The following is a 115,343-nucleotide window of genomic DNA, read 5'->3' as shown; positions in this document are numbered from 1 at the left end:
GTGCGAGCAGTTTCACTACAGCTACGATTATATGGCACGACTGTTTAAACGCCATACCGGCCTATCGCTAGGACAATATTTGCTGCAGGAGAGGCTTCGACGTGCAGAGGAGCTGCTTACGCAGACGGATGATTCCGTGAAGAACATTGCTCGTTCCGTTGGCTTCTGCGATGAGCGGTATTTCATGCGGCAGTTCAAGCAAGCGCACAAGCTGACTCCGACCGTTTATCGAAGAGTAGCAGGGATTCCCAGCGATCAGATCATCAAAGAATCACAGTGTTAATTGTAGTATGCTTCTCCCAACCGTCCTCACTCCTACTCGATGCCCCTGACGCAACTCATAAGCTTTTCATAAAAAACCCCCACACTGTACAAACGGACTCATTGGAAGATCAGTTGATCCCTTGTATATAGCGGGAGAACCAAATCATTCCGGACCAGCGGTAGCGGTCGCCTCTTCGTACGCGGAGCATCTCACAACCACACAAACGAGGCCATCCCACAAGATCCTAGATCTTTGGGGACAGCCTCTTTTGTCAAACGATTAACGAAAAAAAAGATGGTCGGAAGCGATCAGGCTGTGATCCCGGCGAAATTGACCAGGGGATACTCCAACCCAGCTTCGAAACACTTTAGAGAAGTAGTTTCCATTCGCAAATCCTACAGCTCTGGAAATATCTTTAAGGCTGATCTCAGTTGTACGAATGAGATGGGCCGCTTTCTCGATACGCAGTTTGATTAAATATTCAATCGGAGTAATTCCCTTGCATCGTCGGAACTCCCGTAGAAAATGATATTTAGACATTTCAGCAATGTTTGCGAACTCCTCTAAACTAACTGCTGACTCGTAATGAAGCTCCATATAGTCCAATACTTTTTGAATCCCACGGGGGAAATGCTGCAGTGCCTGTGGGTAGATGGAAATCCTGGATAACTCCGTCAAGAACTGATAGGCGAGGGAAGAGGAAACATACCCGTCCATAATTTGTTTTCGATGGGCCATCTCAAATATGTTGCGGAGTAATTGAACCGTACTGCTCTCGGCAGATAAAGAGAATATGGGATCTAAATTAGAGGTTATTTCTTCATAAATCGGCAGTATATTCCCAGTAAGAGTAATGTAAAGGAATTCCCAATGACTGCTGCCTTGAGGGAAATAATAGTGATGGTCGCTGGGTACAGAAACCAGGAATCCATTGCCTGCATTCAATGAATATAACTGATCACCGATCCGTATCTGGCCAGAACCTGAAACGGTGTACTGGAACAACACCATGGATGTATCTTCTCTTGTAAGTCCGTTCCAATTGTAATCAGTGGACATGATATTCTCCCAGCCAACTCCGCGGATCATAGAGACTGAATAGGATGGGATATCACGGAAACGAAATCCATAAGAGTGGCGAAAAGGTTTAGATGTGGTTGTCACAAATATGATCCCCCTCCTTTTGATATCCTGAAAAGTACATATATTGAGATCGTGCACTTAAAGATTTGGCAACTTTTAAACATGATATCAGAGAATTCAGTTGTTCACAATATGAATTACGATCAGCGGGTTCCGGGATCCAAGAGATCCGTTTTTGGTTGCCAGATTCATTGAATTAAATAGCAATATATGACCACTATATCGCATTTAATTACCATTGTAGATACGTATTCATTGTAATAAACTAAAAATTGAAAAGAGATGATGTAGCAATATTATATAACATGGGAGGCAATGATATTGTTAAAGATTGCAATGATCGGTGCAGGTAGTGTTGGATTCACCCGTAGGCTGATGATGGATTTATTAGCGGTAGAGGAATTTCAGGACACGGAGTTCCGTATGATGGACATCAATGAAGAGAACCTGACGATGGTTGTAAACTTGTGCCGTAAAATGATTGAAGATAACGGGTTGGCGGCAACTATTCAAGCTACCACAGACCAACGTGAAGCGATTACTGATGCAAATTATATCATTTGTACGGCGCGTGTAGGCGGATTAGAGGCCTTCAAACATGATGTTGAAATCCCACTAAAATACGGGGTGGACCAATGTGTGGGTGATACGCTCGGGCCCGGCGGTGTGTTTTTCGCGATGCGAACGATTCCTGTGCTTCTGGATCTTGCGAAAGACATTCGTGAAGTCGCAGCTCCGAATGCATTGTTATTAAACTATTCGAATCCCATGGCCATGAATACCTGGGCTTTACGTCGCGCAGGAGGAGTCAATGTCCTTGGTCTTTGCCACGGTGTTCAAGGTGGTCACAAGCAAATAGCTAGAGCACTCGGTCTGCCGGAAGAGGAAGTCGATTTTATCTGTGCTGGTATAAATCATCAAACCTGGTACATTCAAGTGACACATAAAGGAATGGATATGACGCCTTATTTATTGGAAGCGTTTGAAAAGCACCCCGAGTTGTCTCAGCGTGAAAAATGCCGTATCGACGTTTTAAGACGATTTGGTTACTATTCCACAGAGTCTAACGGACATCTGAGCGAATATTTGCCTTGGTATCGGAAGCGTAAAGACGAATTAGATAAGTGGATATTCAAGGAAGAGTGGATTGGAGGACAGACGGCTGGATACTTGAATCACTGCATTAAGAAGACAAATGAATACCGTGATTTGTATCCAAAATGGATGAGCGGCGAAGCAGAATATATCAAACTTGGTGAGCGTTCGCATGAGCATGGCTCCTACATCATTGAAGCTTTAGAGACGGGCAGAGCATATCGTGGACATTTCAACATTGAGAACAAAGGTCTTATTACGAATCTTCCAAACGGATCCACGATTGAAATACCTTGTTATGTAGATAAAAATGGTGTTCAAGCAAGCTTCGTTGGCGATTTGCCTATGCCATTGGCAGCAACTTGCCGAGCGAGTATTAGCGTTCAGGAAATGGCGGTGGAGGCTGCATTAACGGGGAACAAGGATCTGTTAAAATTGGCTGTGCTGCATGATCCGTTAACGGCCGCTGTATGCAACACGGAAGAAGTATGGGCGATGTGCGATGAGATGCTGGAAGCCTTAGCTCCATGGATGCCGCAATTCAATGGAGAAGGACGTACCTGGAAGGATATTCCGGCGCCGCTTCAAGGGGAGTACTTGAAGGTTAATGCAGCGCCTGCTGATTATCTGCCGCCTTCATTGAGTGGAGAAGTCGTTCAGAACCATCAAGAACGATTGTCTGTCGGACATAGCGATAACTAATTGAGGCGAGGAGTAATGGCTATGAAACAACCGAATGTCATCGTTTTCTTTACGGATCAACAGCGCTTTGATACGACCGGCGTACATGGTAACCCCTTAGGGTTAACACCGAATTTTGACCGTATAGCCAGAGCAGGGACGCATTTATACAACATGTTTACTAGCCAGCCGGTGTGCGGACCTGCCAGGTCCTGTCTGCAAAGTGGTAAATACGCTACCACGACAGGCTGCTATCGGAATGGCATTCCGTTACCGCAAGAGACTAAAACAATGGCTCATTACTTCAAGGAAGCGGGATACAGCACGAGCTATATCGGCAAATGGCATCTGGCAAGCGAAGACCCGGTGCCTGCGCATGAACGTGGGGGGTACGAAGAGTGGTTAGGTGCCAATTTGCTGGAGTTCGTATCCGATGCTTACGATGCCGTGTTATTTGATAACGATAATAATCGCGTTAAGCTTCCTGGATACCGCGTAGATGCGCAAACAGATGCCGCTATCAGGTATATTCATAGACAGCAGGATACGGATAATCCTTTCTTTCTGTTCCTCTCTTATCTGGAGCCGCATCATCAAAATCATACCGACAATTATCCGGCTCCGGATGGGATGGAAGAAACGTATACGGGGCGCTGGACGCCGCCAGATCTTGCTGCGCTTGGCGGAACGGCACACCAACATTTAGGTGGGTATTACGGAATGGTAAAGCGGCTGGACGAGGCACTTGGCCGATTGCTGGATACGCTGAAGAGCATGGATATGCTTGATCATACCGTAATATTGTTCACTTCCGATCACGGATGTCATTTCAAAACTCGAAATGCGGAGTACAAAAGATCCTGTCATGAGAGCTCCATTCGAGTCCCTACCGCTATATACGGTCCTGGATTTATGGGAGGCGGACAGATTCGTGATCTCGTCAGCCTCGTTGATTTGCCTCCGACTTTACTGGATGCCGCCGGAATCCAAGTGCCATCGGATATGCAGGGAAGATCGGTGGTTCCGTTAGTGAATCGAAACGCTGCTGACTGGCCCCAAGAAGTGCTTGTACAAATTAGTGAGAGTGTCGTTGGAAGGGCCATACGGACAGAGCGCTGGAAATATTGCGTCGAAGATTCCAGCAAACATGGAGGTGAACACTCCGGTTCAGACCGCTATGAAGAAGCATTCCTCTATGACTTACAAGCAGATCCATATGAAACGAATAATTTGATCGGCATGGAAACTTTCGCTGGGATAACTGCTGATCTGAGAGCACGGCTGCGGCGCCGAATGGTGGAGATCGGTGAAATGGAGCCTGAAATTGTACCTGCTCAATCCAGAGTTTCAGGTCAGCGTAGCGTAATCGTTTCCGAAATGAAACATCATAACTGGCCAAAGCACGGCGACGGTGCAACCAACTAATGAGATGATCATGTCTTGCTTTTTCAGCAAGGCATGATCATTTGCACATTGGTCCAATATGAAGGCTGACAGCTCGATGCTATTCCTTAAAATAGAAAGGTAGGTTTAAATATGAATCAAAGACCCAACATCTTGTTTGCGATCGCTGACGATGCCTCGCATATGGGGGCGTACGGACACAAGTTTGTAAATACACCTAACTTCGACCGTATTGCTGAAGAAGGCATTCTATTTCAGAATGCATTTACGACGAATCCGAAATGTGCGCCTTCAAGAGCAAGTATCCTATCCGGAATGCACACATGGCAGATGGAAGAGGCCTGCAATCATTATGGAATATTCCCTTCAAAGTTCAAGGTTTATCCGGATTTGCTTGAGGACGCTGGCTATCATATAGGCTATACAGGAAAGGGCTGGGCACCTGGAGATTGGGAGGCTGGTGGTTTCGCCCGTAATCCTGCGGGTCCGGTCTATAACCAGCATAAGCTGGTTCCTCCGACAGAAGGAATTAGTGACATTGATTATGCTTCCAACTTCAATGCATTTTTGGAGGAGCGTCAGCAGAACCAACCATTCTGTTTTTGGTTTGGGTGTCTTGAGCCTCATCGAAAATACGAGGAGGGAAGCGGTGTAAGAGCTGGGAAAAACCTCGATGAAATCAAGCTCCCTTCCTATTATCCAGATGATGAAATCATTAAAAGTGATTGGCTGGATTATGCACTTGAAATTGACTGGTTCGATTTACAGCTTGGAAAAATACTGAATACGCTTGAGGAACTCGGTGAATTGGAACATACTTTGATTGTAGTCACTTCTGATAATGGCATGCCATTTCCGCGAATCAAAGGTCAAATGTATGAGCATGATCTGCGCCTTCCAATGGCGTTGTACTGGAAGAATCAAGTCCCTGGCGGGAGAAAGATAGAGGATTTGATCAGTTTTATTGATTTAGCACCAACGTTTGTAGAAGCGGCAGGACTGCCTCCACACGCTCAATTTGCTGGTCGAAGCTTGATGAACATGATTAGATCGGACCAACAAGGACGGGTAGAGGCGGATAGAAACAAGGTCTACATGGGGAAAGAACGTCACGATGTAGGAACAGAAAATGATGTGGCGTATCCTGTTCGATGCATACGTACTGAAAAATATCTATACGTGAGAAATTTCAAACCAGATCTATGGCCTGCAGGGAATCCGGAAACGGGATATACCAATGTAGACAGTTCACCGACTAAGACGTTGCTGCTCAAGCAGCATGCTGAGGGACAAGATGATTATTACCATTTATCTTTTGGCAAACGGGCAGAAGAAGAGCTGTTTGAAATCCGGACTGATCCTGAATGTATAACTAATTTGGCAGAAGATCCTCACTTTGATCCAGTGAAAAAGGAGCTATGGCTGGAATTAAAAAAGGTACTCGTTCAGACGGGGGATCCAAGAACACAAGGCAGGGGTGACGTGTTCGATCACTATGAATATGTTGGAGATCAGTCACATTCCTGGAAGGCCTACAAGGAAGGCTGGTTTTGCAAGCAGAAGTTCTAGGAGCTTGATACAATCTGTTCTGCAAAGACCAAGCCAACTCAATAATAAAATTCCAGGGGTGGTCTTGCCAGACATCTGAGGGAGGCAGCGGCATGTATTCGGTTATGGTAGTCGAGGACGAACCCTGGATTCGCAGCGCGATTGTGAAAATGGTTGAACAAGCGGGGCATGAATTTCAAGTGGTTGGCGAAGCGGAGACAGGTGAAAAAGCCTGGAATATGATACAAGAGCATTGGCCAATTCTGCTGATAACGGATATTCAGATGCCAGATATGGACGGCTTGTCTTTAATTCAAAAAATTCATGAGCATCATATTCCAATGGCAATCGTTATTATTAGTGGATTCGATAATTTTCAGTATGCTCAGCAAGCAATCCGATACGGTGTGGCTGAGTATTTATTAAAACCAGTGGAATCTGAGAAGTTAATCGATGTTATACAACGTTGTACGGAGCAGCTTTCCTCGCATAAAGAGATGAATCAATATTTCGTAAAAATTCAGCAGTTTATAGAAATGATGTATGTTTGGGATCCGCGTTTACACTTTAATAAGCTGCATGATTTAGTGAACTCAATACTGCGTTTGAAATTTATTAATGCTGGAATTAGAAAAAATCTTTTGACAATATTGGACGGAAAAATAAAAGAAGCATGCATGGATATGCAAATTAACACTTCCCATTTGCAGTTGCCCGACCTATCAAAGGATCATGGAATCTTGGACTATTTTCAAACATTGCTCGTTGTGTGGGCCACCGAGTTTCCCAACAAAAAATCTCAAAACTCTAAACTCATCATCAACGATATTTGTGATCGACTGAAAACTAGTTACCATTATGATTGGACGCTTCATGAAATGGCAGAGCATTCTCATTTAAGCCCCTCACACTTTGGTGTATTATTCAAAAGACAAACAGGAATGTCTCCTGTTAATTATGTGAATCATATACGGATTGAGCAGGCGAAAAAGCTGCTAAAGGATACGGATAAAAAGATATACGAGATTGCCGAAGCGGTCGGATTTGCGAACCTCCCGTATTTTACTCGATTATTTAAACAGACTGTAGGTTATTCCCCTAAAGAGTTTAGAAAGAGGCTTGGAATATGAGGATGCTCCGATGGTTGTCAAAGCTGTCCATTAGAATGAAGATGGTCATTGGTTTTATGAGTATAAGTTTAATTGCTGTTACGTTAATGGCTGTGTTTGCTCATAATAACTACAGCAGCGCGACGAAGCAGGACTTCTATTCCATTGCTGAACAGGCTGTCACCCGAACAAACTATCAGATGGATCTATATTTCTCCCAGCTGGAGCAATCGACCTATACGACCATAGCAGGCCCCATTACGAGTGGGGTCTCTTTAAATAGCCATGAAAGTGGCCTCATCCAAAAATGGCTGAGCAAGAACAATTCGCTCACCAAGGCTGATACAAGAACCATTGAAAATATTTTGAATAAATACATCGCATTAAACTACTCAGAGATTGCCGGGATGTTCTTGGTTTCCAACGAAGGCGATTTAATCTCATCCACAGGCACGACCATATCCATTGAACATGTCATTAATGAGCCGTGGTTTTCTTCAAGTGATAGCAAAGAATCAAAAATCATTCCCACGTATTATACAAACTATAATTCTTCACGGAAAGATACAGCTATGATCTCACTAATCATTCCGATTTACAGTGTCGATACGGTTAAACAATCAGGTAAATTGATCATAAGCTTAAAATTAAGTGAAATCATTAATATTCTTGGACAGACGCAGCTGGGTGAAACAGGATATGTCTTTGTTGTTGCAGAAGATGGCACTATCGTTTTTCATCCGAACGCAAGCTGGATCGGTCAAAACATTAAGGATACCTCATTGCATCAACTTGATTTTACTGCGACTCGATCCATTCAATGGTTAAATGAAGAAGAACACTTGATTTCCTATCATGAATCGGAACAAACAGGGTGGAAGGTAATTGCCTTTGTGCCCTTTCATGAAATGGCAAGTGGTTTAATGATTGCAAGGAATTCTACCTTATTAGTAGCAATCATACTCTTCGTTTTAATAATGGTTCTCGTGCCGGTATTATCAAACGGATTGCTTCAGCCCATTATTCAACTGAAAAATTTAATGCTTAGAGTGCAAAATGGAGATCTGAAAGCACGTGCCGAATATATTCAAGGTGCAGACGAAATGCAGGTGCTGAATCTTACATTTAACAAGATGGCGGGCAATTTAGATGAATTAATTAATACTGTTACTGATTTAAGAATCAGAGAGGTTCAATTGCAGCTCAAACAGAAAGAAGCGCTTGTTCAAGTGCTTCAAAATCAAATTAACCCTCATTTGCTGTACAATACTCTGGATATTATCAAAAGTATCGCTTATCTAGAGGATGTCCCCATGATCGAAAAAATGTGTGCTAATTTGGCAAGTATTTACCGTTATACGGCACAATTATCAAAGCTCGAGGTGGAGTTAAACGAAGAGCTTGATCATGTAAGAAAATATTTAGAAATTATTCATGTGCGATTTACATTGCACTTTCAAAGTGAAATATACGTCAATGAGAAATTTCTGGGTGCCCGTATTGTCAACTTTACGATTCAGCCCATAGTAGAAAATGCTATTAAGTATGCGGTCGAGCCATTAAAAGGGAAGGCTGCTGTGATTATAAGCGCATATATAGAGCAGGATGATTTAATTATCGAGATTGCGGATAATGGACCGGGGATGACAGCTTGCATGCTTGAAGATTTGAATCAGAAGCTGCAGGACATTACACATTCGGGATTAGACAAACTTACTGCAGCCGACACAGTCGGATTAATCAACGTCCATACCCGGATTGTTTTGCAATATGGCAGAGAATATGGACTGAGTCTTACCTCGTTTCCGGAGCGAGGTACAATTGTTTCGATGAGGATACCATTCGTGGATCAAGGAGACGAAAGAAATATCAGTCAATAAATCGTGTGAATGTATAAAAAACAGTCGTTTTTTCTGATCTATAATGGTTCTATCACGTGAAATGACCATATAGATCGGAGGCTGAATGAGGGTGAGCTATCTAAAAAGAGCCCTGCCCGTGTACATCATGATTTTGCCGGGAATGCTGTTTTTTTTAATATTTAAGTACATTCCCATGTTTGGAATTGTAATTGCGTTCAAGGACTATAACCCCTTCAGAGGATTTTTAGGAAGTGACTGGGTAGGGCTGGATCAGTTTGTACGATTATTTACGGAAAGAGACTTTATGCCCCTATTGTATAACACACTAATGTTAAGCCTTATGGACATTATTTTCTTTTTCCCAGCACCAATTATTATGGCGTTATTACTAAACGAAGTCCGATTGCGATTCTTCAAGAGATCGGTTCAAACCATTCTATATGCCCCTCATTTCTTGTCGTGGGTTGTTATAGTTGGGATCACAGTCGTTTTGTTCTCCACGGAATTCGGCGGAATCAATCAGCTGTTGAAATCAATGGGTCTACCTGTCATTAACATTTTAACAAACGCAGATGCTTTCCGCTGGACATGGCTAATCCAAAATATTTGGCAGGGTGTGGGTTGGGGAACCATCATCTTTTTGGCAGCGCTTTCTTCAGTGGATCCCAGCTTGTACGAAGCGGCCTCCATAGATGGAGCCAGCAGGCTAAAACAAATTTGGCACGTAACTCTTCCTGCTCTAAGCGGTGTCATCATCATTCTCTTTATTCTTCGATTGGGTAATTTCATGGATATTGGTTTCGAGCATATTTATTTGCTGCAAAATCCTCTAAATCAAGGGGTTTCCGATGTGTTTGATACTTATGTATATCGTCAAGGCATCGTGCAGGGTGACTTCAGCTACTCCACTGCGGTTGGTATTTTCAAATCCATTGTTGGGCTTGTATTGATTATTGGAGCGAACACCATTGTAAAGCGTGCTGGACAAGAGGGGGTATACTAGGTTGTCAACATTAAGAGTGAAAAAAAGTGAGAGCTGGATTGACGTTCTGGTGTATACGATCTTAACAATTTCTTCATTGCTAGTACTGCTTCCATTGTTCTATATTATTACAACTTCATTTGCACCGGAGTCTGAATACTTGACAAGAGGTTTTTTTATACTTCCAAATGAATGGACGCTAGACGGATATTTATATTTGTTAACAAACCCTGGATTTATAACTGCCGTTAAGAATGCCGTCATTATTAGTGTTGTGGGAACGCTTATCAACATATCATTAACCTCACTATTAGCCTACGGGTTATCAAAATCCTGGATAAAAGGCAGAGGCATCATGAATTTCTTGATTTTATTTACCATGTTATTTGGCGGCGGGATGATCCCTACGTATTTGATTGTGAAATCTTTAGGGTTAATCGATACTTATTGGGCACTGTGGCTGGTTATGGCGGTTGCGCCTTTTTACTTCATAGTCATGCGTAGTTTCTTTAGAACTATTCCGATTGAGCTGGAGGAAGCTGGTCGAATTGACGGATGTAGTGAATGGAGAATATTTTGGAACATTTATCTTCCTCTTTCAAAGGCAGCGATCGCTACATTCACTTTGTTTTACTTTGTACAAAACTGGAATCTATATTTTCCAGCAATCCTATATTTAGATGACAGTAATAAATGGCCTTTGCAGGTATTCCTGAGACAAATGCTCATTGATGACGATTCCAGTGCAGGTGCTGGTCTCGTGCAGGCTATTGAATATACACCGGCTGCGAAAATGGCTGCAATTCTTTTGACAGCTCTGCCTCTTCTCGTAGTGTATCCGTTTCTTCAAAAGTATTTTAATAAAGGAATGCTGCTAGGTTCCGTAAAGGGGTAAGGCAGTCCATTTAATAGTAAAAGGGAGACGAGATCTAACATGAAAAAAATATATGTAATGATTTCATGGATAGCCTTGATTGTGCTGGCTATCGGTTGCAGCGGAGAAAAAAGTGATTCTGCAAATCCGAATGATGCGAACCAGCAAGCAGGCGCTAAAAACACAGAAAAAATAAAGATAAGTCTTCTTGCACCTTCCTACTCAGGAGGGGGCTGGCCAGATAATAATCATCCGATCATTAAATTTATCAATGACAAATTTAATATTGACTTAGATGTTCAATGGATTCCGGGTCCCAATTACGACGAAAAGTTAAACGTGCTTGCTGCTTCAGGGAATTTGCCTGATATTTACACAATCCTCCCTTCCAGTGATTTGTACGAGAAGTGGCAAGGTGAAGGAGCGTTTGCAGAACTGCAAGATCGCTTGGACAGCTATCCAAATTTAAAGCAAGCCTTTCCAGATCCAATGTGGCAAATGAAAAACCCCAATGGGATCATCTATGGCCTCCCTAAAGGAGGACCTGTCAATCCGTATGCATATATTGTCAGGAAGGATTGGATGGAAAATTTAGGTTTAAGTATTCCTGATCCGGAAAATTTCACGGTCGAACAATTTTATGAAATTGCTAAAGCATTTGCACTGAATGATCCTGATCAAAATGGCAAAAAAGATACAATCGGCATATCATTCAACAGTGGATTTGGGGGAGAGGCCCCGCTTAGGTATGCATTTGGATTATCGCCGGGATGGCAGGAAATTGACGGTCAACTTGTGCCGTGGCAGGTTCAGTCCTCAGAGCTTAAAAATTATTTAACATTTTTGAATAATGCTTATGAAGAAGGGGTCCTGGATAAGGATTTCCCGCTGAACACAGGCAAAGACATTCAAGACAAGCTTTCATCCGGTAAGCTCGGATTATTTGATCATATTCCAATTAACATGATTGATAATGAGATGAAGCTTAAACAATCGACACCAGAGGCAGAATTTATCCAGATTCCTCCACCCAAAGGAGCTTCAGGAACTCAGTACAATCAGTCGCAAACACTTGCCCATAAAATTGTCTTAAACGGCAAGTTGAATGATGCCAAGCTTCAACGCATACTGGAGTTATTTGATTGGTGGGTTACCGAAGAAGGAACAGACATTATAAGAAATGGACCTCCAGGTGTTTATTACACTGAAAAAGAAGACGGGACGTATGAACCCACGGAGGCAGCTATTAATGAGGGAAACCGAATTTCGATTTTAAACAATTGGTTTTTTAGGACGATTGCCAATGATCATGATGTGTATAAATGGGACTCTAAAGAAAAGAGAGATCGCGTGACTACCTTTATGGAACAGGCGGCAGTGTATGCTTCACCTATAGACCCAGTGCCGGGTATTGCCAATCAGTCTCCTGCATATGCGAAGCAATTCAGTGCAATTAATAATGAATTTCTTCAAAGTGTGTATAAAATTATCATTGGAGAACAATCTTTAGACAGCATTGATGCTGCTATTGCGAAATGGAGAGCGAATGGCGGAGATCAAATCATTAAAGAAATTAACGAAGCCTATCAATCGGTAAAATAGTTTTAACTTGGAGGCGTCCCTTAAAAGGGCGTCTCTTTTACTTGTGTTGGAACATATATCATCAGAATGAGAATGTATAAGATATCTTGCGATAGTGTAAAAAACAGGTGATGTATTTGATATAAGATAAAAATGTAAAGAAGATATTTCAGATTTATGAAAACGCATTCTTTACAGGGAGTGTATGAAGAACAAATTAAAGGGAGAGGGTTGTATGAAAAAGTTTCTTTGTCTGATGATGATCGTAACGATTGTGACGTCAGCAGGCTGTAGCGGGCAAAACAATGGCAGTAATAATTCCCCTGCAGATGTTAAAACAACACAAACAGACTCGGTTAAAGGGAAACAAGCTGATTCAGAGGAAAAGCTGAGTATTAGCATGCTAGCTCCATCCTATGCAGGAGGAGGATGGCCTGACAGTAACCATCCTACTATCCAATATTTGAACGAGAAATTCAATATTGAACTGGATGTACAGTGGATTCCGGGAGCAAATTATGACGAGAAAATTAACGTGTTAGCAGCATCAGGTAACTTGCCAGATGTTTACACCATACTTCCTGCCAGTGATCTGTATGTGAAATGGCAGGGAGAAGGAGCATTTGCAGAGCTTCAAGATTATGTGGATGACTATCCTAATCTGAAAAATGCTTTTTCAGAAGAAGTATGGCAAATGAAAAATCCTAAAGGTATTACTTACGGCATTCCTAAAGGAGGGCCCACGAATCCAGTAGCCTACGTAGTTAGAAAAGATTGGCTAGACAATTTAGGTTTAACGATACCGGATGCAGATCGCTTTACAGTTGATGAGTTTTATAAAATCGCAAAGGCGTTTGCATTGGAAGATCCTGATCAAGACGGTAAACAAAATACAGTAGGATTTACGTTTAATCAGGAATTCGGCCAGGAGGCTTCATTGAGATATGCGTTTGGATTGTCGCCTGGATGGCAGGAGATGGATGGGGAATTGGTTCCATGGCAAGCGCAGACCAAGGAATTGAAAAGCTATTTAGCTTTTTTGCAAAAGGCTTATGCAGAGGGAGTGCTGGATAAGGACTTTCCTTTAAATGAAGGCAATGATATTCAAGAAAAAGCGAGCTCCGGAAAGTTAGGTCTGGATTACGCGATTCCGGTGGCGATGCTAAGACATGAAGCAAAGCTCAAAGAGACCACACCTGAGGCAGAATTTGTACAGATCCCCCCACCAAAAGGTCAAACAGGGATTCAATTCAATGACACAATGGAGCTCGAACACAAGATTGTTCTGAACAGCAAAATGAATGAAGATAAGATTCGTCGTATCCTTGCTATGTTTGATTGGTGGGTCACCGAAGAAGGCGTCGATGTCATTAAGAATGGACCACCTGAAGTATATTACACGGCAAAAGGCGATGGTACGTTTGAAGCTAATGAAGCTGCGAAGAGTGAAGGTAATCGTATTGCCATCCTCAACAACTGGTTTTTCAGAGGCGTCGCTAATGATTTTGATGTGTATAAATGGGATTCTAAAGAATACCGTGAACGAATGGTAGGGCATATGGAGCAAGCAGAGGCATTTGCTGCACCGATGGACCCCGCGGAAGGAATTACTCATTTATCACCAACCTATGCCAAAAAGTATGACGAGATTAACAAGAAGTTTCTATCGAGTGTCTATAACATCATTTTAGGTAATGCTCCAGTTGATCATATTGATGATGCTGTCGCAACCTGGAACAAGGAAGGCGGTGAACAGATTATCAAGGAAATCAATGAAGCATATCAAAGCATAAAGTAACAAATTGACATCAGGGTTAGAAGTCAGAATCAAGACTTCTAACCCTTATTTTTAACCCAGGTGTCCAGAATTTAGGAAGTGCTAACAGTAATAAATTTAATATGCAAAAGGGAGCTGAAGTATGGCTGACACACCAAATATAATCTATATTTACGCAGATGATCTTGGCATGGGGATGCTGTCTTGTTACGGGCAACAAGTGATCGAGACGCCGAATATTGACCGCATCGCGAATCAAGGCATGCGCTTCACAAGAGCGTATGGGACCTCTTTTTGCGCTCCTGCGCGGGCCAGTCTGCTGTGCGGCATTCACGACGTGCATGCGGGAAGGTGGACATATACTCCAGGCAATGTCTATAAGAAGTTATCGACAGGCGAAATCGTCAATGAGGATCTCCAAGAGCTGTTATACAACACAGGTATTGAAGCGCAGGCGGGGGATGAATTTTTGGCTTCCGTAGCGCGCAAGGGCGGATACGCTACCGGACAAATCGGAAAGCTGGAATGGGGATTTTCCACGACGGCCCGGAGCATCGGGGAACATGGTTGGGATTATCACTACGGTTATTACGATCATATTCAATGCCACGGCTTTTACCCTCCGTTTCTTTATGAGAATGGGATGAAGATAGAAATTGATGGGAATACGGACGTTCACTGCGGAAATCCGGCCTTGACGGATCCTCAAGATATGAGCTGCAGAAAGGTGTATTCTCAGGATCTGTTCGATGAGAAAATTTCACAGTTCATTCGCGCGAACCAACATTGTCCGTTTCTGTTGTATCATCCGAGTCAGCTTCCTCACGGTCCAATTTATTATCCGGAGGTATACCCACAGCTTCGAGATGACGAGAGATTGACGGAACAGGAGAAGCAATATGCGTCCATGGTTCTTCGTCTGGATGAGACGGTGGGTAAGATTTGGGAGCTGCTAGATGAGCTTGACTTAAGTGATCGTACGATCGTTATGTTTGCTTCGGATAACGGGCATGAAACCTATTATTTGCAAGAGGGGCGCACGGTGAAGGATCGGACGCTGGAAGGCAAACCTATGAATGACATTGATGCTCCATTCCGCACGCGTACCAATGGGGATGTCTTTAACGGTAATGCTGGTATGGCTGGCCTAAAGTTCTCAAACTGGGACGGGGGATGCCGGATTCCGTTTCTGGTTTCCTGGCCGGGCGTTATTCCCAAAGAGAGCGTTTGCAACCAGTTGATTGCGAACTATGATACGATGGCGACGGTAGCCGAGATCGCAGGCGTTCCGGTACCGGAGAGAAGCGACGGCCTTTCATTTCTGCCTGTACTTCGGGGAGATTCGAACCCGCCAAAGCACGAATATATCGTGTTTGGGGGCCCCTACGGCCCGGCACTCGTGACAGAGGAAGGCTGGAAACTTCGTGTAGTCATTCCGGAAGCGCTGCGGAAGAAGCCATCCCTGAATTATGAGGAAGGCGTGGCGATCGGTTTGTATCACGTTATAGATGATCCGGCGGAGGAACGAGAGATGTCGGCGGAATATCCGGAGCTTGTAAAACAGCTCAGAGGCTGTTTATTGAAAGCTTGCGACGGAAATTTGTTGAACGGGACTTCCGGAAGACATCAGGTATTTCCAGATATTTATATTCCAACCTTTCAAGAGGTGTTGAAAGGAATCATCTAATCAGAAAAGGTGGCCTAGCATAACAGTGGAACACTATATGAATCCGATTATTGCCGGCGATTATCCTGATCCCTCGATTGTGCGGGTGGATCAGGACTATTATATGACGCATTCGTCCTTTCAATATGCTCCTGGATTATTAATCTGGCATTCAAGAAATTTAGTTCATTGGGAGCCTGTAGGGTATGCTCTGCAGGAATATCTTGGGGATGTGTGGGCCCCCGACTTTATTGAGCATCACGGAATGTTCTATATTTACTTCCCTGCGAACGGAACAAACTGGGTCGTAACGGCCCCTTCCCCAATAGGGCCATGGAGTCGACCGATCGATCTGTCGGTAGGGCATATCGATCCGGGCCATATTGCTGCCCCAGACGGCAAACGGTATTTACACCTATCCGGCGGACACTTCGTGGAATTAGAGGCAGATGGCTGCTCTGTGATTGGCACACCTCGAAAAGTATATGACGGTTGGCCCTATCCCCTGGAATGGCGAGTCGAGGGTTTTTGTCTCGAGTCCCCGAAACTGATGTATAAGGACGACTATTACTATTTGACCTCAGCCCAAGGCGGAACGGCTGGTCCTGCTACAAGCCATATGGTCATTTCCGCTCGTTCGCGGACTCCATGGGGTCCTTGGGAAAACTCACCGTATAATCCGATTGTTCGGACTTCAAGCCGATCCGAGCGATGGTGCTCGCGAGGACATGGCACGCTGCTCGACGCATCAGATGGTACCTGGTGGATGTTGTACCACGGATACGAAAAAGAATTCTATACATTGGGAAGGCAAACCCTGATGGAGCCTATTGAATGGACGTCGGACGGGTGGTTCCGGGTCCCAGGTGGCATACAACCTGACCAGCCCCTGCCCCTGCCTTCAAGCGCCTCAGTGGATCCATCGGATCATGGCATGATGCTCTCCGACTCGTTTGCTGAAAGCAGATTAGGCTTGCAGTGGCAGCGTTTCGGGGCATCCATTGACGATCATCGTTACGAACTCAAGGATCGGAGTCTGACGATTCACGCCGATGAAGTCGAGCTATCCCCGCTTCTCTGCATCGTACCGGATCATGCCTATTCGATCGAGACGGAAATTAGCCTGCTGGATGAAGGAGCAGAGGGACTGCTTCTCCTGTTTTACGATCGAGCTTGTTATACGGGAATCGGGCTCAGCAAGCATGGTGTATTCGGCATCCGACGCTCGCGGAAACTTAAACCTAGAATCTGCAGTGCAAACCGCGTGAGACTCAAGCTCATTAATGACAAGCATGAGGTTGAGCTTTATTACAAGCTGGAGGAAGAGGATTGGGTAAAGCTCCCGGAGACGATGGATACGTCAGGATATCATCACAATGCACTGGGCGGGTTCCTGAGTCTTCGGGCGGGTATTGAGGCAACAGGAAAGGGCCGCGTGCAATTCCATGATTTTACTTATCGCAAGCTTTGAAAGGAGAAGATGAAATGAAGAAAAGGATGTACTTAACATTGGCTTTTGTCATGATGATCGTTATGGTATTGGGCTGCAGTGATCAGAGCAATGGAACGGCTGGAAGTAAAGGGAATGCGCCAACAACAGCTGATCAGTCGAGCGGTAACGAAGCCGATCAACCGAAGGAAGAGGAGCGTGAGAAGCTGTCCATCAGTATGCTGGCCCCGTCTTATGCCGGCGGGGGGTGGCCGGACAATAATCATCCGACTATTCAATATTTAAATGAAAAATTTAATGTTGAACTGAATATTCAGTGGATCCCCGGTCCGAATTATGATGAGAAATTAAATGTCATGGCAGCATCAGGGAATTTGCCGGATCTTTATAAGGTATTGCCCGCAAGTGATTTATTTATTAAATGGCAGGGCGAAGGGGCTTTTGTTGATCTTCAACCTTATTTGAAGGATTATCCAAACTTGCAGAAGGCATTTCCACAGGAGATCTGGGGTATGCGCAATCCCAAGGATAAAATCTATGGCGTGCCTCAGGGATCTCCAAACAATCCGTTCTCTTACGTCGTAAGAAAAGACTGGCTGGATAACCTAGGAATTGAAGTGCCGGAGCCAGGGGGATTTACGGTAGATGAGTTTTACAGAATTGCCAAAGCATTTGCACTAGAAGACCCCAATCAGTCCGGTAAACAGGATACGTTGGGCTTCTCCTTCGGCGAATTTGCCGGGGAAGCTCCTCTAAGGTATGCATTCGGTCTATCTCCGGGCTGGCAGGAAATCGACGGACAATTGGTGCCTTTTCAGGTGCAGGCTGAAGAAATGAAGAACTATCTGACCTTCCTGAACAGAGCTTATCGCGAAGGTGTCCTTGACAAGGATTTCCCACTAAACAAAGGCAGCGACATTCAGGATAAAGCCAGCTCCGGAAAACTCGGCATCGATCATGCGATTCCAGTCGCCATGATTCGTCATGAGAGCAAGCTCAAAGAGGCAAACCCTGAGGCTGAGTTCATCCAGTTGCCTCCTCCTATAGGCCCTACGGGGATACAACTGAACGATTCAAAGGAAATGCTGGATAAAATCGTACTGAATACTAAAATGGATGAACAAAAAATCAATAGAATTTTGGAAATTCTGGATTGGTGGGTTACCGAGGAAGGGACCGACATCATTAAGAATGGTCCTCCAGGCGTGTATTACACAGAAAACGGAGATGGCACATTCACTCCTGCCGAATCCGTTAAAAGTGAAGGGAACCGAATTGCGATTCTGAACAATTGGTTTTTCAGAAGCATTGCGAATGATCATGATGTGTATAAATGGGATCCTGAAGCATATAAAGACCGAATTATCGGATTTATGGAAGAGGCATCCACTTACGCAGCTCCTTTAGATCCGGTTGCAGGCATCACACATCTATCACCAACGTATGCCAAGAAGGCAAAGGAAATTGAGAAGGACTATTTGCAAGATGTATACAGTATCATCATTGGAACTAAGCCTATTGATCACCTTGACTCAGCCATTGCGAAGTATAAAAAGAACGGTGGAGACCAGATCATTAAAGAGCTGAACGAAGCCTATCAAAGCTTGAAATAAAGCTCGAGATTGCCTACCGCCAGGTGACGGCAAATGGCCGCCAGGCAGGAGAGCGGTAGCATTTCACATCAAACAACGGAACCAATACGGTACCCCGCTCGACGGCCGCTGTACATATACTAAATTCATCGCTCGGTCGTCGGCGGTACTCTCATCAAAAATACTTGCCGAATGAGTCATCCATGCCGGTTACTATATCATTCATAAAAAGGAGTGGTGTAAATGGGGCATACCCAGCTTGAAATTCGAGGCGAGAACTTCTACATCAACGGCATCAAGGTGTACGCCGACATCCCGGGGAGCAGGCAAGAGGCTCACGGGCTGCTAATGAACGCCAGATTTATTCAGGGAATCTTTGACGACAAAGCTGATCCAGGCCGCTTCAATCGGTTTGGCCGCCAATGGGATCCGGATCGTAATACGGACGGGTTGATCGAAGCTTTGCCTGCGTGGTATCAGTATGGTTTACGCGCGTTCACAGTAGGCTTTCAGGGCGGAGGCCCGTGCTTTACCGTTGCCAATCATACGATCGAGAACAATCCGTTTGGTCCGGACGGCTCTCAGCTGGATCTGGAATATGCGGCAAGAATGGACCGCTTGATCAGGGCGGCGGATCAGATCGGCATGGCCGTTATCGTAAGTTATTTCTATCCGGGCCAAACCGCGCGGCTTGCGGACGGTAAGGCCGTGCTGAATGCGGTCCGCACGGCATCCCGCTTTTTGAGGGAAGGGGAATATACCAATGTGATCATTGAGGTCTGTAATGAGCACAATCTTAGCAAGCATCCGCTGCTCCAGCAGCCAGAGGGGATGGTTGCCCTGATGGAAATCGCTCGCCAGGAATCGGGTGGATTACCGGTAGGCTGCAGTGGGGCCGGCGGTTACATCCATGAGGAGGTTTGCAGGGAAAGCGATGTCATTCTAATTCATGGCAACGGACAGACCCGGCAAATATATCACAATATGATCCGTAAAGTGAGGGAGTGGGCGCCGGGCAAGCCGGTTGTCTGCAACGAGGATTCCCCGGCCATCGGTCAGCTGGAGGTTGCTTACCGCACGCGCTCGTCATGGGGATACTACAACAATATGACCAAACAGGAGCCGCCGGTAGATTGGGGCATTACGGAGGGCGAGGACCGATTTTTTGCTCTCCGAATGGCAGAAGGAATTGGCATTGTTACGGAAAAGCTGCCAGAGGATGAGCGATACTATTTGCAAGGATTCGAGACCGGCATGGAGTTTGAAGGCAAACGTTGGATTCGGCTCGCAAGCTTGTATCCCGAAACGATCGATTATGTTGATTTCATGGTAAACGGCGAATGTGTGTACACCTGTTATGTGGAACCGTTCATGGTGAACTACGAAAGCAATTGGTACCAGCGGGCTTGGCAGGGAGAGATGCGTAAGGAAGCCTGGACAGCGATTGTCCGTTTGAAGGACGGACGGACGATTCAAGTTAATGCCGTATAACTCGTCATTGCAGCCCAGCAGCCATGGATGTGCGCATTGCATGGCTGCTGGGTCGAAGGCGAACGCGAACACATATTGGTTTGATGATGGCAAACTAATGAATCCCTCGGAAAACGGCCCTTTTATGACCGTTTCATCCGGGTATCTTCGGCTATTTCTGGCCTCGGTTTCATCGGAGGCAATCGGATTTGTAGTTTGTTAAGGGGGTGAGGGAAATGTGAATATAATGCTGGGATTAAGATTTGCAAGCGATAACTGAATGGAAAGGAAGTAGAGAGAGCAACTAACCGTGTAAAGACGATAATCCCATTGAAGGAGGTATTGATATCAATATGCGGAGGAAATGGTTCGCACTGCTACTAGCTGTATTCACGGTCACAGGGGTGCTGAGCTCCCAAGGCACTGCATCTATGAAGGGCTATGATAAAGGATTGCAGCTGCAACGTTTCAAAACTGTACAGCCGACCTTACACTATCCTCGGGGCATCGAAGTATCTCCGCGATACAGGGTCATGGTCAAGCCGGCAGGGGATAAAACTCCTTGGAACAAGGCAGCGAACGGGACGGCAGCCTACAAGGCCTGGCCCGATTACGTCGACCCGGAAACCATTCCTGCTGCTTATAAAGACAACAGTGTCCACTTGTCTCAGATCGATACGAAAACCAGGGTCAGCATCAGGGTGGAATTGATCGACGGCGGTACGATCGAGACGCTGAAGGTCAATCCAAGCCGGTACAGCGAGGTGCAAGCCACACTGACAAGCGGCAAGGACTGGCTGGAATTTGAAGTTAACCCCTCCGATTTGACAAAGCACATACTGGTGGAGATCAATGCCCCGGAGACAGGGCCATACAGTGAAGGGCTTATGTTGTTCGTCAACCCGCTGTCCCAAATCCCCAGCGGAAATGTGCTGATACTGCCGCCAGGTGTGATCGGGAGTAGGCACCCCGCGATGAATGAGCTTAACGCAATTGTCATTGATGAGAACAGCCCGTATGACGCATTGTACATTCCGCACAACACCATCGTGGATGGCAGGATCGAGGTAAGGAAAGAAGGCTTTACGATTGCCGGTCGCGGGATGGTGGTCGGCTCCAGATGGGCATGGCCCAAGTCGAAGCCGGATTGGGCGCAAAACTATCCTAGTGATATTTCTCCCGACGGCAGTGTGATTAAAGGCATTATTGACATGAACGGCGGACAAGCGGAAGGAATTACAACGATCCATCCGTATCACTTTAATTATGAAGGTGCAGATAGCTACTCCAATCTTAAAGCGTTCGGATGGAGATTTTCTAGCGATGGCTTCCATGGCGATATTGTTCGTGGCAGCTTCGCGCGCGTCAATGATGACGCCAATTATTTTAACCATGGCTTAATTGAGCGCAATTCCTATTGGGGGATGCAGAACGGCGCTTTGTTCCAGCTTGGCTGGGGGCAGGCTGCTGCAGACGGAGGCGGAGGAACTCGGATTTCAGAGATTAACGTTCTCCGAGGAGAATGGATGAGCGATGGCGGGGATCGTCAGAACAATGGACTGTTCTCGGGTGTACTCCGGAATACAACAGGGGATCTCGAAGATATCGTGTTTGACGATATCCGGGTTGACGGAAGTCTCTTTCGTCTGATCGCATTTGATATGGATACACACAGCGGGACGCTAAGAAACTTTACTTTCCGTAATATCTGGATCGAGAAGCCATTTACCTATCCCTCTGGCGTCATCAATATGATCAAAGTAGGAGGAGGCATTGAAGACTTCGTGTTCGAAAACCTGACGGTAGGAGGCCAGCATCTGACAAGTCTAGAGCAGCTCAACCCGATGGACACCCCGTTTGGTGACGAAATCGAGTTTAGATAAGGCAGGCAAGCCCACTTCAGTCCAGTAAATAATTACGAATGAGAGGTGTCAAAGTTGAAAATAAGATTCGGGAAAAAGCTTGTTTCAGGGATAATGGTCCTATCGCTGTTCTTCTCTCTGCCCTTCGTATCTGCAGGTGCCAGCCCTCAGGTTCCGGACAAGGCGGAACAGCATGCGGACGAGCACAGCAAACGGAATGAAGAGAGATTCGTAGTTTATCCAAAGCCCGGCGACGCTACCAAGGAGTCAGATACCTTTGCTATTACGGTTGAACAGAACGGGGTAAAGGCAGCCTCTTTCGTTAATCTGTCTGAACCCCCGTTATTTGACAAGAATGATCCGAAGAGCGGCAATGGGAAGGACGGTGCCGAAATCTACCGTGAGTCAGGAACGACACAGCATTGGACAACGTTCTCGCTCAGCGGGACGGCTCAGGTGGAGGTGCGCAGATTGGATTGCGTACCGTTCGAGTCGGTAAGGGTGCTTCCGTCCCGATACGGGATCGAGGCACAGATTGGGGATGACGGCTCTACGGTTACATTTCCCATCAAACCGAAGCAAAAGGTGTTCCTAGAAATCAATGGCCAGTTGATCGACCGTATGTTTGTATTTGCTGATCCGCTGGAGGATCCCAAGCTTGTGCCCAACAGCAAGAGAGGCAATGTGTTCGTGGCGAAAGCCGGTGATCGCCCACTTGATGGACTCAAGAAAAATGACAAAGTGCTGTATTTCGGTCCGGGCGAGTATAACATTGAAGAGTATGGACCCGTCAATACGGGAACGACACAAACCGATAGAACAGGATCGAACAAGGCATGGGTGGTCCCTTCTCATATCGAGCAGATCTATATTGCCGGTGGTGCAATCGTCTATGGCGGATTCTTCATCCAGCATGATGGTGTGACAGTGAATGGCCGAGGAATTCTATCCGGTGAGCCGCTGCTGTATCATCAATTAAATCTTCTGGAATTCCAAGCCGGCAGTAAGGGTGGATATGTTGAAGGCATCACACTTGCCGACGCCGTGCATTATGCCCTGCGGTCATGGGATGCACACTACGACGGCGCCAATTTTAAGGTTCTCGCGAACTGGAGATATAATAACGACGGTATCAATCTTACCGAAGATTCGACAGTCGAAGATGTCTACCTGAGCGGGAACGACGATACCGTAAAGCTGTATTTCGGCGGGGCTACTCTAAAGAATGCGGTGATCGGACAGATGGTCAATGGGGGTGTGTTCCAGTTCGGTTGGGGCTTCCGCGATGTGGCGGACATTCATGTTTCGAATATCGACATCGTATTTGTGGATGGAAGAAACAGTCAGAGTAATCTAGGTATTATTAATTATCGCCCCCGGGCGAGCAATCAAGAAAATCGGGAGTACGTCATTGAAAATATCACCTTCGACAGTATACGTGCTGACGGACCAGCCATCAAGCTGATTGCGCTCGGACTACCCGAGAACCAAGTGTTCCGCAATATTACAATCCGCAACTCGTACATTCACAGCTGGCCGTTTGAACAGTTTAAAAACTTCATCAAAGGATCCACAGATTCTTCAACAAGCGGTCTTGGACGGGTCGAAAATATCGTCCTCGATCATGTTCAAGTAGGTGATACGTATCTAACTAAAGACAACTATTTAAACGTCGGAAATTTTGAGACTCTGCCGCCGTCTTTCGTGCCTGAAGTGAAGTTTATTGCAGAATAAACACAATAGACCAAAATAAAGACATGGCGGTGCTGGGATCACCTCCCTGACTCCACCATGTCTTTGTTTTTTGCTTCAGATCTCACTCAAGTGAGCTGCCTCGTTAACAAGGATCTACTTTTGGGACAGCCTCTGGCTTTAATCCTGTTGCCATGCTGAAAGAAGCCAAGTTAAATATACACTGTTGGATGAATTATTCTAATTTTTATACTCTTGTAGAGGAGGATTGGGGAGAACAAACCAAAATCTTACCCAGCCTTCTTCGCTGTGAACGCCGTACGGTAGTTCTAGTAAGAGAAAAAGAGATTTGCAAATCGCAAGACCTAGGCCGCTTCCCGATCCGGTGCTTTCACTTTTATAAAACCGTTCAAAAACGAACGGGAGATCTGTAGTGGGAATGGAGCCTTGATTGGAAACCTCGACGGTAATACCGGCAGCTGTGTCCCTTACTTTGACCCAAACGTCGCTTCCATGACGACCGTGCTTTATTGCATTAACAATCAAATTGGACATGATAGTGTGAAGCTTTTCGTCGTCACTGTAAACAATTTCGTTATGATTGTATTCCGAGATGATACGAATTCCTCTTTGTTCCGCCAACGAACGGTTGGCATCCACGACATCATTGAACAGCGTGGGTATATGTATCGCACGAAATCTGACTTTATCCAATCTGCTATTGTATTTAGAGAATTTGAGCATATCATCGACCATATGCTGGAGTCTATGCGTATTCTTGCTAATCTGACGACAATACCCGGTTAGTTCTTCATGTCCGCGCAAATCTTCCTCCATTAATTGGTTAAAAGCAGATATTGCGCTGATGGGCGTATTCAATTCATGAGATACGGCTGCATAAAAATCCTTCTCTGCCCGTTCCCGCTTCTGAAGTTCTTCGGCCATCGCTTCTACCGAGCGTCCCAAATCGCCTAATTCATCATTTCTCTTCCATGTTAATCGAATGCCGAATTGACCCGCGGCAATGCGACTTGCAGAGATCTGGAGCTCTTTAATCGGTTTGACAAGTGTCTTGGAAAGTACAAAAGCGATTAATGTTGCTAGCAACAAAGCTGTTACCCCAATTCCGATTAATTGTCCTGAAAGCATGTCATGAATTTGCTGGGAAAAGGACAACGGCAAAATTCCGATTACATATCCGTCATTGTTAAGGGGTTGTCCTGCAATGACCGCTTTAACCGAACTTGGATTATCCGCTTTGGGAACGGTAACGATGAAAGCTTCACGTTGGGCGATCTCACTTGCTCCCTTCGACAAGGCCGTCTCTAACATGATTTTCACCCTAAAGTTTCTCATAGCGGTCGAGCGCTCTAATATCATGTTCGGTCCGTAAACAGCAAGAATGCCATTCTGTTCGCTTTCAAAGGCAAGGATGTCCGAAGATACATCGGATTTCCGGTCAATCCGTTCTGACAGCCGATTGATTTCCTTATATAAATATTTCTCTGTACTAACACGATAATTATAATCCAGTTGAAGCACTTGAACGACAAAGAATAGAAGCATAATACTTGCTATAAGCAAAGCCATCGTTCCCCATAGCTTCAAAAACAGCCGATTGTGCGTTCCTTTATTTGGCGTACTCAAAAGCGTAGCCAACCCCCCATACTGTCCGAATCATCATGCTTTCCTCGCCAAGTGATTTTCTTATATTCTTGATATGTGAATCGACGGTTCGATCCGTAATTGTCAGATCATCTTTCCAGACTCGATCGAGTAAAGACGTTCGATTGAATACAATATTGGGATGGCTGGCAAGTAAAAATAACAAATCAAACTCCTTACGCGTCAAGTTAATCAGTGTACCACGTACTAGAACTTGCCGCGTCAACACGTTAATGGTGAGCTCTCCATAAGATAGAATAGGTTGTTCGGTTGTCGTGCCCGCATTCATATGGGATCGTCTCAGCAAAGCTTCGATCCGGAAGTGTAGTTCCTTGAGAGAAAACGGTTTGGTTACATAATCGTCCGTACCCGAAAGATAGCCTTGCTCCTTATCCCATTCCTGCCCTCTGGCAGATAAAATGATGATTGGAAGATTGGAGTGATCACGTATCTTCTTAAGCACCTCGAAGCCGCTCATACCGGGTAACATGATATCTACAATAGCGAGAGAAATGGAACTGTGTTTATGGAGCAGCAGTAAGGCCTCTTCTCCTTTAGTAGCACCGTAAACTGAATATTTATTTCTTTGCAGAAAAATGGTTAGCGCTTCAAGAATTGAGGAATCGTCTTCAACGAGGAGAATTTCTAGATTATCAGTCATCTTAACAGCTCCTGCAATAAATTCTATAGTTATTATTTCATTGTAGTCATCAATTGTCCAACAGAGAGAAATCATTAAATTCTCCATTATTTCATCACATTTTGGAGATATACTTACGATCGAATTCAATGTATGTCTCCGTATAGGTATTTGAGAAAGGAATGAAGAAAAATGATATCAATCAAACAAAAAAGAACGAAAAGAATCCTGATCGGATTCATGTCGGCAGTTATGATGGCGAGTTCTGTTGCATGCAGTGATGAAGTCAGCCAAGCCCCATTAACATCTATCCTGAACAAAGATATGGAAAAAGCACCGACGATGCTGCACAACGAAACCTTCTTCGTTGGAGGTGCTTACAATGGCACGCAGTACACGGGGCAATCCATGATTCACCGACTTTCATTAGGAGAGCCAACAACGCCTATTGTGATGCTTCCCGGATTGGGATTATCGGCGTATATCTACACTTCGACACCGGATGGAAGAGCGGGGTGGACCAGCGATTTCGCTGCTGGAGGATATGATACCTATGCCGTAGATACGCATAATCTTGCGGTATCCGGGTTGGATGCTGCCGCTTTCGGTACCGAAAATCAGCCAGCACTTTCAGTTTGGGGCGAGTCAAAAATATGGAAAACATGGGGATTTGGCAGTAAACCGAATGAGCCGTATGCAGATACACAATATCCAGTTGAGTATATTGAACAGTTGTACGCTTCGTTCTCGCCGCAAATCTCGGAGGGCAAAAGCTCAGGTGTTGAAGGAACGGGGACGCAAAGCTCTGTAAAAGGCGGAGGTGCCAGCGAGCAGCAGCCGGCAAATGGAAAGAAAGAGGCAGTTACTGGCGGACAGGCAGCGGAAGGACCAGCTAAGGGAGGCCAACGACCGGTCGGAACGGCTCAAGGAGAAACGACGGAACAAGGAGGACAAAGCTCCAGAAATGCTGACCCTGTCGAGGTTCAGAATATGATTGCTCTGCTCGAACGTACAGGACCGGCCGTGCTCATGGTGCATTCCATGGGTGGTGTTACAGGCTTCGAAGTGGTAAGGCAGCGTCCAGAGCTAGTAAAGGCTCTAATCGTCATCGAGCCGGTGGGATCACCGACCGATCAGGCGGATCTGAAGCAGCACTTTGTGGACGTTCCTTATCTAGCCGTATACGGCGATTATATTGAAAGCAGGGGACAGACCGGTCGATATGAGTCTTGCATGGAGACCGCAAAAGTGTTAAATGAGCTTGGCGGATATGGGGAAGTGATGACTTTGACTGAACTCGGATACAAAGGGAATACGCATCTTATGATGCAAGATATGAACAAGTCGGACATTGCAAAGCTTATAATGGAATGGATTCAGTCACATGTGAAAGTATAGAACAACTGGGCCGCCCTGATGTCGTTTATCGACAACAGGACGGCCTTCTTAATTAGTACATATATCGTTTACAGGAAGAGAAAATCCCCACCCCACCCCATCCCACAAAGTAAGAATATCCATAAAACTAGATGTTTATCTCCATGTTGTGATCTCTCCAAGAGGCGTAAACTTTACATTGTGATGAAGAAGGGGAGGGATCATGAGTGAAGTCAAACACATTATTTAAGGAGCACATGCTGCAGTATAAGTTCAGCTATATGATAGGGACAGCGTTATTGTCCATATCCTGCCTTCTTCAATTGTATATTCCTCAGGTGCTTGAGACATTTACAGACCAATTGCAGGGAATGTCCATCACTGCAGAGGAAATCATCTCATTAGCTTGGTTGATCGCAGGGATCGGCATTCTATTGGCTGTATTTCGAGCTACAGCCCGGATTGCTCTGCTGCGGCTAGCCCGATTAATCGAAAAGAATGTGAGACAGAGGCTGTTTGTGAAATGGGAAGGCTTGTCCAACGAATACTTTTCCAGGCAGCGTATCGGGGACTTGATGTCCCATGCCGTGAATGACATTAACATTTTGCGGGAAGTAGGCATGATGGGCGTATTCGCATTGGTTGAGGCGGCTGTATTGATCGTTATAGCTATTGCGGCCATGGCGAGCACGGTTCATGCCGGACTTACCGCCCTGGTTATGCTGCCATTGCCGGTACTGGCGTATATGGCTTATCGTTTCCGTACACAAATTGAGGTGAGAACGACCCGTGTGCAGGAGGCTATTGGCCAGCTTACCAGCCGGGTACAGGAGTTCTGTGCAGGCATTCGAGTCGTCAAGGCTTATGTGCAGGAAGAGCAGGAGCTTGACAAGTTTAAACAGGACAATGAACTCAATGTTGCAACCAATCAGAAGCTTATAGAGTCGAACTCCTTCTTTACCGCTTTAAGCCAAGCCATTGTGGGTTTTAGCTATTTACTGTCTGTTGTATTCGGAGGGCTGCTGGTCATGCGGTCCAGTATCACCCTGGGTGAGTTTGTTGCCTTTAACACCTATCTAACGATGCTGATTCCTCCGGTGGAGAATTTGGGGCGCGTGATCAATGTGTTTCAGAGAGGAAGAGCAGCAGATATCCGGCTGCGCAGCATATTGAATACCCCGGCGGCGGTTGTTGATGCTGAGGAGGTGCAGCGAGTCCCTGATCTTAAGGGGCACATTGAGTTTAAGGGACTGAGCTTTCGTTATCCTGACCAGTCCAGAGAGGTGCTGGAGGATATTCAGCTCACGGTGCCGGCGGGCAGCAGCCTGGCGATTGTCGGGAAGGTAGGCAGCGGAAAAACGACGCTCGTCCACTTGCTGCTGCGGCTCTACAATCCGCCAGAAGGAACGCTTTTTATGGATGGTATAGATATAAGGAGCATTCCTTTGAAGCAGCTGCGGCAGTCGATCGGATTCGTGCCTCAGGAGCATATGCTGTTCTCCACAACGATCGGTGAGAATATTGCCTTTGACCCCAAGGAGTATACCTTCAAACAGATTACGGAAGCGGCCAAAATAGCTCAGGTGCATGATAACATCATTGAATTTCCCAGACAATTTGATACCTCGCTCGGTGAAAGAGGCGTGTCTTTATCAGGAGGACAGCGTCAGAGAGTGAGCATAGCCCGAGCACTCATCAAAGAGCCGTCCATCCTTATATTTGATGATAGCTTATCCGCGGTCGATGCAGAAACAGAAGAGAGAATTTTAGCAGAGCTCAAGAGAATGATGAAGAACAGGACGACCATCATTACAAGTCATCGGCTGTCTGCCATTCGACATGCAGATCAGATTGTTGTCATGGATCAGGGACGGATTGTTGAAAAAGGGACGCATCGTGAGCTGATGAAACAAGGCGGCATGTATGCTTCGATTTATCATATGCAGACTATGAACCGCGTAATGGAGGGATAGCATGGACATTCATGAGGAAGCTCAGCTGAAGAAAGTGAAGGATTCATTGTTATGGAGAAAAATGATGCGGTTTGCTATCCCCTATCGGAAGCGGATTGCGGGTTCTTTTGTGCTTGCCATGCTGATTGCTGCATTGACCGTAGCCCAGCCGCTGCTTGTAAAAAATGCAATTGATGAGCGCATCCACGGTATTTTCAAACCGATGATTGCTACAGATTCCTCCATTGCGCCAGCAGACCTTGCCCCTGTTGTAACCGGAGATGCAATACCTTATGAAGATCGTATGTATTATCGGGTTGATGCAAAGGACCTGACTGAATCGGTAGGGGGAGAGAGCGTTCAGCGCGCTCAAATTGTTGCCTATCAAGATCAATATTATGTATTAAACGGTTGGGTGGAGAGAACAGACGAGCTCACGTTTATTCCCGCCGCAAGCGGGATGGAAATCACGGCACCCGAAGGGCGTACTCAGCTTGTGGAGCCTATGACGGACAGCCAGGTTCGCGCGTTCCGGGTTCAGGACGTTAGCGGTTTTATTACGATCGGTGTGCTCTTTCTGATCAGTGTCGTATTGGCAGGGGTGTTTACATACTGGCAATCCATATTGCTTCAAACGACGGGGCAACACATCATTCGTGATCTGCGTGTTGTCATGTTTGAGCATTTGGCGAAGCTGCAGACCTCGTTCTATGATCGAAATCCTGTAGGCCGGCTCGTAACCCGGGTAGCTTATGACGTCGAAGCCGTGAATCAATTGTTCTCACAGGTTATTGTCAATCTGGCCAAGGAGCTGCTGTTGTTGATCGGGATCGCTGCGATTATGCTTCATCTCGACGTTTCACTGGCACTCGTTTCGTTTGCGATGATTCCACTGCTGATTGTTATTACGATTTATTTCAAAAAGGTGATTCGGGAATCGCAGCGGCTCTCCCGCATCATGCTCTCCAAACTGAACTCGTTCCTGGCTGAAAGCTTGAGCGGCATGAGTATCGTCCAAATATTTACTCGGGAGAAGAAGCAGCTGGAGCAGTTTGTTGGTCTCAACGATGCGCATTACCAAGCAGGCATGAAAGCAACGGTAAATAACTCTCTTTTTAATCCGCTGATTGGACTCTTCGGCAATCTGGCCCTGGCTCTCATCGTATGGTACGGGGGTGGCTCTGTGTTGGCGGCTACCGTTACGTTTGGGGTCGTGTACGCTTTTACAACATATGTTCGCCAATTCTTCCAGCCGTTAATGGCGCTCTCAGACCGCTACACCCAAATCCAGATGGCATTGACATCAGCAGAGCGTATCTTTGAGCTTCTGGAAGAACAGCCGGCTATCATGAATTCGCCGCACGCAAAGGAGGTTACCAAGCCGCTTCAGGGCAGCATAGCCTTCGACAAGGTGTGGTTCACCTATGAGGCTGACGATTGGGTGCTAAAGAATATCAGCTTTGAGGTCAAGCCGGGAGAAACGGTGGCCTTTGTAGGCTCAACCGGGGCAGGGAAGAGCTCGATCATTCAGCTGATTAATCGTTTCTATGATATACAGAAGGGAAGCATTTGCTTGGACGGGAAGCCTTTAGACAGCTATGCATTAACGGGGCTCAGACAATCGGTGGGAGTTATTCAGCAGGATCCGTTCGTGTTTACAGGCAACGTATATGAGAATATACGGCTCAACCGCACGGATATTTCCGATGAAGAAATTACATTGGCCGCGAAGGCGCTGCACATGGATAGCTTCATTCAGCAGCTGCCGCAGCAATACGAAACCATGCTGGGGGAGCGGGGGATCAAGCTTTCGTCTGGACAACAGCAGCTATTGTCCTTTCTCCGGGTGTACGTAAACAATCCGGACATCCTGATTCTCGATGAAGCTACGGCTCACGTGGATACAGAAACCGAGCAAACGCTGCAGGCCGGGCTGCTTGAAATGTCCAAAGGCAAAACGACATTGATTGTAGCGCATCGTCTATCCACGATCCGTCATGCGGATAAGATTATTGTGCTTCATAAGGGTGAAATTAAAGAGGTGGGTACGCATCATGCTTTACTCCAGCAAAAGGGAGTGTATCGTAAATTATATGATCTGCAGAACAAAGAACACAGCTTGGATGCCATGCCCCATGTACAGTAGCAGAGTTAGTGCTTGGGCGTTGTCTCATAGTTTTTGGCGTAGGTGGAAGGAGAGAGGCCTTCGGTCTTCTTGAACAGGCGGCTGAAATATAGCTCGTCCTCGTACCCTACGCTGCGCGCAATGGCCTTCAGTCTGTAATCCGATAAAATCAACAGCTCCTTCGCGCGGTCCATACGCAGATGCGTTAAATAGTGAATCGGGCTGTAATTCGTATATTTTTTGAATAAACGAGAGTAGTGGCTAATGCTCAGACTAGCCATCGTAGACAGCTGATCTAAGGTAATGTTTTCGTTGTAGTGATTGACCATATAATTGATCGTTTTTTCTATAGCCATCGTGGTATCCCCGGTGACCAGTTGAGTTCTTAAATCCGTCAGTATTTGCATAAGCAGCTCAAGGAACAGAATGCGCCGATGCATCAGGGTAAACTCACCTCGACGCTTCATATTTTGCACTAATTGTTCCATCGTGTTCACCAAGGAAAGAGGCGTCAGGATCGTATACGCCCCGCTCAGCGGAAAGGGCGAGGGTGTACTGTGATCTGAATTGCCGGGGTCATTCGAGGCACAAGCTAGGGCATACTCAAATCGGACGAAATAAAACTCAATGGCTGGCTCAGACATGCGCTCAACGACCATGCCGGGCGACACGACGAACAGCCTGCCAGGCTCCGCCGTATATGAGTTTCCGTCCAGCATGAAGGTTCCGCTGCCTCTGGTGACCATCCATATGCTATGAAAGCGATGTTTGTACGCTTTGCTGTGCCAGCATGGTCCGTGCTTGGCTAAGCCGGCAATGAGAACGTTAAAGTTCATTTGATTCAGCTGCTTCATGATTTCCCATGGTTTACTCAAGCTGGTTTCCCCCCTAGTCTCCATACGATTTATACAAGACCCACGCTACAGTTATTCATTATAATAGCTTCGGCTTGGTATTTTAACCTATTTATCTCAGCATGCAGCAATGTCATAAACCTTACATGCATACAGGAGGCCGTATGAGTCAATATATTTTGAAGCTGAATGAGAACCGAGTGCGAAGAAATTACCGCGGAGGCTATGGGCTTGACGTATTCAAGGGAAAAGAGGCTTGTGCCGACGGGGAGACTCCGGAGGATTGGATCTGCTCTACGGTGACAGCCAAGAATCCGGGTCTTGCGCCACGGGAAAACGAGGGCTTATCCCAGGTGCTTGTGGATGGGGAGCTCATCACGGTAAAAGAGCTGTTTGAACGAGAGAAGGAGTTTTATTTAGGATCGGCGGCGGAAATGCCGTTTCTGTGCAAGCTGCTTGATTCCCAGATGAGACTGCATACACAGGCTCATCCTACGAAGGAGTTCTCGCGTGCCTTCCTGAATTCAAATCACGGCAAGCTGGAATGCTATTATATTCTGGATGTCCGGGATGATGTCGAGCCCTATATCCGGCTGGGGTTTCAGCATTCGCCTGCGCGGATGGAGTGGAAGCGGATCATCGAGACGCAGGATTTAAAAGCGATGGATGACTGCTTTGAGCGGATACCGGTTCAGCCCGGACAAATCTGGTACATTCCGGGCGGCGTTCCGCACGCGATAGGCGAGGGAATTACGATGATTGAAATTATGGAGCCTTCGGATTGGGTCGTGCGGTGTGAATTTGAGCGCGAAGGGCTGGTTGTACCGCCGGAAGCCCGGTTTATGGGAAGGGATCTGGAGTTTTGCCTGGATGTGTTTGATTATACAGAATATACTCCGCAGGAGGTGCAGGACAAGTTCAAGCTAACCCCGAAGCCGCGCGGTCAGGTGGAGAACCTGGTCGATACAGATATAACCCGGGATTTCAGAGTGGATCGGCTGAAGGTACAGGGTGAAACCACATTGGCCACGGAGAACAGGCTGATGGTGGGAATTGTTGTGACCTCTGAAGCCGAGATTTGTGCGGGGGGAAGCTGGTTCAAGGTGAGCAAAGGGGAGAGCTTTGTTGTGGCCGCCAAGGCTACCGAGATTCATTTCCGGGGAGATCACGCGGAGATCATCTTGATCAGCTAGGAAATCACGGAGAATGAGCCGAGTGAATTCAGGAGGGGGTGCCTGAGTTTGCTCGGCTTTTTTATCATGAATCCCCTTCTGTATTCTGCCTTACGGTCTGGAGTCCGTCCATTGTGGTAAGATAGGTGAAAAAAACAAGGCTGCAGGCCCGGCATGATTCCGGCGGCGGTCATTGTGACAAAGCCGCGGAGGATGAGCGATGAACAAAATACCCCCTTGGATATGGAAGGCGCTTGGAGCAGCAGCCATTGTTGGCGGCTTGCTATGGTTTCATCAGAATGTGCTGGATCTCAGCCCGAGTACGATTCAGGCCTGGATGCTCTCGCTCGGCTGGGCGGCGCCGGTCATTTATATCGCGCTATACACACTGCGGCCGCTGATTCTGTTCCCGGCCTCCCTATTGTCTGTGGCTGGCGGATTGGCCTTCGGGCCGCTGTGGGGAACGGTGTATACGATCGCAGGTGCTGTCATGGGAGCGGCGGTCGCTTTTATGGCTGCACGAATGCTGGGAAAACGACTTGTGAAGAAGGAATGGAAGGGCCAATGGAGCAAGGTGCAGCAGCAGCTGGAGGAGCGCGGATTTGTCTACGTTGTGGTGCTGCGGCTCATTCCGTTATTTCCCTTTGACCTGATCAGCTATGCGGCGGGAGCCTCGAAGGTCAGGCTGCTGCCGTTTGTGCTCGGCACGCTGGTCGGGATAATACCGGGAACCTTTGCCTACAATTTTCTCGGCGCGAGCCTGGCAGAGGGCAGGACCGGGCTCATTCTGGCCGCTGCGGCCGTGCTTCTGATTGCAATTGCGTTACCGCTGCTCATTAAACGAAAGATGAATACGGCAAAGGACAAGAGAGAAAATCCCAAGGAAGCATAAGTGCTGAGTGCGGACCACTCCAGGCTTGACCTGATCCTGATCTGCGGGTCTTGCCGTTTCATCCATGCCGCAAACCCGCTATAATGGGAGAGGATGCATGACATCACATGATATTGGGAAACTGCGGGATTCACGTTGTCCTGGTATAAATAGAGAGGTTTTGAAGATGAAGAATCATTTCTGGCTGGAATTGCCGCGGCCATTCTTCGTGCTGGCACCGATGGAGGATGTAACGGATGTCGTGTTCCGGCACGTTGTAAGTGCTGCGGCAAGACCGGATGTGTTTTTTACGGAGTTTGCGAATACAGAGAGCTACTGTCATCCGGAAGGGAACCAAAGCGTGCGCGGCCGCTTGACGTTTACAGAGGATGAGCAGCCTATGGTCGCTCATATTTGGGGAGACAAGCCGGAGTATTTTCGCCGGATGAGCATGGGGATGGCGGAGGAAGGCTTCCGAGGCGTTGACATTAATATGGGCTGCCCCGTACCGAATGTGGCGGAGCACGGCAAGGGCAGCGGCCTCATCTGCCGGCCGGATCTGGCCGGAGACATCGTCCAGGCTGCCAAGGCAGGGGGCTTGCCCGTTAGCGTGAAGACTAGACTTGGCTTTCATGCTGTAGAGGAATGGCGGAGCTGGCTGACTCATATTTTGAAGCAGGATATTGCCAACCTCTCCATCCATTTGCGGACCAGAGACGAGATGAGCAAGGTGCCGGCACACTGGGAGCTGATTCCGGAGATCAAGCAGCTTCGGGATGAGATCGCGCCGGATACGCTGCTTACGATCAATGGAGATATTGCGGATCGTAAGGCCGGATTGAAGCTGGCCGAGCAGTATGGTGTGGATGGCATTATGATCGGGCGGGGGATTTTTCACAATCCGTTTGCCTTCGAGAAGGAGCCTAGAGAGCACAGCAGTGAGGAGCTATTGAATTTGCTGCGGCTGCACCTCGATCTTCACGACCAGTACTCCGCGCTGGAGCATCGCTCGTTCCGGCCGCTGGCCCGCTTCTTCAAGATCTATGTCCGCGGCTTCCGCGGCGCAGGCGATCTACGGAATCAATTAATGAACGCCAAATCCACAAGTGAGGTCCGTTCCCTACTGGAGACTTTCGGGGATGTGGAGCACAGCAGAACGGAATAGACATAAGAAATGGCAGCATGAATTAAGCACAGAGCCGGATAAGACAGGAGGCTGCTCCTGTTATTGTCCGGCTTTTTGCGTATGCCATGGATTTACGGCGCTGCAAATGTATTGGAGCAAAAAGGAGTATAAAAACAAAAATCGGGGCATTTCTTTGGCAACGGGAATCAGGAATACTAAAAGAGCTAGAGGGTGGAAGAAATTATCATCGATCAGGAGGGATATTTCAAAATGACAGCGCTATCAAAAAAGAGCGGCTCCAGTAAACCGGGGACCCGGCTCCGGAAGCGAACGGCTCTGGTGCTCAGCTTGCTGCTTGCAGCCACTCATGTCCCGGTGACGGGTGGAGCTTGGACAACACAGGTGTCCGCTCAATCGACACTCGTCAACCAGCTGGAAGAAAAGAGCCACTGGGCAGCCCCGGTGCTGCAGAAGTGGCATAACGAAGGACTGCTTACAGGCTATCCGGATGGCAGTCTGCGGCCGGATCAAGTGATTACACGGGCGGAGCTGGTCAAGCTGCTTCACACGATGTTTGGTTTTCGTGAGCAAGGCAGTGCAAGCTTCCATGATGTCAAAGCTGAGCAGTGGTTTGCGGCCGCAGTCTCTTCGGTGGAAGCGGCGGGATATGTACGAGGCTATCCGGACGGCAGCTTCCGTCCAAGCCAGGCAGTTACACGAGAGCAGGCTGCTCATGTGCTGGCAGGACTGTTTTCTCTTAACGCACCGGCAGACACATCTTTAACCGGCTACAAGGATGCCGGCGATGTGAGCAAGTATGCGCAGGAAAGCATGGCAAAGCTTGCAGCCAGCGGGATCCTGCAGGGCTATCCGGACAGCACCCTTCGGCCACGCACTCCGCTTACACGAGCAGAGCTGGTCAGTCTTCTGGAGCGGTTAGCGCCGAGGATGATGAAGCAGGGAGAAACACTCACAGGTGAAACCGTCAAGGGCAATCTGCTGGTTCGAGCAGCAGGTGCGGTGATCCGCAATACTATAGTGAATGGAAACGTATTTCTCGCAGCTGGTATTGGTGAGGGAGATGCGTCTTTAGAGCAAACGACGGTCAAAGGCACTCTGTTTGTCCATGGCGGCGGCAGCAATAGCATCTATCTGGCTGACTCTTCTGTAGAAGAGCTGCAGTTGAATAAACAAGAGGGTCCGGTGCGAATCGTTATTTCGGGAGCCTCGGAGATTGGCCGCGTGGATGTGCAGACCCCGGCGGTGATTGAGGTGGAAGAAGGAGCCTCTATCGAGGTGATCCATATTCATTCCGGTGCAGCGGGTACCACGATTACCGGTAAGGGACAGATCCGCGAAATCACAAATGAGGGGGATGAGGTTACCCTGAACGGCACAACCTTGGGTCGCGGGAAGACAGAGCCGGTCGGGGGTGTAGTACCGCAAACACCAGGCGGCACTCCGCAGACCCCTGCTGCGCCAGGCTCCGGAGGCGGCACTCCGCAGATTCCTTCCGTGCCAAATCCCGGCAGTGGAAATCCACAGCCGGAGCCGGGAGACGAGAGCGACTGGACATTGGTGTGGAGTGATGAATTCGATGGGACAGGCTCCAACCTGGATGTGAACGGAGTCAACCTGGATTTATGGGATTATCAGCTGGGAACCGGAGCCGAGTACGGTCTGGACGGCTGGGGAAATAATGAACAGCAATATTACCGGGCGGAAAACGCCAAGGTGGAGAACGGCAGCCTGATCATTGAGGCGCGAAATGACGGTTACGGAGGGAAGCCGTACACGTCTTCCCGACTGTACACGCAGCCGACCTTTACTAAGAAATATGGCCGATTTGAAGCGCGTATGAAGCTTCCGGTCGGGTCCGGCTTCTGGCCTGCCTTCTGGATGATGCCGGCCGACAATCGGTACGGAGGCTGGGCGGCTTCCGGAGAAATCGATATTATGGAAGCCCGAGGCCGGCTGCCGGGAGAGGTTGGCGGAACGATCCATTATGGAGAAAACTGGCCGCTGAATCGGAGTACAGGAGCGGAATACCATTTCCCGGAGGGTACCGATATTTCGGATTTTCATACGTATGCCGTGGAATGGGAGCCTGGAGTGCTGCGCTGGTATGTCGATGGCGAGCTTTATCAGGAGCTGACCAACTGGGACAGCTGGGGCAAGAATATGCCAGCCAAATATGCGTTCCCGGCTCCATTTGATCAGGAGTTTTACCTGATCTTGAATTTGGCCGTGGGCGGCAATTATGATGGGGGACGCAATCCGGATGCCTCTTTGCTGCCTTCGACTATGGAGGTGGATTATGTTCGTGTTTACGAGCTGACAGGCAGACCATACAACACGCCCGTAGAGCCGCAGGTGCTGGCTGAGCCGCTGCCTGAAGGGGCCAAAGAAGCGGTCAATGGGAACTACGTGCATGATATGCTTTACGAGCAGCCGATCAAGGAAGTGGCTGCAGACGGGGAAGCCTTAAGCCCGGATTATTGGAATTTTGTTCATATCAGCACCTTTGGCGGCAACGGAACTGCGGCCGTAGAATTGCTGGACGGCATTCCATTTGCCAAGCTGGGCATCACAGCTGCCGGTAATGCTGCGCATGCGGTGCAGCTTATACAGCATGTTTCGCTGGGTAAAGGAAGATGGTATAAATTAAGCTTTGATGCCAAGGCCGGGGCAGATCGGACGATGGCAGTGAAGCTGGGAGGAGGCGCTGATCGAGGCTGGGGCGCTTATTCCAGAACGCTTGAAGCCCAGCTGAGTCCCGAGCTTCAGCGCTACGAGCTGGTTTTCCAGATGGAGAAAGAAACGGATCTGAATGCCAGACTTGAATTTAACGCGGGCTTGAATATGTCCTCCGTATGGATCGGCAACGTCAAGCTGGAGGAAAGTAACGCTCCAGCCCTATACCCGGATGAGCCGAAGCCGCCTGTCAATGATAATTACATTTATAACGGAACCTTCGATCTGGGCCGGATCGATCGGATGACATTCTGGCACTTGATGACTGACGGAGCCGCGGCGACAGCAGCTGTTGATTCGGCAGCCCGGGAGCTGAAGGCTGCGATTACAGACGGGGGAGCTTCGGAGACGGCGGTCAAGCTGGTACAGCCGGGCGTCCGTCTGGTTGGCGGCAGCTCGTATAAGCTCAGCTTCGACGCAAGAGCAGATCAGGAACGGACGATTCAAGCAGCTCTTTGGAACAAAGAGGGTACAGTGATTTATGCAGCTCCTCAGGCCATAGAGCTAACGGAGCAGATGGAGAGCAAGACCGTCACTTTCGAAATTCAGGCGCCTTCCGATGAAGAGGGGCAGCTGGTATTCTTGCTGGGCGGACGTGCCGGAGATGTATATCTGGACAATGTGAGCTTGACGCGTGAGGGAAATTCTGCGAATGAGCTCTCACTGGATGAGCAGTTTCCATTGAAGAACGGCAGCTTCTCGCGGGGCACAGCCAATTGGAGCGAGCATGTACAAGGCCGGTGGGATGGATGGGATCAGCAAACCCGGTACTCGGTCGAGGACGGTGAGCTGAAATTTCACATTTCCAGCGCCGGCAATCAGCCATGGGATGTTATGCTGATGCAGACGGATTTCCCTCTGCGTAGTGGCAGCACGTATGTTGTTTCCATGGATGCCAGATCCACGATGGACCGTCCGGTGGAGCTGGTGATTGAAACAGGTCAACAGCGGTATCTTGAAGAAACCGTTCAGCTGACAGACAGCATGCAGCATTTCAGCTTTGAGCTGCCTGTAAACGACGATCTCGAAGTCTCGTTCAGGCTGCTTATGGGCAAGCTCGCTGGACTGCAGTCCGGCTCGCATGATATCTATGTAGACAATATTCGTGTAGAGCAGAAGGGTGCGCGGGATCAGGCTTTTCTCGCTGTCAACGGTGATTTCTCAGACGGCCTTACCGGCTGGGGCACGCACTTGCAGGGACAATATGACGGACCCTCCTCCGCTTCCTTCCAGGAAGATGCGGGAGAGGCTCGTGTCAGTATCAATCATGCGGGAATAAATCCATGGGATATTATCTTGATGCAGACCAACAAGTCTTTGAAGCAGGGTCAAACGTATCTGGTTTCCTTTAGGGCAAGATCGACAAGTCCAAGAGCGATTGAAGCTGTCATTGATAATCACGAGTATACCCGGTTTCTGAACGAAACGATTGATTTGACTTCAGAGATGCAGATCTTCAGCTTTGAAGTGACACTTGAGAGTGATCAGAACGCCGGGCTCAAGTTCCTCATGGGTGCAGCGCCAGGTATAGGCGCAGATCGTCATGATATTTATATCGATGATGTGCAAATGGAGCTGAAGGGAGCACGCGAAGCCATCAGCGGGGCTACTGTAGCACCTTAACAGCCGTATATTCGCTGAAATTTAAAAAAGGCAGCAGCCAGACCGCCGGGCCAGGGGATATAAACCTGGCCTGACGGTCTCTGCTGTCCTTTTTTTGTTTTATGTGCCATTACCCAACAAAGTGGCACAAATGTAAAGATATTGGGCTACCTTAAAGTGGATCTGAAAAGAATAATGGAGAGGAGACCAATTTGCCGTTACAGGAGGATGAATATGGACACTGTAAAATATGAATATGATGACCGCGGCCGCTTTGTTGTGGAGCAGTACAACAGGGCCGAACCGTTCTCCAGCTTTCTGCCTGGCATGGCCGGCAAGACCGGGATTCCGCTATGGCTGTTTTATGTGAATCGGGGACAAGGGGTGGCCAGCTTCGGCATTGAGGATAAAAATAGTGCCATAATGGAGTTTTTTCCTGCCAACAAAGCCTATCAACTTGTACCTCAACAGGGTTTCCGTACCTTTATCAAATACAGGACTGCACAAGGAGAGGGCTTTCTTGAGCCGTTTGCTATAGAAGAAGCAGGAAGAGACCGCACCGAGCGCATGTTGATTTCTCCGAATATGCTTGAACTGGAGGGAAGCTATCGATCTGAAGGCTTCACGGTAAAGGTAAGTTACTTTACTATGCCTGGGGAGAGCTTTGCAGCGCTTGTGCGGGACGTTTCGATTACGAACATTTCAGGACAAACGATGGACCTAGAGGTGCTTGATGGTATGCCTGCCGTCATTCCATACGGGATGAATCATTCGGCTTACAAAGAGCTCGGTTACACACTAAGGAGCTGGATGGATGTCCAGCATCTGGAGTCAGGCATTCCCCTGTACAGCCTGCGCGGCAGCATTGCTGATACGGCTGAGGTCAATGCGATCAGCGGAGGACATTTTTATTTAGGTTCTGCGTCCCATTCCCGGCTCAGACCGTGCAAACCGGGCCGTCCTATTGTCGATATGGATCTGATCTTTGAGCAAAATACGAGCTTGACACGCCCTGACGGCTTTCTGAACAGGGGTCTGGAAGCGATATTGTCTGCTCCGCAGATTACAACGAATAAGGTGCCTGGTGCGTTCACGGGAGCAATCCAAACGCTACAGCACGGTGAAAGCCTACAGATCATATCGATGACCGGGCATGTTAAGGATATTGGCCGTATTCATGCAAGAGCGGAGGAGTTTGTAAGTCCTGTCTATATCGAGCGCAAGAAACAGGAGGCGTCCGAGGTGGTGTCGCAGTACACTCAGGATGTGGAAACCCGGACTGCCCTGCCCCATTTTGATGAATATATTAAACAGAGCTATATGGACAATTTTTTGCGGGGCGGCTATCCGCTTATTCTAGACAATGGCACGGAGGAAGGAGCAGTCTATCATATTTTCTCCCGCAAGCATGGTGATCTGGAGCGGGATTATAATTTTTTCAAGCTGCTTCCGACCTTTTATTCTCAAGGTAACGGAAATTACCGGGATGCGAACCAGAACCGCCGCTGCGATATTTTCATCCATCCCCAGGTTCATGACTTCAACATCCGCATGTTTCTCAGCTTGATTCAGCCTGATGGCTATAACCCGCTGGTCGTTAAAGGCTGCTCTTTCAGACTGAAGGATACAGCGGGGCTGCTTGAGCATGTGGAGGAAGAACATCGGGAAACGATGAGCCGCTTTTTTGACAAGCCCTATCATCCGGGAGAACTGCTGAATCATATGATGGACAAACACATCGCTCTGGTCATCACGCCAGAGGAATTTATGCAGGAAGCACTTCGTCGTTCGGAGCAGAGCTTTGAAGCAGAGTTCGGGGAAGGCTACTGGATCGATCACTGGACGTATAACATGGATCTGGTCGAAAGCTACCTGACGATCTATCCTGACCGGCAAGAGGATTTGCTATACGGCAGCAAGTCCTATACCTACTTTGACAGCCCTGCTTTCGTAGCTCCGCGCAGCCGGAAATATGTACTGACGCAAGAAGGCGGGGTACGTCAATATGGGGCCATTGAGGAGAATGAGGACAAGGAACGCCGTCTCAGCCATGCATCCGGCGGACATTGGGTCACCTCTGCTAACGGTGGGGGAGAGGTCTATCGCTCCACACTGTTTGAGAAGTTGGTTATTCTAGCTGCTGTCAAGTTTGCGACACTGGATCCCGAGGGACTGGGTGTTGAAATGGAGGCAGGCAAGCCGGGCTGGAATGATTCCATGAACGGACTGCCCGGGCTAGTTGCGTCCGGCTTCGGGGAGACCTGCGAACTAAAACGGCTAATGGAAGCACTGGAGCAATGGAACACCCAAGAAATCTCCATCCCTGCAGAGGCTGCCGAGCTTATGGACACGATTGCAGTTGAACTGGAACATTACGAGACCTCTGAGGAAGCAAGCAGAAATATGCTGTATTGGGATCATGTTTCATCTGCCCGCGAGTTGTATCGCAGCCGTGTTGCAGAGGGCTTTGAGGGGTCAGAGACAAAGCTGTCACCTGAGCGAATTGGACAGCTCCTCAAGCGCTGCTTAAGCAAGCTTGAAGATGCTATGCAAAGAGCTCTTGCCATAGGCAATGGTATTTATCCAACGTACTTTTGCTACGAAGCAGAGTCCTATACCCTTCTTGAAGACGAAGAAGGAAAAGCGCAGTATGACGCGAAGGGCAGACCACTTGTCAAGGTTGAGCAGTTCCGCCGGGTGGATGTTCCGCGTTTCCTGGAAGGGCCTGTGCGTGCATTCAAGGTGCTGAAGAAGGATGAGGAGCGCAAACAGCTATACAAGGCAATCCGAAGCAGTGGTATTTATGACCGCAAATTGAAGATGTACAAGGTGAACGAATCGCTGGCAGGACAGCCGCTGGAGCTGGGGCGTTCAACCATATTTACACCGGGCTGGCTGGAGAATGAATCCATATTCATGCACATGTCATACAAGTATCTGCTGGAGCTGTTAAAAGGAGGACTGTATAAAGAGTTCTTTGAGGATATGAAGCATTCAATGCCTCCGTTTTTTGATCCTGCAGTATACGGCCGCAGTATTCTGGAAAATTCCTCGTTTATTGCAAGTAGTGCCAATCCGGACGAAACCCTGCATGGCAGGGGATTTGTGGCGCGGCTTAGCGGCTCTACGGCAGAATTTCTGAACATGTGGTTTGTGATGATGGCCGGCGAACAGCCGTTTCAAGTGAAGGATGAGGGTTTAACACTGCGCCTGCTTCCCAAACTTCCCGGTTGGTTGTTTGACGAGTCGGGTGAGGTCAGCTTCCGTTTTCTTGGTGCTTGTGAGGTGACCTACTGCAATTCGCAGCGACAAGACACGTTTGCTCTTAACAGCAGCAGTATTCGGTATGTGCTGACGCTGCAAGACGGCAGCAAGGTGGAGACTTCTGGTGTTATTTCCGAGCCTTATGCGAGTCTTGTTCGTTCAGGGAAGGTTGCTGCCATACGAGTTCAGCTGTTCAGCTGATGCTTATGTAAAAAATAATGAACCCGCCCGCCACAGCTGAATGCTGCAGCGAGCGGGTTCTCTGTTTTCAGGCCAGCTTGTCCCTGTATTCCTGCGGGGTTAGGCCGAATTTATCCTTGAACAATTTGATGAAGTAGCTGGTCTTCATATAGCCCAGTCCCTCCGCGATCTCGTACACCTTCTCGTTCGTGTTCCGCAGCTTGTAGGTGGCCTGCTCCATCTTCAGGCGGAATAAATAATCGCTGATGCCTTCACCGGTTTCCAGCTTGTAGACCTTCGAGAGATAGGAGGGATTCAAGAACACATGCGCTGCGATGGATTGCAGGGACGCCTCGCTAAGATGATGGTACACATAGTCCTGAACCTGTCGAACAAGACTGGACCGTGAATCCTTGGTTTCAGCGTCCATGCTCTGCTTGTAAACCTGCAAAATGCTCATGGACCAATCGCGCAGCTGCTGGATGGTATGGAACTGAGGGCCATTCACCAGCTTCTTGTATTCCTCCCCGAGCAGCTCCTGAATCCAGCGCTTGCTCTTATGAATGGAGTAGCTGAATGCACTGACAATCATGAAATAGGTCTCCAGAATATGCTCATGAGAGTGGCTCCATTTTTGCTCCAATTCATTAAATATAGCATCCATCTTCTCATCCAGGGCTTCCCATTGACCGGCCTCAATGAGGTGGACCAGCATCGGGGGATCATATAAATGCGTCAAGGAATTCACGGACCTTGCTTCCGGCTCCGGCTGCTCGGCAAGGGTCAGCAGCAGCTCCCGATCGCTGCCGATATGCTGGCGGAACTGGATCACGGACTCATCATAGAGCTTCTTCACTTGCTGTGGGAATGGACCCCATCTGCTGAGCAGGACCGAGATCGTCCCCTTCAGAAATTGCTTGACGCTGTGCTGCAGCCGGGACGCTTTGTTCTCGGCTTTATCCTTCCAATCCAATTCGGTGCTTCCAGCACCCGGCTTAGGCTGAATCAGGAAGATGAGATAGCCATGCTTATCCTTGATCTGCCAAATGTGAAACGTGTCGACAAACAGCTCCTCCGCCATATTAAAGATGGCATACTCCATCAGAGGAACATCATTCCCCCGATAGCGGTCAAAATAATCCTCCAGCCGGATCAGCATCAGGCTGTACGGCACCTCTTGCCGCAGAGGCAGCTCTAATAGCTCCAGCCGCTCATCCAGCTCCTCAAATGAAACGCGTCTGCCCTCAAGCAATTCCATGAGCAGATGATTGCGAAGGGCGGGCTGGTTAAGCTTAATGGACTGCATTGCATTCTGGTATGAAGCGATGGACTTCCACTCGTCCTCAATGCTCTTGAGGGCTTTCGTCACAGCACCCAGCACTTCCTCGTCTTCACAGGGCTTGAGTAAATAATCGGTCACCTGATTTTGAAGCGCGCGCTTGGCATAATCAAAATCATCATATCCGGTGAGAAGGATACAGCGGATTTTTTCCCATGAAGCTCTGACCTGCTCGATCAGATCGAGCCCGGAGTCTCCGGGCATGCGAATATCTGTGATCATAACACTGATCGGGTGGACGGTGATAATCTCCAGAGCCTCCCGAGCCGAGTAGGCTTTATGAACTTTCACAATGTCGAGCTGTTCCCAGGGTATCATTTCCGCGAGGTCATCTACCAGGTCGGGCTGGTCATCGACAATAAGAAGCTGATGCATCTGTCACACTCCAATTCTTGTAAGCTTTGCTGCTGTGCAGCCGATTGAAATCAAGGGAGACCGCTAAAGCAGGCGACTCTTATTCGCCGGGCTCTATCGGCCATTGGATCCTCACCTTCATCCCGCCATGCTCCCCGGGAGCAAAATTCAGCGACGCCTCATTCCCGAATTGCAGGAAGATGCGCTGGTGTATGTTCCACAAGGCCGTGCCGGTTTCCGTCGTCGGAGGCAGCGTAATGCGATGCTGCAATTCTTGAATCTGATCCAGGGTCATGCCCATGCCGTTATCCTCAATGGTAATGCAGTTCAGTCCGTCCGCCTGCTCCCCGCTGATCGTTACGATGCCGTCCATAGCAGATTTCTCAATCCCATGGATGACAGCGTTCTCAACGAGTGGCTGCAGCAGCAGCCTTGGCACCTCAAGTCTCAGCATGCTGTCCGGCACATCAATCTCGTACGACAAATGCTGGATATGCATTTTCTGAATTTCGAGATAGCTCTCAATGAGGTTTAATTCCTCGCTCAGCGCGGCGCTCGATTTCTCGCTCCTTGTGGTGTACCGGTAATATTTACTCAGGTGCATAGCCATATCCATAACCTGCTGCTTCTTGCCCAGCCGAGCCAGACTGCGAATCAATGCAAAGCAATTGTACAAAAAATGCGGATTGATCTGCGACTGAAGCTGCTTCAGATTCGCCTCCCGCGTGCTGATCTGCTCTGCATACACCTTGTGAATCAACCGGTCAATGTCGGATGCCATATCGTTAAAGCGCTCAAACAGATACGAGAATTCGTTGTTCGGATTTACCGTGATCCGGGTGGAATACTCGCCGTCCCGCAGCCGCTGTACATTTCGGATGAGCAGCCATATCGGACGCTGTACGTTCCGGTACAGCAGATACGCAGCGACAGTGCTTAGGATCAAGAGCAGGCCGATCGATCCATAAAAAAGATTACGCGATTTCACAATAGGCTCCAGAATGGCCTCCAGCGGATAATAATCGACCAGATATCCGTCCAGGGACTCGATCCGGACGGTACTTACCAGATACTGTTCACCTGCAAGCTCCATCACCGTACTGTCCTGACCCCTAAGAGGCTCAGCGGCGATCCGCCTGCTCAATTCCTCCATCTTGTCCAGATCGGCGGTGCTGTTCGTAATCATCTGGTCCGAGGGCAGGAGCATAAAGGGATCTCCCTGTCCCCCCAGCTTGAAGCGGTCCAGATCCTTGGCCAGCAGATCCTGCGGAAATGAAACCTCCACGACAAGCCCGGCCTGTTCAATGCGGTCTCGCATGCTCTCCGGCTTGACGACATGGCGGACATACCGATACTCCATGCGCCCGCCGACGTTCATTTCTTTGAACTGCCAGGTTGGCGATGCGATGCGTTTCAGCTCCTCCAGATCAAAGGCCGCGCGCGGATTCGTAGAGACGATATCCTGCTGCTGCGGAGCAATGACGCTGTATTGTGTATCCCACCGTTCCGCAACATTTAACAGGCGGAGGCGCTCCAGCATCCGGGATTTCTCAGAATTGCGCTCATAGGCCGTCCGGATGGAGGGCAACTGCTGCAGCTCTTGAATGTGGATATCCTCACTAAGAAGAAAAGCAAGGGTGGATAAATTGTCGACGCTGTTGTCGAATTCGGTAGCAAGGAAGCGCAGATCCTTCTGCTTCATAGCCCGGATTTCACTGCTTACGACCGAGACACTGACCCGGTTGGACAGGCTGTACAGCACCAGGATCGGGATCAGCAGCAGCACGAGCACGATAATCATCTTGGTTAATGTATTGGTTTTGATCGGTAACAACATCACTTCTTCCCTTCCTTGGTGAACGGCGCCGGCTCAGAATAGTCAACAGAATGGCATCGTTCCAAAAATCGTGGTCTATAAGCATGGGAGCGCTGTTGATACAATTATTAATACAGAAACCGTTGAAAATCAATCCATGTCAACAATTAAGTAGAGGAGCGAAGCAGGATGGAAAGCGTGAAAAGCAACCCGCAGGCAGCACCAAAGCCTTCCGTCAGTAAAGTAAGAAAAAGCAAAAAGCCAAGGGAGAAGCTAGGCAGAACATGGCCGCTGCATCTCATGCTGTTACCGGCTGCGCTGGTGACCCTGATTTTTGCCTATGTGCCTATGGGCGGCCTGATTATGGCCTTTCAGGATTTCAAGCCATACGATGGCGTCTTTAATTCTCCATTTGTCGGTCTGGAGCATTTCCGATTTATGTTCGAGTATCCCGACAGTAAGCAAGTCATTATCAACACCCTGATTATTGCAGGACTCAAGATCGTGTTCGGGCTTCTCGTTCCGTTCACCTTCGCGATTCTCCTGAATGAAATCCGCCTGACTCTGTTCAAGCGGGTCGTCCAGACCCTGGTTTACCTGCCCCACTTTATTTCATGGGTCATTCTGGGTGCCATCCTGACCGATATGCTTGGCAGTGAGGGCATCGTCAACGGCATGCTGCAGGCCATGGGTATGGATCCGATCTTTTGGCTCGGGGACGGGAACTGGTTCCGGTTTACGGTCGTCGTCAGTGACATTTGGCAGAACTTCGGCTTTAACACTATCGTGTTCCTTGCGGCATTAGCGGGTGTGAATCCGTCGCTGTACGAGGCGGCCGAGGTGGATGGCGCGAACCGCTGGAAGCAGACGCTGTATATTACGATCCCAGCTATGATTCCGATTACGGTCGTAGTCGCCACGCTGTCGATCGGTAATATTCTGAATGCAGGCTTTGACCAAATCTTCAACCTGTATAACCCGCTTGTGTACGACAAAGGAGATATCATTGATACGTTTGTCTACCGCACCGCGATTTTGAATGGACAGTTCAGCTTTGGTACGGCAGTCGGCATGTTCAAGTCGGTGGTCGGTCTCGTACTGATCGTCATCTCTTACCGCCTGGCAGCAAGATATGCAGGCTACAAAATATTTTAGGGCGAAGGAGTAGAAAGAGATGTATTACAAAACAAGCGGCTATCGCATATTCAGTATCTTCAACTACACACTGCTCACATTGATCTGCATATCCTGTGTGCTGCCGTTGCTTCATATTCTGGCGGTCAGCTTCAGCGGAAGTGCACCGGCGAACTCCAACCTGGTTGGACTTCTGCCCATTGATTTCAACGTCGAGGCATATAAGAAAACCTTGAACAACAGCAACTTCCATCAAGCATTGTCGATGGGCGTGTATCGGACACTGCTCGGCACCTTTGTCGGCATGGTACTGATCGTGCTCGCCGCCTACGCGCTGTCCAAGGATTCACACGGCTTCCGCAGTCGATCCTTTTACACCTGGTACTTTCTGTTTACGATGCTGTTCAGCGGGGGGATCGTCCCGGCCTACATGCTGATTCGTAACCTGGATCTGATGAACTCCATCTGGGCGCTCGTACTTCCGGTTGCCGTCAATGTCTTCAACATGGTACTGATGATGAACTTCTTCCGGGCTGTGCCGAAGGAGCTGGAGGAGGCGTCACTGATTGACGGCGCGGGCCATTTCCGTACCCTGTGGAGCGTATTCCTGCCGATTTCCATGCCGGCGCTGGCCACCATTTCCCTGTTCACCATGGTCTTTCACTGGAATTCCTGGTTTGACGGACTGCTGTTTATTACAGACTATAAGAAATATCCGTTGTCTACGTTCCTGCAGACCGTCATTGTTCAGCAGGATTTCAACAAGATTAACCCGGATGTGAATGAGCTCAAGAACATTTCCCAGCGTACCGTAAAATCCGCTCAGATCTTTATCGGAACGCTGCCGATTCTGTTAGTATATCCGTTCCTGCAAAAATATTTTGTGAAGGGTATTATCCTGGGTGCGGTAAAAGAATAACGGCAAGACATAATAAATTAGCATAAATGCAAATATTGTGGCATTTCGGAGATTGCAGCAGCCGGGTTATAGTGTAAACGTATTCAAGAAGCACGACACAAAAACAATGATGGGGGAAGTACACATGAAAAAATGGATGTCTGTTTTGTTGGTAGGCACGCTGTCCTTGAGCTTGGCCGCATGCGGCAGCAGCAATAACAGTGAAACCGATACAGCGAACAATAACACATCGCAGAATGAAGGCTCGACGGGATTTGAGAATGGCAAATATGATCCGCCGATTACGCTGACTACAGTACAAGGACTTGACATCAATGCTTCGATCTTCAAGCAAGGCGAGACGATGGAGAACAATGTGCACACCGAGCTTATTAAGGACCGGCTCGGCATTGAGCTGAAATATGACTGGGTCGTAACGAACACGAATGACGCCTACAAAACCAAGCTCCGGCTGATGCTTTCTTCCGGGGAGAAAATGCCGGATGTCGTTCGCTACCGCGGGGACATGGAAACCGTCAACATGCTGATTGACTCCGGCCAGTTTATGGCTGTCGATGAGCTCGTTGAGCAATATGCCGGCGAGGAATACAAAAAGGGCCTGGAGCTCGATCCAACGATCTGGTATCCGGTAACACGCGACGGCAAGAAGATGGCACTTCCGATTCTGGATTACGCCTATAACTCGAACCAGACGCTGTTTATCCGGGAGGATTGGCTGAAGAAGCTGAACCTGAAGGCGCCAACGACGCTGGAGGAAATGGAGCAGGTGATGGATGCTTTCGTAAACCAGGATCCGGACGGCAACGGCAAGAAGGATACCATTGGTCTTGCAGCAGGCTTCAAGAATGGCTTTAACAACTGGATGACCGACATCGGCTTCGTGTTCGGAGCGCACGGCGTAATTCCAGGCAGCTGGAATCCGGATGAAAACGGAAAGCTGAGCATGGGCTCTGTCGATCCGGCAGCCAAGGAAGCCCTGGCTACGATCCAGTCCTGGATGGAAAAAGGCTACATTTCTCAAGACGCAGCCTTGAAGGATGAAGTTGGCGCGTCGGAGTTCTTTACAAAAGGTCAGGCCGGCATGATGGTAGGTCCGAACTGGATTCCGGCATGGCCGCTGCCAGACTTCGAGAAGAACGTACCGGATGGCGAGTATAAAGCGTACCCGCTGCCTGCAGGTCCTACGGGTAAAGCAGGCGCCGCTGGAAACAACCCGCCTGTAAACGGCTACCTGTTCATCAACAAGGATGCCAAGAACCCGGAAGCGGTTCTCCATTACTACAATTTCTTCTTCGATAACTTTGCAAATCCGGCAGAGGGCAGCGAATTCGCTCAGGGCTTTGCAGAAGGCTATGATTACGCAGTAGGTCCGGACGGCAAGGTTATCAAAACGACAGAGGAAGCCAAGGCCAATCCGGAGCTGTTCCCTGGCGTAGATTTGAACAACCCGCTGCCAAACCCGATGTTCTACACCTTGACGTATGAAGGTGCACGGATTCCGACGCTGTACGCCGAAAGTATGGTCAAGGCCGCGGAGGGCGGCGAGCTGGAAACTCCTTACGAGAAGACTGAGGTCGGCGGACGTCATCCCGAGAACGTTCAGGCTATGAAGGTGATTATGGATCAGCAGGACATTTACCTGAAGAACTACTACATGGGTCCACTGACAGAAACGATGCAGAGCAAGAATGAATTGCTGAACAAACTGATTAACGAAGCGTACAACAAGATTGTGTACGGTCAGGTTTCGGTCGACGAGTTCGATAAGATGGTCGAGAACTGGAAGAAATCCGGCGGTGAGCAAATCACGGAAGAAGTTAACGCTTGGTACGATACTGTAAAATAGCACGGCTTAAAGACATCCCCCCCAAGTCTCCTTGGGAGGGATGTTTTTTTGAGTCGTGGGCAATGCTGACCTGAGCCATGCTACAATAGAAGAAAGCGAAAATGGGAGGATCACATGTCCTGGAGTAAATTGAAGCAGCAGTTAGAGAGCTTTCTGAGCCCCGCGCTGCAGGGGAAGGTGGAGTACCGTGCTACGAGCTACCGGTATGCGCCTGATAAGGCAGGAGACTGCTATATTACCGCATTCAAGCACAATGTGCTGAATATGAATGACCCCGGCAGCCCTGTCACATGGTATGCCTCCGAGCAGGAAATCAAGCAGGATGACACGATTCAGCTGCACATCTCTCCGGAAGAGGTAGAGGCAGTCCGCGCTGGCACAAATAGCAGCATTCCAGAGGAGCGGCTGCGGGTCATGGCAGCAAGCCGGAAGAAGACCGCGCTCGCCAAGGAGCTGATGTCGGTCCAGACCGCGCTGGTTAAATCGAGCTTTACGGTGAAGGCCACACATTTTTTATCCACTTCTATAGAAGAAAATTTGGAGAGCAAGGATATTCTGCTCAATATTCTGGCCCTGGTGGACCGGCGGGTGGGGAGAAAGCGTCTGCTGGCTCTGACCGACACCATGAAGCTTAAGCATCCTGCGGTGCAGTATTTCTATGAGCTGCGGCGGAGTGCGCTGTAATGGAGAGGGCTACGCCATGAAAGGAAGAAAGTCCTGCTGGACGTGAGGCTTAGATAACCTATATGCTAGGGAGCATGAATCTATGGTTTGGGGGATGTCTGATTAATTATGTTGAAAAAAGAAATAGCTTATATCCGCAAGCAATTCAAGCTGGATCATGAGAAGCTTCATATATACGACATTCTGAACGTGTATATTATGAAGGATAGCAGCGAGGTGTATCATGATGAACGCCTGCCGTTTGAGATGCTGGACCGGGAGAAGCAGGAGCTGTATATGGGCAATTTCAAAAAGCTGCTGGCCGGAGAGCTCGATCAGAAGCTGTTCGAGCTGAAGCTGCACGAGGAAGCGGAGACGCCGACCCGGGTCATGCTTCACCAGGGCCTCGTAACCGGCGATCCGGAGGAGTGGCATGATCTGATGCTGCTGCTGGTGGAGAAGATGCTGACAGATACGACCTATGAGAAGGATACGGTCGTCACCTTTGTCCGGGGACAATACTATCAGCCGACTCAGGCGCGCAAGGATGAGAACGAAGAAAGCCCGAATAATGAAATGTTCGCGAACCCGTTTATTTTGTGCAGCATCAATTCGACCGAGCAGCAGCGCAAGTCCCTGCTCTTCGATTATGTAGAGCGAGAATTCAAATACAACGTGATTGTCGATCCCATCATTAAATTAAGCTCGCCGGAGCAAGGGTTCTTCTACCCAAGCGTGACCGACGGCTATTCCGATGTGAACCGGGTGCTGTACTGCTCGGGTAAGCCGAATGATCCCAATCTGCGCTTCATAGAAGAGGTTCTGAATGCGGAGAAGACGGTAACCGCGCTGGAGGAACGCTCTATTTTTGAGGAGATTGTGAAGGAGGTCGCAGAAGACCAGCTGGATGCCTCCAAGATTGCCAGTGTATATGAAGAAATTCATCAGGTGATCGAGACCCATGAGGAAGAGGAGCCGGCAAGGCTTGACTACAAGGATGTGGAGCGGCTGCTGACGGGAAGCGGTGTCGAGAACGTCACCGCCGAGAAGGTGGAGCGGGCTTTTGAGAGCATCGTCGATAACAAGAACTATGAGATCAAAGCGAGCAGTGTGATCCCGAAATTCAACTCCAAGTCCATTAAGATCAATACCAAGGTGGCGACCATCTCTGTCAGTCCGCAGGACTTGAAGTATGTGAAGCAGGTTAACTACCAGGGCAAGAAGAGCATCCTGATTGAGGTCGATGAGGACATTATCATTGAGGGCTTTACGCTGAGTACGGAGGATTTGTAGCGCCTGGAGGTAGATTCTTATTTCACGAGACAACTCCCTGGAGTGAAGCCCGAAGCAAAACAGTAAAGACATGGCGGAGTCGGGTAGGTTAGCCCAGCCCCGCCATGTTTTTATTATGGTGAGTACGAGAATTTTTTCTATAGCTTTTTAAGAACATATGTTCGATGACACACAGCTGCCTCTGAGGAAATGTAATATAGAACAAAACGCTGGATTCATGTGAAGGAGGATGTATATGGAAATAATTGCACTCATCTTAAATGTCCTGACGCTGTTGGTCGTGTCTGCCCTTTACTTCAAGAAACAAGAGGTTGAGGTGATTCAGGCTGAGCTCCGAGGGGAGCTGGAGAAGACAAAGGAAGAAATACGCAAGTCCATTATGGAGCAGGCTGTGCAAAATCGGCAGGAAGCCCATACCGCGGCAAAAATGAACCGGGAAGAGCTGAACGGATCTATGGGTAATATGAATCGTACCCTTATAGCGAGCATTGGGGAGCTGGCCTCTCAGCAGAAGAATCTGCTCGACAGCTTCTCTAAGCGTCTCTCTGATCTGACCGTGATGAATGAAAGAAAGCTGGAGACGATCCGCAGCACGGTGGAAGAGAAGCTCGTGCATTTGCAGGAGGATAACAGCAAGAAGCTGGAGCAAATGCGCGCTACCGTCGATGAAAAGCTGCATGCTACCTTGGAGCAGCGGCTCGGCGACTCTTTTAAAATGGTGAGTGAGCGGCTGGAGCTGGTCCATAAAGGACTAGGGGAAATGAAGACGCTGGCGAATGGAGTCGGCGACCTGCGAAAAGTATTGACCAACGTCAAGACCAGAGGAACACTGGGCGAGCTGCAGCTGGAAAATTTATTGGAGCAGACACTTACTGTAGAGCAATATGACAAAAATATCGCTACCAAAAAAGGCAGCAGCGAACGTGTAGAGTTTGCTATTAAAATTCCGGACAAGAACAACAAGGATCACTTCATACATCTGCCGATTGATTCCAAATTCCCGATTGAAGACTACCAGCGGCTGTTAGATGCTCTGGAGGAAGGCCATAGCCAGGCGGCAAGCGAGTATTCGAAGCAGCTGGATGCCAGGATTAAGAGTGAAGCCAAATCCATTCGGGACAAGTACATCGATCCGCCGAATACAACCGATTTTGCGATCATGTTTCTGCCAGTCGAGGGCCTGTTTGCTGAAGTGCTTCGCAAGCCGGGACTATGGGAGTCTATTCAACGAGAATGCCGTGTCGTCATCGCAGGCCCCACTACACTTACGGCTGTTCTGAACAGTCTCCAGCTGGGCTTCCAGACGCTGGCCATACAGAAGCGCTCCAGTGAAGTATGGCAGGTGCTTGGCGCCGTCAAAACCGAATTCGGCAAATTCGGTGACGTGCTGGAGAAGACTCAGAAAAAGCTGCAGGAGGCCAGCAATTCGATTGACGCTGCATCTACCCGGACGCGAGTTATTGAGCGCAAGCTCAAAAAAGTTCAAGAGCTGCCGGCAGTGGAAGCAGAGCAGGTTCTGCTGGAGGCAGCTATAGATTGACCTGTATAGGCAGCGGTTCGGATGATGCTGCCCAAGTTACTTTTTTTAGCGAAAAGCTGTAAAATAGTCTGTGGTAATAGGGCTGCGGTAAAGGTAGACGCAGAAGACGAATGGGTAGAGGTGAAGCCGTGAATACATTAATTCAAGACTTGAAGGAAGGCGACGATTTCGTCGGCTTCTACCTGATTAAAGCGATGGAAGCAAGACAGACGAACAGCTCGGTGCCCAAGGATTATCTGGACCTGGTCCTTTCGGACTCCAGTGGAAGCATTTCCGCGAAGTATTGGGATGCCAGCAAGACGGATTTGGAAACCTTTTTTCCGATGTGTGTGGTGAAGATCCAGGGGGCGGCGCATGTTTATCGGGACCAGCTGCAGGTGAAGGTGCTTCGGATTCGCAAAGCGGATGAGAATGATGGAGTCTCTGTCACGGATTTCATCCGCAGCGCGCCTGTCGCGGCAGAAGAGCTCATCGCGGTCATCCAGCGGACCATTGAAAGCCTGGAGCATGAGGACATCCGCAGGATCGTCACCTTTTGCTTCGACAAGGTGAAGGAGCAGCTTCAGTCCGCGCCAGCGGCAAAATCGTTTCATCATGCTTATTTTGGCGGGCTGGCCTATCATATGGTGCGCATGCTGGAGCTCGGTGAATTTCTGTGCAAGCAGCGGCCGTTTCTTCAACGTGATCTGGTTCAGGCAGGCATTATTTTGCACGATATTGCGAAGCCCGCCGAAATGATCTCGGAATACGGGATCGTGCAGGATTACAGCAATGCAGGCAAATTGATCGGGCATATCAGCATGGCTGCCCAGTGGGTCACCGAAGCAGCCATCAAGCTGGAGCTGGACACGGGATCGAACGCAGTACTGGCTCTGCAGCATCTGATTCTGTCTCATCATAACCTTGGGGAGTGGGGCAGTCCCGTCCAGCCGCAAATGCCGGAAGCCGTGGCTCTTCATTATATTGATGCGATGGATGCGAAGCTCCAGATGGTGGAGGACATGCTCCAGACGACAGCAGACCATCAGGAATGGACACCGGCCATTCGGGGACTGGAGAACAAGGCCATGGTCAGGCTGAAGCTGTGATGATGAACGGAGGCGAAACCACAGTCTATGGTTAAAAAAATTGGCTTAGCCCTCTTTTATCTTGTCATCGCCGGTCTGATTTATAAGTATGGGGAGTCTATTCTAGACTGGTTTCGGGAGACCGACAGTGCCTTCCAGGTCATTGGGATGGCCACGCTAATGGCGTTGTTTCCGATGATTCCTTATCCTGTGGTGGGAGGCTTGATCGGAGCCGCATTCGGCCCGGTCACCGGCGGATTGATGATCTGGACCGGCTCGACAGCGGCTTCCTTGATCATGTTCCTGTTTGTGCGCTACGGGTATCAGGACTGGGGCAAGAAGGCCTTGATGAAGGCGCGAAGGCTGGAGAAGATGACCGTGCTTTTTGAACAAAATGCGTTCCTGTTCATCCTCTTCGCCCGGATGGTCCCCACCATCCCGTCCATCATCGTGAATGTATATTCGGCCCTGAGCCGGGTCTCGTTCGGGGTCTACGCGCTTTCTTCCTCCCTGGGCAAAATTCCTGCAATGCTGCTGTTCGTGCTCATTGGCGACAGCCTGCTCACCGAGCCAAGAAACGTATTTATTACGATCATTATTTATGGGCTGTTTCTCGCCGTAACGATCTATGCGTACCGAGCCTGGAAGAGCAAGCATGTGAGTCCTGCTTCTTAGGGAGTGTTAAATGTCAGAGCCGGTTATGGACCGGCTCTTTGTGTTGGTTTTAGTAGCGCGATAGAAGAAGTATTGCCGAATGAAACGTAAATAGAGGATGTGCTTTTTAGTCACACAGGCTACAGCTAATGCTTAGAAATTCCCTGGCCCTGTGGTATAATGAACATACTAAAACCACTCCATATCGGAGGTGTTATATATGGCAATCGATAAAGATAAAATAATACAAATGTTTGAGCAATTGACCGAATCGTCACAGCAGTCAGCTTTTGATTTTATACAGTATCTTGCCGAAAAGCAGAGTCAGCTTGATTGGGAAGATCTCAAAAAGTTGGAACCGGATGCCTCGCCATTGAGTCGAGAGGAAGAGCGCCAGCTGAATAGTGATGCTGGATTTATGTCATGGGAGGAAGCCATGCATGAGCTTGACTTACCAACTGACATTCAATCGTGATGCTGTTAAGTTTGTAGCCAAGCAAGAAAGAGCTGTTCAGGAACGTATTCGTAAGTCGCTGCTCGGGTTGACTGTCCGGCCCCCGGTTGGTGATATTAGGCCAATGAAAGGTTATGATAAGCGCTTTCGACTGCGTGTAGGAAGTTATCGGATATTGTTCGAAATAAATCATCAAGAACAAGTCATATATATTCTGACGATTGATAATCGCGGTGATATTTATTAATTCACAGGAGAACATTCCCCCAATGTGCTGGAGGGATGTTTTTTTGTGAGATGTGCGCATGCTTGATTCAAAGGAGGGGTCGTTCACCTTCTGCAGTCTATTTTTGCTCACGGTGGGAATTAAATCTGTTTAGATTATAATAAGAATAAGCAAGAGCCCGTGATAGGAGCGATAACACTAGCAAACTGAAATCAATACAGCTTAGGAGGTACATCATGGACGAACTTATCGACAGTATCATTGAATTTCGTGATGAGCGAAATTGGAAGCCGTTTCACAATCCGAAAGACCTGGCTCTTTCGATTACATTAGAAGCCAGTGAGCTGCTGGAGCTTTTTCAATGGAAGAGCGGCCAGGAAGCCATAGACCAGCATTACGCTGACATGCAGGACGAAATCGCGGACATTCTCATCTATACGCTGACGCTTGCGCATGATCTGGATATCGATGTAAAGGCTGCTATCCTAGAAAAAATGAGAAAAAACGCGATTAAATATCCGGCAGACCGAACTAGAGACCACTCAAATCAGTACACTTCGTTGGACGAGTAGGAGGCTGCCATGATTATTTATGAAGCGACGAAGCAGCAATTTATGAGCGACGTAACCGAGGACAGCATCGCGGTGAAAATCCATAACCAGTTCGTGCAAAAGGTCGGCAGGGTTTCGATGGGCGAGATCAATGCCTGGAACAATTCTATGAACTACCTTTATAAAGTGCTGAACACTCCCGCCATTCCGGATGACGCAGGGATCGCTATTGAGTATAAGGTTCCGGCTTCCTCAAGAAGAATCGACTTCATGATTACGGGCTTGAACGAAAAGGACCAGTACTCTGTGGTCATTATCGAGCTGAAGCAGTGGACTAGTGTCGAAGCGATTGAAAATGCGGATGGCATTGTGGAAACCTTTTTTAACCGAACGAAGACGAAGACACCGCACCCATCGTTTCAGGCTTGGTCTTATGCACAGCTGATCAGCGATTATAACGAGTCCGTGCAGAACGAAGCGGTCCAGCTGTACCCATGTGCGTATATGCATAACTATGTGAAAGTCGACAACGACCCAATTTTGCACCCGGTATATGATCCATATTTGAAATCAGCCCCTATCTTTTCCAAGGGAGACGCGCTCAAGTTAAGAGGCTTCATTTCAACTTATATTAAGAAAACGGACAGGAATAAATCGCTTTATCTCATAGAGCATGGCAAAATCAAACCCTCCAAGTCCCTCCAGGATTCACTTGTCAGCATGCTGCAGGGAAACCAGGAATTCATTATGGTCGACGATCAGAAGGTAGTATACGAGGAAGCGTTAAGATTGGTGGAGAAGGCCCAAGCGGGCAGGAAGCAGGTATTGATCGTGGAGGGCGGGCCAGGGACAGGTAAGTCGGTTCTCGGAATTAACCTTTTAGTAGAGGTGACGGCGCGGGAGCTGGTCTGCCAATATGTAACCAAGAACAGCGCACCCCGGGCGGTATATATGAAGCAGCTTCAGCAAAATGTGAAAAAATCAGTCATTGATAACCTGTTCAAGTCATCCGGGGTCTATTACGAAGCGCTGCCTAATGAATTCGACTGCTTGATCGTAGATGAGGCTCATCGACTAAATGAAAAATCCGGGCTGTTCAAAAATAAAGGTATCAATCAAACGATGGAGATCATCCGCGCTGCGCGGTTTTCGGTTTTCTTTATCGACGAATATCAAAAAATCGCCATGCATGACGCTGGCAGTAAAGAACAGATCAGACGCTATGCCGAGCAGATGGATGCAGATATCATCGAGATGACGCTGGCTTCTCAATTCAGATGCAATGGATCCGATGGATACCTGGCGTGGCTTGAGGACGTACTAGATATTCGGGAAACGGCCAATGCGGAGGGATTTGATGTTGACTATGAAATCCGTCTGTTTGATGACCCCAATCAACTAAGAGAAGAGATCTTCAGCAAGAACCAGATGAGCAATAAAGCAAGAATGCTGGCCGGCTACTGCTGGGATTGGAAGAAGGACGGCAAAAACAACCCTGGCGTTCACGATATTGAGCTGGATGAATTTCAGTTTTTTATGAGCTGGAATCTTAGCAATACGACGACCTGGGCTATTGACCCTGAATCCGTAGATCAAGTGGGCTGCATACATACATCCCAGGGATTGGAGTTTGATTATGTCGGTGTCATCATTGGCGAGGATCTGCGTTTTGAACATAACCGTATCATTACCGACCCATTCAAGCGTGCAAAAACGGATAAGTCTCTTTCCGGCTTCAAAACGTTATATAAGCAAAATAAAGAAGAGGCGCTCCAGGCAGCCGATCGAATTATACGAAATACGTACAGAACGTTAATGACCCGGGGGACAAAGGGATGCTATATTTATTGTGTCGATCCTCATCTGAAAGCATATTTCCAGAGACGATTAGCGATTCAGCGCCAGGCGGCGATGATGTGACCTTTTGGAGGCTGCGGGCTCATTAACGCCTGAACGAGGGAAAGAGCTTCAAGAAGAGATCAATAGATCGCGTGAGGACTGGAATACATGAGCAGTGGATATCTTCTTGACACAAATATCAGGGTTGAAAAATGACGCGCGAACAGCATGACTGTTGAAGTCATAGCATAAAATAGATACAATATGATTAAAATATAGCTATCTCTATAAGGAGGGGCTTACATGCTGATTAAACCATCGGCCAGCATTCGTCAGAATTATAATGAAATTGCTGATCTGTGCAAAACCTCAGGCGAACCCGTGTATCTAACCAAGAACGGTGAAGGGGACCTTGTCGTCATGGACATCGAGGCTTTCTCCCGCCGCGAGAAGATGATGAAACTTCGTGAAGATCTGCTGGCTGTTCAAGAGGATCGTATGGCCGGGCGTGTCGGTGTGACACCAGATGAATTGGAGGACTATTTGGATCGTATGATTGATGAGGTTGAACATGGCAGGAGAAAATAGATACAAGGTAATTGTTTCTGACAGAGCCCGGCAGATGCTGGCGACTCATATTCGTTTTCTTGCCGAAAAAAGCCCCGATGCCGCGCGCAGCACAAAAAACGAATTACTTCGAGTTATCCGCAGCCTGGCACAGATGCCTGAACGTTATCCCTTTCTAGAAGCGGAGTTTATTCCCCCGAACAAGTATCATAAAATGTTTATAGAGAAGTGGTATCTAGTACTGTATCAAATTCAGAATGAAATCGTGTACGTAGACCACATTGTAGATTGCAGACAAGATTACAGGTGGCTGATCCGGTAGACAGTAATTGATATAAAACACAATGGTACCCCAGCCATCACCTTAACCGAAGGTGACCAGGCTGAAGGTACCTTTTATTTTTGCCTTCCCAGTCTTTTTGTCTAGCCTGCCGCAGCTCCCTGCATTAAAATGAAAGACATGTGACAACGGCGGACATGTGGGAAAGAAAGAGGCGGGAGTGTGTCGAAGAATGGACGTACCATTTAAGAAAGTGACGGAAGCGACGTATCTGGCAACAGAGAAGAGTGATAAGTACCGGGCGATTCTTCGCCATTTTTTTATACAGCATGAACGGCTGCGGGAGTTTTTATTCCCGGAGGAGGTTTACAACCACCTGAGAGAATCGCCTTATTTCAAGAACTATGGATTGGACGAGCTGCACAGCGACCTAGCCTCACTGGTAAGATGGGGGAACCTGCGTGCGCAGCAGGAGAGCGGTAAGGTAAGGACGATTGAGGAGTTCAAGAAGAAGAGGTTCCGGTATCAAATTACGCCGTATACGGTCGAGTTTGAACGGATGCTGATTCAGTTTGAGCATCAATCTGATCAATTTGGCGGCTCGCTGGAGAAGTCTCATTTTGAACGGATGTACCAAACGCTGCTGAGCATTAAAAAGGCGACCCAGGAATCGGCTGAACAGTGCGCCCAGCTTTGGGATGATGTATTGACCTATTTTAAAAAGATCACCCAAAACACGTCAGATTATTTCGCTTATTTACGAAGTGAGGATGCTTCAGAACAGATGAAATCGGAGGCTTTCTTCCTATACAAAGATCAGTTCACCCGCTATTTACGGGATTTCATTATCAATCTGCAGCGCACAGCCGCTTCCATTCAGGAGGTGATGATCTCGCTGCCGCGAGAGAGCATGCGGACTTTTTTCGAGAAGGTAGCCCAGCATGAGGAGAATGTGTTTCGTTTCGAACGCCTGGGAGAAAAGGAAGACCGTGCAGCGGAGCTGGAAGCGACCTGGCTAAATGTGAAGGCCTGGTTTCTCGGGGATGATGCCGGTGAAAGCCAGTACGACAATGTTCTCGAGCAAACGAATGAAGCGATTCGGCGGATGACCAGAATTATTCAGCGGCTGGGGGAACGGAGTCTGCTGCACCGCAGCCGGAAGGAGGACTATCTGCATCTGGCGGAGTGGTTTTCCAATCTGTCCTCAATGGAGGAAGCACACAAGTTGTCTTCTGTTGTGTTCGGGCTATCGCACACCAAGCATCTGTATTGTGATCATATTCCTACCGATGATATTTACACCGATGTGTGGGAGGAGGCCCCGATGGCTCATGAACGGGTTCCGCGGGTTAGGAATTATCGGGAAAAAACCAGGGCGAATGCGGCAGAGAGCCATCTGGAGAAGAAGGAGCAGACGAAGGAGGCTTATCTGAAGCAGCGGGCTTACGAACAGAAAGTGATTCAGCAGTATGTATCCGGCAGCCGGATCGAGCTGGAGCGCCTGCCTGTCATCGAGCCGTTTGTACGAAAGCTATTTCTAGTCTGGATCGGGAAGGCGATGGCTAAAGCGGACCGTACAATCAAGACAGAATACGGTGACGAAGTCAAGGTAGAACTTGACCGGAGCCGGACCATCCGGCTGCAGGCGGAAGACGGGCATATGGACATGCCGGCCGTAACGCTGCTGTTCAAGGGGAAGGAGGCGCCAAATCATGAGCCTGCGTGAGGATGTATTTGATGAACAGATGTTGGAGGCGCTGGGTCTATTGTTTGAACAGTTCTGGGTTCTGCGTGATGAAGAGCCGGCGGCCTACCGCCTGATCCGGGATCGTGAGCTTAAGCTCAAGAGGTATCTGCAGGACAAGTTCGGGCTGGATCTGATCTTGCATCAGCATTTTGCCAAGCTGGAGAAAATTCCTGTCGAGCCGCAAGGGTGGATGGGCATTCAGGCGTTTCAGGAGCCGATGGATTATGCGATCTTTTGCTGTGCACTCGCCTACACGGAGCAGAAGGGCGTGGACGAGCAGTTTCTGCTGTCAGATCTGACCGAGACCATTCAGGAGCTATATAGAAGTGAGATTCCGCTGGACTGGACGCTATATCAGCATCGGCGCTCCCTTGTCCGGGCGTTGAAGCAGGTGGCTGAGCTGCGCCTGATTAAGACGATTGACGGAAGCCTGGAGCTTTTTCAACAGAGTGAGGAAGAGGAAGTGCTTTATGAGGTCACGGTATATTCCCGTTATTTCATGAGGTCCTATCCGGATGATTTGTTCAAATTCAAGACGATTGAGGCGTTACAGGAGCAGGAGTGGGCAAGGCATCAGGAGGATTACCGGCGCAAACGGGTGTACCGCAGGTTGATGATGACCCCTTTCATGTACCGTAAAAGTGAGGATGACCCTGACTTTGCGTATATTCGGAATTTTCGGAATCGTCTGCGTGAGGACTTTGAACAGCATACTCCATTTCGGTTGGAGGTGTTTAAAAATGCTGCCATGCTGACCCTTCCGGATGCCAAAAAGCGCTATACGTTATTTCCAGATACGAGCGGCCTTGCCGATGCGGTCCTTCATGTAAGTGCGGTAATCCGAGAGCAGCAAGGCAGCCTGTCCGTCAGCGAATTCGGTGAGCTTCGTCTGCCGATAGCCCGGTTTCAAACGATCATTAAAGAAGCGAAAGAGCTTTACGGCCACGGGTGGGCGAAAAAGTACCGTGATCTCTCTCTGGAGGCCCTGTCAAATGAAATTATTGCTGTGTGGGAGGCATGGGATATGGCTTCGCTGCAGGGGGATGAACCGGATATGCTGACCATTTTGCCGGGGGCGGCCCGCATGATTGCTTTTTATCCGAAGGATTATGAACAGGAAGGGGCTGAGGTCTAGTGGCTGCAAAATGGAAGCTGAACCGGGCAGGGCTGTTTAACTTTTGGTATTACGACGATGAGATTTTTGAGTTTGAGGACGGTAAGTTGCTGCTTCGAGGCACGAATGGTTCGGGAAAGTCTGTGACGATGCAGAGCCTGCTGCCGGTGCTGCTGGATGGGAAGAAATCACCTGACCGGCTGGACCCGTTCGGCTCCAGATCACGGCGGATGGAAGATTATCTGCTGGGTGAGAAGGAAGTGTCCCACCGGGACGAGCGGACAGGCTATCTATTCATTGAATACAAGATGGAGGGCACAGACCAGTACCTGACAACGGGGATGGGAATGCAGGCCAAGCGGAATCAGCCCTTGAAGTCCTGGGGGTTCGTCATCACAGACAATCGGCGGATCGGGATCGATATAGAGCTGTACAAGCTGGTCAATCAGAACGGGGAGCGAAAGCAGTTTCCATACTCCCAGACTGAACTAACGAATATTATTGGCACAGGCGGAGAGGTAGCGGCCTCCAACCAGGAGTATATGAAGCTGGTGAACCGGTATGTGTTCGGCTTTGAAACGATCGAGGCGTATGATGATTTGATCAAGCTGCTGATCCAGCTCCGCAGCCCGAAGCTGTCGAAGGATTTCAAACCGACGGTCATCTACGAGATTCTGGAAGAAGCGCTGCCTCCGCTCACAGACGATGATCTGCGTTATTTGTCGGATTCTATTGAACAGATGGACCAGACCAGGCAGCAGATGGAGCAGCTGGAACGAGAGGTCAAGGCATTAACCAGGCTGAAGAATGCCTATGAAGCCTATTCCGAGCGGATCTTTTCAGACCAGGTGAAAGAGTGGAAGCATGCACAGGAACGGTCGCACAAAGAGAATCAACACGTTGGAAGCCTGAAGAACCAGTTGTCTGAGCTTGAAGTGAACTTGGAAGCTACTAGACAGAGGCAGAATGATTTGAAGATCAGAAGAGTCACCTTGAGCGAGCAGGATAAACGGCTGAGAATGCATGAGGTATTCCGGCTGGAGGATGAGCTGCAGCAGAAGCTGAAGGATCAGGATTCACTGAGGCGCGACATTTCAAGTCAAGAGAGCCGGGTAGAGTCTAAAGCGGGCAAAGAGCGGGAAACCCGGAGAAGAATAGATGACCTTGAACTGAGCGTCAATCATAAGGAGCAGCAGCTGCGTGACGCTGTAGAGGATTTGGACTACGAGGCAGAGGAATGTGCCTTCTCGCAGCATGAGCTAAATGTGCAGGACTATGAACGGAATGAAGGTGGACGCTTTAATTTTGATAACTGGAAAAGAGAGCTGGAGCAGCATACGAAGAAGCTCGAAGCGGCTCTGCTGGAGCTGAAGCACCGTGATTTTGTGGTTCAGCAATTCCAGGATAAAAACCGGGAGCTGAGCGAAATCAAGCAGGCGCATGATGACCTGCTTCAAAACGAAGGGAAATGGCAGCGGCTGCTGTCTGAAGAACAGCAGGCCTTGATTCATCAGATTCATCTGTGGCTGAAAACGCATGAGGTTTATCAGGTGGATGATCGTGCTAAACAGCAGATGATGCGGATGGTAGAAGCTTTATATACAGACTACGAGTTTGAGCAAGTGAAAGACCTTTTCACGCCGTTCGTACAGGCGTATGAGGATCAGCTTCGAAACCGGCGTTCGGATTGTACTTCCGAAATCAACAAGGCGGTGGCTGAGCGTGAAGAGCTGCGAACCCAATGGAAGGAAATGCAGGCCCAGCGGGATCCTGAGCCTGAACGGCACGAGGCCACCATAGAATTGCGCAGACAGTTAGAGTCCCAGTCGGTGATATTTAAGCCGCTCTATGAAATCGTGGAGTTTCATCCGGAGGTGCCGGAAGGCGTACAGCGGCGCTTGGAAAGCGCACTGGCTGAAACAGGTCTCTTGGATGCACTGGTGACAACGAAAGATTTAGAGGCCCGGCATGACCGTGTGCTCTTGGCAGAGCCCAAGCTGTTTACAGCGACTTTAGCGGATTACCTGCAGCCGGACACACAGCAGCGGAGTATTCCGGTGGACCGGGTTGAGGCTGTACTGCAAAGTATTGAAATGAATGGAGAGGCTCCGGTTCACTTTACGGAAGACGGAGGCTACCGCTTGGGCAGCCTGCAGGGCCATGCCCTGCCGCTGGATGAGGTGCGTTTTATCGGCAGGGAGGCGAGAAGGCGCTACCGCGAGCAGCTGCTGGCTGGTCTGGAGGCACGGATTGCTGAAGCCGATGAGCAGATAACGTTATATACGGATGAACGCGCGGAGATCGATGACCGACTGCAGAAATCTAAAGAAGCCTGGAGCACCTTCCCCGCGAGCAGCGACGTCAGAACCTGCCATAATGAGCTGAGAGACACCCGAGGAGAGTTGGCACGATGTCATAAGTCCATCAAGAGCATTTCAGATCAGTTGAGCGGGCTGGATCAGAAGCTGCAGGAGAGCAAAAGAAAGCTCTATGATTTGACGCATGGCCTGTCACTAGATTCCAAGACGGAATCGTACCAGCATGCCCTGGATCAAAGTCGGCGGTACGAGAAGCGGTTAAACGGGATTCACCTGGAGCACGAGCATTGGGTCCGGCTGCTGGAGGATCAGCGGCGGGAACGGGAGCAGCTGCAGGACCTGGAAGCGGAAACCGATGAGCTTCGGGGAGAACTGGCCGTTCTGAAGGACAAGGCTGTAAAGCTGGAGCAGCAAATTCAGGATATTATCCGTCAGCAGCAGCTAAAGGGTGCAGAGGAAGTGAGGAGCGAGATCAAACAGGTCGCCCATGATTTGGGTCAGCTGGATTTGGAGCTGGGGCAGCTAACGGATAGCATTCCGAGGCTGGAAGCGAATCAATCGACGGCCCGGGAGAAGCTTGCGGAGAAGCAAGAGCAATACGCGTTCTGGAACCGTATGAGCGTCGCCTGGAGAGAAGCGCTGGAGAGAGAATGGAAGCGTGGAACAATGACGGGCGCTCGTGAAGAACTGAATGACTTGCTGCTGAGTTCATATGTCCAAGTTGAAGCTGCCAACAAGGATAGGTCTGTCCTGGAAGGCGATCTGACGAAACTGTATTATAATCTACAATCGGATTTGACCGAACATAAAATATCACAGTATACAGAAGGGGTTGAGCCTGCTGGCTGGATGAATGACATCGACAGAGATGAATGGCGGCCAGTCGTCGAGCAGTGGAAAGCTAAAACCACCCGGGATTTGATTGAATTTGATCAGCGTGGCGTCAAGATTTCACCTTCAGCCTTGTATGACACGGTTTCCCGGGAGCTGTCCATTCAGGAGACCCGGCTGGATGAGCTGGACAAGCAGCTGTATGAAGAAATTTTGCTGCATTCCGTAGGGCACAAGCTCCGGGCGCGCATCCGCCGGGCCGAGCAGTGGACGGAGCAGATGCGTGAATTAATGGAAAGCCGGGATACCTCTTCTGGTCTCAAGTTCTCCATACGCTGGAAACCGAGAACGGCTGATTCTGAGCAGGAGCTGGACACCCAGGAGCTGGTCACGCTGCTGAAACAGGATGCCCAAGTGCTGAATGAAGAGGATCTGGGCCGAATTACACGTCATTTTCGCTCCAAGATTCAGTCGGCTAAAGTATGGCTGGACGAAAAGGGTGAGGGACAGACCCTTCTTCAGGTGCTGAAGATGGTGCTGGATTACCGCAAATGGTTTTCCTTCGTGCTTTATTATGAGCGTCCTCATGAACCAAGGCGCGAGTTGACCAACCATCACTTTTTCAGATTCAGTGGAGGAGAAAAAGCGATGGCGATGTATATCCCGCTCTTTACCGCATGCTACTCTCGCTATAAGGAGGCGGCTCCGAGCGCGCCTTACATTATTTCCCTGGACGAAGCCTTTGCAGGCGTCGACGAGAATAACATTAACGAAATGTTTGAGATTGTAGAGAAGCTTGGCTTTAACTATATTATGAACTCTCAAGTATTATGGGGGGATTATGCATCTGTACAGTCCTTATCCGTCTGCGAGCTGGTCAGGCCGAAGAACGCAGATTACGTAACGGTGATCAGGTATAAATGGAACGGACAGAGCTTGTCGCTTCAAGTGAGTGAAGAAGAAGGTGGGTATGATGAGCACGAAGCTGGATGAGGCACTTCTCTATTTTAAGCGTAGAAAGGGATTTGAGGTCCTGTTTCTACTTTTTCGCAAAAAATATGAATCACTCGGCAGGTTCGGGGGATCAGCGGAGCTTTCTTCCTTCACGGATGGGGAAATCGAGGAGATTGCGGTGTTCATGGGGGAATCTCCCCATCATCTGATGCGAAAAGGAAAGCTGCTGCTGTCCTCTTTCGAGCATCGACTGCAGCAAACCCGGTATGCCGGAATTACACTGTATGAGTTGCTTGAGGCCTATTGGGGCAAACCGCTTCGATCCAAAAAAGCGCTGAAGCTAGAGCAAGAAGCCGCACGGGTGGAGAGGCTTGAGACTTACAAGATGCTTCATCCCGATCTACTCCCTTGGTTTACCTACCTGGAAAGTAGGACTAGCGATACTCACTGGATTTGGAGGCTGCTGCTTGAGCCTGATTTTGCAGATGAGATGAGCATGATGGCTCTCGCTTTTGCAGGCCTGCCGGCGCGGATGGAGCGGTATCCGCTGTTCAGTCAGCGCATCACCGGCAACCCTCACGCACTGGATCTGTCAGAGCCGCGGGGCAAGTTGTGGATCCATCTGCTGCATGTGATGGCGGACGGACAGGGCCCTCCCCCCTCCAAGGCGGAGGCGCTGAATGAGCTGCTGCTGAAGTATAACCTGCTAAGGGATGACATCCAGAATTTTGTCTCGCAGGCCAATCTTCTGGCTTACGATGATGAGTGCGAGCATCCTGTTTGGAGAGCCGCTGCAGATGAGCAGTGTGTCATGAATATGCCCATGCGGGAGCTGATCAAGGTGAACCGGGTGACTGCGGCCGCTGCGGCAGGGGCTGGGCACGCACCCAGCGTGTACGTTGTAGAGAATTCAGGCGTATTCTCCGCGCTGCTTGATGCCGTGCCGGACGCAAGCCTGGTCTGCACTCATGGGCAGTTTAAGCTTGCCGGCTTATACTTGCTGGACCTGCTTGCGAAGGCCGGACATACTCTTTTTTACAGCGGGGACTTCGATCCGGAGGGGCTGGCGATGGCAGTTCGTTTCAAGGAACGGTACGGTGAGCAGGCTCAATTATGGAGAATGAGTATAGATGACTTTCACGCATCTTCTCCTGTGGTGGAGTTAGGGGACCGAGAGTCCAAGCTGCATTCGCTGCTTGACTCTGAGCTGGGCAAAGTAGCCCAGGCTGTGAAGGAAACCGGCAGAGCTGGTTATCAGGAGGGGATAGTAACCCTGCTTATTGAGGATTTGCGGAATCGAAGGATGTTTAACAACGTTTGAAAGAGCTGAAGAGGTAGACGACAGGAGTATATCTGAGAAGAGTACATCCTATATAAGTAGGAGTGAGAACACTGAAAATCACATGTTACTATGGTACAAGCGGGAATATGGGCTACATTACGTTAAAGCCGCCGGCAATGAAGGAATCAGAGCTCAGCGGAAGCAGTGATAACGAACTATTTCAGCACGTAAATCCTGATGAGATCACAATTCCCTATATAGCCGATGCCAACGTGAGTACATATTTAGATCAGTTAGTCATCGCCCCACAGACGTTTAAAGAAGCTAATGAACAGGGATGCGATATTGAATTTGGTATTGATATGGACCGTGATGGTTACATCACAGGCATTGAATTAACCCTCCTGCCCTCAAAATTCATTGCATTGATCCAATCGCAGGCTTTTAAAATCTATGGGACCATATGGCGGGACAGGAAATTTCATCTCGTCACCTTAGATCATGCGGAGCATGTGTTTAAACCGGAGAATGTCGTCTACAAAATGACGGACAAGGAAGATGCCTTTGTTATTGTAGAGCATGTTGAACCTGAAAATCTCGGTTATCATTATCCAGACCCGGCCCACAGAGGAACTGTAGCTTTGTTTAAAGGCCTGATTTCGGCAAGGGATGATATCTATCCGCTGGAGTATATGAGGGAGCCGGATTTTTGGTTGAAGAGGGACATGTAGCTTAATTCAACTACTTATCACATACATCATTACCTGATGGAACTGGCGAACACAATGACAAAAAAGAAAATAGCCGTGATCGGCTTAGGCAACATGGGCCGGTATAAACTAAAAATGGATTTGGTTTAGCTGGCTCAAAAATCAATTTACTATGACTTAGCTTATACATACAAGTAATCTGATATCAATGAAGTGAGTTATGTAATTCCGTGCATACCTGTAGCTTCTATTATTAGAAGTTGCAGGCATGCATTAATGCAATTAAGGCTATCATGAGAGGAGAGAACAATGCGTAAATTTAGCATGTTTGTTATGATGACGGCGATCATCTTGGCTATTTTTTTCATTAAGGTTAATCCCAAAACCGGGCAACTAATAATGGCTCATCAGAAATACCTAACCTTGAGGATATTCAGGATATCCGAGAATTTGTTTTTAGATTAGATGGAGATACACCCGAACTAAGACAGGCAGTTAAAAATAGTCTAAACAAATTAAGACAAGAATTTCCTGATCACAAGTTCAATGTAATCTTTGGAGGTAAATAAATTATGGCTATCAGCGCATTAATTCTTGACCCACAAAATGATTTCGAAAAGAATTTTTTCATTCCAGTTGCTACGGAATCATTTTTTAAGGAGTGTTGGTTACCTGCAATTGAATCATTAGGGCTACAATGGACAGACCTCTTCACGACAGGTGTTGATGTAGAGGACGAAGATGTACCTCATATCATTGCGGAACTAATACTTATAAAAGAATGGGTAGCTAAAACTTTAGATGAGGAACAAAAAGATAAGATATTTGAAAGGATAGCTGGACTTCAAGATAAATTGCCGCTTGCATTTCAGCGGAAGGATGCAGTTGTATTTATAGGTTAGACTGGTTTAAATTCATTTTATAGTTTGGTGGGGCTACCCAGTGTCGAATGAATCCCTCATTTAACTAGTACCACACCTAACCCATGTAATACCCTAATAGAGACTTCTTTATTTCGGTTGTACGCACATTGGAGTGCTAAGATAAAAATGCATTAGAAAAACACCATCGTATGAAAAAAATGAAAACAAACAAGGACGAGTGACAATGAATCGTACGATAAAGCATTTAAAGAAGAAGCAGTAAGATTAAGTGCAGTCTGGAGCCGAATTGTGTGAATCCGGGGCTGCTTCCAAGACCGGAGGAAATATCGGCGTCGGGAGCGGAAGGACTGACCACAACAGGTGCCGAGTCTCCAGTCATACCCTGCTGTTTAAAGATCAAGACGGTCAGACTCTAGCGGAATTCAGCAGCAGCTCGAGAGTGGAAGACCTGATTGGAGAGTATCAGGAAGATGAGGAAGGTAACGTTACATTTGCTGGTCAGAATAGGTCTAATATTTCCGTTAACAACGACAATTTTAATCAGCTGTTAGAGCAGAACAAGAATCAAAAAGAGTTTTTCACAAGACCAGAAATATTGTACATAATGGTGAAAATAGGAATATTACTCAAGTTCAAGTATCACCCGGGGGTGGGAGACACGGAGGAAGTCCATATGTAAAAATTAGTACAAATGACCAAGGGGTTATAAAAGTAGTAGATGGAACTGAAGATGTATATAAGACTGATGGAAAAGAAACAGCAACTATAATTTTCACAGGAGGCAATTAACTATGGTGTTGTTGAATTCGGCTATTGTTCCATGGAAGGAAATGGGAGGTATTAATCTGTATAGCCACATCAGCGAATTTTATAGCACTATAATAAAACTCACTGATACTGATGTTTTATTTGGTAAGACTTTAGTGAGGTACGAGATTAAAGATGAGGTTTACTTATGGTTTAATTTGTTTAATGGAAAGCTGTTTAAGATTACTGCATTGAAGAATTATACTGGGAAATTATTTAATGAAATACAGATTGGCATGTCAATGGAAGAGGTCTTAAAGATAGAGCCGAGCTTTGAATATGATGAATTTGAAGAAGTTTATGGCAGTCCTAAAGGGATTTATATTGAAACTGAGCCAATCGATAACACAGTTTTATGGATTTCTATATACATTAAAGAAATAGACAATGAAGACTTTGAAAAAGGGAACTGGTAATGTATTTTGATTTAAAAAAATAAAACCGTCTATGTAGACCACATTATAGATTGCAGACAAGATTACAGGTGGCTGATCCGGTAGACAGTAATTGATATAAAACAAATGGTACCTCAGCCATCACCTTAACCGAAGGTGACCTGCCTGAAGGTACCTTTTTACATCCTCATCATTTTTAACTAGCCTGCGGAAGCCCACTCCTTTAAAATAAATGACATGTAACAACGTCTGGAAGAGAGTAAGAGCACTGAAAATCACATGTTACTACGGTATGCCAACGTGAGTACATGATGGTGTCTGGCCGGTTCTTTATTGGAGTGAGGAGGAGCTATGAATGGATCTGAGAAAGCGTATTCAAGATGCTAAGCCCCGGCTTATATACAGTAACCCGTTACAGTCCGCGGAGGACACGGCAGGGTTTGTTTTGGAGGGCTCTGGAAAGCTGTGCTTTGAGCAGGGACGAATGAGAATGGAGCCTGTGCTCCCACCGAGCGAGGGACAGCGTGCTAACTATGTGTTGTGGTGTGATCAAATATTTCCGGCCGACATGCTAGTGACGTGGACATTCAGGCCGCTGAGTGAGAAGGGGCTTGCGATGCTGTTTTTTGCGGCGGAGGGCAAAATGGGCGAGGATGTTCTGGATGACAGACTCCGCCCGCGCACCGGTGAATATGAACAGTACTATGACGGAGACTTTAACACCTACCATGTGTCCTACTTCCGGCGGAATCGGAAAGAGGAGCGGGCCTTACATATTTGTAATCTGCGAAAAAGCGCCGGTTTTCATCTGGTGAAGCAGGGTGCTGACCCGATCCCGAACGCTGCGGATATTCACAGCCCCTTGGATCTGGCGCTGCTGAAGCGGGGTGCTGAGATTGCTTTTTTCATCAACGATCTGGAGGTGTTTCATTTCCACGATGATGGAGTGACGTATGGCGATGTGCTGAAGGGCGGCAGAATCGGCTTCCGGCAGATGTCACCCTTGATTGCGGAATATTCAAATTTTCAAGTGTATGCGCTGGGAGAGAGTTTAGCTTCCGACCAAGGGGATGAGGTGCAGTATGACGATTAAGGGACTGATTGTTGGAGCCGGACATTTTGCAGATATACAGCTTGAGGCCTGGGCGGAGGTGCAGGGAGCCCGCATTGTAGGTGTACTGAGCCGGACGCGGGAGGATGCCCAGCCTCTGGCTGACAAGTATGGGTTAGAAGCTTTCGGTGACTGGGAGCATGCTCTTGATGCGCTCTCCCCGGATTTCATAGACATTTGTACGCCGCCGCCCTCACATCTGCACTACACCCGGCTGGCGGCAGACCGGGGGCTGCCGATCCTGTGTCAGAAGCCGCTCGCCCCTTCGCTGCAGGAGGCAGAGGAGCTTGTTGCTTATTGTGAGGAACGAAGCGTTCCACTGATGGTTAACGAGAACTGGCGCTGGCAGGCCTGGTATCGAGAAATCAAAACGATGATGGATGCCGGTATGCTGGGAGAGGTATATTCTGCGTACATGGCGATGCGTCCGGGAGATGGCTGGGGAGAGCAGCCTTACTCGGTACAGCCTTATTTCAGGGAGATGAAGCAGTTTCTGATCTATGAGACAGGTATTCATTATCTGGATACCTACCGCTATCTATTCGGGGAAATTGAGAGTCTTTATTGCCAGCTTCGTACGATCAACCCCGTCATTCAGGGAGAGGATCTGGCCATGGTGCACTTGAATTTTACTTCCGGGGCAACCGGGCTGTATGATGCCAACCGGGTGACCTATATGGAGCAGGTCCGTTCCCCGGTCTATGGGTGGATGACGCTCGAAGGCACTTCCGGCAAGCTCCGCCTAGAGGAGGATGGAGCCATTTATTTTACGCCTCGGGACGGTCAGGAGAGAAGACATGAATATCATATTCCGGCTAAGGGCTGGAAGGGCGGGTGTACGATCGCGACGCAGCAGCATTTTGTAGACGTGCTTCGGGATGGTGGAGTGTTCGAGACGAATGGCAGGGATTATATGGCCTCGGTCCGAGCGGTATACGCCTGTTATGAGTCGGCCGCGAAGCAGCAGGTGGTGGTGCTGAACCGCAAGATAGATTATAAAATAAAGGAGTGAGAGCCTTCACACTGACAGTATTGACAATAGAGAACGAGCATCCGTTCACATTAAACGATTACGATAACTGGAACGCACCCAGAAGCTGGACTAAGCGGGAGAGCGTGCCGCTATAGAAGGAGGCAAAGCCTATGCATACACAGCATCACCGGCCCAATATTGTATTCATACTGGCAGACGATCTGGGCGAGTGGGCGCTTGGCTGTTCGGGGAATGAGGAGGTAAAGACACCTCATCTGGATCGGCTGGCGGCAGAAGGCATGCGCTTTAGTAATTTCTTCTGCACCTCACCGGTCTGCTCTCCGGCACGGGCTTCTATTCTCACGGGTCATATCCCTTCTCAGCACGGAGTACATGACTGGATTCGTGCCGGCAATATTGAAGCCGCTGGCCTGGAGGAAGATCTGGCCACGCTGCCGAGGTTTCAGGATGAGAGCCTGGCGACGCCCTATCTTGCAGGTCAGACCGGGTATACCGAGAAGCTGGCCGCAGCGGGGTACACCTGTGCCCTGAGCGGCAAGTGGCATTTGGGCAGCAGTCTAACTCCGCAGATGGGCTTTTCCCGTTGGTATACGATTGCCAGAGGCGGGTGCTCTTACATGGAGCCGGATATGGTGGTTGACGGCCAGATTAAGCTGGAGCGGCACTATGTCACGGATCTGATCACCCGCCAGGCTCTGCGGGATATGGAGGATCTGGCGAAGGAGCGCCATCCGTTTTATATGAGTGTTCATTACACGGCACCGCACTCCCCCTGGAATCGGGAGGAGCATCCGGAGGAATATCTCCGCCTGTACGACTCCTGTGAATTTCATTCGGTGCCTGAGCTGCCGCCGCATCCGGATCAAAGCCCGACCTGCCCGCAGGGGCAGGGGGAGGCCAGAAAGGAGCTGCTGCGCGGGTATTACGCTTCGATCACGGCTATGGATGCCGGGATTGGACAGCTCTTGGAGCAGCTGACGCAATTGGGAATTCGGGAGCAGACGCTGGTCATTTTTATGAGTGATAACGGAATGAATATGGGGCACCACGGCGTGTGGGGCAAAGGCAACGGCACCTTTCCTCTGAACATGTACGATACCTCGGTCAAGGTTCCCGCGCTCTTCAGTCATCCGGGAAGGATTCCCGCCGGACAGATCTGTGCGGAGCTGGTCAGCCAATATGATCTGTACCCAACGATTCTGGAGTATGCTGGGATTCATGCAGAGGATTCGGGAACAGAGAAAGAGCCGCGCCCGGGAAGTAGCTTTGTGGGGATTTTGCTGGGCTCGGCTGCGGGAACAGAGTCTGGAGCCTCCACGCACCGGGAGGAGGTCGTCATATATGACGAGTATGGCCCGGTTCGCATGCTGCGAACCGCCGATTGGAAATATGTACACCGCTATCCGTATGGTCCCCATGAGCTATATGATCTCACGCACGATCCCGGGGAGGAGCATAACCTCATTCAAGAGCCGGAGCACCAGGGGCGAATACAGGTATTCCGGAAACGGCTGGGAGAGTGGTTTCAGTCCTATCTTGATCCAGAACGGGACGGGGTTTACTGCGCCGTTACAGGCTTTGGGCAGCTGTCGCGGCTGTCTGCGGGTGATCGGGAGGGGCGGGGCTTTCAGGACCGGCCACATAGCGATAAACGGAATGAATCATGAATATTACGAACATCTCATAAAGATGACTCCTGAAAGGCGGGGTCGTCTTTTTTTGTTGCTTATTTACATAAACGCTACATTCTTTTCATATTGCGCTGACATAGGCTTGGTATTGTATAAACAACAGAGATGTCTATACCTCTTTGGGTTATTTTTTAGATTATATTATTTTTACCATTGGATTTATTGAAGAAATCTAGACAAATGAAGGGGAAATCATGAATGACGCCTGAGCAAGAGACAGAAAGAGAAGTGAAGCTATGAAGAAGCAGCTGCTGGCTGTAGAGGGGACCTTGACCCCGCTCAGCTCCAAAAGTCATATTACATATTCATGCCTGGTAGACGAAGACCCCGCCTCCCTGGACATGGAGTTCAGGTACACGCCCAAGGTGATGGAGGACCCGGAAGCCTCGCGGCTGCTCATTTGGGAAGCGATCGAGAAGTATGAAGCTGCTGAGCTTGTAGAGCTGCGGAAAGCGGAGTGGGAGCGGTACATGCCGCTGCAAAATCTGTTGACCTTGTCGGTCGATGATCCTCATGGCTTTCGGGGGTCCGCTCACCGTCATCCCTCAGAGCAGCGACATATGCTATGTGAGCAGGAAGCCTCTCCCGGATTCCTGGCAGGACCGCTGCCCTCGGGCATCTGGAAAATTACGATCAGCGTGCACTGTGTAGTGACACCGGAGTGCACATATCAGCTTATTGTTCACAAAGGAGGGCAAAGCCGTGATCTGGGTTCCGTTCGAGCTGCACACGCATACACCACATAGTGATGGAAGGCACTCACTGGCGGAGATGTGCAGGGAAGCCGGCAGACTGGGGCTGCAGGGTATTGCATTGACCGATCATAACACGGCGGCAGGGTTAGCGGAGGCCGAGCACATTCAGCAGACAACCGGTGTGGCTGTCATTCCGGGTATGGAGTGGACGACCTTTTACGGCCATATGCTGACGCTGGGGGCACCGTATACCGAGTGGCGGGATCTGGGACCGCGCGATATTCATAAAGGGATACGTCGCGTACATGAGGCTGGAGGCATTGTCGGGATCGCTCATCCGTACACCATGGGAAGTCCGATTTGTACAGGCTGCCACTGGGAGTACGACATTACAGACTGGTCTGACCTGGACTACATCGAGGTATGGCACGGCATGATGCCCGCACTGCGGCCTTATAATCGGCCCGCGCTGCAGCTGTGGGACCAGCTGTTAAATGAAGGCCATCGCATTACAGCCACGGCCGGGCGGGATTGGCATCATTCGGATCTCCTGGGAGGTGCCCCGGCGTTTACGTATATCGGTCTTGAGCATGAAGAGGACCGCTTCTCCCGGGAGAAGGTGGTACAGGCGATCTCTCACGGACGCTGCTACTTAAGCGTCGGGCCACGGCTGCATGTGGAAGCGAGACTCGGCGGGAGGGCCTACTTCCTTGGTGATTGTGTGGACAGCTCAAGTAATATCGGCGGGGAGATGAGCCTGCGGCTTCAGCTGGACTCATCCACGGCTTCCGGTAATCTGGGAGAGCGGGTGGTGGTTACGAAGCTGATTCTTGAATCCAATCTTGGCGAGATCACCGAGATTCCATGGCGGGAGGATCAGAGTGAAGCCGAGCACCTGGTCTCTATAGAAGGTCTGAGGTGGCTGAGAGTGAAGGCGGAGGGACTTATGGAGAGCAGCCCGATCCCTTTGGCGATGACGAACCCGATTTATGTATCGTCCCCTCCCGTGCCTGAACCAGAAAGGGCGGCAGTCTGATGAAGCCATGCCGAATTATTGCACATACCGGCTGTGAGGCTACTCCTTATAATTCAGCAGCTTCCTGTGAAAAAGGCTATAAGGCAGGAGCCGATGTCCTGGAAGTGGATGTCCGGGCGACGAAGGATGGCATTCCGGTGCTTTATCACGATGACGAGCCGGACCTCTCCCGTTATAGCTATGACGAACTGCCTGCAGCCGGTCTTGGTTCCGTTGAAACATTGGAGACGGTGCTGCGTCTCCTGCGAGGAAAGAAGGCGGTATTCAATCTGGATCTGAAGACACTGCCGGCTTATGAAGCCGCGACTAGGGTCATTACGGAGCTGCAGGTCTGGGATCAGATTTATTTCACAGGACTGACGGATGCTCTCGCGGGCAGCGATGCCGCCCGGCATGTGATCTGGAATGCACCGGCTGCAGCGCCTCACCTGACGGATGCTGCCTATGAAGAGCAGACACTAGCATGGTGTCAATACGCCAGACAGTCCGGCTTCGCCGGCATTAATGTTCAGTACGCCTCCTGTCGGACTTCGCTGGTACGCTGTGCCCGGCAGCATGGATTGGCGGTGTGGGTGTTCACGCTTCCGGCTGATCAAGCCGTGATTACGAAATATATGGACATGGGCGTTGATGCGGTGTCTGTTATGGATGTGACCTACTGTAGCCTGCTTCGGAGGGAATGGCTCCATGACCGTCTGGAGGGCAGGTTAAGCGAGAAAATATGAACCTAGTAAAGGAGGGAGGACGGCGGCTGCGCCGTCCGACAAGATGTCCTTAGTGAATGCAGAAAGACAACGAGCCCTGGTCCGTTCAGAGCGACAGCCGGCTTCCCGGCTGGAATCACGCGCTGTATGGTATGTATTCTTGATCCCGTCACTGCTCGGCATCCTGCTGTTCACGGTATACCCCTTGATCGAATCCTTGCGGCTCAGCTTTACCAAGGGCGTTGAGGAACGTTACGTGGGCGGTGCCAATTATGCAGAGGTGCTTGCCTCGGAAACGTTCTGGTATGCCGTCTACAACACGGTGTATATAACCACCTTTCAGCTGCTGATCGCGATCCCGATCGGCTTCCTGATTGCCTGCTTGATCAATGGTCTGCGGCGGGGATCGAATTTCTTCAAAGTGCTGTTCTACATTCCCAATGCCACCTCCATGATTGCGGCCGCGACGGTGTTTCTGGCTATTCTTCATCCGGATGGGCCGCTGAATTATATCATGCAGCTGCTCGGCTTTGAGAAAATCGTCTGGCTGTCCCAGCCGGTTTCGGCAAAATGGGGCGCTGTAGTGCTCTCGGTGTGGCACTGGTTGGGCTTCGTCATTATTATCAACCTGGCCAATCTGCAGGCGATCCCGATTGACTATTATGAAGCATCCTCCATGGACGGAGCTACCCGCTTTCAGCAGTGGTGGTGGATTACGGTGCCGAATATGCTCGGCAGCCTGACCATTCTCCTGGTGCTGGGCTGGATCGGAGGACTGCAGCGATTTGCAGATGCCTTTATGCTTGGCGGATTACAGGGAAGTCCTGCCCGCTCCCTTCACACCGTAGTAGGCTTCATTTTCGAGCGCGGCTTTGGCGGCAATGAGTATGGTATCGCATCTGCGGCCTCGTACATCCTGTTCTTCTTCATCCTGCTGTTCACGTACCTAAATACCAAGCTGCTGAAGATGAAAATTTAAAAGAGGTGAACCATCATGCATAACAGGCAGCACAAATGGAAGACCATGGATGCCGCAACGACCATCCTGCTTGCTGCGGTGGGCTTGATTATGATTTATCCGTTCATCTGGATGATCAGCGTCAGTCTGGAGCAAACCGCGAATCTGGCCCTGCCGTTTCCGCCGCGCCTGATCCCGGAGCAATTCGCGTGGTTTAATTACAAGCTCGTGTTTGAGAACAACGCTTTATTTCTGGCCTATTGGAACTCTGCCGTGGTCGCCTTTTTCAGTGTCATGCTGGGTGTAGCATCGGCGCTGCTGGGGGGATACGCCTTTTCCCGCGGAAGCTTTAAGGGCAAGAGGCTGCTGTATTTCATCGTGCTGGCGACGATGATGATTCCATTCGAAACCCGGCTGATTCCCATGTTTACGATGTTTAATGATCTTGGAATGATCAATACCAAATATCCGCTCATTCTTCCTTCGTTAATTAATGCTCTGGGCCTGGTGCTGGCGAAGCAATTTTTTGACCAGCTGCCCGAAGGCTTGAGGGAGTCCGCCAAGATTGACGGGGCGGGGGAGTTCAAAACGTTCTTTTACATTTTTGTACCGCTGACAGGTCCTATCACAGCTACTGTGGCGATTCTGGCCTTCCAGGACAGCTGGAATTCCTTCATCTGGCCGCTGGTGGTGATCAATGATCAGGATTTGCGGACCGTTCCGCTGTTCTTATCTAATTTCTCGGCAGAGAACGGAGGCCGCCTGGCAGGGATTACGATGGCGCTGGCCGCTATGAGCATTCTGCCGATCCTGCTCGTGTTTCTATTTTTCCAAAAATATATTATTCGCAGCGTTGCTTTAAGCGGCCTGAAGGGAGAGTGATGGACAAGGCGGTTAACGCAGCCGCAGGTGTCACCGCATCCGAGAGCTGTAGCGCAAGGTTACAAATCATGCAGGTCTAAAGAGAAAAAGATTACATTTGTGGAGGGAAACCAATGTTTATGTTTAAAAAGAAATTTCAAGCTTTACGAAGTCCGCTGATGCTGCTTCTGCTGTTAAGCTTTCTGCTGAGCGCATGCAGCGGCAAGGAGGGCGGCGTTTCATCCTCCGACTCCAATGGACAAGCGGCGACCGCTGCCAGCGGTACCGCAGCAGGTGCTGCGGGTGAAGGGCCGTCGGGGAAGCTGAAGGTGCAGATGATTGGTGATTTTGCGACAGAGCAAAAAACCGATGCAATCACCGGAATCACCTCCAAGGGCGTGAACGTGCTGAAGGAGGAGTTCGAAAGAATGTACCCGGGCGCGGAGGTCGAATTTGTACTCATGGGCTGGGACAATTATAACGAGAAGACGCAAACCATGCTTCAATCCGGCGCAGCCGATGTGTATCAGGTGCCGGGGCTGGCTACCTTTGTTGAGCAGGGCCTGCTTGAGCCGCTTCAGCCTTACATTGATAAAGACAGCTTTGATACGAGCATTTACTTGAACGGTCAGGTGGACGGCTGGAGAGCAATGGGCCCGGAGGATCAGCAGCCGGAAATTTACAGTCTGCCATACATCGGTGACGCCCGGCTCATTGTATATGACAAGCAGCTTTTTGATGACTGGGGTGTAGAGTATTTGTCAGAGAAGCCTTCCATCGAGGAAGTGCTGGAAAAGGCCGCCAAGATGACAGGCAAGAATCCAAAAACCGGCGAGCAAAATTACGGGCTTACCTATAATGGAACCGATGCGGCCGACACCGTGATGAATATCAGTGAGTCCAAGGGCGGCCAATGGGGCACCGGATTCCTGTGGAAGGACATGTCGCTGGAATTCAATAGTGACACTATGATTGAAGCGGCGGAGCTGCTGAAGGATGCGAATCAATATGCGCCGGAAGGTGTTCTTGTCAATCAGGGCTCGGAGAATTTCCTGACGGATAAAAATAACATTGCCATTCATTTGCGCGCCGCTCCAGGCTTCATCAACATCATTGAAACCTTTGGTACACAGGACCGCTACCAGGCTGCGCTGCTCTTCACCAACCCAGAGCTGGGCATGGGCGGCATGTTCGCCGGAAGTCCGTTTGCGATCGGGCAGAACAGCAAGAACAAGGATCTGGCGTGGGAGTGGCTGAAGTTTAGCAGCAGTGAGTTTTTCCAGAAATATATGTGGGAAGAGCAGCGTTCGCAGAGCATGCCGGTCATCAAGGCCGCTGGAGATTGGGACAGTGTGAAGGCATTGCCGCAAATGGATATTATTTTGAAGCAGATGAGTCAGCTGTGGGCGCCGCGTTATCCGTACCGTTCCGGTCAGCCGCGCTATATTTTGTCGGAGAATGTACAGCGTATTCTGCTGGGCGAGCTGACGGCGGAAGAAGCACTCCAGAAGGCACAGTCCGAGTCGGAGAGCTGGCTGAAGAGTCAATAACACTCTAAGAAAAGGTGGTATGCTCCATGCTGAAGAAAACCTGGTTATGCCTGATGCTGTTGACGATGCTGGTAGTGCCATTAGCGGGCGCGGCGTCTGCTTACACGAGTAACAATTGGATGGGGGAAGTGAACGGCTCGCTCTCGCTGTCCTCCCTCACGATCCCGGGAACGCATGATTCCGGTGCTTTGTACGAGCCGGTCTACGGCACAGCCAAGAATCAGGATCTGACCATTGCGCAGCAGCTGTCCATCGGGGTCAGGTATCTCGATATTCGTACAAGACATTTTAAAAATGCGTTTGAAATCCATCACGGTGCCGTGTATCAGCAGCAAAATTTCGACTCAGTCTTAAACACCGTCATTTCCTTTCTGAACAGCAACCCGACAGAAACGGTCATCATGAGTGTAAAGGAGGAGCACACGGCGGCAGAGAATACGCGTTCTTTTGAAGCCACGTTTAATGCCTATACGAGCAAAAACCCGGGAAAATGGCTGCTGACTGACCGCGTTCCCACCCTGGACCAAGCTCGGGGAAAAATTGTGCTGCTCCGAAGATTCTCTGCGACCCAGCTGCCCAAAGGTCTGGATGCAACAGCTTGGAAGGAGAACACCACCTTCACCATCCAGAACACAGCTGCCAATCTGAAAATCCAGGACTATTACAAGGTATCGGACAAGGCGAAGAAGTGGAATGACATTCAGAGCATGTACAATGAGGCCAAGAACAGCAACCCTTCATGGCTGTATATCAACTATACCAGCGGGTACAAGCCAGGCATTTTCGGTATTCCGGACATCCGGGATACGAAGGATTACGTCAATCCCAAGGTGCTGGACTTTTTTACGGCAAATACGCGCGGGCGGTTTGGGATCTCGGCGATGGACTTCATCACCAGCGAGCATGCCTCCAAAATGATTGCCACCAATTTCTAGAAAAGAATATTCTCACAGGAACGTTCCGGTACGCCGTGAGGTGCCGGAGCGTTTGTGCTCCTGCCCGGGCCGAGCCGACCCGGCTTGGCTCGGCCCGGGTGGGGAATGTTGACAAGGCAGAGAGAACATATGACAATAAGCTCACAGAAGATGATGTCTAGAGGTGTTAATACAAATCACATGAATGCCAACTCGAAGTCGATGCAGGTCAAGCAGCAGCTGATGGAGCTTATTGATCAGGGCGTTTACCGTGTAGGAGAGCAGCTCCCTTCTGAAATTCAGATGTCCAAGCAGTTTCAGGTGAGCCGCGAAACCTTCCGGGGCGCACTGAAAATGCTGGAGGAGGAAGGGCGAATCCTGGTCAAGCATGGTGTCGGTACCTTTGTTATTCGTCCCTTGCCGCCGATCAAGAGCACTTTGGAGCGGCTGTACAGCTCTGGAGAAATGATCCGATCCGCGAACTTAACCGAGAGTGAAAGTATGATTTCCTTGACGAAATCACCTTGTCCTGAAGAGGCCGCCGAGCGTCTCGGCATTGCAGCGGGCGACGCGGTATACATCCTGAAGCGGATTCGTAAAGCGAATGATGAGCCGGTGATGCTGTCCGTCAATTACTTGCCGGCGGCGCGTTTCGGGGAGGGATTTGAGCAGCATACCTTTTCCGGCTCCCTGCTGAAGTTCGTCGAGGATACCTTAGGAGTCACCATTAATCGCGCCGATACCGAAATTGCGGTGCCGCTGCACATTGACCGAAACTGTCAGCAGCTGCTGCAGCATCCGCACACGACGGTACTGCTGCTGAAGCAGCTGCACTATGATGAAGGAAACCAGCCTGTGTTTTATTCCCAGGATTATATGCGCAACGATGTATTTACGTTTCATCTAAGACGTACGCGGTAAATAAGATCACCCTTGGCCTGAAATACGGGCTGGGGGTGATTTTTTGTGTTGGGCTGGGGATGCGGGATCGCGGCGAACGAGTGCGAAAAACCGAACTCGATGCGCGCGCAGCCCGCTTTCGGGCCGAACGAGTGCGAAAAACCGAACTCGATTCTCGCGCATCCCGTCCCCGCGCCCAACGAACGCGAAAAACCGAACTCGATGCGCTCGCGGCACGCCCCAGCGCCCAACGAGTGCGAAAAACCGAACTCGATGCGCCCGCATCCCGCTTTCGGGCCGAACGAGTGCGAAAAACCGAACTCGATGCGCCCGCATCCCGCTTTCGGGCCCAACGAACATCAAAAACCGAATACGATGATCCACGGCGGTAGGTTTGGAGTAACTGAACACCAAAAACCGAACTCGATATTCGCGCAACCCGGTTTAGCGCCCAACGAACATCAAAAACCGAACTCGATGATCCACAGCGGCGGGTTTGGAGTAAATGAACGCGAAAAACCGAACTCGATGCGTTCGCAGCCCGCTTTCGGGCCGAACGAGTGCGAAAAACCGAACCCGATGCGCCCGCAGCCCGCCCTCGCGCCCAACGAACACCAAAAACCGAACTCGATGCGCGCGCAGCCCGCCCCCGCGCCGAACGAACGCGAAAAACCGAACCCGATGCGCCCGCAGCCCGGTTTAGCGCCCAACGAACATCAAAAACCGAACTCGATGATCCACGGCGGCGGGTTTGGAGTAACTGAACACCAAAAACCGAACTCGATACTCGCGCAGCCCGGTTTAGCGCCCAACGAACATCAAAAACTGAACTCGATGTGCGCGCAGCCCGCCCCCGCGCCCAACGAGTGCGAAAAACCGAACACGATGATCTACAGCGGCGGGTTTGGAGTAAATGAACGCGAAAAACCGAACTCGATGTGCCCGCATCCCGCTTTCGGGCCGAACGAACGCGAAAAACCGAACTCGATGCGCGCGCAGCCCGCCCCCGCGCCCAACGAGTGCGAAAAACCGAACTCGATGTGCGCGCAGTCCGCCCTCGCGCCCAACGAGTGCGAAAAACCGAACTCGATGTGCGCGCATCCCGCCCTCGCGCCCAACGAGTGCGAAAAACCGAACTCGATGCGCTCGCGGCACGCCACCGCGCCCAACGAGTGCGAAAAACCGAACTCGATGCGCCCACAGCCCACCCCCGCGCCCAATGAACATCAAAAACCGAACTCGATGATCCACAGCGGCGGGTTTGGAGTAAATGAACGCGAAAAACCGAACTCGATGCGCCCGCAGCCCGCCCCCGCGCCCAATGAACACCAAAAACCGAACTCGATGTGCGTGTAGTCCGCCCTCGCGCCCAATGAACACCAAAAACCGAACTCGATGATCTACGGCGGCGGGTTTGGAGTAAATGAACACCAAAAACCGAACACGATAAGCTCGCAGCCCGCCCTCGCGCCCAACGAACGCGAAAAACCGAACTCGATGATCCACGGCGGCGGGTTTGGAGTAAACGAACGCGAAAAACCGAACTCGATGATCCACAGCGGCAGGTTTGGAGTAACTGAACGCGAAAAACCGAACTCGATACTCGCGCAGCCCGGTTTAGCGCCCAACGAACATCAAAAACCGAACTCGATGATCCACGGCGGCAGGTTTGGAGTAAATGAACACCAAAAACCGAACTCGATGTGCGTGTAGTCCGCCCTCGCGCCCAATGAACACCAAAAACCGAACTCGATGATCTACGGCGGCGGGTTTGGAGTAAATGAACGCGAAAAACCGAACTCGATGCGCGCGCAGCCCGGTTTAGCGCCCAACGAACATCAAAAACCGAATACGATGATCCACGGCGGTAGGTTTGGAGTAAATGAACACCAAAAACCGAACACGATGATCCACGGCGACGAGTTTAGAGTAAATGCGACCATTCTTGTAAATCTGACAAATAATTAACAAATAAAGGAACATATTTTACATAGAGTGAAATCTTTGTAAATTATACGAATCTATAATCGGGTAGATGTCATTAAAGCATAGGAAGGATGAAGGTAGAATCATGAAGCTTTTTCACAGAAAGTGGCTGGCTTTGTTGTTAAGTGGTGTCCTCATGCTCTCGAATCTATGGATTGTGGCACCGCAGCAGGTGGAGGCGGCACCGGGCAGCGCGCTGACGGTTGCGCAGGCGATCGCTGGGAACAGTGGCACTGCGACAGTGGAGGGGTACATTGTCGGACATGCTACGGGCTCCAAGACGTCTAACTTTACAGCTCCATTCGGCAATGATTACAATGTTCATCTGGGAGATGCGGCAGGAGAAAGGGATCCCGGCAAGCTGTTGAATGTACAGGTTTCGTCAGGGTACCGCAGCGAATTTGGTCTTCAGAGCAACCCGGAGCTGATCGGTAAGAAGATCAAGGTGACGGGACAGCTTGCGTTATACAACAATTTTCCAGGCTTGAAAAGCCCGACGGAGATGGTGTTCGCGGAAGCACCCGGCGATCCTGGCGATCCCGGCAATCCCGGCACAATGTCCATTGCAGCAGCACGGGCACTGCATGACGGCGAAGCCGCCATCATTACAGGGGTTGCTATAACAAAGTCGGGCGCTTTTGGCTCCAAAGGCTTCTATGTGCAGGATGATACCGCAGGCATCTACGTTCAGCAACAGAGCGTAGAGGCGGAGGCCGGCAGCAAGGTGACGGTCAGCGGCATCAAGTCGGTGGACAGCGCCAGCGGCGAGGTGCAGCTTCAAGCGACAACGGTACAGATTACAGGGACAAGCCCGATACCGGCCCCGGTGGGAGTAACGCCGGCGACGGTCAGTGCAGATACCTACGGACAGCTGGTAAAGCTGACGGGAGTCACTGCCCAGCAGGTCAGTGATGAGGGCACATCCGGCTCGTTTTCTTTCTATGCAGCAGCAGATGGGGAGCAGGTTCGGGTGTTTGTAGACTTCCATACTGGCCTTGCCAAAAACACAGTGCAAAACGGACAGGAGGTCCATGTTACCGGAGTCGTGACTCCTTTTGAAGGCGGACTGCAGATCAAGCCATCGAAGGCTGGTGATATCCGTCCGGCTCTGACGAACGTTTCCGGCAAAAAAATCCTTTTTGACAATACCCATGGACAGACTGCCGGCGCGGCAGATTGGGTTATTGACGGAGCCTTTTCGGATTTTGCGGATGGGCTGAAGGATCTCGGCTTCACCGTTGACCAGCTGGAGCGCACGGCTCCATTTAACTTCAGTGAGCAGGCCATTACGCTGGAGAAGCTTCAGGAATATGATGTGTTTATTATCGGGGAAGCGAACATTCCCTTTAAAGCGTCGGAGCAAGATGCATTGCTGCAATATGCTCAAAACGGAGGCAGCATCTTCTTCATCGGCGATCATTATAATGCAGACCGAAATTATAACCGCTGGGATTCCACCGAGGTGTTTAACGGTTATCGGCGCGGGGCCTTCGGTAATCCGACCAAAGGCATGACAGCAGAGGAAGCAGCTTCTAAAGCCATGGAAGGCGTAACGAGCACAGACTGGCTGGGCACGAACTTCGGCATCCGGTTCCGGTTTAATGCCTTGGGAACGATCGAAAGTGGTCAGACGGTGGTGCCTCCGAGCGATGCTTTTGGCATCACAGAGGGAGTAAGCGTCGTTGAATCCCACGCCGGCGGTACGCTGGCCATTTTGAATCCGAAGATTGCCAAGGGTCTGATCTATATGCCTAAAAATGCACCGAAGTGGGGACCTGCGGTAGACCAGGGGGTCTACAACGGAGGCGGCATCGACGAAGGTCCGTATGCGGCCATTGCCAAGGTGGGGGCCGGCAAAGCCGCATTCATTGGCGACTCCTCTCCGGTAGAGGATATCACGCCAAAATACCGCCGGGAGGACAGCGGCGCTGTCAAGAAGACCTATAACGGCTTCCTGGAAGAAGGCGATAACAGCGAATTTCTGCTTCAAACAGTAGAGTGGCTGGCTGTACAGGAGGACTACACGACCTTTGAAGGACGGGTGGAGCTGAGTCCGGTTACACCGCTGCTCAGCTTTGAGACTCCGGCTGCATCGACAGAGCCGCAGCAGGAGCCGTGGAGCAATCCGACGGGGGGCTACAAATGGTATAATCCCGCTACCTTTGCCCCGGGCTCGTATGGATCAGGTCAAGCGCCGCCCGAGAAGGTGGAGGTGCCCGGCATTACCTCGATCGCTGAGGCGAGAAAATATCCGGTGAGCACGACGCTTACGGTCGAAGGGGTCATTACGACGACTCCGGGCTCTTGGGGTGCCAAAGGTTTTTATATCCAGGACGCTACCGGCGGCATTTACATGTATCAAAATGCGGGCAGCTACGCTCTGGGTCAGAAAGTGCAGGTGACCGGAGATGTCAATGTGTTTAGCAGCGAGCTCCAGCTATCCAATATATCCCAAATAACCGTAACCGGTAACGGCACCCTTCCCCAGCCGAAGGTGGTTTCAACTGTAGATGAGAGCCATCAGGGACAGGTAGTGAAGCTGAACGGCGTCAGTATCCAAAATATCGTAAAAGCAGACAATTACGGCACTCTTCAATTCAATGCTGTAAAAGGAAGCAGCAGCACGCTGGTGCGAATCGATAACCGCACTGGAGTCAACTACAATACCTTTACCGCCCAGTACAAAGAAGGGGATGTGCTGGATCTGACGGGAATTGCAAGTGTTTTTAACGGGACCTATCAGCTCAAGCCGCGCTCGGCAGAGGATGTTGTGTATACAGATAACGCATCGGAGGAGCCGGTTGCGGTAGAGCTGATCGGCCTGAACGATCTTCACGGCAAAATCGATCAGCATTACGAGCTGGATATTACTGGAGATGGCATTATGGACGGAACCTACGGCGGGGCTGAGTATATGGCAGCGTATATCCGTCAGCGTCAGCAAGCACAACCTAACACCTTGTTTGTCGGAGTCGGTGATCTGATTGGCGGCAGTTCACCAGTATCGGCTCTGTTTCAGGACGAGCCGACCGTAGAAATTCTGGATGCTCTGGATATGGCCGTAAATACCGCCGGCAATCATGAATTCGATGAGGGGACTACGGAGCTCTTGCGGATGGTAAACGGCGGAGATTACCCGCATGATGACGTGAACCGGGCGTACGGCGGTATGGAGCATGCACTGCTGGCGGCGAATGTGGTCTGGAGATCCGGAGAGTCGGCAGGCGAAAGTATTCTCCCGGCTTATCACATTGAAGAGGTAGAGGGTCAGCGGATCGGATTTATCGGGGTTGTCACGGAAGGCGCAGCAGAGATGGTGATGCCCTCAGGCATCCAGGATATCGAGTTTACGAATCCGGTCAACGCCATCAATAAAGCGGCAGCCGAGCTGAAGGAGCAAGGCGTCCGTGCCATCATCGTGCTGGCTCACAGCGCTGCCTCACAGGATGCTGCAGGTCGCATTACCGGCGAGGCTGCAGATTATGTGAATGGGATTGATGCGGAGGTTGATGTTATTTTTGCCGCGCATAATCATGCGGTCGTGAATGGCCTTCTCGGCAGCACCTTAATCGTGCAGGCGTCGGAATATGGCAAGGCTCTGAGCCGGGTGAAGCTGAGCCTGGATCCGGTGACCGGAGATATTGCAGAGAAGAGTGCGGACATTCTGTGGGTGGATCATGCCGGTGTTGAGCCGGACCCGGAAGTAAGTGCCATTCTGGACAAATATGAGCAGCAGGTTGCTCCCCTCTTGAATGAGGTCGTTGGCACAGCGGCGATCGATATGGAGGGCGGCTATGCCGTTAAAGGCGAGGTTGGGGACAATGCGCTCGGCAACCTGATCGCAGACAGTATGGCTTGGGCGATGGAAAGTGATTTTGCTATGATGAACGGCGGCGGCATCCGCGATCAGCTGAATGCAGGAGAGATTACGTTTGGCGAGTTGTTTAATATTTTGCCGTTTAATAACGTGCTCGTGAAGCTGGAGATTCAGGGAAGCGATCTGGTGAAGATGGTGAATGCCCAGATGACCAGCCTGTACGGGCCGGATTTCAGCATCAGCGGATTCAAATATACCTGGGATGGCAGCACGGCTAAAGTAGTGGACATCACGCTGCCGGACGGAAGTGCCATTGATGCAGATCGGGTGTACACCCTCACGGTGAACAACTACATGTCCACATCCACAGGCGCTAAATACAAGCTGTTCGGTGAGCTGGGCAACAATCCGGTCATGGGACCGGAGGATCTGGAGGCGCTTGTAAGCTTCATCGAGAGCTTTAAGGAGCCGATCCGTTATGAAGCGGAGGGACGAATCTCTGAAGTAGGCAGCGGAGGCAGTGAGTTCGGACCTGTCGTGACCATTGGAGAAGCCAAGCTGCTGGAGGACGGAGCTGAAGTGACGGTGGAAGGCGTCGTCAGCAGCAAGCCGGGAGCCTTCGGTTCGAACCACAGCTTTTACCTTCAGGATGACAGCGGCGGCATTCAGGTATACACCTACGAGAACCCGGGTGTGAGCGTCGGAGATCGGCTGAAGCTGAAGTCGCAAAAAAGCACATACCGCGGGGCTTATCAGCTGAACGGCATTGCGGAATTGCAAGTGCTGGGACAGGTGCAGCTGCAGCCGCAGGCGGTAAGCACCCTGACCGGAGCGCAGGAGTATGAGCTGGTAACGCTTCAGGAGGTCAAGGTCGAGCAGCTATCCGCCAAGGACGGATACGGCAATTTCAGCTTTAAGGCGGTACGCGATGGCCGCAGCGAGAGCATCTATGTAGACAGCCGCACTGGCATCACTTATGAAGCCTTTAAGGCCGAGGTGACGGCAGGGGATGTGCTGCATATCACGGGGATCGTTGTCCCTTACAATGGCAGCTTTCAGCTGAAGCCCCGGAGCATGGAGGATTTTGCAGATGCTGACGCTACGGCTCCAGATGCATTCCTGGTGGGTTCACCGGTCTTTACCGACCTTTCAGGCAAGCCGGTAACGGCGCTGCAGCGGGATCAATTTATTCAAGTCGGGAGTGTGATGACGAACCAGAGTGGTGCAGAGCAGCAGGCCGCTTTGATTATTGCGCTTTACGACAGTAAGAACCGGCTGAAGAATGTGTCGTACGTGGAGAAAAAAGTGGCCGCCGGCCAAACGGAATCCTTGAAAGCCGGCTTTAGCCTGCCGAACAATGTTAAAGGCTACGTGATCAAGGTGATGGTATGGGACAGCTTCAATGGCATGAAGCCGTTGTCGGAGGCGGTTCAGTTCCCGAATGAAGAGCAGGATACGGTGAAGCAGTAACGGGATACGAGGCACAGAACAGGGAGGATTTTATGAACAGACCCATAACACGGCTTCAAGCCCGCATATGTATGGCGATGATGGTGGTGCCTGTAGCGCTGTCAGGCGGAGGGAGTGCAGCGGCTGAGGGTGCTGCAGCAGGTTCAACGTCTCAGGGAGTCATGATGAATACAGGATACAGCAGCGCCCGGTCTGGTGTTTTTGCGGCGGCAGATCTGTCCCCGAACGCTTTGTCCGCAGTCGCCCAGGTGGATGCTGCATCCGGCACAGTGAGAATTACGGGGACGGTCTCCAAAGGGGCAGGTCAGCCGGTTACGGTCATGGTCATCCGGCCGTCCGGCGGTATAGATTATGTGGATCAGACCTCTAGCAGCAGTGACGGACAATATGAGTTTCAATATGTGCTGGAGGAAATGAGTCCGAGGGGGACCTATCTAGTCAAGGTGGGAGGCAGCGGAGGAGACACATTGGTAACGACGGAGTTTACGTATTCAGCGATCTCCCAGCCCACTCCGCCGCCAGTGAGTGTACCGGAAGCGCCTGGCGCGCAGCCCACTCAGCCGTCACAGCCGCCTGCTGTTCAGCCGGGCCCAGTCCCGTTATATGTCGTAGATGCTTCCAGCCTCAGCGCAGTCAATACTGCGGGGCCGGGGCCGGTCACCATAAAGGTGCCAGCAGGGAATGAGGGAGTTAAGCTGCCGTACAATGCAGGGGAGCTCTTGGGCAGCCGCAGCCTGATTATCCACAGCGGCGCGGTCAGCGTCGAGATCCAGCCGAAGGTGCTCTCTGATCTGGTCAAGCTCAAGGCGGGTGAGAGTCTGGAGGGGGCAGCCATATCGTTTATCGTTCAGGAGTTGAATGTATCAGAGGCGGAGAAGCAGCTGCCGCAGCGCACGGCCGGAACCTGGATGACAACAGCCGGACAGGTGCTGGATCTGGATCTGGCGCTGCACACGCAGTCCGGCACCGCGGTCAGGCTGTCATCCTTCTCCGAACCTATTGAGGTGTCTTTCGGCTTCGATGAGAATCGTGAGAAGCGTCTGATGGGTGTCTACTACTGGAATGAACAGCAAGGAGCATGGGAGTATATGGGCGGAGCTCTGGACACAACAGAGACGCGCCTGATCGCGAAGCTTCCCCACTTCAGCACCTTTGCAGTTCTGGAATACCATAAAGCGTTTGCGGATGTACCAGCCGGGCACTGGGCTCAGGAGACGATTACTACGCTCGCGGCCCGGCACATCGTCTCCGGGGTATCGGACACCATGTTCGCTCCAAGCCGGCAGGTGTCCCGGGCTGAGTTTGCAGCGCTGCTCGTTCGCACGCTTTCCCTTCAAACTTCAGGTAGAGTCACCCATTCCTTTCAGGATGTGCCGAGTTCATCATGGTTTGCTTCTGAAGTAGCAGCGGCCTATGATGCCGGACTCATCCAGGGCAAGTCGGCCAAGGCGTTTGAGCCGCATGCCGGGATGACCCGTGAGGAGATGGCGGTCATGCTGGTTCGGGCATACGAGCTTTCCCGCGGCGCGTCTGCAATGTCTTCCTCCACCACCAGGTACGAGGATCAGAACGAGATTGCATCGTGGGCCCAAGCACATATTAGCCGTGGAACCGCAGCCGGGCTGCTGAACGGAGCCGGTGGAAGCCGCTTTCTGCCGAAAGCCTCCGCCAGCCGCGCAGAGGCCGCGCAGGCTGTTGCGAACATGCTGATGGCTCTAGAAGGTTAAGAACGAAGCAATGAGGAGAGGATTTAGAAAGGAGCCGCGGGGTTGAAGCGGCTCCTTTATTTAGGTTAGTGTATAGTTGATTTAGAGATGAATTAAGGCAGGAGAGATGGATATGGCCAAAACAATTATAGAAAAGCTGAACCTGCATAAATACGAGCACGCCGCCGTGCTATTTACCCCGGAGGGGGAGGACAGCCTGGCGTCCTTGACAGCCGCAGACCGGGCATTGAAGCCTCAGGTGTATGATATGATTTTTGCGTTCTGTCTGGATCTGAGAGCCTTGCAGGAGCTTGTCGCAACGGTTATTGACCGGGACTGTATCCGAAAGGGAGGGTATTTATACGCCGCTTATCCCAAGAAAGGCAATCGCGTATACGACTCTTATATTCACCGGGACACGCTGTTTGAGGGACTGGGAGCAGATCCGGAAGGGTATATCGGGTCAAGCACTATGAAATTTAGCCGGATGGTGGGCATGAATGACGTCTTTACCGTGGTCGGCTTCAAAAATGAAGGCACGAAGAAGGCCCGATCCTCCTCAAAGCCCAGCCAGTCCGTCGCCGATTACATTGCGATGATACCGAATATAGAGCAGGATTTGAGCGGGGAGCCGGAGGCGCTGGCCTTCTATCAATCGCTGACTCCCGGCTACCAGCGAGACTGGGCGCGTTATGTCTACAGTGCCGTGCAGGAGGGAACAAGAGCCAAGCGGCGGGAAGAGATGAAGTCGGTATTAATCCAAGGCTTCAAGAGCATAGAGCTCTATCGGCAAAATAGCAGATGATCCTGCTGCTGCCAACAGGCAACAAGCATGTCTTATTCAGGGCATACGCAAAGCCCGGCAGCAGCACTTGGTTTTTGTAGACCTGCGCGTGGATTACCGGCAGCATTCGTTCGCAATACTGGTGCTGCCGGAGCGGGATTTACATAATTTTTTGATTCGTGTCGCTTCTTCAATGATGTCATCCACGCTGTGGAAGCTTTCGCTTTGATTGGTGACAACGGCAATGGATATGGACACCAGCGGGATCTGGCCGTAGACGCCAGAGCGCCCATCACCCATCACGTAATTGTTCTGGAGATCTTCTTGCTTGTACAGGCTGCTCTTGAGTGCTTCAAACTGTTCGATGACCTGACTGCAGGAGTTGGCGTAGCTGTGATGGTTCAAAATGACGATGAAATCATCCCCGCCGATATGTCCCAGGAAAGAGCCGGGTCCTTGAAACGCCTCCCGCAGCAGATTGGCCGTCGCCTGGATCAGAACGTCGCCCATCTTGAAGCCGTAGCTGTCATTGTACGATTTGAAGTAGTCGAGATCAACGTACAGCACACTGAACTGTTCCAGCAATACGGTCTTCTGAAGCTGCTCATCAATCATATGATTGCCCGGCAGTCCAGTCAGCGAATTGAGATAGGCTGCTTTCTCCGCCCGGATGTCGGCGACCTCCAGGAGCAGCCTGCGAATGCTTACAGCACCTAACAGCTGGTCTTCCCGAAGGACCAGTACGACATCATACAACTCCTCCTCTGCCCGGTTCATCGCCTGAAGGCTGACATCAATGATGGATTCGCTCGCATCCACGACAAGTGGACAGCGGTTCATAATCAGCTTGACCGGGCGCTGAATGTAGATGTTATAGCCATATTGAGTTCCCACATGCTGATAAAACCGGTTGCGTGTCAGCAGAGCAGGCTTGCCGGTCTCCCCGACAACAGCGATGCCTTCCAGCCTGTGGCTCTGCTTGAACCATTCGTCTGCAACCCGGCAATTGGTATCCGGGGAGACGACGGGAATGGTCTCGGCAATGTCGCCGATTTGTGCCAGCGTCAAGTCGACTCTCCTCCTCGTCAAGCCTTTCATTACGAACGGGCATCCGGGCCCGCCACGGCTCTGCTCACATCGATGTCTTCTCACAGACAGGCAGTGAAGCGGTCTGCAGCTCGGTAGCCGGTCGTCCAATGGCATAGCCCTGCCCGTATTCAATCCCTTCCTGTTGTAAAAAAACAAATTCCTCCCGCGCCTCAATGCCTTCTGCAATGATATGCGTCCCGGATTCCGCAGCAAACTCCTGCAGCAGCTTGACGATCCGCTGTTGATTTGGGCACTGGTGGACGTTTCGGATCAGCGATTTATCCAGCTTGATGAATTCAGGCTTCAGGCTCACAATCGCCTTCAGGCTGTTATAGCCAGAGCCTGCATCGTCAATAGCCACGCGAAAGCCTTGGGCGCGGTAATGGTACAGGATGCGTTCGAATTCCACGTAATCATGGACCGCCTGCTTCTCGGTCAGCTCGAAGACTACCTGCTTCGGCGACAGGCCGTATCTGGACAGCAGCTGCAATGTTTCACCACTGCGATAGTTGGTATCCAGCAGCACTTGAGGATGGATATTGATGAAGATCACAGTATCTCGAGGCTTGTCCGAACGCGTTAACGCAGCGCAGAAGCGATTAAAGGACAAATCCCGGCTGGCACGCTCAAAGGCAAATACCTGATCGGTATGTCCAATAAAATCATAAAAAGCTTCTGTATTCGGAAACAGAGAAGAGGCCGGCGGACGGTTCAGCACCTCATAGCCGAGAGGACTGCCCTCCTGCAGGCTGATGACCGGCTGAAAATACGTCGTCAGCGATTGGTCCCGGATCATCCCCCGCAGAGCATGATAACGTTTCAGAGAGACCATGTACTGCCGGATGACGTCAAACAGGTAAGTCATAGGTTTATTAACACCTGGAGAATTCTGTGAAGAAAAGAGATGTGTTTTCATAATCCATCCGTCCTTTTATGCCTGAAGAAGCGAGGCGAGGTTCATGTTGTTTTGCCGCTATAGCCTTATACTATCACTATGTATATCGCACCGTGTTAACAGAATGTTAAATTCGAAAGGCGTAAGGAAGAAAAATAGAGCTGCATTCGCAGCAACGTCAACGCGTTCAGAATACGAAATGGAGGATACTTTTGAAAGACGGGACTCTTGCTCTATAATAGAAAAGCTGGCTCCATAAAGCTGCACAGGAACAAGCATCCACAGAACAGGAGAACGTTCAACATGAATACCATTCGAAAAATGGCCGTGATCGGCCTCGGACACATGGGCAAGCATATGATTCACCGGCTATTGCCTCAATTTAAAGGCCAAATCGAGCTGAGCGCCATTTGCGACAGCCATGAGGAAAGACTGCGCAGAGAAGCCGCCGAGATCGCAGACAGCCCGCGCCTATACACAGATTACCGCCAGCTGCTGAATGAAACAGAGCTGGATATGGTATACATTGCGGTTCCGCCCTCCCTGCATGAGAACGTGGCGAAGATCGCGTTCGAGAAGGGGCTCCACGTATTCTGTGAGAAGCCGCTTGCGAACAGTCTGGAAGAAGCGAGAGTCATGACCGCCCTCGCGGAGCGAAGCGGAAAGATTCATGCCGTTCATTTCTCACTTCCGCTGGACCCGGCTGTGCTGAAGATGAAAGCGCTGCTGAAGGAGAGAGCCATCGGCGCGATTGCGGGCATGAATTTGTTCCTGGAATTCCCGCAGTGGCCCAGAGCCTGGCAGCATAATGCGTGGATTACATCCAGGCAGCAGGGCGGATATTTGCTGGAGGTGGGAATTCACTGGATTCAAATGATTCAGCAGGTGTTCGGACCCATCACTCATGTCCAGAGTCAAGTGACGTTTCCCGAAGATGCCTCCCAGTGCGAAAGCCTTGTGCGCGCTGTGCTGCGCCTGGAGGACGGCACGGACATTCAGTTGTCAGGAACCGACCGCCGGGAAGGTGATGAGCGAGTCTCGCTCGTCATCCATGGCGAAGAGGGGAGAATCGCCTTGGAGAACTGGCGGGACCTGCAGCTTGGCGGCCCGGCCGAAGCGGAGATGCAGCCGGTGCCATTGGATGATGTCTCTAGCCCGCTGCCAATGCTCAAGCAGTTTCTGCAGTGCATCAAGGGTGAACCCGGTGTCATCTTTAACTTCCACGACGGCTATAACGCTCAGGTGATCCTGGAGGCTCTGCGTCATCCCGGTGAGGGCTGGGTGGATGTACGGGATCAGCTGCTGGGTTATTCCTCTGCCGAGATGTAAACGGATCATCAGCAGGCATTCCGTCTTCTTGGCCTATGCCCACAATACTTTATCCAAAAAAGCTGACGTCACGGCTCGACGTCAGCTTCTTGGCGTTCTTCAGACCAAGACCATGCCTCAGTTACGATACCCCCTCGGCATCGGCAATGGAGACGGCAGGTATTCTGCGCTTGATCCGTACGGCGCCGTAGTACAGCGAGCCAAGCAGCAGCCAGCTGAAGCCAAGCAGGAGCGAATCAAGGTCCAGCAGGGTAATCAGATACAGAATAAATCCGGCGCCCAGAAGCGGACAGAAGAACCGAAGAAGCAGGTTTCTCGCGCCCCGCTGCTTCTCCCGGAGGATATAGTGGGAAATGACCGAAAGGTTGACGAATAAGAACGCAGTCAGAGCACCGAAGCTCACGAATTTGATCGCGGTGTCCAAACTCATAAACAACGCAGATAGCGAGATGATGCTGACCAGCACGATGTTGAATACGGGCGTGCGGAATTTAGTGTGAATGGAGCCGAACGTCTTGGCAGGCAGAATGGCGCTCCGGCCCATCACGAACAGCAGGCGGGAGACAGTGGTCATGGAGGACATGCCCTGAGACAACACAGCGAAGATGACGACAAAGGTATAGATGGAGGCCAGGCCGCTTCCGCCGATCGCCTGCATGAGTTCGAAGCCCGCCGACTCCGCATTAGCGAAGGTGAAGGACGGGTACATTTGCTGAATCAAATACGCCGTTACAAAATAAATCGCGCCCGCGATCAGAACGATGGCCATAATGGCGCGGGGGATCGTTTTCTTGGGGTCCTTGGTTTCTTCCGCCATCGTGGTGACCGAGTCGAAACCGAGGAACGAGAAGCAGACGAGGGAAGCACCGGCAAGGATGGTGGAGAAGGATACGCCGTCCGTTGAAGGCAGCGGATTCCAGCCTGCACTCAGGCCATATTCCGTTGCATTGTATACAATCAGTCCGCAGAAGCCGGCAATGAACAGAATCTGCATCGTCACGAACACCTTGTTCAGGTTGGCGGAGGATTTAATTCCGATGATATTCACGACCATAATGACAAGCGTTAACGCCAGAATCCAGACAAAGGAGGGCACTGTGGTGAACTGGGCATTCAGGTTAATGCCGAACATAAGCACAGCCACGATACAGGAGAACAGATAATCCAGCAGAATGACCCAGCCGACCAGAAAGCCGGTAAAGGAATTCATGGATTTCGTGACATAGGTATAGGCGGAGCCCGATACCGGGAACGCCTTTGCCATCTGCGCATAGCTGGCCGCTGTAAAGATAATTGCGATAAAAGCCAGTACATAGGCAGCCAGCATCATCCCTCCGGAGCCTTCAGAGAGTACCCCGAAGCTGGTAAAAAAAATCATGGGAGACATCCAGGCCAGCCCCATCGTCACCACATGTGTCATGGAAAGATTGCGTTTTAAAGTGATCTCTCTTGGCATCTTTCATTCCTCCTTGTTATTGTCGTTCGTCGGCGGCAATGATTTTCTCGTGTTATATAATTTAACATTGTTGCAGGTAACGGTTCAAAAGACAACAACATTTTTTTCATAAAAATTAAAATACAGCCTTCGAATTTCAAAAACTCATGCAAACCACCCCTTTTTTCGCCTGAAAAAACATTTTTATCACGATATTTACTCTTTTTAATTGTTGGTTGCCTGCAATCTATGTTAGGATAGTTAACACAAGGACAACAAAAGTGAAAATAAAAGGTTTTCTAGGGTTCCGGGCTGCCAGGTGCAGCCGTCTGGTCCGAGAGAGAACGCATCGGGTGCCAGTGCCGGTGTACACGGCGGGACAAAAGCCCGGGAGAATGCATCAAAAGTTATCTTTTGACGTTCTTCCGGGCTTTTATATTTGAATAAGGGAGGCCATTCTCATGACAGCAGTGTTCAAGATGATGATTCCAGCGGGCGGTAAATGGTCCGCACAGGTAGGTCGGGGCAAGCAGATCCGAATCACGGCACAAGGAGAGCGGGCTAATCTGGCCTGCATGCTGTACAACGCCAAATCTCCTGCTGAACGCTACAATATGCCGGATACCCTGAAGGCACAGCATACTGCGATGCTGACTGCCGGTCATGTGCTGATGAGTGATCAGGGAAAGGTGCTGGCATCGATGATCCAGGACGAGGTGGGCTGGCATGATTCTCTTTCGGGCTACACGACGAGACGGGGCACGGATGAGAAGTACGGGTGGACTCGTTACCAGACGGAAGGGAATAAGTGGTACCGCAGCGGAGAAGAGAATTTCAAGGTGGAGCTCTTCCGCCACGGCCTGACAGGCAGGGACATGGTAGCGCCGGTTAATTTTTTTACAAAAATCGTATGTCAAAAGGATGGGGCCATGCGCTATGTAGAGCAGGCGGTGGCTCAGCAGACCGTGATCCTTCGAACAGAGATGGAGGTGCTGGTTGTATTCTCGAATACGCCAAGCCCGCTGGATCCCTCCGAGCACTATCTTATCGCTCCCATTGAGATCGAGATTTTGGACGCAGAGCCTGTGAAGGAAGATGATATTTGCGTGAATCGATGCGGGGAGAACCGCCGGGCATTTGAAAATACATGGCATGACAATGCGCTGTTGAAGGGGGCTTATTGAGATGGAGAACCTAAGAGCGATGGAGGACAGACGGAGCGTGGAGGCTGCCGTGTATGATCAGACGATTTTGGCAGGGGACGGATGGATGCATGATCTGCTGCCGGGTCAGGTGCTTCGGATCGTCGATGTGGAAGGCAATCAGGCCGTAGATACGCTGTTCTATTCAACAGAAGATCCTGCGGATCACTATAGTGCAGTGGGGACGATCACAAGACAAGGCAGCCTGTATCTTACGACAGGCTCGGTGCTGGTTGCTGAATCCGGGCGGGAGCTGCTGAAGATTACGGCCGATACCTGCGGACGTCACGATACGATCGGGGGCGCTTGCTCGGCGCAGAGCAACACGGTCCGGTATGCCCATGACACACTGCCGATGCACAATTGCCGGGACACCTTCATGCTCATGCTGTCAGAGCGGAGTTCGTTTAGCAAGCGGGATTTGGCACCTAACGTGAATTTTTTTATGAATGTACCTGTGACGCCGGAGGGAGGCCTGACCTTTGAGGATGGCATTTCGGGACCGGGCCGGTATGTCGAGCTTACCGCTTTGGCTCCGGTAACCGTGCTGATCAGTAACTGCCCGCAGCTGAACAACCCGTGTAACGGCTACAACCCAACCCCTGCAAGAGTGCTGATCTGGGATGGAAATGGAGAAACAGGCGAAGGAGGCGAGGTCCATGTTTAAGAAGGTTCTGATTGCTAACCGGGGCGCAATTGCGGTTCGGATCGAGCGTACCCTGCGTCAAATGGGAATTCCATCGGTGGCCGTGTACACCAAGGCGGACCAGGACAGCCTGCACGTCTATCAGGGGGATGAGGCGGTGCAGATCGGGGAAGGCCCGGCCAAAGAAAGCTATATCAATGCCGAGCTGATTCTGCGTACCGCACTGGAGGTAGGTGCTGATGCGATTCACCCGGGTTATGGATTTTTGAGTGAGAATGCTGAATTCGCCAGGTCCTGTGCCAGAAACGGCATTACATTTATCGGTCCGTCTCCGGAGCATCTTGAGATGTTCGGACTGAAGCATACGGCGCGCTCCATGGCGCAGGCGGCAGGTGTGCCTCTGCTCCCCGGCACTGCATTGATTACAGATGTGGAAGCAGCGGTTCGTGCTGCGGAAGAGATTACTTATCCTGTGATCCTAAAAAGCACAGCCGGCGGCGGCGGCATCGGGATGCGAATTTGTGATCATGCCGAGGCTCTGCGCGAGGCGTTCGATGCGGTAACCCGGCTCGCGATGACGAACTTTAACGATGGCGGTGTGTTTTTGGAAAAATATGTGGAGCGCGCGCGGCACGTGGAGGTGCAGATCTTTGGTAACGAGTATGGGGAGGCGGTGGCTCTCGGTGAGCGTGACTGCTCTGTGCAGCGAAGAAATCAGAAGATTATTGAGGAAACCCCGGCCCCCTGCTTCCCGGATCGGCTGCGCCATCGCATGCATGAGGATGCGCGCCAGCTGGCGCTTACGGCAGGCTACCGCAGCGCGGGAACGGTGGAGTTCCTGTATGACCCTGAAGACGAAAAATATTATTTCCTCGAGGTAAACACCCGACTGCAGGTGGAGCATGGCGTGACCGAGGAGGTGCTCGGCATTGATCTGGTGGAATGGATGATCCGGGAAGCTGCCGGTGATCTGCAGCAATTAAGTGCGAAAGCAGGGACGCCGCAGGGTCACAGCCTTCAGGTCCGGCTCTATGCCGAGGACGCGGTGAACAGCTTCCGTCCCAGCGATGGCATGATTGATCAGATTGTATGGCCGCGCAATACGCGTGTGGAAACCTGGATTCAGAACGGCGTGCAGGTTACGACGCTGTATGATCCTATGCTTGCGAAGCTCATTGTGCATGCTCCTGCCCGGGATGAAGCTATTCAGGCGATGATGACCGCCCTTGGAGAGCTGCGGGTGTACGGGGTGACAACCAATAAGGCTTATATTGAAGGATTTTTGCAAACCCCGGCTTTTCAGGAGGGGAAAGTATATACACATATTCTGGATGGCTTCATGCCCACCGAGCTTGCGATTGAGGTGCTGGACGGCGGTGTTCAGACCACGGTGCAGGATGATCCCGGCCGGGTCGGATACTGGGATATCGGGGTTCCACCGTCTGGTCCAATGGACCGCCTGGCCTTCCGGACCGGGAACCGGCTGCTTGGCAATGACGATCAGGCTGCAGGCCTTGAAATGACGCTGCGCGGCGGGGCGTACCGATTCCGTGCAGATTTCAGAATCTGTCTCACCGGTGCTGACATGCAGGCGACCATAGACGGGGACAAAATCCCGATGTATACGCCGATACCTGTGAAGGCGGGGTCCACGCTCACTCTTGGCGAGGCGCAATACGGTATGCGAGCCTATCTGCTCGTGGGCGGGGGCCTGGATATGCCGTTGACCCTTGGCAGTGCGGCTACCTTTACACTTGGCGGCTTCGGGGGACATTCCGGCAGTGCATTGCGAGCGGGTGCGGTGCTTGGCGTCCATCCCGGCCCGTCTGAAGATAGCGCGCCGCTCCTTGCCGGGCTGCCACCAGCCTCGGTACCTCAGCTCGGCCGGGAGTGGAATATTGGCGTCATTCCGGGCCCGCATTGTACCGCGGAGTATGTGCTCCCGGAGTACTTGGAGCAGCTGACGACAACTTCGTGGGAGGTTCACTTCAACAGCTCGCGCACCGGCGTCCGGCTCGTAGGTCCCGCACCGCTGTGGGCTCGGGAGGACGGCGGGGATGCCGGACTGCACCCCTCCAACATTCATGACAATGCCTATGCGATAGGTGCTCTGGATTTGACCGGCGACATGCCGATTCTGCTCGGTCCGGACGGACCGAGTCTCGGCGGCTTTGTCTGTCCGGTGACCACAGCCACAGCCGAGCTATGGAAGCTCGGACAGCTGCATCCTGGCGATCATGTTTCCTTCACGCTCATCACCGTGGAAGAAGCAGAGCAGCTGCGCCGTGAGCAGGAAAGCTATCTCAGCACACTTGCGAATCATCCGGCCTTGCCAGCGCTTCCGGCACAATCCAGCGGAAACTACATGCCGCTCCTTGCTTACGAAGAAGAGGGTCGCCGCTTTCCGATGGCCATCCGCTGCTCCGGAGATGAGAATTTGCTGATTGAGTATGGGGAACGCGAGCTGAATCTGCTATACCGTTTTCAAGTGTATGTGCTGATGCAGGCTATTGAAGACAGCGGCCAGATTCCATATATCGAGATGACCCCGGGCATCCGTTCCTTGCAGATTCATCTGGATGCATCCAAGATGACGGTCAAGGAAGCGGCAGTCATGATTCTGGGACTGGATCAAGCTCTGCCTCCGCTGGATTCGATTGAAGTACCATCCCGGATCGTTAAGCTGCCCTTGTCGTGGGATGATCCAGCAACCCAGCTTGCGATTGAGCGTTATCAGCAGAACGTGCGCCCGGATGCGCCTTGGTGTCCGAGCAATCTGGAGTTTATCCGCCGGATGAACGGTCTCGGCTCGCATGATGAAGTTGCAGAGGTCGTGTTTAATGCCTCCTATCTTGTGATGGGGCTTGGAGATGTGTATCTGGGTGCGCCGGTAGCTGTTCCGCTGGATCCCCGGCATCGCCTCGTAACAACAAAGTATAACCCAGCGAGAACCTGGACGCCGGAAAATGCCGTTGGCATCGGCGGAGCCTATCTGTGCATCTACGGGATGGAAGGACCAGGAGGCTATCAGTTTGTTGGCCGGACGGTACAGATGTGGAACAAGCATCGCGAAACCGTTAATTTTGAAAAAGGGAAGCCTTGGCTGCTGCGGTTTTTTGACCAGATTCAGTTCTATCCGGTGACTCAGGAGGAGCTGCTGCAATACCGGGAGGATTTCCCGCGCGGGCGCTTTGAGGTTGAAGTGGAGGAGACGACGTTCCGTCTAGGCGATTATCTGAAATGGCTGACGGACATTCAGGAGGAATCCTCGGTCTTTCGGAATCGGCAGCAGGCGTCATTCCAGCAGGAGCGGGAGCGGTGGAGAGAGCTGGGAATTGCGGAATATGTGTCGGAGGCTGAATCGGCTGGATCCGAGGAGCAGGAGCAGCTGCCTGAAGGCAGTGTCGGCATTAACAGCTCCATGTCCGGCAGTGTTTGGAAGGTGCTCGTCAGTCCGGGGGATGAGGTGCGAAAGGGAGACACTCTTTTAATAGAAGAAAGTATGAAAATGGAGTTCCATCAGGTGGCCCCGTTTGACGGAATTGTGGCTGCCGTATACGCCAATGCCGGGGCCGAGGTTAAAGCTGGCGACTGCATTGTCGCATTATTTCCGGTCGAGAAGGAGGCGATGGTCTAATGTCTGTGCAAGCTGTGCCTCATGAATTGACGATTGACTCTCTGCAGCAGGGATATCGAGCCCGTGCCTTTACACCGCAGGAGGTCATGGAAGCTGTAATCCTGCGGGCAGAGCGGGACCGCGAGATGAACATCTGGATCACATCGCCTTCTCTGGAGAACCTTGCGCCTTATCTGGAAAGGCTGCAGGAGCTGGAGCCGGCGGAGCATCCCTTGTGGGGGATTCCTTTTGCCGTGAAGGATAATATCGCGGTAGCCGGGTGGCCGGTTACCGCAGCCTGTCCGGCATATGCCTTTACGCCGCAAGAGTATGCCGGGGTAGTAGCGCGGCTGGTGTCTGCCGGAGCTATACCTGTAGGCAAAACCAACCTGGACCAGTTCGCGACTGGTCTCGTGGGCACACGCAGCCCATACGGCGATACGCATAACGCCTTGCTGCCCGAGCTGATCAGCGGCGGATCAAGCTCCGGCTCGGCCGTTGCCGTTGCCCGGGGTCAAGCCGCTTTTGCTCTTGGAACGGATACCGCCGGATCGGGACGTGTACCGGCAGCGCTTAATCGGCTTGTGGGCTACAAGCCGGCTGTCGGGGCCTGGCCGCTGAGCGGTGTAGTGCCGGCATGCCGCAGCATCGACTGTGTGAATGTGTTCGCACACCATATACAGGATGCCGCGGTGGCAGACAGCATATTGCGCGGACGGGACCCGGACGATCCTTTCTCCGTGGACCGGCCGCTGGGACGCGCTGCTTCTCCCCAGGTATGGCTGCTGCCAAAGGGTCCGCTGTCATTCTATGGTCCCTTCGCCCACGAGTATGAACAGGCATGGGAGCGCACCCGGGACCTTCTGCAGCTTCATTTCGCTGTGGAGGAAATGGATATCAGCTTGCTGCAGGAGGCAGCAGCGCTGTTGTATGAAGGGCCGCTTGTGGCAGAACGCTGGTCTGATCTTGGTGATTTTGTTGAGGGACACCGCGGGGAGGTGTTCCCGGTAACCGAGAAGATTCTGCGCACCGGGGCCAAAGCAGAGTTCAGTGCAGCAGCCCTTTTTCAAGCGCAGCATCGTTTGGCGGAAATCAAGCATATTATTGCGAAAGCGCTGAGTGGAGCCGTTCTGCTGCTGCCTACCTGCGGCGGTACGTGGAGCCGGGCACAAGTGCAGCAGGATCCGATAGGCACCAACAATCAGATGGGGCTGTACACGAATCACTGTAACCTGCTGGATTTAAGTGCCGTTGCCGTGCCGTCTGTCGATGCCGGTCCGCAGCTGCCGTTTGGAGTCACTTTATTTAGTGTACCGGAGGAGGAAGGGCAATTGACAGCCGCGGCGGCTCAGTTCCGCAGCCTGGTCGAGGTCGTAACCGTGGCTGTCTGTGGACTGCATATGAGAGGCTTTGCGCTGGAGCCGCAAATGACCGGACTGGGTGCAGTGTTCCTGGAGGAAAGCAGAACTTCCCCGACGTATGAGCTGTATAGGCTGCCTACTGTTCCTCCGAAGCCGGGGCTGGTTCGGGTCGCAGAAGGGGGTGCCTCAATAGCGGTTGAGCTGTGGAGTATGCCGCAATCCTCTCTAGGAGCGTTCACCGCCGGCATCCCCGGTCCGCTGGGGATCGGAAAGATTGAGCTTGACGATGGCCGCATTGTATCAGGATTTATTTGCGAAGCTTATGGGACGGAAGGAGCCGTGAACCTCACCGAATACGGTGGATGGCGAAAGGCGATGGACATGGCGAAAGCCTGATCAGATGTGAAGCGCCCGTGGTGCAGCTGTGCTGCATGACGGGCGCTTTTTATAGGGGGATGACTGTATGATGTGCCAACTTGTCTGCTCCACACTGTGCGGGGGACGCGCCTCGCTTGAAGCGCGCGCTGTAGACTGTGCGGCGAGCACGCCTCGCCTGAAGCGCGCGCTGCCCCACCGCGTGCGGCGGTCCCGCCTCGCTTGAAGCGGGCGCTGCCCCACATTGTGCGGCGGCCCCGTCTCCCTTGAACCGCATGCTGCTCCATCCCGTGCCGTGAACACGCCCTGGCTCATACTCTAACGGTTGCCACAGCGCTTATTAATGGCTATTCGGGAGTAAACTAATTCTAACGGTTGTGAGCGTGCTTATATGATGGAATAAGTCGCTGAAAGGCATCAAATTACCCAAATAACTCGTCTAGCAACCGTTAGATTTAAAGTAACCGTGGATTGGACCAATTAACGCTTGTGGCAACCGTTAGAAGGGCTAAACGCTCCGCCACACTGTGCGGCGCGTCCGCTTCGCTTGAAGCGCGCGCGGGCCCGCATCGTGCCGCGAGCGCGCCTCGCCTGAACCGCGCGCTCCAGACTGTGCCGCAAGCACGCCGTTCACGAACCGCACGCTGCCCCATCCTGTGCGGCGAACACGCCCTGGCTCATGCTCGCTCTAACGGTTGCCACAGCGCTTATTGATGGCTATTCGGCAGTAAACTAATTCTAACGGTTGTGAGCGTGCTTATATGGTGGAATAAGTCGCGGAAAGGCATCAAATTACCCAAATAACTCGTCTAGCAACCGTTAGATTTACAGTAACCGTGGATTGGACCAATTAACGCTTGTGGCAACCGTTAGAACCCTTGTACCACCCGTACCGCGGTCCCGCCTCGCTTGAACCGCACCATGCCGCGACCCCGTGTCGCGAGCCTCCCTCGTTTGAAGCGCGCGCTCCAGACTGTGCCGCAAGCACGCCGTTCACGAACCGCACGCTGCCCCACCGCGTGCGGCGAGCACGCCCTAGCTCATGCTCTAACGGTTGCCACAGCGCTTATTGATGGCTATTTGGCAGTAAACTAATTTTAACGGTTGTGAGCGTGCTTATTTGGTGGAATAAGTCGCGGAAAGGCATCAAATTACCCAAATAACTCGTCTAGCAACCGTTAGATTTACAGTAACCGTGGATTGGACCAATTAACGCTTGTGGCAACCGTTAGAAGTGCTAAACGCTCCGCCGCACCGTGCCGCAGCCCCGCCTCGCTTGAACCGCACGCTGCCCCATCCCTTTCCAGCCAGCTCAGAGCTAAACAGGGTAAAAAAAGAACCTGACATCCTCTTCAAATCTACAATTTTGATATCAAAAATTAATCCTTGTCATCCGATATACATAGTTGTCCTTTCTCATCTCAGGAACTGGATTCACTTGCTTTAAGTGGGAAGAGAGAGGCACAGGATTGGATATCTATAGACAAAAAGGGGAAAGAGCCATGAAGCTACTGCGAAACTTATCCATCACCAAAAAACTGATGATCCTGATCCTGATCAGCGCCTTATCGTTAATCTCTGTTGGCATGACGGGATTAGCGTATATTACAAAAATGGCGGGGGACTCGGAAGCGATGTACAAAGACAGCCTCCTTCCGCTGAGTACGATCATGCAAATCCAAATTCAGGCTAAATCCAGTGACGCGGTGCTGCTTGAAATGCTAATGTCCAGCAGTACCAGAAAACATAAGGAGCTGCAGGAGGATCTGTCGGGATTACAGCAGGACGTCAGAGCAAAGCTGGCCGAGCTGCAGCAGAACAACCTGCGCAAAGAAGAGGCCGGGCTGATGCGGGAGCTGATGAATTACATCCAGGCCCTGGAGGAGAGTAGGGAGCAGGTTATGGCCTTGATAGCGGATGACAAGAAAAGCGACGCCTATCTGCAGTACCAGGCTCTTGTCGAGTATCGGGGAGACCGGGTCAATGCTGCGCTTGAAGAGCTGCAGCGCCTGAAGGTGGATTATTCCAGCGCGATCAATGATCGCAATCAGGACAATGTGAACCAGGCGATAACGAGAGTGATCTTGGCGAATATCATTACGCTGACGCTGCTCATCGTCATTGGATACACGATAGCACGGATGATCGTTAGACCGCTGAAGGAGGTTAGGCGGATGCTGACCATTGCCGAAACCGGAGATTTCACGGTAAAAGGACAATATCAATCCCGAGATGAGCTGGGGGAGCTCACTGCCTCCTTCAATCAGATGAGTGCCAAGCTTCAATCGGTGTTCGCTGCCGTTCAGGATTCCTCGATGTTGGTCGCTTCCTCTTCGGAGCAGCTTAGTGCAAGCGCAGAGCAAAGCTCTCAGGCTAGTGAGCAGGTCACCCTTACGATCCAGGAGCTGGCGGCGGGCACAGACCGGCAGGTGGAGATGATCGAAGATGCTTCCCATGAAATGAACACCATGACAGCGTACACCCGGTCCATTGCGGATCAGACGCAGCATGTGAAGAACGACGCATTGCACGCTTCTCAAATGTCTCACGAAGGAACTGCGGCCATTCAGGATGTCAGCGTCCAGATGGGGTCCATCTCGAGCAATGTGAACGGATTGTTTGAGGCAGTCCAAAGCTTGAGTACGCGGTCACTGGAAATCGGACAGCTGGTAGATATCATTTCTGATATTTCTTCCCAGACGAATCTGCTCGCCTTGAATGCATCCATTGAAGCCGCTCGCGCCGGAGAGCAGGGTAAAGGCTTTGCTGTCGTTGCCAGTGAGGTAGGCAAGCTGGCCGAACAGTCGGGCAAGTCGACAAAGCAGATTACAGACATGATCCGCCAGATCCAGCGAGATACGGAGCATACGATCGACACGATGAGAGTTACGTCCGGAGAGGTTCAGCAGGGCCTGCATGTTGTACACCAGGCGGGACAGACCTTCCATAATATAGAAAACGCCGTCAGCAATGTCGTTGGCCGTATTGAGGAGATCGCGAGCACCCTTTTGAAGGTTGCCGAAGGAATCCAACAGGTAAATACCCAGTTCACGGATGTAAGAGCCGTGTCCCTGAATTCGGCAGACCACAGTCAGGGAATCTCTGCCGCCGCCGAAGAGCAGCTGGCTTCCATGGAAGAGATTACCTCCTCATCCCAGGCGCTGGCCGCCTTGGCCGAAAATCTGCAGAAGCTTATTCAGCAGTTTAAGATTTAAGGCTGCAGCTGTCTTTGTCATCCTGTGGTCACCATGGCCCGAGCTCAAGCTTTCACTACAGTTCCAAAAAAGTGGTACAATCATGCTAGTGATGAAAACATCATACACCTTGAAAAACGTATGAAAGGGAGATGCTGCATGGCTGGCCAATTAGCACGAGCTCAAGTGGATGAAAAGACGACCTGGAATCTGCAAGATATTTATGAAACGAAGGAAGCCTGGACCCTTGAATTGAACGCTGTTCAACAAGAGGTATCGCGAGTGACCCAATACGAAGGGAAGCTGCATACAGGGGCAGCGGTGCTCTTGGCATGTCTGATTGAGCAGGAGCAGCTGCTGGCCCGAGTAAGCCGCCTCAACGCATACTCGGATCTGCATCTGGCGGGCGATAGTACGTGTACTGAGTATCAGATGGATGCCGCAAGGGCACGGGAAGTCGTCGCCAGCATACAGTCGGCGCTTTCCTTTGTAAACTCGGAAATTCTTGCGATGGATGAGGGCGTGCTGGACCGGTTCATCGAGGATGAGCCCGGTCTGCAGGAATTTGAGCGCAGCCTGAGGCTGCTGCTGCACAACAAGGCCTACCGGTTATCGCCGGACACCGAGAAGGTGTTATCGTCATTTCGGGAGGTGCTGACAGCCCCATACCAGATCTATGAGCGCGGCAAGCTGGCAGATATGAGGTTTTCTAATATAGAGAATGGACAAGGCGAGCAGGTACCGCTGTCGTTTGCCCTGTATGAGAATAAATATGCAGAGTCACCGGATACGGCGCTGAGGCGACATGCTTTTCGCAGCTTTAGCCAGACCTTGTATCAGTACCGGAATACCTTCGCCGAGACCTATGCAACCGAAGTGAAGCGACAAGTCATTGAAGCCCGGCTTCGGGGGTATCCATCAGTGACCGAGATGCTGTTAATGCCGCAGCAGGTAACCAAAGATATGTATAATCAGGTGCTGGATGTTTTGCAGCAGGAGCTGGCCCCTCATATGCGGAGGTATGCGGCATTGAAGCAGCGGGTGCTGGGACTTCATGAAATGACGTTTGCAGATCTCAAGGCGCCCCTGGATCCGGATTTCAGCCCGGGTATGACGTATGAGGAAGCGGGTGAGCTGATTAAGGAGGCTTTGTTCATTCTAGGACCGGAATACGGCGAGATTGTGGAGGCTGCGTTTCGGGATCGCTGGGTCGATTATGCCGTCAACACGGGAAAAAGAACAGGGGCGTTCTGCCGCTCCATTCCAGGCATGCATTCTTACATTCTCATCAGTTGGACCGGCAGCATGAGGGGGGTATTTACGCTCGCCCATGAGGTTGGTCACGCCGGACATCTCATGCTGGGGGCGCGGTATCAGCGGATGACCAATGCCCGGCCTTCGCTTTTTTTCATTGAAGCTCCTTCGACAATGAACGAGCTGTTGCTGGCAGATCATTTGCTCGAGCGATCCGAGGATCCCCGAATGCGCCGCTGGGTCATATCGCAGCTGCTCGGAACGTATTTTCATAACTTTGTGACCCATCTGCTGGAAGGGGAGCTGCAGCGCCAGGTTTATGATCTGGCATCCCGGCAGGTTCCGATTACAGCTAACCTCTTGGGGGATGTGAAAGGGGGCATTCTGTCCGCCTTCTGGGGGGATGCTGTCAAGATTGATGATGACGCCAAGCTGACCTGGATGCGTCAGCCTCATTATTACATGAGCTTGTACCCGTATACCTACGCTGCTGGCTTGACCGCTTCTACAGCGGCAGCGAAGCAGATCCGGGAAGAAGGCCAGCCGGCCGTAGAGCGCTGGCTTGACGTGCTGAAGGCGGGCGGCTCCCGCAGCCCCTTGGAGCTCATGAAGATGGCAGGCGTTGACATGTCCCAGCCCGAGCCCATCAAGCACGCCGCTGCTTATGTAGGCTCACTCATTGATGAGCTGGAGCAGCTCTATTAAAGGATCTCTACTATAATACAGCCAAAATCCCCCCGCATCGAGGCTATGCGGGGGGATTTTGACGTATATCCAGAACCGTACTGCTGGATCTTCATCTTCAAGTACAAAAATATGTTGTTCGTTGCAGAATGATACGTTGTTATGAACTGCTGCTTGCAGATACAAATTGAAACATGCCGACCAAGAACAACAGCAAGAACACGCTGATCACGACAAGTATGACGACAAGTATGATGTTGCGGAGAAGCTTTGACCCGTCCGACTGATGTTCGAGCTGCTCTTCGATTTCAGCTAATCGTTCTCTCAGCTCCCGGATCTCATCCTCTTGTTTCATAAACAGCCTCCTTTGGCATTAGAACATGCTAACTTTTCCGCTATATAGTTTATTTTAACATTAAAGGTTGGGAGTGGCTATTAGCAGGAGGGGCTTATCCCGTTTAAGGAGAGAAGATGTACTATCTCAAGAAAGTTCTCAATGCATCATGGTTACTTTTGACAAAGCTTGGAACAGCATGGCAAAATGTTTATATATAATATGGGGAATTGTGGAAAACAGGGGGTGCCGTATGTCAGTGGCAGCAGAGAGCGATCAGGAATGGGTGCGTGAGATCGGACAGCGGGAGCTGTTTTTTCTAATAAATATGGTGGAGCATGGTGGGATAGCCGGATTTAGAGATCCGTATCCCGGTTACTTGCTTGATGAGCTTGAGGAAGAATGGGACAAGACCCGGCAGCAGCTGCAAGAGCGCGGGCTCCTTTCCGCGGGCAGGTCAGATCTGTTGATTGAACCTGTGTTAGAGGCTTGCTTGGCGGTGCTGGACAGTCCTTATGCGGTACGTCTGGAGTTGAAAAAAAGCGGGGAGTCCATCTACGATGCTTACCTTCATTTTTTGCCGCAGATGGTGGTCGAACGAGTGCAGACCGTAAATGGCGATGAGGAAGGGAACTCTATGGTTCGGCTGAGCGCTATTGCGAACCTGGAGCTGTCCTTGCCGCTGATTGAGCAAGTGTTTCCGGTTGAAGCCGCGGCACAAGGAGTGATCAAGCAGCCGTTTACGCTTCCGGTTGAGGCTTATGACATTTTGCTGAGCGGCAGTGATCAGGAGAAGGCGAGAACCTTGTCCACGAGGCTGAGTCCGGAGCAGGAGAGCCTGAAGGCTCTCATGAAGCAGGCTGAATTTCACGGGAGAATGTCCTTGATGCAGCGCAGCGGACCGGTGTGGCGCCAGCAGATCATTACCTGCGGTATAGGAGTGGACGGCGGCTGGATCGCTAGGCGTGACGAGGAGCAGGGCGTGCGGGTGGAGAATTATCGGCGCAAAAAACTAGGTTTAGCGGTGAAAACTCTGGTTCAGGATATGCTTGCATTACCCAAAACGAACTTCGGAGGTGAGGCGCATGACGAAGATCAAGATTAATCCGGAGCAGCTGGATGAGGCGGCTGCCCGCTTCTTAGCGTGCAGTCAGAGCAATCTCGATATGGCTGTGGAGCTCAAAGCAATAATCGATGGGATGTCCGGCGAATGGGAGGGCGTCACGCGAGAACGATTTTATCAATCCTACACGGGCTCGCATGAACAGCTGCAAAGTGTGTCCGAGACGCTGAAGATGATCGGAGAAGAGCTGAAGGCGATTTCGGGAAGGTTCCGGAGTGCGGATGAGAGCTCCTAGCAGACAGAGTTGGAAAGGGGAGGACCTATTTGTCGAGAATCATAGCGGACATTGCGGCACTGGAACGGGCGGCGTCCCATTTTGCGGCAGCGGGTCAGCAGCTTGGGCAGATTGCCGGGGAGCCGCAGAAACGAAAAGCCTCCATAGAATGGTCGGGCCGGGCTGAACAGAAATATTCAGTCGCATGGAATGAGAGTGAACGTACCTTACATCGCTTGACAGCACTAGCTTCGCAGATGGCGTCACAGTGCCAAGGTGTAGCCGAAGCGCTGCGCCGGGCCGATGAAGAGGAACGGAGAAGAGAACGCGAAGGGCGGTAAGCTGCACTTGGCGAGAAGTGAGGGAGGAGAGGGACGCTTGCGTATCATTGTGGATCCGGGAGAACTGGCAGACCTGCGGAACAAGATGAAAAATGCATCCCAGGATATCGAGCGCCTGGGCCGTGCGCTGGAGAGTACCTGGCGCAGTGTGGATTATGAAGGCTCGCAGCGGGGATCATTGGATGCGGCCTGGGCGGAAATGGCGGGGCTGTTCGGCAAGCTGGCTCAGCAGTATGAGGAGATGGCGGCATTTTTAAATAAGAAAAGCGAGGGATTTGCCGAGGCTGACGGGCAGGAAACCGGCTTCTCGGCCGGAAAGCTCCTGAAGTGGGCAGCCGTGGTCCTGGGAACGACGCTGGATTTTGTCCCCGTCGTCGGCAATGTCAAAGGCATTGTGGATGCGGCGGTGGGATATGATGTCTTTACCAAAGAAAAGCTGACGAACGTAGAGCGTGTCCTCAGTATGCTGGGACCGGCAGGCAAGACGGTGAAGAAGGGCTCTCAGCTGATTGGAATGATTGATGATGCAGCGAGCGTCTCCAAACAAGGAGAACGCGCGTCTGACGCTGCGCGCGCCGTCGACCGTGCCGGTGACTCAGCCAAGGCGGCGGACAACGCGGGTAATGCGGCCAAGACAGCAGATCAGGCCGGGGATGCGGCGAAGGCGGCCGATCAAGCAGGGGATGGAGGTACAGCAGTCGATCGTGCAGGCGATGCCGCCAATAGCGGCAAAGATGCTGCTGCGTCAGGACCGACCGTGAATGCTGCGCCGGGAGCTGCGAGGCATGGGGATGAGGCTGCAGCGGCAGCGGAGAACACTGCAAGACAAGTGGACGAAGCTGCCACAGGTACAGCGGGCTTGGCAGCCGCGGGAGGTGCCGGCGCAGCAGCAGGCATTGGAATGGCACGAACCCCGTATTCCGGCGTGTCTGCTGGCAGCCGGATCCAGAAGAAGGACGGCGTTAATCCGCGTTCCACAGCAGGGGACCCTGTCGATACCTCTACTGGAGCCCAGATTATTGAGCATCCGCTGCTGCATCTCAAGGGCGCCGAGGACCTGACATTCTCGATTTCCTATCATTCTCTGCTTAACGGCAGTGGAGCTTTGGGCCTGGATTGGAGCCATAACTACGAAATTCGTCTGGAACAGCCTGCTGAAGGCACATTAGAGGTTTGGTGGAGCAGCTTCCGCAGCAACACCTATCAGCGGGGAGAAGACGGCATATTCCGAAGCAGGGATGTGGATGTGCTTCATGACCGGATTATCCGGGCGGATGGAGGCTATCGTCTCGTCAGGAAGGATCAAAAAGTCCTGTTATTTAGTGCTGAGGGCCAGCTGAAGGAGATCCGGAATCCGGCAGGCCAGATACAGCGATTGTCTTTTGATACACAGGGCCGTTTGCTTGAAATCAAGGATGCCTTGAGCGGCAGATCATTTCAATTATCTTATAGTGAAACAGGATTACTTCAATCTGTTGTCGATCCGCTGGGTTATACCGCGTTCTTTCTCTACACAGCAGGACGGCTTACAGATATCACGCCCCCGGATCACAGCCTGATCAGCTGTGCATACACACCCGAAGGACGTTTATCCTCGATGCGAAGCGGAGAGGGCATCGTTTATTTTGTGAACGAATATGACGATGAAGGACGTGTGGCCCGCCAGAAGGATGCGCTGGGACAATGGTGTTCTTTTGACTATGACGAGGAGAGCCATCCGGGTTGGATCATCACGACCTTTACGAACCGGGAAGGCGCAACCCGGGTGTTTACCCACGACGACCGGTACCGCCTGATTGCACTGCAGGATGAGCTGGGACATGTCACTCGGTATGAATATAATGAGCAGGGGCTCTGCACTTTGGAGGTGGAGCCGGACGGCAAAGAGAGCATCTATGTGTACGATGAAAAGGGACGGCTTACGGAACGACGCATGAATGGACAGCTTCGCGACCTTTACCGGTATAATGAATTCGGTTCCTTGATTTCTTACATTGACGGTGAAGGAAACGCCATTGATTTCGAGTATGATGAGCATCACCGCCCAGTCCTGCGGAAAGACTCCGAAGACGGCTTCATTCGGATCAGCTATAATGAGCAGGGCCTTATGCAGACGATGGAGGATCAATCCGGGGCAGTGACCCGGTACTCCTATGACGCATTTGGAAACCTGGTGACCGTTACGGATCCGCTTGGATGTGTGACACGCTATGAGTACGATGCTGGAGGACGCATCACCCAGGTGACCGATCCTGCCGGCGGCGTGATCCGTCAAGCCTACAATGTCAGCCATCAGGTGGTTTCGGTAACCGATCCGCTGGGTGCCGTCACTACATACGACTATGATAAGGAGGGCGCGCTGCGAAGACAGATCGATCCGCTCGGCCATGCCCGGTTGTACAAGTATAATGCGGCAGGAAACCTGATCGAAGAACAAGATGAGCTTGGGCGTACGGTTCGTTATCGGTACGATAATGAAGAGCGCGTCATTCAGGTTGTTCATACGAACGGCGCTTCCACTTGTTATGCGTATGATGGGGCGGGGCGTCTTTTGCAAAGTACCGATCCATCCGGTGTAGTCACCCGTTATCAATATGATGCGGCCGGCCGTGTAACGAAGGTTACGGATGGCGAGGGATATGCCCTGCGCTCTGTGCGATATGACAAGGACGGCAATCCGGCAGCTGTGGTGAACGCGCTGGGGCATGCGGTGAACTACCGTTTTAATCGGCTGGGACAGATTCTAGAGAAAGAGAACGCGAAGGGCGATATTACAGCTTATGCGTATGACGGCCTATCACGCCTGGTGCGGGTGAATCAGTGCGGCCAAGAGAGCAGCCGGGCTTTTACCGCAGCAGGACAGCTGGCAGGCTACCGCGATGCGGCCGGAAATGAGACCAAGTTCCGCTACGATATGGCCGGCAGGCCGACAGAGGAGATCACACCGGCAGGCACGCAGCTAACCTATGACTATGATCCACGAGGATTTCTCATCCGCCGCCGCAGTGCGCGCGGTATCGTTACCACCTATACGCCGGATGCGGCCGGAAGGCTGCATAAGCAGCAAGACGGGGCCGGTACGCTGGAACATCAATATGATGCGGCCGGGCGCCTGATCACCATCAGCGAAAGCACAGGAGACGGCACAGCAGCCACGATAGAGAAGCGCACCTACGATTCACTGGGCCGGGTAACTTCTTATACCAATGAACGCGGCCAGACCATCCGTTACGAATATGACGGGCTCGGAAATGTGTCCGTGCTCCACTACCCGGACGGCAAAAAAGTCACGTACCGCTACGATGCAGCGGGGCGGATGACCGAAGTGCGTGACTGGAAGAAGCGGGTGACCGCCTACAGCTATGATGAAAGGGGCCAGCTGGTCCGTACGGACCGGCCGAACGGTACCGCAGAGCTGCGGGCCTACGACAAAGAGGGCCAGTTGATCTCCCTGCTCGACACGGGCGTAAAGGGACGGCTGCTGCAGCAGTACCGTTATTGTTATGACGCCGCAGGGCTTCTGATCAAGGAGAACGAAACCCGGTATGAGTACAATAGCTGGGGAGCACTCACTGCGGCAAACGCCAGCCGGTACACCTACGATGCCTCCGGAAATATGACCTGTATGGAAGAAGGCGATTCCCAGATACGGATGTCCTATGCAGCAGACAACCGCCTGAGAAGTGTGAACGGCGAGGACGTTGCCATGGACGAAGACGGCAACCTTCTCCGAGGGCGGCTGCGCGGACGAAGCCAGGATTTTGTCTACGATGCCCGGGACCGCCTGGTCCAGGCCGGCAGTATTACGTACGGTTATAATGCAGAGAACGAGCGGACCTGGATGAACGTGAAGGG

82 protein-coding genes and 1 riboswitch (1 of these 83 running past the window's edge) are annotated in these 115,343 nt (G+C 50.7%); of the genes, 72 read left to right on the top strand and 10 right to left on the bottom strand.

Going from position 1 to position 115,343, the window contains the following annotated elements; translation table 11 throughout:
* Positions 1-283, top strand: partial view of a helix-turn-helix domain-containing protein gene (locus JJQ72_RS14835; RefSeq protein WP_208204150.1) — the 3' portion only. The gene continues 647 nt to the left of window position 1, outside the view; only the last 283 of its 930 coding nucleotides appear in the window; its start codon lies off the left edge, out of view; it ends in the stop codon at positions 281-283.
* A gap of 261 nt (positions 284-544) precedes the next feature.
* On the opposite strand, the gene JJQ72_RS14830 is transcribed toward JJQ72_RS14835, so the two are convergent.
* Positions 545-1,429 (bottom strand): helix-turn-helix domain-containing protein, encoded by an 885-nt coding sequence (locus JJQ72_RS14830; protein WP_208204149.1) that lies wholly within the window; start codon positions 1,427-1,429, stop codon positions 545-547.
* Positions 1,430-1,723: 294 nt separating this feature from the next.
* Between JJQ72_RS14830 and melA the strand changes: the two genes are divergently transcribed.
* From melA to JJQ72_RS14755, 15 genes are all read left to right on the top strand, one after another.
* On the top strand, positions 1,724-3,205 hold the full coding sequence (melA, locus tag JJQ72_RS14825; protein ID WP_243896108.1) for an alpha-glucosidase/alpha-galactosidase: 1,482 nt from the start codon (positions 1,724-1,726) through the stop codon (positions 3,203-3,205).
* 21 nt (positions 3,206-3,226) lie between these two features.
* Positions 3,227-4,609: a sulfatase family protein gene (locus tag JJQ72_RS14820; protein ID WP_208204148.1), complete on the top strand. Its 1,383-nt coding sequence runs from the start codon at positions 3,227-3,229 to the stop codon at positions 4,607-4,609.
* Positions 4,610-4,720: 111 nt separating this feature from the next.
* On the top strand, positions 4,721-6,157 hold the full coding sequence (locus JJQ72_RS14815) for a sulfatase family protein (protein WP_208204147.1): 1,437 nt from the start codon (positions 4,721-4,723) through the stop codon (positions 6,155-6,157).
* Between the two features lie 92 nt (positions 6,158-6,249).
* Positions 6,250-7,266 carry a response regulator transcription factor gene (locus tag JJQ72_RS14810; protein WP_208204146.1) on the top strand — a complete coding sequence of 339 codons (1,017 nt, stop codon included), beginning with the start codon at positions 6,250-6,252 and terminating at the stop codon, positions 7,264-7,266.
* A 14-nt stretch (positions 7,267-7,280) separates the two neighbouring features.
* Positions 7,281-9,125, top strand: coding sequence for a cache domain-containing sensor histidine kinase (locus JJQ72_RS14805; protein ID WP_175415183.1), 1,845 nt, complete (start codon positions 7,281-7,283; stop codon positions 9,123-9,125).
* A gap of 85 nt (positions 9,126-9,210) precedes the next feature.
* On the top strand, positions 9,211-10,110 hold the full coding sequence (locus JJQ72_RS14800) for an ABC transporter permease (RefSeq protein ID WP_138224656.1): 900 nt from the start codon (positions 9,211-9,213) through the stop codon (positions 10,108-10,110).
* 1 nt (position 10,111) lies between these two features.
* Positions 10,112-10,984, top strand: coding sequence for a carbohydrate ABC transporter permease (locus JJQ72_RS14795; protein ID WP_233281130.1), 873 nt, complete (start codon positions 10,112-10,114; stop codon positions 10,982-10,984).
* Positions 10,985-11,023: 39 nt separating this feature from the next.
* The gene (locus tag JJQ72_RS14790; RefSeq protein WP_208204145.1) at positions 11,024-12,565 is read left to right on the top strand and encodes a type 2 periplasmic-binding domain-containing protein; all 1,542 of its coding nucleotides are present in this window, start codon (positions 11,024-11,026) and stop codon (positions 12,563-12,565) included.
* A 214-nt stretch (positions 12,566-12,779) separates the two neighbouring features.
* On the top strand, positions 12,780-14,342 hold the full coding sequence (locus JJQ72_RS14785; protein WP_208204144.1) for an extracellular solute-binding protein: 1,563 nt from the start codon (positions 12,780-12,782) through the stop codon (positions 14,340-14,342).
* A 121-nt stretch (positions 14,343-14,463) separates the two neighbouring features.
* Complete coding sequence (locus JJQ72_RS14780; RefSeq protein WP_208204143.1) at positions 14,464-16,008, top strand: sulfatase-like hydrolase/transferase; 1,545 nt, start codon at positions 14,464-14,466, stop codon at positions 16,006-16,008.
* A gap of 25 nt (positions 16,009-16,033) precedes the next feature.
* Positions 16,034-17,458, top strand: a complete 1,425-nt coding sequence (locus tag JJQ72_RS14775) for a family 43 glycosylhydrolase (RefSeq protein ID WP_347880760.1) — start codon at positions 16,034-16,036, stop codon at positions 17,456-17,458.
* Positions 17,459-17,472: 14 nt separating this feature from the next.
* A complete protein-coding gene (locus JJQ72_RS14770) occupies positions 17,473-19,050 on the top strand; it encodes a type 2 periplasmic-binding domain-containing protein (RefSeq protein ID WP_208204142.1) in 1,578 nt (525 codons plus the stop codon).
* A gap of 222 nt (positions 19,051-19,272) precedes the next feature.
* Positions 19,273-20,520, top strand: a complete 1,248-nt coding sequence (locus JJQ72_RS14765) for a hypothetical protein (protein WP_138224662.1) — start codon at positions 19,273-19,275, stop codon at positions 20,518-20,520.
* Positions 20,521-20,852: 332 nt separating this feature from the next.
* Positions 20,853-22,382: a glycoside hydrolase family protein gene (locus JJQ72_RS14760; protein WP_208204141.1), complete on the top strand. Its 1,530-nt coding sequence runs from the start codon at positions 20,853-20,855 to the stop codon at positions 22,380-22,382.
* Positions 22,383-22,436: 54 nt separating this feature from the next.
* Positions 22,437-24,095 (top strand): hypothetical protein, encoded by a 1,659-nt coding sequence (locus JJQ72_RS14755; RefSeq protein WP_208204140.1) that lies wholly within the window; start codon positions 22,437-22,439, stop codon positions 24,093-24,095.
* Between the two features lie 198 nt (positions 24,096-24,293).
* Here JJQ72_RS14755 and JJQ72_RS14750 read toward each other — a convergent pair whose 3' ends face one another.
* Together JJQ72_RS14750 and JJQ72_RS14745 are read right to left on the bottom strand one after the other, a co-directional pair.
* Complete coding sequence (locus JJQ72_RS14750; RefSeq protein ID WP_175415186.1) at positions 24,294-25,700, bottom strand: sensor histidine kinase; 1,407 nt, start codon at positions 25,698-25,700, stop codon at positions 24,294-24,296.
* A complete protein-coding gene (locus tag JJQ72_RS14745) occupies positions 25,684-26,508 on the bottom strand; it encodes a response regulator transcription factor (RefSeq protein WP_138224666.1) in 825 nt (274 codons plus the stop codon). The genes JJQ72_RS14750 and JJQ72_RS14745 overlap by 17 nt, the downstream gene beginning before the upstream one ends.
* 42 nt (positions 26,509-26,550) lie before the next feature.
* Between JJQ72_RS14745 and JJQ72_RS14740 the strand changes: the two genes are divergently transcribed.
* The 3 genes from JJQ72_RS14740 to JJQ72_RS14730 all read left to right on the top strand — a co-directional run bounded on the left by JJQ72_RS14740 (position 26,551) and on the right by JJQ72_RS14730 (position 31,833).
* Positions 26,551-27,756, top strand: coding sequence for an alpha/beta hydrolase family protein (locus JJQ72_RS14740; protein ID WP_138224667.1), 1,206 nt, complete (start codon positions 26,551-26,553; stop codon positions 27,754-27,756).
* Between the two features lie 206 nt (positions 27,757-27,962).
* Positions 27,963-29,708, top strand: coding sequence for an ABC transporter ATP-binding protein (locus JJQ72_RS14735; protein WP_208204139.1), 1,746 nt, complete (start codon positions 27,963-27,965; stop codon positions 29,706-29,708).
* A 1-nt stretch (position 29,709) separates the two neighbouring features.
* Positions 29,710-31,833 carry an ABC transporter ATP-binding protein gene (locus tag JJQ72_RS14730; protein ID WP_208204138.1) on the top strand — a complete coding sequence of 708 codons (2,124 nt, stop codon included), beginning with the start codon at positions 29,710-29,712 and terminating at the stop codon, positions 31,831-31,833.
* A 5-nt stretch (positions 31,834-31,838) separates the two neighbouring features.
* Here the strand turns inward: JJQ72_RS14730 and JJQ72_RS14725 are convergent, their stop codons facing one another.
* Positions 31,839-32,687 (bottom strand): AraC family transcriptional regulator, encoded by an 849-nt coding sequence (locus JJQ72_RS14725; protein WP_138224670.1) that lies wholly within the window; start codon positions 32,685-32,687, stop codon positions 31,839-31,841.
* A 143-nt stretch (positions 32,688-32,830) separates the two neighbouring features.
* Here JJQ72_RS14725 and JJQ72_RS14720 point away from each other — a divergent pair, with 143 nt between their 5' ends.
* The 5 genes from JJQ72_RS14720 to JJQ72_RS14700 all read left to right on the top strand — a co-directional run bounded on the left by JJQ72_RS14720 (position 32,831) and on the right by JJQ72_RS14700 (position 43,656).
* Entirely contained in the window at positions 32,831-33,859 is a 1,029-nt protein-coding gene (locus tag JJQ72_RS14720) for a class I mannose-6-phosphate isomerase (RefSeq protein ID WP_208204137.1), read from the top strand.
* Between the two features lie 199 nt (positions 33,860-34,058).
* Positions 34,059-34,730, top strand: a complete 672-nt coding sequence (locus JJQ72_RS14715; protein ID WP_138224672.1) for a TVP38/TMEM64 family protein — start codon at positions 34,059-34,061, stop codon at positions 34,728-34,730.
* Between the two features lie 166 nt (positions 34,731-34,896).
* A complete protein-coding gene (locus tag JJQ72_RS14710; RefSeq protein WP_208204136.1) occupies positions 34,897-35,874 on the top strand; it encodes a tRNA dihydrouridine synthase in 978 nt (325 codons plus the stop codon).
* 231 nt (positions 35,875-36,105) lie between these two features.
* Entirely contained in the window at positions 36,106-40,212 is a 4,107-nt protein-coding gene (locus JJQ72_RS14705) for a carbohydrate binding domain-containing protein (protein WP_208204135.1), read from the top strand.
* A gap of 213 nt (positions 40,213-40,425) precedes the next feature.
* Entirely contained in the window at positions 40,426-43,656 is a 3,231-nt protein-coding gene (locus tag JJQ72_RS14700; protein WP_208204134.1) for a cellobiose phosphorylase, read from the top strand.
* 67 nt (positions 43,657-43,723) lie between these two features.
* Here the strand turns inward: JJQ72_RS14700 and JJQ72_RS14695 are convergent, their stop codons facing one another.
* Together JJQ72_RS14695 and JJQ72_RS14690 are read right to left on the bottom strand one after the other, a co-directional pair.
* Positions 43,724-45,349 carry a response regulator gene (locus JJQ72_RS14695; RefSeq protein ID WP_138224676.1) on the bottom strand — a complete coding sequence of 542 codons (1,626 nt, stop codon included), beginning with the start codon at positions 45,347-45,349 and terminating at the stop codon, positions 43,724-43,726.
* Positions 45,350-45,428: 79 nt separating this feature from the next.
* Entirely contained in the window at positions 45,429-47,165 is a 1,737-nt protein-coding gene (locus JJQ72_RS14690; RefSeq protein WP_243896113.1) for a sensor histidine kinase, read from the bottom strand.
* 279 nt (positions 47,166-47,444) lie between these two features.
* Between JJQ72_RS14690 and JJQ72_RS14685 the strand changes: the two genes are divergently transcribed.
* The 37 genes from JJQ72_RS14685 (at position 47,445) to JJQ72_RS14505 (ending at position 92,417) form a co-directional block, all read left to right on the top strand.
* Positions 47,445-48,299: an ABC transporter permease gene (locus tag JJQ72_RS14685; RefSeq protein ID WP_233281208.1), complete on the top strand. Its 855-nt coding sequence runs from the start codon at positions 47,445-47,447 to the stop codon at positions 48,297-48,299.
* A gap of 19 nt (positions 48,300-48,318) precedes the next feature.
* Complete coding sequence (locus tag JJQ72_RS14680; RefSeq protein ID WP_208204132.1) at positions 48,319-49,197, top strand: carbohydrate ABC transporter permease; 879 nt, start codon at positions 48,319-48,321, stop codon at positions 49,195-49,197.
* Between the two features lie 124 nt (positions 49,198-49,321).
* Positions 49,322-51,043, top strand: a complete 1,722-nt coding sequence (locus JJQ72_RS14675; protein WP_208204131.1) for an extracellular solute-binding protein — start codon at positions 49,322-49,324, stop codon at positions 51,041-51,043.
* A gap of 114 nt (positions 51,044-51,157) precedes the next feature.
* Positions 51,158-51,727 (top strand): SF0329 family protein, encoded by a 570-nt coding sequence (locus JJQ72_RS14670; protein ID WP_138224681.1) that lies wholly within the window; start codon positions 51,158-51,160, stop codon positions 51,725-51,727.
* 108 nt (positions 51,728-51,835) lie between these two features.
* Positions 51,836-52,999, top strand: coding sequence for a DUF4317 domain-containing protein (locus JJQ72_RS14665; RefSeq protein WP_138224682.1), 1,164 nt, complete (start codon positions 51,836-51,838; stop codon positions 52,997-52,999).
* A 235-nt stretch (positions 53,000-53,234) separates the two neighbouring features.
* Entirely contained in the window at positions 53,235-54,539 is a 1,305-nt protein-coding gene (locus tag JJQ72_RS14660) for a DNA recombination protein RmuC (RefSeq protein ID WP_243896107.1), read from the top strand.
* A gap of 194 nt (positions 54,540-54,733) precedes the next feature.
* Positions 54,734-55,627, top strand: coding sequence for a 3'-5' exoribonuclease YhaM family protein (locus JJQ72_RS14655; protein WP_243896112.1), 894 nt, complete (start codon positions 54,734-54,736; stop codon positions 55,625-55,627).
* Between the two features lie 27 nt (positions 55,628-55,654).
* The gene (locus tag JJQ72_RS14650; RefSeq protein WP_208204128.1) at positions 55,655-56,281 is read left to right on the top strand and encodes a TVP38/TMEM64 family protein; all 627 of its coding nucleotides are present in this window, start codon (positions 55,655-55,657) and stop codon (positions 56,279-56,281) included.
* A gap of 199 nt (positions 56,282-56,480) precedes the next feature.
* On the top strand, positions 56,481-56,735 hold the full coding sequence (locus JJQ72_RS14645) for a hypothetical protein (RefSeq protein WP_208204127.1): 255 nt from the start codon (positions 56,481-56,483) through the stop codon (positions 56,733-56,735).
* Positions 56,701-56,961 carry a type II toxin-antitoxin system RelE family toxin gene (locus JJQ72_RS14640; RefSeq protein WP_208204126.1) on the top strand — a complete coding sequence of 87 codons (261 nt, stop codon included), beginning with the start codon at positions 56,701-56,703 and terminating at the stop codon, positions 56,959-56,961. The genes JJQ72_RS14645 and JJQ72_RS14640 overlap by 35 nt, the downstream gene beginning before the upstream one ends.
* Positions 56,962-57,176: 215 nt before the next feature.
* Positions 57,177-57,512, top strand: coding sequence for a nucleotide pyrophosphohydrolase (locus JJQ72_RS14635; protein ID WP_243896106.1), 336 nt, complete (start codon positions 57,177-57,179; stop codon positions 57,510-57,512).
* Between the two features lie 9 nt (positions 57,513-57,521).
* Positions 57,522-59,411, top strand: coding sequence for a DUF2075 domain-containing protein (locus JJQ72_RS14630; RefSeq protein ID WP_208204125.1), 1,890 nt, complete (start codon positions 57,522-57,524; stop codon positions 59,409-59,411).
* Positions 59,412-59,633: 222 nt separating this feature from the next.
* Entirely contained in the window at positions 59,634-59,918 is a 285-nt protein-coding gene (locus JJQ72_RS14625) for a type II toxin-antitoxin system prevent-host-death family antitoxin (RefSeq protein WP_208204124.1), read from the top strand.
* On the top strand, positions 59,902-60,219 hold the full coding sequence (locus JJQ72_RS14620) for a type II toxin-antitoxin system RelE/ParE family toxin (protein ID WP_208204123.1): 318 nt from the start codon (positions 59,902-59,904) through the stop codon (positions 60,217-60,219). The genes JJQ72_RS14625 and JJQ72_RS14620 overlap by 17 nt, the downstream gene beginning before the upstream one ends.
* 190 nt (positions 60,220-60,409) lie before the next feature.
* Positions 60,410-61,903, top strand: coding sequence for a TIGR02677 family protein (locus tag JJQ72_RS14615; RefSeq protein WP_208204122.1), 1,494 nt, complete (start codon positions 60,410-60,412; stop codon positions 61,901-61,903).
* The gene (locus JJQ72_RS14610) at positions 61,890-63,059 is read left to right on the top strand and encodes a TIGR02678 family protein (protein ID WP_208204121.1); all 1,170 of its coding nucleotides are present in this window, start codon (positions 61,890-61,892) and stop codon (positions 63,057-63,059) included. The genes JJQ72_RS14615 and JJQ72_RS14610 overlap by 14 nt, the downstream gene beginning before the upstream one ends.
* Complete coding sequence (locus tag JJQ72_RS14605) at positions 63,059-67,180, top strand: TIGR02680 family protein (RefSeq protein ID WP_208204120.1); 4,122 nt, start codon at positions 63,059-63,061, stop codon at positions 67,178-67,180. The genes JJQ72_RS14610 and JJQ72_RS14605 overlap by 1 nt, the downstream gene beginning before the upstream one ends.
* Complete coding sequence (locus JJQ72_RS14600; RefSeq protein ID WP_208204119.1) at positions 67,158-68,462, top strand: TIGR02679 family protein; 1,305 nt, start codon at positions 67,158-67,160, stop codon at positions 68,460-68,462. The genes JJQ72_RS14605 and JJQ72_RS14600 overlap by 23 nt, the downstream gene beginning before the upstream one ends.
* A gap of 107 nt (positions 68,463-68,569) precedes the next feature.
* Entirely contained in the window at positions 68,570-69,154 is a 585-nt protein-coding gene (locus tag JJQ72_RS14595) for a hypothetical protein (RefSeq protein WP_208204118.1), read from the top strand.
* A gap of 551 nt (positions 69,155-69,705) precedes the next feature.
* On the top strand, positions 69,706-70,035 hold the full coding sequence (locus JJQ72_RS14590) for a hypothetical protein (RefSeq protein WP_208204117.1): 330 nt from the start codon (positions 69,706-69,708) through the stop codon (positions 70,033-70,035).
* A 773-nt stretch (positions 70,036-70,808) separates the two neighbouring features.
* Positions 70,809-71,240 carry a hypothetical protein gene (locus tag JJQ72_RS14585; RefSeq protein WP_138224705.1) on the top strand — a complete coding sequence of 144 codons (432 nt, stop codon included), beginning with the start codon at positions 70,809-70,811 and terminating at the stop codon, positions 71,238-71,240.
* 334 nt (positions 71,241-71,574) lie between these two features.
* Entirely contained in the window at positions 71,575-72,312 is a 738-nt protein-coding gene (locus tag JJQ72_RS14580; protein WP_208204116.1) for a DUF1961 family protein, read from the top strand.
* Positions 72,302-73,342, top strand: coding sequence for a Gfo/Idh/MocA family protein (locus tag JJQ72_RS14575; protein WP_208204115.1), 1,041 nt, complete (start codon positions 72,302-72,304; stop codon positions 73,340-73,342). The genes JJQ72_RS14580 and JJQ72_RS14575 overlap by 11 nt, the downstream gene beginning before the upstream one ends.
* A 131-nt stretch (positions 73,343-73,473) precedes the next feature.
* Positions 73,474-74,991, top strand: coding sequence for a sulfatase family protein (locus tag JJQ72_RS14570; RefSeq protein WP_208204114.1), 1,518 nt, complete (start codon positions 73,474-73,476; stop codon positions 74,989-74,991).
* A 260-nt stretch (positions 74,992-75,251) separates the two neighbouring features.
* Positions 75,252-75,761 carry a hypothetical protein gene (locus tag JJQ72_RS14565; protein ID WP_138224709.1) on the top strand — a complete coding sequence of 170 codons (510 nt, stop codon included), beginning with the start codon at positions 75,252-75,254 and terminating at the stop codon, positions 75,759-75,761.
* On the top strand, positions 75,718-76,746 hold the full coding sequence (locus tag JJQ72_RS14560) for a CehA/McbA family metallohydrolase (protein ID WP_208204113.1): 1,029 nt from the start codon (positions 75,718-75,720) through the stop codon (positions 76,744-76,746). Before JJQ72_RS14565 ends, JJQ72_RS14560 begins: the two co-directional genes overlap by 44 nt.
* Positions 76,746-77,471: a glycerophosphodiester phosphodiesterase gene (locus tag JJQ72_RS14555; protein WP_208204112.1), complete on the top strand. Its 726-nt coding sequence runs from the start codon at positions 76,746-76,748 to the stop codon at positions 77,469-77,471. Before JJQ72_RS14560 ends, JJQ72_RS14555 begins: the two co-directional genes overlap by 1 nt.
* Positions 77,472-77,523: 52 nt before the next feature.
* A complete protein-coding gene (locus JJQ72_RS14550) occupies positions 77,524-78,429 on the top strand; it encodes a carbohydrate ABC transporter permease (RefSeq protein ID WP_347880759.1) in 906 nt (301 codons plus the stop codon).
* Positions 78,430-78,444: 15 nt separating this feature from the next.
* Entirely contained in the window at positions 78,445-79,290 is an 846-nt protein-coding gene (locus JJQ72_RS14545; protein ID WP_208204110.1) for a carbohydrate ABC transporter permease, read from the top strand.
* A 113-nt stretch (positions 79,291-79,403) separates the two neighbouring features.
* Complete coding sequence (locus JJQ72_RS14540; RefSeq protein ID WP_243896105.1) at positions 79,404-80,819, top strand: extracellular solute-binding protein; 1,416 nt, start codon at positions 79,404-79,406, stop codon at positions 80,817-80,819.
* Between the two features lie 26 nt (positions 80,820-80,845).
* Positions 80,846-81,754, top strand: coding sequence for a phosphatidylinositol-specific phospholipase C (locus JJQ72_RS14535; protein WP_208204109.1), 909 nt, complete (start codon positions 80,846-80,848; stop codon positions 81,752-81,754).
* Between the two features lie 180 nt (positions 81,755-81,934).
* Positions 81,935-82,654, top strand: a complete 720-nt coding sequence (locus JJQ72_RS14530; protein WP_233281137.1) for a GntR family transcriptional regulator — start codon at positions 81,935-81,937, stop codon at positions 82,652-82,654.
* A gap of 45 nt (positions 82,655-82,699) precedes the next feature.
* The gene (locus JJQ72_RS14525; RefSeq protein ID WP_208204108.1) at positions 82,700-83,989 is read left to right on the top strand and encodes a hypothetical protein; all 1,290 of its coding nucleotides are present in this window, start codon (positions 82,700-82,702) and stop codon (positions 83,987-83,989) included.
* 39 nt (positions 83,990-84,028) lie between these two features.
* Positions 84,029-84,346, top strand: coding sequence for a hypothetical protein (locus JJQ72_RS14520; RefSeq protein WP_208204107.1), 318 nt, complete (start codon positions 84,029-84,031; stop codon positions 84,344-84,346).
* A gap of 358 nt (positions 84,347-84,704) precedes the next feature.
* Positions 84,705-89,906, top strand: a complete 5,202-nt coding sequence (locus JJQ72_RS14515) for a 5'-nucleotidase C-terminal domain-containing protein (RefSeq protein WP_208204106.1) — start codon at positions 84,705-84,707, stop codon at positions 89,904-89,906.
* Positions 89,907-89,938: 32 nt separating this feature from the next.
* Positions 89,939-91,633 carry an S-layer homology domain-containing protein gene (locus JJQ72_RS14510; protein WP_208204105.1) on the top strand — a complete coding sequence of 565 codons (1,695 nt, stop codon included), beginning with the start codon at positions 89,939-89,941 and terminating at the stop codon, positions 91,631-91,633.
* Between the two features lie 112 nt (positions 91,634-91,745).
* Complete coding sequence (locus tag JJQ72_RS14505; protein ID WP_208204104.1) at positions 91,746-92,417, top strand: YdeI/OmpD-associated family protein; 672 nt, start codon at positions 91,746-91,748, stop codon at positions 92,415-92,417.
* 93 nt (positions 92,418-92,510) lie between these two features.
* On the opposite strand, the gene JJQ72_RS14500 is transcribed toward JJQ72_RS14505, so the two are convergent.
* Together JJQ72_RS14500 and JJQ72_RS14495 are read right to left on the bottom strand one after the other, a co-directional pair.
* Positions 92,511-93,464, bottom strand: a complete 954-nt coding sequence (locus tag JJQ72_RS14500; RefSeq protein WP_233281138.1) for a GGDEF domain-containing protein — start codon at positions 93,462-93,464, stop codon at positions 92,511-92,513.
* A gap of 64 nt (positions 93,465-93,528) precedes the next feature.
* Positions 93,529-94,350 carry an EAL domain-containing protein gene (locus JJQ72_RS14495; protein WP_233281139.1) on the bottom strand — a complete coding sequence of 274 codons (822 nt, stop codon included), beginning with the start codon at positions 94,348-94,350 and terminating at the stop codon, positions 93,529-93,531.
* A 333-nt stretch (positions 94,351-94,683) separates the two neighbouring features.
* Between JJQ72_RS14495 and JJQ72_RS14490 the strand changes: the two genes are divergently transcribed.
* Positions 94,684-95,709, top strand: coding sequence for a Gfo/Idh/MocA family protein (locus tag JJQ72_RS14490; RefSeq protein WP_208204103.1), 1,026 nt, complete (start codon positions 94,684-94,686; stop codon positions 95,707-95,709).
* Between the two features lie 121 nt (positions 95,710-95,830).
* Here JJQ72_RS14490 and JJQ72_RS14485 read toward each other — a convergent pair whose 3' ends face one another.
* The gene (locus JJQ72_RS14485; RefSeq protein ID WP_208204102.1) at positions 95,831-97,165 is read right to left on the bottom strand and encodes an APC family permease; all 1,335 of its coding nucleotides are present in this window, start codon (positions 97,163-97,165) and stop codon (positions 95,831-95,833) included.
* Positions 97,166-97,432: 267 nt separating this feature from the next.
* Positions 97,433-97,540, top strand: a riboswitch (guanidine-I (ykkC/yxkD leader).
* Between the two features lie 65 nt (positions 97,541-97,605).
* Here JJQ72_RS14485 and JJQ72_RS14480 point away from each other — a divergent pair.
* The 6 genes from JJQ72_RS14480 to pepF all read left to right on the top strand — a co-directional run bounded on the left by JJQ72_RS14480 (position 97,606) and on the right by pepF (position 109,497).
* Complete coding sequence (locus tag JJQ72_RS14480) at positions 97,606-98,328, top strand: urea amidolyase associated protein UAAP1 (RefSeq protein WP_208204101.1); 723 nt, start codon at positions 97,606-97,608, stop codon at positions 98,326-98,328.
* A gap of 1 nt (position 98,329) precedes the next feature.
* On the top strand, positions 98,330-99,013 hold the full coding sequence (locus tag JJQ72_RS14475; protein WP_208204100.1) for an urea amidolyase associated protein UAAP2: 684 nt from the start codon (positions 98,330-98,332) through the stop codon (positions 99,011-99,013).
* The gene (gene uca / locus JJQ72_RS14470; RefSeq protein WP_208204099.1) at positions 99,006-102,629 is read left to right on the top strand and encodes an urea carboxylase; all 3,624 of its coding nucleotides are present in this window, start codon (positions 99,006-99,008) and stop codon (positions 102,627-102,629) included. The genes JJQ72_RS14475 and uca overlap by 8 nt, the downstream gene beginning before the upstream one ends.
* Entirely contained in the window at positions 102,629-104,365 is a 1,737-nt protein-coding gene (locus tag JJQ72_RS14465) for an allophanate hydrolase (protein WP_208204098.1), read from the top strand. The genes uca and JJQ72_RS14465 overlap by 1 nt, the downstream gene beginning before the upstream one ends.
* A 1,481-nt stretch (positions 104,366-105,846) precedes the next feature.
* Entirely contained in the window at positions 105,847-107,559 is a 1,713-nt protein-coding gene (locus JJQ72_RS14460; protein WP_208204097.1) for a methyl-accepting chemotaxis protein, read from the top strand.
* Positions 107,560-107,697: 138 nt separating this feature from the next.
* Positions 107,698-109,497, top strand: coding sequence for an oligoendopeptidase F (gene pepF, locus JJQ72_RS14455; protein ID WP_208204096.1), 1,800 nt, complete (start codon positions 107,698-107,700; stop codon positions 109,495-109,497).
* Between the two features lie 139 nt (positions 109,498-109,636).
* Here pepF and JJQ72_RS14450 read toward each other — a convergent pair whose 3' ends face one another.
* On the bottom strand, positions 109,637-109,831 hold the full coding sequence (locus JJQ72_RS14450) for a hypothetical protein (RefSeq protein ID WP_138224730.1): 195 nt from the start codon (positions 109,829-109,831) through the stop codon (positions 109,637-109,639).
* A gap of 232 nt (positions 109,832-110,063) precedes the next feature.
* On the opposite strand from JJQ72_RS14450, the gene JJQ72_RS14445 reads away from it, so the two are divergent.
* The 4 genes from JJQ72_RS14445 to JJQ72_RS14430 form a co-directional block, all read left to right on the top strand.
* On the top strand, positions 110,064-110,915 hold the full coding sequence (locus JJQ72_RS14445; RefSeq protein WP_138224731.1) for a hypothetical protein: 852 nt from the start codon (positions 110,064-110,066) through the stop codon (positions 110,913-110,915).
* Positions 110,896-111,168, top strand: coding sequence for a WXG100 family type VII secretion target (locus tag JJQ72_RS14440; RefSeq protein WP_138224732.1), 273 nt, complete (start codon positions 110,896-110,898; stop codon positions 111,166-111,168). The genes JJQ72_RS14445 and JJQ72_RS14440 overlap by 20 nt, the downstream gene beginning before the upstream one ends.
* A gap of 29 nt (positions 111,169-111,197) precedes the next feature.
* Entirely contained in the window at positions 111,198-111,488 is a 291-nt protein-coding gene (locus JJQ72_RS14435; RefSeq protein ID WP_138224733.1) for a WXG100 family type VII secretion target, read from the top strand.
* Positions 111,489-111,525: 37 nt separating this feature from the next.
* Positions 111,526-115,343: DUF6531 domain-containing protein (locus JJQ72_RS14430; RefSeq protein ID WP_243896104.1), on the top strand; the 3,818-nt coding region annotated here is incomplete at its 3' end.

This window comes from Paenibacillus sp. F411 (genome assembly GCF_017582705.1).
Classification (GTDB): domain Bacteria; phylum Bacillota; class Bacilli; order Paenibacillales; family Paenibacillaceae; genus Paenibacillus_AQ; species Paenibacillus_AQ algicola.
Note: the sequence above shows the minus strand (reverse complement) of the source record. Positions and strands in the feature narration are given on the sequence as shown.

Coding starts and splice junctions, on each gene's coding strand:
- melA (WP_243896108.1), top strand. CDS start 1,724: ATGATATTGTTAAAGATTGCAATGATCGGTGCAGGTAGTGTTGGATTC.
- JJQ72_RS14820 (WP_208204148.1), top strand. CDS start 3,227: ATGAAACAACCGAATGTCATCGTTTTCTTTACGGATCAACAGCGCTTT.
- JJQ72_RS14815 (WP_208204147.1), top strand. CDS start 4,721: ATGAATCAAAGACCCAACATCTTGTTTGCGATCGCTGACGATGCCTCG.
- JJQ72_RS14810 (WP_208204146.1), top strand. CDS start 6,250: ATGTATTCGGTTATGGTAGTCGAGGACGAACCCTGGATTCGCAGCGCG.
- JJQ72_RS14800 (WP_138224656.1), top strand. CDS start 9,211: ATGAGGGTGAGCTATCTAAAAAGAGCCCTGCCCGTGTACATCATGATT.
- JJQ72_RS14790 (WP_208204145.1), top strand. CDS start 11,024: ATGAAAAAAATATATGTAATGATTTCATGGATAGCCTTGATTGTGCTG.
- JJQ72_RS14785 (WP_208204144.1), top strand. CDS start 12,780: ATGAAAAAGTTTCTTTGTCTGATGATGATCGTAACGATTGTGACGTCA.
- JJQ72_RS14780 (WP_208204143.1), top strand. CDS start 14,464: ATGGCTGACACACCAAATATAATCTATATTTACGCAGATGATCTTGGC.
- JJQ72_RS14770 (WP_208204142.1), top strand. CDS start 17,473: ATGAAGAAAAGGATGTACTTAACATTGGCTTTTGTCATGATGATCGTT.
- JJQ72_RS14765 (WP_138224662.1), top strand. CDS start 19,273: ATGGGGCATACCCAGCTTGAAATTCGAGGCGAGAACTTCTACATCAAC.
- JJQ72_RS14760 (WP_208204141.1), top strand. CDS start 20,853: ATGCGGAGGAAATGGTTCGCACTGCTACTAGCTGTATTCACGGTCACA.
- JJQ72_RS14740 (WP_138224667.1), top strand. CDS start 26,551: ATGATATCAATCAAACAAAAAAGAACGAAAAGAATCCTGATCGGATTC.
- JJQ72_RS14730 (WP_208204138.1), top strand. CDS start 29,710: ATGGACATTCATGAGGAAGCTCAGCTGAAGAAAGTGAAGGATTCATTG.
- JJQ72_RS14720 (WP_208204137.1), top strand. CDS start 32,831: ATGAGTCAATATATTTTGAAGCTGAATGAGAACCGAGTGCGAAGAAAT.
- JJQ72_RS14715 (WP_138224672.1), top strand. CDS start 34,059: ATGAACAAAATACCCCCTTGGATATGGAAGGCGCTTGGAGCAGCAGCC.
- JJQ72_RS14710 (WP_208204136.1), top strand. CDS start 34,897: ATGAAGAATCATTTCTGGCTGGAATTGCCGCGGCCATTCTTCGTGCTG.
- JJQ72_RS14705 (WP_208204135.1), top strand. CDS start 36,106: ATGACAGCGCTATCAAAAAAGAGCGGCTCCAGTAAACCGGGGACCCGG.
- JJQ72_RS14700 (WP_208204134.1), top strand. CDS start 40,426: ATGGACACTGTAAAATATGAATATGATGACCGCGGCCGCTTTGTTGTG.
- JJQ72_RS14695 (WP_138224676.1), bottom strand. CDS start 45,349: ATGCATCAGCTTCTTATTGTCGATGACCAGCCCGACCTGGTAGATGAC.
- JJQ72_RS14690 (WP_243896113.1), bottom strand. CDS start 47,165: ATGTTGTTACCGATCAAAACCAATACATTAACCAAGATGATTATCGTG.
- JJQ72_RS14685 (WP_233281208.1), top strand. CDS start 47,445: ATGCTGTTACCGGCTGCGCTGGTGACCCTGATTTTTGCCTATGTGCCT.
- JJQ72_RS14680 (WP_208204132.1), top strand. CDS start 48,319: ATGTATTACAAAACAAGCGGCTATCGCATATTCAGTATCTTCAACTAC.
- JJQ72_RS14675 (WP_208204131.1), top strand. CDS start 49,322: ATGAAAAAATGGATGTCTGTTTTGTTGGTAGGCACGCTGTCCTTGAGC.
- JJQ72_RS14670 (WP_138224681.1), top strand. CDS start 51,158: ATGTCCTGGAGTAAATTGAAGCAGCAGTTAGAGAGCTTTCTGAGCCCC.
- JJQ72_RS14665 (WP_138224682.1), top strand. CDS start 51,836: ATGTTGAAAAAAGAAATAGCTTATATCCGCAAGCAATTCAAGCTGGAT.
- JJQ72_RS14660 (WP_243896107.1), top strand. CDS start 53,235: ATGGAAATAATTGCACTCATCTTAAATGTCCTGACGCTGTTGGTCGTG.
- JJQ72_RS14655 (WP_243896112.1), top strand. CDS start 54,734: ATGGAAGCAAGACAGACGAACAGCTCGGTGCCCAAGGATTATCTGGAC.
- JJQ72_RS14650 (WP_208204128.1), top strand. CDS start 55,655: ATGGTTAAAAAAATTGGCTTAGCCCTCTTTTATCTTGTCATCGCCGGT.
- JJQ72_RS14645 (WP_208204127.1), top strand. CDS start 56,481: ATGGCAATCGATAAAGATAAAATAATACAAATGTTTGAGCAATTGACC.
- JJQ72_RS14640 (WP_208204126.1), top strand. CDS start 56,701: ATGAGCTTGACTTACCAACTGACATTCAATCGTGATGCTGTTAAGTTT.
- JJQ72_RS14635 (WP_243896106.1), top strand. CDS start 57,177: ATGGACGAACTTATCGACAGTATCATTGAATTTCGTGATGAGCGAAAT.
- JJQ72_RS14630 (WP_208204125.1), top strand. CDS start 57,522: ATGATTATTTATGAAGCGACGAAGCAGCAATTTATGAGCGACGTAACC.
- JJQ72_RS14625 (WP_208204124.1), top strand. CDS start 59,634: ATGCTGATTAAACCATCGGCCAGCATTCGTCAGAATTATAATGAAATT.
- JJQ72_RS14620 (WP_208204123.1), top strand. CDS start 59,902: ATGGCAGGAGAAAATAGATACAAGGTAATTGTTTCTGACAGAGCCCGG.
- JJQ72_RS14615 (WP_208204122.1), top strand. CDS start 60,410: ATGGACGTACCATTTAAGAAAGTGACGGAAGCGACGTATCTGGCAACA.
- JJQ72_RS14610 (WP_208204121.1), top strand. CDS start 61,890: ATGAGCCTGCGTGAGGATGTATTTGATGAACAGATGTTGGAGGCGCTG.
- JJQ72_RS14600 (WP_208204119.1), top strand. CDS start 67,158: ATGATGAGCACGAAGCTGGATGAGGCACTTCTCTATTTTAAGCGTAGA.
- JJQ72_RS14595 (WP_208204118.1), top strand. CDS start 68,570: ATGGGCTACATTACGTTAAAGCCGCCGGCAATGAAGGAATCAGAGCTC.
- JJQ72_RS14590 (WP_208204117.1), top strand. CDS start 69,706: ATGGCTATCAGCGCATTAATTCTTGACCCACAAAATGATTTCGAAAAG.
- JJQ72_RS14585 (WP_138224705.1), top strand. CDS start 70,809: ATGGTGTTGTTGAATTCGGCTATTGTTCCATGGAAGGAAATGGGAGGT.
- JJQ72_RS14580 (WP_208204116.1), top strand. CDS start 71,575: ATGGATCTGAGAAAGCGTATTCAAGATGCTAAGCCCCGGCTTATATAC.
- JJQ72_RS14575 (WP_208204115.1), top strand. CDS start 72,302: ATGACGATTAAGGGACTGATTGTTGGAGCCGGACATTTTGCAGATATA.
- JJQ72_RS14570 (WP_208204114.1), top strand. CDS start 73,474: ATGCATACACAGCATCACCGGCCCAATATTGTATTCATACTGGCAGAC.
- JJQ72_RS14565 (WP_138224709.1), top strand. CDS start 75,252: ATGAAGAAGCAGCTGCTGGCTGTAGAGGGGACCTTGACCCCGCTCAGC.
- JJQ72_RS14555 (WP_208204112.1), top strand. CDS start 76,746: ATGAAGCCATGCCGAATTATTGCACATACCGGCTGTGAGGCTACTCCT.
- JJQ72_RS14545 (WP_208204110.1), top strand. CDS start 78,445: ATGCATAACAGGCAGCACAAATGGAAGACCATGGATGCCGCAACGACC.
- JJQ72_RS14540 (WP_243896105.1), top strand. CDS start 79,404: ATGTTTATGTTTAAAAAGAAATTTCAAGCTTTACGAAGTCCGCTGATG.
- JJQ72_RS14535 (WP_208204109.1), top strand. CDS start 80,846: ATGCTGAAGAAAACCTGGTTATGCCTGATGCTGTTGACGATGCTGGTA.
- JJQ72_RS14530 (WP_233281137.1), top strand. CDS start 81,935: ATGAATGCCAACTCGAAGTCGATGCAGGTCAAGCAGCAGCTGATGGAG.
- JJQ72_RS14520 (WP_208204107.1), top strand. CDS start 84,029: ATGATCTACGGCGGCGGGTTTGGAGTAAATGAACACCAAAAACCGAAC.
- JJQ72_RS14515 (WP_208204106.1), top strand. CDS start 84,705: ATGAAGCTTTTTCACAGAAAGTGGCTGGCTTTGTTGTTAAGTGGTGTC.
- JJQ72_RS14510 (WP_208204105.1), top strand. CDS start 89,939: ATGAACAGACCCATAACACGGCTTCAAGCCCGCATATGTATGGCGATG.
- JJQ72_RS14505 (WP_208204104.1), top strand. CDS start 91,746: ATGGCCAAAACAATTATAGAAAAGCTGAACCTGCATAAATACGAGCAC.
- JJQ72_RS14495 (WP_233281139.1), bottom strand. CDS start 94,350: ATGACTTACCTGTTTGACGTCATCCGGCAGTACATGGTCTCTCTGAAA.
- JJQ72_RS14490 (WP_208204103.1), top strand. CDS start 94,684: ATGAATACCATTCGAAAAATGGCCGTGATCGGCCTCGGACACATGGGC.
- JJQ72_RS14485 (WP_208204102.1), bottom strand. CDS start 97,165: ATGCCAAGAGAGATCACTTTAAAACGCAATCTTTCCATGACACATGTG.
- JJQ72_RS14480 (WP_208204101.1), top strand. CDS start 97,606: ATGACAGCAGTGTTCAAGATGATGATTCCAGCGGGCGGTAAATGGTCC.
- JJQ72_RS14475 (WP_208204100.1), top strand. CDS start 98,330: ATGGAGAACCTAAGAGCGATGGAGGACAGACGGAGCGTGGAGGCTGCC.
- uca (WP_208204099.1), top strand. CDS start 99,006: ATGTTTAAGAAGGTTCTGATTGCTAACCGGGGCGCAATTGCGGTTCGG.
- JJQ72_RS14465 (WP_208204098.1), top strand. CDS start 102,629: ATGTCTGTGCAAGCTGTGCCTCATGAATTGACGATTGACTCTCTGCAG.
- JJQ72_RS14460 (WP_208204097.1), top strand. CDS start 105,847: ATGAAGCTACTGCGAAACTTATCCATCACCAAAAAACTGATGATCCTG.
- pepF (WP_208204096.1), top strand. CDS start 107,698: ATGGCTGGCCAATTAGCACGAGCTCAAGTGGATGAAAAGACGACCTGG.
- JJQ72_RS14450 (WP_138224730.1), bottom strand. CDS start 109,831: ATGAAACAAGAGGATGAGATCCGGGAGCTGAGAGAACGATTAGCTGAA.
- JJQ72_RS14445 (WP_138224731.1), top strand. CDS start 110,064: ATGTCAGTGGCAGCAGAGAGCGATCAGGAATGGGTGCGTGAGATCGGA.
- JJQ72_RS14440 (WP_138224732.1), top strand. CDS start 110,896: ATGACGAAGATCAAGATTAATCCGGAGCAGCTGGATGAGGCGGCTGCC.